The following is a 112051-nucleotide window of genomic DNA, read 5'->3' on the forward strand; positions in this document are numbered from 1 at the left end:
AACGACGGCAACGGTGTCGCCGGCGCCACCGTGACCGTCGGCGCCGGCGACTCGGCGGTCTCCGCGACCACCGCGGCGGACGGCGGCTACGTGGTCCAGAGCCCCTCCGGCTCGCGGGCCGTCTCCCTCACTGCGCCGCAGTACGAGTCCGCCCAGGCGACGGTCGACGTCAGGGCGGCCGACGTCACGACGGTGACGCAGTCGCTGCGCACCGGCAGGGTCACGGCCTCCCGGCCTTCCGTCGAGGTCGTCGTCCCGGCCGCCCAGAAGCGGACCCGGACCCTGGACCTGACCAACCCGGGCCTCGGCACGGACTTCACGGTGACCGAGGACGCGGCCTGGCTGACGGCCACACCGGGGAGCGGCAGCCTCCCGACGGGCGGGAAGACCCCGCTCACCCTCGTGGTGGACACGGCGGGCCTGACCCCGGGGGCGGTCCTGACCACGGACCTGAAGATCTCGTCGGCGAGCGGCCGGACCCCCGTGCTCACCGTCCCGGTCAAGGTCGTCGTCCCGCGCTACCAGGCCGCCCTGGACGCGGGCTCCGGATCCGCGAGCACGGACGCCCTGGGCGACGGCTGGTCCCCGGACCGCAAGTACACGGCGGGCTCGTACGGCTACCAGGGCAACTCCTCCGTCCAGTCCACCAGCCGCACCATCACCGGCACGGACGAGCAGCGGCTGTTCCGCAACGCCCGTGAGGGCATGTACGAGTACCGCTTCGACAACGTGCCGAACGGCACCTACACGGTGGAGCTGGGCTTCGCGGAGCTCTCCTCCACCAGGCCGAACAAGCGCGTCTTCGACGTCCTGGCCGAGGGCACCCAGGTGCTGCCCTCGCTGGACGTCTCCCTGGAGGCGGGCACGTACACGGCCCTGACCCGCACGTACACCGTCACCGTGACGGACGGGGTGCTCAACGTCCGCTTCGTCACGCACACCGGATTCGGCAAGCCCCTCCTGAACAGCCTGCGGGTGACCGACCGCCCCGACAAGAACCAGTAGCGGCCGGGCTCCACCGGGCGGGGCGCTCCAGGGCGCCCCGCCCTTCGCGGCGCATTCGGGTGGGGGAGTCCCGATTCCGCACCGACGCGCCGCGCGAGCCGCGGCGGGCTCGTTAACGTGAGGAACCATGACGCTCCTGAGCGACCAGGCTGACGACATCCGGGCCCTCGTGGGCTCCGCCGACCCCGGCGCGGTCTGGGCCGTCGGCGGCCCCGAGGGCGTCGAGGCCGCCTCGCACTCCGGGGACCCCGGGGACGCCGGGGAGGCCGACCTCGACGTCGGCGGGCTCGCCGCCGTCCTCGCCCTGTGGCCCGCCATCGGCAGCCTGGTCGAGGAGGGCGCGCTGCGGCTGCACACCCCGCTCACCGCCTACGGGGACGAGGCCGCCGCCGGAACCCCGCCCGGCACCACCGCGCACCACCTGCTCACCCACCCCGACGGAACCACCGCCCTCACCCGCCTCGCCGAGCACCTGTCCGGCAGCCCCCTCGCCGAACTCGCCGCCACCCGCGTCTGGCACCCGCTGGGCATGACCCGCACCCGGTTCGCCGACGACACCCTGCGCGCGCCCCTCGCCGACCTCGTCCGCTTCCTGCGCCACCTCCTCTCCCCGGCGGAACCGGCCGACCGGGCGGCCGACCCGGCGGAACCGGCCGACCCGCCGAAACCGGGGGCCCCGGTGGACCCGTCCGGCCCGGCCGGCATCACCCGCGCCTGGACCTCCGAGTCCCTGCGCATCCGTACCGGTGAACTGACCCCCGCCCGCGGCCTCCTCTGGCACCCCGCCCCGCACGGCGTCTGGACCCACCCCGCTCCCGCGCCCGGCGGACCGGCCCTGTGGATCTCCCCGCGCCACCGCCGCTGGGCCCTCCTCCTCCCGACCGACCGCGCCACCCCCCTGCGCACCGCCTTCCGCGCCGCCGCCTTCGCCCTGCCGTAGCGCTCGGAGCGCGGGCTCCGCGGGGGCGACGTACGGTGAAGCCGATGTCACCGGCCGTTGGTTTCCCAGCTGCGGAGGTACACGGATGCGTACGGTCCAAGGGGCCGCCCTCGACGGGCTCCGGGCCCGGGTACGGGCCTTCGCGGAGCGGACCGGGCTGCCGGTGCGGTCCGCGCCGGGAGGTGCCCGGGTGAGCGTCGCGCCGCCCGCCGGATACCGGTGGCCCCGCCCGGTCGCCGGGGGAGCCGGCCGGCCGCCCCGCGCCGGGACCCCGCTCGGGGACCGGGGGCCGGCCGTGCGAGATGCCGGTGCGGAATCTCCCGGCCGGCGGACACCCGTAGGACGGTCGTTTCCGCGCACCGCCGCACTCGTCCGGGACTTCGTCCGGTCCCGCCCCGCCCCGGCACGCGCCTCCGCCGCCGTACTGCGCGCACTGCGGGCCCGCTACGGCGACGCGCCCCTGCTCGTACGGGACCGGTCGGGCAAGGCGGTCCTCGTCCTCCTCGCCCCCGCGGACGTGAGCCGGTTCTACGCCGAACCCCCGAGCGTCCTCGCGGCGGATCCGCCGCAGACCGCCGGCCTCGGCTGCGCCCACGCCGAACCCGGCCCGGAGCAGCGGCAGACCGCCGCCGAGGTACTTGCCGCCGGCGTCCCCGTCCACCCCGCGTGCGGACCCTTCCTGGCGGCCGTCACCGAAGAGGCCCGGCACCTGACCGCCTCCGGCACCCTCGAACTCGCCCGCGCCCGGTACGCCGTGGGCCGAGCCGCCCGCCGCATCGTCCTCGGCGACGCGGCCGCCGCCGACGAGGAGCTAGCGGGCTGGCTCGGACGGTCCCGCACCAAGAGCAGGGTCCGCGCCGCGCGCCGCATCCAGGAGTACGCCCGCCAGGCCGGCGCGGACACGCTCCTCGGCCGGGCCGCCCGCCACGCCGGGCCGGCCGGCGTCCCGGACCTCGCCGGCCAGGCCCACCAGTGGCTGCAGGCCCTGGACTCCCTCCCCGCCACGCTGCTGCGCACCCTGCTCCTGCTCGGCGCGCACCCCGCCGAACAGGACGCCGCCGCCTCCGAGGCGGCCGCGGGCGCGTCCCGGGGCGAACTGCCCAGACTGCGGGCCTGCGTACGGGAAACGCTGCGCCTGTACCCGGTGGTGCCCGACCTGATCCGCGTCACCCGCACCGAGACCGAGTGGCGGGGCGTGCGCTACCCGGCGGGCACCTCCGTGCTGCTGCCCGCCGCGTTCCACCAGCGCGACCCGGAACGGGTACCGGCCGCGCACGTGTTCGTGCCGGGCCGGTGGAAGAACCCGGGCGCGGACCAGGACACCCGGATGGCGCCCTTCGGCCACGGCGGCTCCCGGTGCCCGGGCGACCAACTGGGCCTGCTGCTCACGGCCGCGTTCTGCGCCGAGGTGCTGCGGGGCCACCGGGTCAGGAGCGGCAGGCCCGCTCTGGACCCGGTCGGACCGCTGCCCGCGGCGCTCGACCCGCAGGGCATCCGGCTCGCCCTCACCCGCCGCTGACGCCCCCGACCCGCCACCACGAGAGGACGCCATGCCCGACGCCGCGACCTCCGCGTCCCGCGACGCGGACGTCGACCTGCTCGACGAACTGTGCCGCGAACTGGCCGCGGCCGCCGACGCGGTCGGCGAGGCCGCCCGCTACGCCTCGGGGCTGGCCCTCGGCGGCCGCCTGCCCGCGGCGGCCCTCACCCGGGGAGGCCATCGCCGGGTCGGCTGGCGCACCCTGCTGCGCACCCTCACCGACCCGGCGGGCCTCGGCTGGGGGCCGCGCGGCCGGGGAGTGGCGCGGGCGGGGCGGCTGGCGGGGATGCTCGCGGGCCGCGAGAGCCTCGCGATCAGCGTCGCCGTGTGCGGGCTCCGGGTTCGGATCCGGGCCGCGAGCGCCGCCCGGCCCGAACTCCTGCGGGATCCCGGCGCGGCGGCCGTCCTCAGGGCCGCCGAGGAGGGCCGGCAGGCGCAGGCCGCCCGTCTGTTCCGCGGCATCATGCGCGTCCGGGGCGCCGAGCACGCCTTCTCGCTGCTGGCCCCGGCCTTCGCCGACGTCCTGGCCTGGAAGGCACTGACCGACGTGAACCCGTTCAACGACCACGGCGGCTGGCAGGTCGCCACCGGCCGGGCCGTGCCGGCCGAACCGCTCCTCGGACTGGGCGCCGCCTTCTGGGCCTTTTGCGACCGAGGGTCCGGACTGCCCGCCGACGACTCGGTACGGGCGCCGCGGTCCGCGGGGCGCGCCCGAGGTCCGGCGGCGGCGCTCCGGCCGTGGGCACCGCACCCGCACGTCCGCCCGCACGCCCATCCGCACCGGCCCGCCAGTCTGCGCGGCCACGCCACCGCACTGCGCTCCCACGCGGTACGGCTGCGCGCGACGACGGCCGCACCGGCCTGGCGTGGCCCCCGGTCCGAGGCCCTGCGCGCCGAGGTGGAGACCCTCGCCGGCCGCTGCGCCACCGCGGCGACCGGCCTCGCCCTGGCGGCTGCGCAGCTCGGCGACGAGCGCTACTAGGGGCGTATCCGGAGGATCTTTGCCGGCCGACGCTACTCGGAGGGTGGCGGCGAAGCGCGGTTCATGTCGCGCCAGGCTCGGGGCGAGAGGCCGTACGCCTGCTTGAACACCTTGCTGAAGTGAGCCGCGTCGATGAAGCCCCAGCCGTATCCGATCGCCGCGATCGTCCGGTATCGGGCGTTCGGGGCGGCCAGTTCGCGCCGGCACTCCTCCAAGCGGTGGGACCGGATCCAGTCGCCGAGTGTGACACCCGACCGGGCCAGCAGCGTATAGAGGTGCCGGACCGAGATGCCGTGGGCGGCGGCGACCCGCGCGGCCGACAGTTCACGATCACGCAGGTGCGCCCGCACGTATCGCATGATCCGAAGGTTGAGGGTCGCCTCCCTTGATTCCCGGGCCAGTTGCGACTCGCCCAGCTGGGAGGTGACGGCCGTACGGAGCAGTTCGATGCTGGGCTCCATCACGGCCTCGGCGTGCCGTTGGTGATGAAGCCCGTCCGTCACGGCCAGCCGCGAGAAGTACGCGAATACGAGGGCGGCAACGGGGTTGTCGGAGCTGAACGCGACCGCGGTCATCTCCCGCACCGATCGCTCGGGTAGCTGGAGCGCGACGCGGGGGAAGCGTAAGAAGTGGTGATCGACACCGACGTCGAAAGCGAGCGTGTACGGGACGGACGTGTCGTAGAGGGCGAACTCTCCCGGCCTCAGCAAGGCCTGGCGGTCGTTCTGCGCCACCAGGCTGGTGCCTGTCATCTGGAGGCCCAGAAAGACGTACGGCTCGGTGTCCTCCCGCGCCAGCCGCGGTGTCCGCCGTATGGTCAGGCCGGTCGCCCATCCTGAGCAGATGCCGATGGAGCCGACCGTGTTCAGCCTGACCTTGACCGAGATGTCCTCCGGCGGCGGATGGTGGTCGATGTCGATCCGCACGACGGATTCCCAGACGGCGTGCCGGACCGCCTCCTCCCGGTCCCGCGCCGGCAGGGACGAGGTGTCCAGGGTCGCGCTCACAGCGCCACCCCACCGAGCAGCGGCGACAGGGCGGGAGCCCGCCGATGCTGTTCTCCCACTGCGCTGCCCCTCCCACGGAGACCAATCCGGCGACCACCATGCCAGGGCCTGTCACGGCGTTCAACAGGGAGCGATGAGAACAGGTCGCTGCCTCCGGCACGAGTGCACAGCCTGCCCAGTACTCCGCACGGGCAACACAGTCGGCGTGGCTCGGCAGGTCTACGGTCGCAACACACGGAACGTCCGAGTGCGAGGTGGGGAGAGACCCTTGAAGGTGTACAAGAAATTCGCTGCGGTGTTGGGCAGCGCCCTGCTCATGGGGGCCACCGCGACGGTCGGCAGCGCGGCGGCCAGTTCGACGGGGGCGAATGCGTGCTCGGCGGCGTACAGGATCGGCGGGAACGAAGGGTACGCCGACATCTGGCAATGCGATGGATGGACCGAAGTGCACGGAACCGTCTACGACACCCGGTCTGACGGGAGGTGCCCCCTGGTTGTCGGGGTCCTTTCGGGCACCGGCGGCACGGTGAACTCCGACTGGGCCGGACCGAAGGGCGACAACAGCCCCGTGCACATCTACGCACCTCGCGGGCGCTCCTTCATCAGGGTGGAGTTCGGCTACATCACCTGCTAGCTGGGTGTTGCCGTCACAGTGGGGCCGGGGCAGGCGCCACTGTGACGGCAGGGCTTAGAGGACGAGCGACAGGAGCAGGACGCAGCCCAGCCCGACCACCGAGATGACGGTCTCCATCACCGACCAGGTCTTCACGGTCTGGCCCACGGTCATCCCGAAGTACTCCTTGACGAGCCAGAATCCGGCGTCGTTGACGTGGCTGAAGAACAGCGAGCCCGCGCCCACGGCGAGGACCAGCAACGCCGTCTCGGTGGTGGACATACCGGTGGCCAGCGGGGCCACCAGTCCGGATGCCGAGATCGTCGCCACCGTCGCGGAGCCCGTGGCGAGGCGGATGGCCACCGCGATCAGCCAGGCCAGCAGCAGGGTGGGAACGGCCCAGTTCTTCGAGAGGTCCAGGATCATCTGGCCGACACCCGCGTCGATCAGGGTCTGCTTGAAGCCCCCGCCCGCGCCGACGATCAGCAGGATGCCGGCGATCGGGGCCAGGGACCTGTCGACCGTGGTGGCCAGGCGCTCCTTGGTGAAGCCCGCCGCCCGGCCGAGGGTGAACATGCCCACCAGCACTGCCGCGAGGAGTGCGATCAGCGGGGAGCCCGCGACGTCGGCGACGCGCTGCACCGGGTCGGCGGGGTCGTTGACAACGATGTCCACCAGGGCCTTGACCAGCATCAGCACCACCGGGAGCAGCACCGTGAAGACGGTGGCCCCGAACCGGGGACGGTGCTCCGGCTCTGCCGAAGGACGCTGCACGGCCAGGTTCTCCGGCGCCGGGATGTCCACCCACCGCGCCGCGTACCTGGAGAACAGCGGCCCGGCGATGATCACGGTCGGGACGGCGACGAGTACACCGAGGGCGAGAGTGACGCCCAGGTTCGCGTGCAGCGCGTCGATGGCGACGAGCGGTCCGGGGTGCGGCGGGATCAGCCCGTGCATCACGGACAGGCCGGCCAGTGCCGGTATGCCGATCCGCATCAGGGAGTAGTTGCCGCGCTTGGCCACCATCAGCACCACCGGTATCAGCAGCACGATGCCGACCTCGAAGAAGAGCGGCAGCCCGATCACGGAGGCGATGAGCACCATGGCCCACGGCATGGCCCGGCCCTTGGCCCGGGCGAGGATCGTGTCGACGATCTCGTCCGCGCCGCCCGAGTCCGCCAGCAGTCTGCCGAGAACGGCGCCGAGCGCGATGAGCACGCCCACGCCGGCGACCGTGGCGCCGAGTCCGGCGGTGAAACTGGAGATCGTCTTGGCCAGCGGCGCGCCCGCGAAGACCCCGAGGGCCAGCGAGCCGACGGTCAGTGCCAGGAAGGGGTGCAGCTTGAGGCGGGTGATGAGCAGGACGATGACGGCGATGCCCGCGAGGACGGCGATCCCCAGCTGGGTGTTCCCGGCCGAGGTGATCGGTCCGGTGCCGGCCGCTGCCAGCGTCTCGACACTGAGACTGGTCAAGGTGACGTTTCCTTAGCTCGCGGTTGTCTCGGGTTTCTCGGATGTCTCGTTTGTCTCGGTTGTCCTGGGTGCGCCGGGTGTCCCCGACGGACGGAGTCGCCGCAGGGCGGCCAGCGCCCGTCCGGTGATCTCCTCGGGGGAACCGGACACGTCGACGACGACGCCGGTCTCGTCCTGTTGGAGCGGTTCCAGCGTGGCGAACTGCGAGTCCAGCAAAGTGGCGGGCATGAAGTGGCCCGTGCGGTCCGCCATCCGCCGCTCGATCAGCGGCCGTTCACCGGTCAGGTGGACGAACACCGCCCCGGGGGCCGCGGCGCGCAACCGGTCGCGGTAGGCGCGCTTGAGGCACGAGGCCGAGACCACGCCGCCGCCGAGCTCGGTCCGGCCGCGGATCCACTCGGCCACGGCGTCGAGCCACGGCCACCGGTCCGCATCGTCCAGCGGGATGCCGGCGGACATCTTCGCGACGTTGGCCGCCGGGTGGTAGGAGTCGCCCTCCGCGTACGGAAGGGCCAGTGCCTCCGCGAGCAGCCGGCCCACGGTCGTCTTGCCCGTGCCGGCCACGCCCATCACCACAATGACGCGCTGGGTGCTCACGCCTACCTCGCTGTCCTCGTCGACATCGGTTCGTGCGGGCACCACTGAAGCCTATTAAGTAGTACTTATTCAAGGGCTCGGTGGAAAACGTCGCATCTTTGGTTCGCCGGGGTGTCACCGTACGCTTACGCCATGACCACCGACGGCAGTCCCGGGCACGGGCTCCACTCCCACGTGCTGGACACGCTCGGGCTCGCGATCACGGCGGGGGAGTACCTGCCCGGCAGCGTGCTCCGCACGGACGAGATCGCCGAACGCTTCGAAGCCTCCCGCACGGTGGTCCGCGAGGTCGTCCGCGTGCTGGAGTCGATGCGGCTGGTCGAGTCCCGCCGGAGGGTCGGGGTCACCGTGCGTCCCACCGACGAGTGGAACGTCTACGACCCGCGCGTCATCCGCTGGCGGCTGGCCGGCGCCGACCGCCCCCGCCAACTGCGCTCCCTCACCGTGCTGCGCTCCGCGATCGAGCCGGTCGCGGCCGGACTGGCGGCGGTCACGGCCACCCCCGAGCAGTGCGCCGAGCTCACCGAGGCGGCCCTCGGGATGGTCAGCACCTCACGGGGCCACCAGCTCGACGGGTACCTGCGTTACGACATCGCCTTCCACCGCATCGTGCTCAACGCCTCCGGCAACGAGATGTTCGCCCGCCTCGGTGACGTGGTGGCCGAGGTGCTGACGGGGCGCACCGAGCACGCGGTGATGTTCCACGATCCCGACCCGGCGGCAGTCACCCTGCACGTCCAGGTGGCCGAGGCGGTACGGGAGGGCGACGCGGCCCGCGCCGAGGCCCTGACCCGGCAGATCGCGGTGGGCGCACTGGAGGAGCTGGACGTACTCGCTCCGTAGGCGGTGCCCGCCTCGCGCCCCGGGGCGGGGCGGGCACCGCGACCGGTCAGGCGTCGAGAGCGCCCGCGCCCGCGCCTGTTCCTGTGCCTGCGTCGTCTGCGTCTACGTCTACGTCGGCGTCGGCGTCGGCGTCGAGCGAGGCGATCTCGATCTCGCGCAGGCGCTCCGGTTCCGCGATCACGTCGATCCCGGTGATCAGGCCGTCCTCGATGGTGAAGGCGAGTACCAGGAACAGCCGTCCCAGCGGGGCCATCGCCAGCCCGACGACGCCGTCGACCAGAGCCGGCTGCGTGGACCGCGCCCGCTGCATGGCCGCCATCGCGCCCTGCGCGACGGTGACGGCGCCCCTGATGAGGACGGGAGCGGCGGTGGGTCCGACGGCCTTGTCGGCACGCAGCACCACGTCGGGATCGAGCAGCGCGACCAACGCGTCGAAGTTCCCGCCGCGAGTGGCGGCCAGGAAGGCGTCCACGACGCGGCGCTGACGGGTCAGATCGACCTCGGACACCAGCGGGGCCCCCTTGACCCGGCGGCGGGCGCGGCTCGCGAGCTGACGGGTCGCCGCCGGGGAGCGGTCGATCAACGGGGCGATCTCGTCGAACGGGACCGCGAACAGGTCGTGCAGCACGAACGCGATCCGCTCGGCCGGTGTCAGCGTGTCGAGCACCACCAGCAGCGCCAGCCCGACCGAGTCGGCCAGCACGGCCTCCTGCTCGGGATGGACCGCGTCCTCGCGGCTGACGACCGGGTCGGTGGCGTACGTCTCCATGGAGTCCTCACGCCGGGACTCGCGGGCGCGCAGCATGTTCAGGCACACGCGCGCCACGACCGTGGTCAGCCAGCCGCCGAGGTTCTCGATGTCGCCGGTGTCCGAGCGGTTGAGGCGCAGCCACGCCTCCTGGACGGCGTCGTCCGCCTCGCTGAGCGAGCCGAGCATCCGGTAGGACACCGCTCTCAGGTGAGAGCGCTGCTCTTCGAAACGTTCCGTCAGCAACGAACTGTCGTCCACCTGCCACATCCCTTCCCCACAACAGGCCCTCAACATAGATCATCGGGAAAACGCCCCGGCCGAGGGGGAGTTGGGGCAGCCGTCCCGGCGTCCCGCGCCGGACCCGACCGGGGGCGGGGGCTGCTGGATAATGGCGGTGCACAGCTGAAGCACTGGAGACGCCGGGTACGCATCGTGGTCCGGCAGAAGAGGGAGCCCCCGATGGACGTGCAGCACTTCGAGCGGATCACCGCCTTCATCGAGGCGCGGCTCACCCCGCTGTTCGACGCGGAGACGGGCAGCGAGTACGGCTTCGGGATGGACGACACCTCCCGTGCGCTGCGCGCGCTGCGCAACGCCGTCCTGGAAGCCTCCGCCGTCAAGGGCCTCATTGAGAAGAGGGAGTCGGCCGAGCCGGCCACGCGGCGCGTCATCGACCAGTCGGTGGAGCACAACTGGGACGTACTGCGCGGCATCGCCCGCCAGTGGGAGGACCACGCGGACTTCCGCCACGAGTTCAAGCACCACGCGTGGGAGCTCGACCACCACCACGCCGCCGCGGCGGGCTGAGCCCACGGAGCAGGGACCCTCCCGGGGTGGTGTACCGGTACACCGGGCGATGCACCGGCTGTTCTCCGCACTGCCCGCCACCGTGCCCCGCCGGGCGGGTGCGCCCGCCCGGCGGGGGGCGGCGGGCCGGTGGCCGTGCCGTACCGGCGCTACTCCGCCGCCTTGCGGGGCGTGGTCTGCTGGACCGCCCAGCCGTTCCCGTCCGGGTCGGAGAAGTAGACGAAGGAGCCCCAGGGCATGTCCTGGATCTCCGTCACCTCGACGCCCCGGCCGCGCAGGTCCTCGTAGGCCTCCTCGATGTCGGTGACGACGACCTGCAGGTTGTCCAGCGATCCCGGGGTCATCCGCGTCAGCCCCTTGCCGACCGCGATCGAACAGGCCGACCCCGGCGGGGTCAGCTGTACGAAGCGGATGTCCTCGCTGACCGTGACGTCGTGGTCGGCGTTGAAACCGAGTTTCTCGTAGAACGTCTTGGCCCGGTCGACGTCGGTGACGGGCACGGCGATGAGTTCCAGCTTGATGTCCATCACCGCATCATGCTCCAGACGTGGCTGCCGCGCCGCCCGATGCCACGTCGGCGGGCGTGTCCCCCGCCGCGAACTGGGTGCGGTACAGCTCCTCGTACCGCCCGCCCGCCGCCAGCAGCTCGGTGTGCGTGCCGCGTTCCACGATCCGGCCGTCCTCGACCACCAGGATCAGATCCGCCGCCTGTACGGTCGACAGCCGGTGCGCGATCACCACCGCCGTCCGTCCCGCCAGGGCCTCGCCCAGCGCCTCCTGCACCGCGGCCTCCGAGGTGGAGTCCAGGTGTGCGGTGGCCTCGTCGAGGATCACCACCCGCTGCCGGGCCAGCAACAGCCGTGCGATGGTCAGCCGTTGCCGCTCCCCGCCCGACAGCCGGTAGCCGCGTTCCCCCACGACCGTGTCCAGCCCGTCGGGGAGCGAGGCGACGAGGCCGTCCAGGCGGGACCGGCGCAGGGACTCCCAGATCTCCTCCTCGGAGGCTTCGGGCCGGGCCAGCAGCAGGTTGGCCCGTACCGACTCGTGGAAGAGGTGCCCGTCCTGGGTGACCATGCCGAGCGTCTCGCGGATCGAGTCGGCCGTGAGGTCCCGTACGTCGACCCCGCCGATGCGGACGGTGCCCGCGTCGGCGTCGTACAGCCGCGGCAGCAGCTGTGCGATGGTCGACTTGCCGGCGCCGGACGAGCCGACCAGCGCGATCATCCGTCCGGGTTCCGCGCGGAAGGACACCTCGTGCAGTACTCGCGTGCCGCCCCGCGCGTCGAGGGTGGCGACCTCCTCCAGGGAGGCGAGCGAGACCTTGTCGGGGGACGGATAGGCGAAGGAGACCCCGTCGAACTCGACGGCCACCGGCCCTTCCGGCACGCGGCGGGCGTCCGGCTTCTGCGCGATGAGCGGCTTCAGGTCGAGGATCTCGAAGACCCGCTCGAAACTCACCAGCGCGCTCATCACCTCGACGCGGGCGCCGGCGAGCGCGGTCAGCGGAGCGTAGAGCCGGGTCAGCAGGAGAGCGAGGGCCACGACGGCTCCGGCGTCCAGGGTCCCGCGCAGGGCGTAGTACCCGCCGAGCCCGTAGACCAGGGCGAGGGCCAGCGCGGAGACCAGGGTGAGAGCGGTGATGAAGGCCGACTGGGCCATCGCCGTACGGATCCCGATGTCCCGCACCCGGGCAGCCCGGGCCGCGAACTCCGCGGACTCGTCGGCGGGCCGACCGAACAGCTTGACCAGCGTCGCGCCGGGAGCGGAGAACCGCTCGGTCATCTGGGTGCCCATCGCGGCGTTCAGCGCCGAGGCCTCCCGCTGCATGGCCGCCATCCGCGCCCCCATCCGGCGGGCCGGCAGCACGAACACCGGCAGCAGCACGAGCGCCAGCAGGGTGATCTGCCAGGAGATGCTCAGCATCACGGCGAGGGTCAGCAGCAGGGTCACGGTGTTGGCGGCCACCCCGGACAGGGTGTTGCTGAACGCCCGCTGGGCGCCGATCACATCGTTGTTGAGCCGGCTGACCAGGGCTCCGGTCCGGGTCCGGGTGAAGAAGGCGACCGGCATCCGCTGCACGTGGTCGAAGACCGCCGTCCGCAGGTCGAGGATCAGCCCCTCGCCCAGGGTGGCCGACAGCCGGCGGGTCAGCAGTCCCAGGCCCGCCTCGGCGACCGCGATCAGCGCGATGAGGAGGGCGAGCCGGGTCACCGTGCCGCCGTCCCGGCCGTCCACGATGGCGTCGACCACCCGGCTGGCGAGCACCGGGGTGGCCACCGCCAGCAGTGCGGTCACCACACTGAGGAGGAGGAAGAGGGCGAGCCCTCGGCGGTGCGGGCGGGCGAAGGCGGCGACCCGGCGCAGGCTCGCCCGGGAGACCGGGCGGCGGTCCTGCTGCGCGTTGATCGCGCTGTGCAGCGATGTCCAAGCGGTGACTTCCATGTCCATGGCCGAAACGGTAGGACCTCAACCGAAGTCGAGGTCAACCCTTCGGCCGGACCTCGCCCGCCCGTGTCTCCAATTCCTGTTCACATGCGCTGTTTTCGCGGCTCTCGTCCGCTGTCGGTGCCCGGTGTCATCATCGGTCCATGACGCAGGGATCCGAGTCCGTACGCTTCGGCAAGAGCACCACCGACACCGTCCTGCACCGCTTCGAACAGTGGGCCCGCGACACTCCGGAGGCCCGCGCCGTCACAGCCGGCGGGGAGAACCTCACCCACGGGCAAGCCGGCGGGGAGAACCTCACCTACGGGCAACTCGACACGCGCGCCAACCGGCTGGCGCACCACCTGCTCGCCTCCGGCCTGCCGCCCGGCGGCCTCGTGGCCATCGGTACCACCCGGCAGACCGAGCTGGTCGTCGGCATCCTCGCCGTCCTCAAAGCCGGCGGCTCCTACGCCGTCGTCGACGCGGAGACGCCCCGCACCGGCCGTCAGCAGCTCGCCGCGCTCGCGCCGTGCACGCCCTTCGCGCTGCTCACCCACGCACCGCACCGCGCCGCCCTCGACACGGGTACGGGCCTGCGCACGATCCGGACCGACGACGACACCGCCGAGATCGCCGCCCGGCCCGGTTACGCGCCGGATGCCGCAGGGGCGTTCGGCCGCGCCGCCGTCCTGTTCACGGCGAGCGCCGAGCCGCGCCCCGTCCCCGTCGGCCACGCCCTGCTGCTCGCCGCCTGTGAGGGCTGGGCCGAACTGGCACAGCCGACCCCGCAGGACCGGCACCTGATCACCGCCCCGCCGGACGTCACCGCCTTCGCCGCGGGCTGGACCCGTGCCCTGTGCTCGGGCGGCAGCCTCGTCCTCCCCGCGAAGGGTTCCTGGCGGACCGAGGGCACGCAGCGGATCCGCTCGGCGGTCGAGGCCGAGCGGGTCAGCGTGCTGCACACGGACCCGGCCGGCGCCTGCGCCCTGGTGATCGACGGCCCCGGGCCCGCTGCCGGCGCCCGCCGGACCGGCTCCCCGGCGCTGAGCTCGCTGCGGCTGGCCACCGTCACCGGGGACCGTCTCCACCTCGACGAACTGGACGCCCTGCACCGGCGGCTGCGGCCCGGCGTCCGGATCCTCAACGTCTACGGCCTCACCGAGACCGCCGGGGCGGGCACGTGCTTCGAACTCCCTCAGTTGACCGCCCCCGTCGACGAACCGGAGCGGTTGTCGCTGCTCGGCACCCCCTTCGCGGGCTGCCAGGTCCACGTGCTGGACCACGAGATACGCCTCACCCCGCCCGGCGGGGGCGACGCGGTACCCACCGGCGACCTCGGCCTGCTCCGCCCCGACGGGCTGCTGGAGTACGCCGGCCGGATCCGGCACCGGATCGCGCTCCCCGGGGGTTCCCTCGACCCCTACCCCGTCGAGGCCGCCATCCGCACCCACCCGGGCGTCGGCGCGGCCGTCGTCACGGGAGTCGACAAGGACGGCGGCCGGCGGATCGTCGCCTACGTCGCCCCGCCGCCCGGCGATCCGGCCTGGGACGCGACCGCGCCGCTGCCCGCGATCTGGGGCCTGCGCAACCACCTGTCCGGCGTCGTCCCGAAGGACGAGATGCCGCACATCCTCGTCCGGCTCCGGGCCCTGCCGCGCGGCCGGGGCGGCGAGGAGGACCGGACGGCCCTGCCGCTGCCCACCCGGCCCGTCTCCGAGCGGCCCGCCCCGCACGGCAGCAAGTTCACCGCCGCGGCCGGCAGGGTCGACCCGCACGGGTCCCGGGAGCTCATCGGCGGATGCCTGACGATCCTCCTCGCCTTCCTCACCCTGGTGTTCACCGACGTCTTCTGGCCCGGATCGACGGACCTCTCCGCGGTGCCCTACCCCTGGGCGGCCCTCTTCTTCGTCCTCTACCTGGCCGAATGCCTCTCCTTCGGCGCAGGACTCGCCTTCCTGTTCACCGGCTACCGGACGATGCAGCGCCGGGAGCGGCCGGGCCCCGACGGCCTCTCCCACGGCCGGACCAGGGTCGCCCACCTCGCGGCGAGCTACCTGCTGCTGGCCTGGTGGCCGCAGGACAACGCCTACCGGCTGGCGGCCAAACAGGACTGGCCGCTCCAGGCCCTCCTCGTCTACACCTTCAACATCCCCCTGATGATCGCGGCCGTCATCGTGGCCCGCTACCTCACCCGGAAACCGGACTCACCCTTCGACTTCGAGGACAGGACCTGATCCCGGCCGGCCGAACATCGCGCCGACGGCCTTGGCCTCGGACCGCACCAGCGCCTCGGCCGCGTCCAGCACCTCCCTGCTGCGCGCGGCCACCAGCACGCCCAGCCAGGGCGCCGGATCGAAGGCACCCGTCGGGATCGCGGGGACGAACACCGCCCCGAGCTCCGCGCAGCCCCGGGCAAGGGCCGCGCACAACTCGTCCAGCTGTGCCTCGGGCAGCCGCGCGCCCAACTCCACCCGGTCGGAGATCCGTACGAGGTGCCCCGCACCCCGCAGCGCGTCGAGCCGGGCCGCCACCATGAAGGCGATGGATGGCCCGGTCAGCCGCAGGTTCGTCTCGGTCGGCGCGAGCCGCCCCGCGCCGTCGGTGACGAAGTCCACGTCGAACCAGCCGCGGTAGCCGCAGGCCGCCAACTCCCCGCCCACCGCCCGCCCGAAGGCCAGCAGTGGCTCCTGCGCCCACCCGGGCACCGCCCCGGGGCCCACCGTCGCCCCCCGGTAGCAGCCGGCCCGCACGTCCATGAGCGCCGCGCCGGCCTCGTGCAACCCGCCCTCGGCGTCCACGAAACCGTCGTACGTGAGGTCCCGCGGGGCGTCGTCGTCCTCCACCGGGCCGGCCGGGCCGCCGACGAATTCCTCCACCAGCAGCGGCCCGCGCGGCAGCCGTCGCAGGGCGGCACGGGCCCCGCCCGCAGCCCGGACCGCGCCGGGGGTGAGCACCGTGGTGCCCGAACCCCCGACACCGTGCTCCGATTTCAGAACAGTGCTCTCGCCCGCCTTGGCCCGGGCCGCGACGAGACGGACCGCCGCCCACCGCGAGCCCGCCCGCCACTGAGCGGGCAGCACGATCCCCGGATGCCCGCCGCCCGCCAGGATCCGGGCGAACAGCTCGTGCGCCGCGGACTTCGACTCGTACCGCAGCTCCCCCTCCCGCCACGGCCGGTCCGCCAGCAGCCCGAACGAGCGCGTCCGCCCCCACGGTACGAGGGGCAGCCCGGCCCCGGTCAGCAGCTCGGCCAGCGCCGGCCGGGCCCGTACGGCGTCCGACAGGCCCGGCCCCCGCTCCGCCAGCCCGTCGTACACCTCCACCCCCGACCAGCCCAGCTGCCGGCAGACCAGCTCGGTCCAGCCCCGCGGCACCGCCCGGGGCAGCACCAGCGCCGCCGGGTCCGGGCTGTAGAAGGCGGCCAGGCAGGCGTAGTCGTGCGCGGCCCGCTGCTCCCGGTCCAGGGAGGCGTCGGCGAACTGCGCGTTGAACTCCGCGACGTTGCCCACGTGCACGGCCCGGCCTCCTCCGGTCCACGCCCGCGCCCAGCCCGCGAGCGGGACCGGAGCCACCTCGAACCGCACCAGATCCCCGGGGCCGCCCGGCGCGTCCACCCCTCCCACCCCTCCCACCGCTCCCACCCCTCCCACCGCCTCCACCGCTCCCATCGCCCGGTAGAACCCGGCCGCGTGCGGATCGGCGTCGATGACCAGCCCGCGCACCCCCAGCTCCACGGCCCGGCGCAGCGCGTCCCGGTACAGCAGCCGCCCCACGCCCCGGCCGATGGCCGACGGTTCCACGAAGAGCAGCCCCAGCGAGGCGAGCGGGGCGGACCCGTCCAGGGAGGCGAGACCGAGCACCGTCCCGCGCCGGTCCTCGGCCACCACGATCCGGCGGGCCGTCACGTCGAGGGGCCGGATCCGCAGCTCCCGCTCGCACGAGGCCAGGAACCGCGGTCCGTACCCCCAATACGCCTTGGAACGCATCACCAGCCCCGTCAACGCCTCCGCCTCGGCCGGCCGCGCGGCTCTGACCTCTGCCATTTCCTGGCCTCCCCATGGTCTGCGCCAAGGCCGTGGGATAGATTCGGCCTCCCCACGGCCCATCCTTTCCCACCCACGCGGAGACAGGCTTCTCAATGAGCGACATCATCAACGGTCTCGGCCGCACCAGCGCCTTCGGCGCCCTCGGCCTGGTGCTGCTGATCCTCGGCATCGTCCTCGTGGACGTGCTGACGCCCGGGAAGCTTCCGAAGCAGATCTGGGAGGAGCGCAACCGCAACGCCGCCCTCCTGCTCAGTTCCGCGCTGCTCGGCATCGGCGGCATCGTCTTCACCTCGATCTGGACCACCTACGACGACTTCGGCAAGGGCCTGCTGTCCACCGCGGCCTTCGGGGTGCTCGGCCTGGTCCTGATGGGAGTGGCCTTCCTGGTGCTCGACCTGGTGACGCCGGGCAAGCTCGGCGCGATCGTCGTCGACCCCGAGCCCCACCCCGCGGTCTGGGTCACCGCCTCCTGCAACCTCGCCGTGGCCGCGATCGTGGCGGCCTCGATCGCCTGACGCCCGGACAGGACCGGGCACGGCACCCGGTACACGGCGAGAGCGCCGCTCCCCGGTGGGAGCGGCGCTCTCGCCGCACTGCCGGTGCTACGCCAGGCCCAGTGCGAACACCGCGAACCCCGCCGCCAGCAGCCCCGCAACGGTCCGGCGCACCACCGTGGCCTTCCGCCCCTCCAACGGCGGACGCTCGAACCGCCGCGCGTACCGGGCGATGCCCACCAGCAGCGCCGCGAACACCGGCATCCACGCCAGCCGCGCCGCGATCCAGCCCAGACCGTCCGGCGCCGTCGTCAGTCCCGCGAGCTCCCCCACGAACGAGCCGGGAACCGCCGCGGCCAGCATGGCCGTCTGGTGCCAGCACAGGATCGTCATCGCGCACAGGTTGATCACGACCACCGGCGCCCACAGGGCCGGCCGGGCCAGCAGCCGCGCCAGCCGGTCGCGCAGCAGGACGGCCGCGCCGGACTGCGCCGCCGCCAGGGCCAGTACGAGCAGTGACGGCGGGTGGGAGTTGGTCCGCTGCGCCCCCGGGACGCCCACCATCGACGCCGGATAGTGGAAGACCGCCAGCAGCGCCGCGAACAGCACCGTCCCGCCCGCCAGCAACAGCCAGGCCCCGCGCCGCCCGATCCGCCCCTCGCCCCAGCTCACGCCCAGCTGGTACGCGAACAGCCACCCCGGCAGGATGTTGATCAGGGACAGCCACGACGGCACCGCGTCCGCGAACGGTCCGTAGCGCAGGAAGTCCACGACGGCGACCGACACGAGCAGCGGAGCCGCCGCCCAGCCGCCGAGACGGCGCGCCGCCCGCACGCAGTACGGGGTCAGCGCGGTGACCACCACGTACACCCCGACGAACCACAGCGGCTGGATCACCAGTGTCGCCCCGGTCCGCAGCGTCGCCTCCGGCACCCCGGACGCGTACAGCACGGGCGCCGCCAGCGCCCACACCGCCGTCACCCCCAGCACGGGCCGCCCGAGCCGCACGACGCGGCCCTTCAGCCACGCGCCGGCCGACCCCTTGCGGCGCCGGAAGGAGAGCACCGAGGCGTACCCGCCGACCAGGAAGAAGATGCCGAGCATCTGGAGCACCCAGCTCGCCGGGGCCAGCCCGCCGAAGACCGACAGCGGGCTGGCGTTGTGCAGGCCGCCGTCGGGGTCGAGGGTGAACCCGCCGAGCAGCCAGTGCCCGGTCGGCACGGCCAGCAGCGCCAGGGCGCGCAGACCGTCGACCGCCCGGTCGCGGTGGGCGGGGGTCTGCCGCTCGATCCGGCCGGCCGCGCCCTTGAGCAGCGTGAGCGTGCGGGGCGTCCTCATCGGACCTCTCCGTTCGCGATCGCGGCGAAGGCCGCCAGGGACCGGGTGCCGGGCGCGAAGTAGCCCGTGTGGCCCTGCACGTCGGAGGCGGGCACGTGACGGGCACCGAATCCCGCGGAGGTGGGGTCGGCGCCGTGGCCGATCCCGGCGAACTCGACGTTCGGCACGTCGGCGATCCAGTCGGAGGGCCCCCGGGCCGCCCACACCCGGGCACCGGTGCGCAGACCGGCCGCGGTGCCGGCGCGCATGCCGGGGGAGCCGAGGGCCACGATGTCGGCGGCGTCCGTGTGCCGGGCCGCCAGCCCGCAGACCACCGAGCCGTAGCTGTGGCAGAACAGCACCGGATCGGGCGCGCCGGCCGCGTCGAGGCCCGAGGTGAACCGGGCCAGCCGGACTGCCCCGGCCCGGGCCAGCCGGCCGTCGGCCGCATCGAGGCCGACCCCCACCGGCGTGGTGTAACCGGTCCAGGCGATCACCGCGGTGGAGCCGCCGGCCGCGGCGCGCAGCGCCCGGGCCATACCGGCCGGACCGGTGGCGGGCGCCCGCCGGGCGTCGTGGTGGGTGGCGTCGTTGTCCGAGCCGGGCACGATGACGGACACGTGCGCCGCGTGCTCCAAGTCCCCGAACACCTCGGCGACCTGGCCCCGGCCGCGCGGGTCGAAGGCCAGGATCTGCCGGTCCGGCGCGCCGAGCGAGGCGTAGCGGGCCTCACCCGTGGCGGCGACGGCGATCCGGTTGGCCTCGTACCGCAGGGAGAACGGCGCCCCGTCCAGGTTGCCCACGACCAGCGGGTGGGCGCCGGCGAGTTCCCGCCGCGCGGCCTCCTCCAGACCGGCGAAGAACCGGGCCACCTCGCGCGGCGTCGCGCTCGCCGGATCGGGCAGCGCCCGGCCGGACGCCGCGTCGGCCCGCCAGGCGGCGGTGCCGGGCGGCGGCCCGGTGACCGCCCGCTGGCTGTCGCCGGAGGCCCATCCCGCGGTCCCCCCGACGACGGCCAGCGCCAGCGCGGCGGTGACCGTCGTCCTCCCGAAGCGGCGCATGCCCCTTCTCCCTTCCTCGTGATGAGCCTCGTGACGAGGAGGAAGGTAGGAAGGAGGTGCCCGCGCCGGCGTCCGACCGTGGAGCCAAGCCGGATGTCATACCCCGGTAGGGGGTGGAGGAGAAGGGGTCAGCCGGCGTCGCCCGGGCGCACCAGGCCCGCCTCGTACGCGAAGATCACGGCCTGGGCGCGGTCCCGCAGGTCGAGCTTGCCGAGGACCCGCCCGATGTGCGTCTTGACCGTCTGCTCCGCCAGCACCAGATGGCCGGCGATCTCCCGGTTCGACAGGCCGCGCGCGATGAGCTCCAGTACCTCGGTCTCACGCGGGGTCAGCCCGTTCAGCCGCAGTGCCGGGTCCTTGCGCGGCGCCGGCCGCTGCTGGACGAAGTCCGCGATCAGCCGCCGGGTCACCGAGGGCGCCAGCAGCGCCTCGCCCGACGCGACGACCCGTACCGCCGCGATCAGATCGGCCGGCGGGGCGTCCTTCAGCAGGAACCCGGAGGCGCCCGCGCGCAGCGCCTCGTACACGTAGTCGTCGATGTCGAAGGTGGTCAGCATCAGCACCTTCGGCCGGTGCACCACGCCGGGCGGGGGGTCGAGGATCTCGCGGGCCGCCGTGAGCCCGTCCATCTCGGGCATCCGCACGTCCATCAGCACCACGTCGGGGTGCGTGGTGCGGGACACCTGCACACCCTGCCGCCCGTCGGGAGCCTCGCCCACCACATCGATGTCGGCCTGCGCCGACAGCAGCGCGGCGAACCCCGCCCGCACCATGGCCTGGTCGTCGACGATGATCACGCGGATGGTCAACTTGCGTCCTCGCTCATGGAGTTCAGGGGCAGGCGGGCGGCGACCCGGAAGCCGCCGTCGGGCAGCGGACCGGTGTCCAGCGTCCCTCCGGTCAACCGTACGCGCTCCCGCATCCCGACCAGACCGTGCCCCGTGCCCGAAGTCTCCAGCGCCACCACGGCGTCCGGGACCGGACCGTTGACCACGAGCACGAGGACCTCGTCCTCGTCGACGCTCACCGACACCCGGGTCCGCGCCCCGGGCGCGTGCCGCACCACATTGGCGAGCGCCTCCTGCACGATCCGGTACGCCGACAGGTCCACGGCCGGCGGCGCCGCCCCCACCGCCCCGGCCGCCAGCGACAACTCCACCGGCTGCCCGGCCCGTACGGTCGCCTCCACCAGCTGCTGCAGCCGGTCGATCCCCGGCTGCGGGGCCCGCTCGCCGTCCGCGCCGCCGCCCGCACCGTCCCCGCGCAGGACGGTCAGCAGCCGCCGCATCTCGCCCAGCGACTCGCGAGCGCCGGCCGCGATGGCGGCGAACTCCTCCCGCACCGGCTCCGTCATGCCCGGCAGCCGGTAGGGCGCGGAGTCGGCCTGGACGGTGATGACCGACATGTGGTGGGCCACGACATCGTGCAACTCCCTCGCGATCCGGGCCCGTTCCTCCAGCAGCGTCCGCCGGGCCCGCTCCGCCTCGCTGATGCTCTCCTGCTCGGCGATGCGCTGCTGCGCGTCGCCCAGCCCGCGCACCGCGCCCGTCAGCGCCAGCATCACCCCGCCGAGCACGAAGAGGAGCGCCGCGGTGTTCATGGTGTCCGCCGGCTGGAAGAAGCCCAGCACGGCCCCGACCCCGCCGGTCACCAGCCACACGCCGACCAGGGTCCGGATGGACTCGCGCAGCCCCAGACAGGCCATCAGCACCAGGTAGCCGACGATGGCCATCGGTGTCCACGGCCAGGCGTGCCCGGCCACCTCGTCGGCGTGGATCAGCAGCACCCCGCTGATCGTGTCCGCGGCCAGGACCACGGCCCACGCGTGCAGCGGGCGGGTCACGGCGAGCAGCAGCGGTACGGTCTGCGCCACCCCCAGCGCGCCCGCCCAGCCGCCGCCCAGCGCGTAGTCGTCGCTCAGCACCACGATGGTCACCGGCAGCAGCGTCACCACGAAGACGCCGACGACGGCGAACGGCAGCATCCGCTGCCAGGCCCTGGGCGCCCGCGCGAACAAGGGCTGCGCCGCGCGCGCGGGCGTGCGCACCACCACGGCGAGCTGTGCCAGCGCGCCGGGCACCCGGGTACCGGCGGAGGGCTCGGGGGCGCGTTCGCGGGTCCGGCGGGGCAGGCGGATGCGGGCTCTGTCGCTCATGATCGGTCCAGCCTATGCGGACGCGCCGTGGAGGTAGGCTCATCCCGGTCGATCTCGGGGGAGCCGTACACATGGGTGGGGCAGCCGCGCTGGAGAAGCTCGTACCGGTGCTGCTGGCCTTCGGCGGCGGGGTGCTGCTCGCCCGCCGCAAGACCGTCCCGGCCGAAGCCTCGAAGGCCTTCTCCGACTACGCCTTCCTCTTCGCCATGCCCTGCTACCTGTTCGGCAACATCTACGCGGGTGATCTCGCGGCCCTCTTCGACTGGCAGGCGATCGGCGGCTACGCCGGTACGGCGGCCCTCGCCGTGGCCGTGGTCGCGGTGACGGCCGTGGCCCAGGGGATGCGGGAGCCCCGCGAGGTCGCGCTGCGCGTGATGGCCGGGGTCCAGGTGAACACCGCCTACTTCGCCGTCCCCGTCTTCATCACCGTGTTCGGGACGGCGGCGCCGATCTTCCCGATCCTGCTCTTCCAGGTGTGCGTCCTGTCCCTGGTCGTCATCGCCCTGATGGAACTGGGCCGGGCGGGACCCGACGCGGGCGGGCCGGGCCGGCGCCTGGCCCGCGCGGTCGGTGCCTCGCTGGCCACTCCGCTGGTCCTCGCCTGCAACGCGGCCATCGTGCTCAACCTGCTGTCGGTGCACGTCCCCACGGTGGTGCTGGACGGCGCCGCCTTCGTGGGGGACAGTGCCTCCCCCGTGGCCCTGTTCGCCCTCGGCCTCCACCTCGGCGGCCTCGGCCTGGACGTGCGGGGCACCACGCGCGAGGAGCTGGCCCTCATAGGCTTCAAGTGCCTGGCCTTTCCCCTGCTGACCTGGGTGGTGTGCGGGGCGCTGTTCGGGGTCCGGGGCGAGTGGCTCGCGTACCTCGTCGTGATCGCCGCGATGCCGACCCCGCAGAACCTGTTCGTCTTCGCCCAGCGCTACGACGTGGGCGTCGAGCTCTCCGCGTCCGTCGTGATCAAGAGTTCGGTCGTTTCGCTCCTCCTGCTGCCGGTATGGCTGCAGACTGTTGCCTCATGAACGCATCGTCGATATCGCGCGGCGCCGTCACCTTCGGCCTGCTGGCGGCCTGGGCCGTGCACGACCTCGAGGAAATGGCCACCGTGGCGCGCTGGTCCCGTACCCGGGTCCCCGTCCTGCGCGAGCGCCACCCCCGGGTGCCCGACCGCGTATGGCGGGCTCTCGGATCCGTGGACGGCCGCGAGTTCGCCACCGCCGTCGGCGTCATGGGGATCGTCGTCGCGGCCGCCGCCGCCGACGGGTACCGCAGCGGCGGGCGCTCGGCCTTCTACCAGGCCTCCCTGAACGGCTTCGGCCTGCACGGGCTCGTCCACGTCGCGCAGGCCGCCGCGACCCGCGGTTACACGCCCGGGGTGGTCACCTCGCCGCTGCTCGTCGTCCCGTTCACACTGTGGGCGCGCGGCCGGCTGCGCCGCGCCGGGGTGCTGCGGCCGACGCGGGCGGGGGACGTGGTCCGGGGCCTGGCGCTCGCCGGCGCGGCCACCGCCGTTTCGCACGGGGTGGCCCGGCGCATTCGCCGGGGCGCGAGCGCGGGCGCGGGCGCGGGCGCGGCCTGATCCTCCGGAGGCGTCCGCTCGTACCCCTGGGCGGGATCGGCTCGTTGACCCGGCATGGAACTGCCGACCATCGCGGCGCCGGGCGTCGGGGAACGGGCCGACGCCGTGGCCGATGCCGCCTGCCACCTCTACGACACGGTCGCACCCCGGGGGACCCTCCCGGCGGCCGCGGGGGGAGGGTGGAGCCGGACCGCCGCCGAGGACGCCGCCGAGGCGATCGAGACCACCGCGCACGCCCTCGCGCACGCCGACCCGGGCGCCGAGCTCGTGCTGGCGCCCGTCCACGCCGCCCTCGCCGAACTGCGCCGCACGCTCGGCCTCGCGCCCGCCGACCCGCTGACCGCCGCCGGGCTCCCGGCGACCCCGCGCACGGTGGGCAACCCGCGCCGGACCCGCTGGGTGCGGGTGCTCACCCCGCCTTCGCCGCGGCAACCGCCTTCTCGTACAACTTCCTGATGTCCGAGCCGAAGTAGGAGCTGTACGAGGTGTCGGCGGTGTCCCCGCCGGTCTTCCAGCCGCCGATGACCCCGACCACGTCACCGGTTCCGGTCCGCGTGTCGTAGCGGGTCAGGAAGGGACCGCCGCTGGTCCCGCCGGGATAGCCCGTGCAGTCGATCCGCAGGAACGATCCGGGGATGCGGGCGTCGGTGCTGGTGAACTTCGTCGTCCGGTTGACGCACAGGCGCGGCCTGGCGGCCGAGGCCGGGTACCCGATCAGCGTGACCCGCGCGTGCGCGTAACCGGCGCCCGTGACCAGGCGGTTCCCGCCGACCACGTCCTGCACCGGGAACCCGTGGGAGTCGGGCCCCACCTGTGCGAAGGCCACATCGAGGGTGGCCGCGCGGTCGGGACCCTGGGAGCGGTAACGCGGGTCGATCCAGATCTTGGAGTGCCCGCCCGCGTCCCGCAGGACCGGGAAGATCCCGTACGGCTGCGGGTTCGCGCGCGTGTACAGCGGTACGAAGGCCACCTGCTGGGTGTCGGAGCCGAGCAGGCAGTGCGCCGCGCTGAGCACCAGGTTGCGCCCGGGGGAGGCGACCACGCTCGCGGTGCAGAAGTAGGCCCCGCCGCCCTTGACCGCGAACATCCGGCCGACGACCGGGACGCCGCCGAAGTCCTGGCCGACGCCGGGATCCGCGGGGGCGGGGCGCGCCGGAACCGGCCTCACGATCGCGGCCGGGGCGGGCGTCGGGATCGGGGTAGGGGCCGGGGCCGGAGCCGGGATCGGAGGGGGCGTGGGCGTGGGAGTGGGCGTGGGGATGGCGACCGGCGCCGCGGCCGACGGGATCCCGGTCGGGGTCGGGGTCACGGACGGCTCCGGCGGCCGCGCCGCCACCGGGGACGGAGACGGGGACGGGGGCGGGCTCGACGCCGGCGGCTCCGGCTCCACCGGGGGCAGCGGACGGGCCGAGGCCATCCGCTCGGCGGTCCAGAAGGACTGTGCCTCCCGGGCGGACCAGCGGCCCGCGGCCGCCCGCGCGGCGCCGCCCGCCTCGGCGACGGGCAGCGGCCCGGCCGCCAGCAGCAGGGCGGCCGCCGCGGCGGCGAGGGTCAACGTACGTCGCATGCGGGACTCCTAGAGGGCCTGGGGGAAGCGGAAGAGGCGTTCGGGGTCGTAGATGCGGCGGACTCGTTCCAGCCGGGCGAGGTTCGGTCCGTAGTAGGCCTCGCGCCAGCCGTCGAGCTTCGGGTCGGCGTAGTTCTGGTACGCCCGGCCGCTCGCCCAGGGGCGCAGGTCCCGCCAGAGCCCGTCGAGCCAGCCCTGGTGCCGGGCGACCTCGGCGGCCGTCGCGGACTCGGGCCAGTAGGCGAGGTACTGGGCGAGGAAGGCGCTGTCGCGGTGGACGAAGGCGGTGTCGGCGGCCGCGACCCGGTTCACGGCGCCCCCGCAGACCCCGTCGAACTGCACCACCCCGACGCCGCCGCGCGGAACGGCGGACCCGTGGCGGCGAACGGCGGCCAGCACGGCGCCGACCGCCGCGTCGGGCAGTCCGGCGCCCGTCCAGAAGTCGGAGCGCGCCGCGTACGACTCCCGGCCCAGCCGCCCCCGCGGGTCCCGGCCGGGCAGGATGCCCGGCAGCCGGCACTGCTCCGCGGTCCGCTCCGAACAGCCCGACATGGCCCGCACGGTGTCCCCGTAGCTCCGTACGGCCGTCCAGCTGTCCGACGAAGGCCGGCCCACCAGGTCCGACAGCCGGGTCAACTGCCCTTCCAGCTCGGCGCGCCCGTCGAGGCACACCACCCGGACCGCCGGGGGCGGCGCGGGGGCGCCGGATTCGGCCGTGAACTCCACCTGGCTCCAGAACGGGTCCGGGAGCCGGGCCAGCCAGCGCTGCCACCCGCGCAGCACCGCCGCCGAGTCGGCCTCGGGCCAGTGGAGTTCGGCGAAGGCGCAGTCGCCCACCGGGTGGGTACGGAAGCGGAACTCGGTGACCACCCCGAAGTTGCCGCCCCCGCCGCCCCGCAGTGCCCAGAACAGCTCGGCGTCCCGGTCGGCCGAGACCTCGCGGACGGCGCCGTCGGGCGTGACCACGCGGGCGCCGGTGAGCCGGTCCGCGGTGGTGCCGTGGGCCCGCGCGGCCAGCCCCAGACCGCCGCCGAGGGTGAGTCCGGCGATGCCGACGGAAGGACACAGTCCGGTCGGGACGGCGAGCCCGTGTCCGGCGAGGACGGAGTTCACGTCGCCGAGCCGGGCTCCCGCGCCGACCCGTACGCCCTCCCCGTCGACCGCCACCGCGGCCATGGCTCCGGCATCGACCACCAGCCCGCCGGCGCGCGTCGACCACCCGGCGTAGCCGTGCCCGCCGCCCCGTGCGACCACCGGCACGGCGGAGCGCCGGGCGAAGTCCAGGCAGACGGCCACGTCGCCGGCGTGCGCGGGATAGGCCACCGCGCCCGGAGCCAGGGCGTCGTACCGGGGCTGGAACAACTGCCGTGCCTCGGCGTAGCCCCGGTCGCCGGGGAGCACCACCCGACCGTCGATCGCGCGGGCGAGCGCGCCGTAGTCCGGACCGCGGACGGTCGCCGCGACGGAGGCGAGGACGGCCGCGGCCACGCTGCCCAGGACCCGGCGCCGGTGGAGGCTCATGCCTCCTTCCTCCCACCGCCCGCGCCGATCACCGTGAAGGCGGGCCCACAGAAGCCTGGTTGACCCCCGAACGGCCCACAGCCGAAACGATCCGGCTTCTCATATATCCCGTTCGGTTCCTGCGGTGATCACCCTAGGCTGCGGCTCATGCCGCTTACCGACATGACCGCACACGCCGAAGAGTTCAACGCCGACCCCTACCCCTTCTACGCCGCACTGCGTGCCCTCGGCCCCGTCCACCGGGTCGTCATCTCGGGCACCCGGACCTGGCTGGTCGTCGGCCACGACGAAGCCCGCCAAGCCCTGGCCCACCCGGCCCTGTCGAAGAACTGGTTCGACCACGAGCAGTTCGCGAACGTTCCGGTGACCGCCGCCGCCACCAACATGCTCGAATCGGATCCGCCCCACCACACCCGGCTGCGCCGCCTGGTGGCGGGCGAGTTCACCTCCCGCCGGGTCGAGGCCCTGCGCCCGCGCGTGCAGCAGGTCACCGACGAGCTGCTCGACGCGATGGCCGCGGCCCCGGACCGGCGGGCCGACCTGATCCGGTCCTTCGCGGCCCCGCTGCCGATGACCGTCATCTGCGAACTCCTCGGCGTACCCGACCTGGACCAGGAACGGTTCCGCTCCTGGTCCAACGAGGTCGTGGCCCCGCTGGACCCGGCCAACCCGGACCCCAGGGTGATGCAGGAGATGACCGCCTACCTGTACGAACTCGTCGAGGCCAAGGCCGCGGACCCCGGCGAGGACCTGCTCAGCGCGCTGATCCGGACCCGGGACGAGGACGGCGACCGGCTGTCCCCCGAGGAGCTGATCGGCATGTCCTTCCTGTTGCTGGTCGCCGGGCACGAGACCACGGTCAACCTGATCGGCAACGGCGTACGGGCCCTGCTCGCGCACCCCGACCAGCTGGCGGCCCTGCGCGCCGACCCGGACGGGCTGATCGACGGCGCGGTCGAGGAGATGCTCCGCTACGACGGCCCGGTGCAGCACGCCACCTACCGCTTCGCCCGCGCCGACCTGGAGATCGGGGGCACCGTGATCGAGGCCGGTTCCCCCGTCATGATCGGGCTCGCCGCGGCCGGCCGCGACCCGGACCGGTTCACCGGGCCCGACGCCTTCGACATCCGCCGCGCCGGGCCGAGCCATCTCGCCTTCGGTCACGGCATCCACTTCTGCATCGGCGCCCCGCTGGCCCGCATGGAGGGCCGCATCGCGGTCCGGGCCCTGCTGGAGCGGTTCCCCGACCTGGCCGAGGACCCGGAGGCGGGCCCCCGCGACTGGCTCCCGGGCACCCTCATGCGGGGCGTGACCCGGCTTCCGCTGCGCTGGTAGCCGGGGCCTGCCTCCGGCCGCTGTGGGCGCCGGGGCTCAGGCCTTGCGCGCGAGCAGGAACCCCTGCGGACCCTTCTCCTGGCCCTCGGGCGCCCGTACCAGGCGGCCCACCTCGGCAAGGCCGGCCCCGGCCAGCAGCCCGGCGACCAGGTCCGGCGGTGTCCAGTACACGTCGAGGTCGACCGGATGCCCGTACGCGTGCTCCAGCCGGATCTTCCGGTCACCCGCCTTGAAGCCGATCAGTAGGTGGCCGCCCGGGGCCAGCACCCGCGCGAACTCGGCGAATACCGAAGGCAGTTCCGTCGGCGGGGTGTGCACCGTGGAGTACCAGGCCAGCACCCCGCCGAGTACCCCGTCCGCCACGTCCAGCGAGGCCATCGAGCCCACTTCGAAGCGCAGCCCCGGATACGTCCGCCGGGCCACCGCCACCATCGCGGGGGACAGGTCGACGCCGAAGGCCCGTACACCGAGCGAGTCCAGATGTGCCGTCACCCGGCCCGGACCGCAGCCGAGGTCCGCGACGGCACGGCCCTGCCCGCCGCGTACGTGTTCGGCGAACGCGGCCAGCATGGCCCGGTCCAGCGGCTTGCCGAACAGTTCCGTGCCGAGCAGCCGGGCGTAGTCGAGGGCGACGGTGTCGTAGGAAGCCCGCACGGAGCTCAGGTCCCAGGTCTCTGTCATACCCCCGGACAGTATCCTCCGGACTCCGTCCGGGGGGACACCCGGCCGTGTGCTCCGGCTCACCCCCCGGCCAGCGGGTTGGGCAACTCCGCCCACTGATCCCCCGGGACGCCGGGGCTCAGCCGCATCAGCGTCAGCGCCTTGGTGGGCAGCCCGCCGGTCAGCAGCGCCTCGGTGTCGGCGGTCGGCGGCAGACCGGCCGCCTCGGCGAAGGCTTCGGCGAAGGCCCCGGCCGAGCCGGCCGTGGCACCGAGCGCACCGGTCAGCAGCGACCCGAACAGCTTGCGCCGCAGCACGGTCACGTCGTCGGTGATCAGCCGGCCGGACAGGGGCGGCACCGGCAGCCCGTGCCGGACCAGCCGGGCCGGGCTGATCCGGATGTCGGCGAGGTCCCGGTAGACCAGCCGCAGCGGGGCGCCGGTGGCGGAGAGGACGACCAGCAGGTTCTGGCCGTGGGCCTCCAGGGCCACTCCGAGCTCCAGTACGCGCAGGCACACCGAGAGCGCGAGACGCGCGAACCCGGCCCGCCAGGCGGCCGAGCGCGCCTGCGGGTACGAGGCCAGGGCCGCGACCGGGAGCACCCGCTCACCGGCGGGGGCGTCCGCGTACAGCTCCGGCGGCTCGCGCAGTACGGCCGCCAGGTCCGGGCCGTGGGCGGTCGCCGCGCCGAGTGTGCGGGTGAAGCGCAGCCGGCCGTCGAGGTGCTCGGACAGCGTCTGGGCGAAGTCGGACACGGCCGCCGCCGTTTCGACGGAGTAGCCGGAGATGTCCCGCACGGAAGAGGTCAGCCGGGTGCTCAGCGCCGTCTTCACGTGCGCGCCGCCCGCCACCGGAGCGAGGGTGCGCAGGGCCATCAGCGGGTGCGCCGCGAAACCGTCCCGCACCTGCTCGTGCTTGAGCGCGTGCGCCGCCTGCCAGGGATGCACCGGGACCATGATCCGCCCCGCGTCCCGCAGTTGCGCCGGCCACTCGCCGGTGACCAGGCACTCCTCGGCCCGTACGGGGACCAGGCCGAGCTCCACCACGGGGCGGTGCTCGGGCGCGTACGCCAGCTGCTCGGCCACCGAGAAACCGGGCCGGGAACGGCAGTTCGGGTGGTACGGATGCCCGTCGACCACCCGCTGCTCCCACTGCCAGGTGGTGTGCGCGGCGACGTCCCGGCCGACGGGCGGGCGGCCGGCCCGGGAGAGCGCGAGGGAGGCCGTGCTGCCGTCCAGCTCGGCGGCGAACTCCTCCCCGTGCGGCACCCCCAGCGCCGCCACCAGCCGCGCGGCGTGCCGGTAGGGCTTGCCGTCGAGCAGCAGCTCCGTCACGTACGCGTCGGTGGCGTAGGCGTCCGGCGGCGGGCCCTCCAGCCGCCCGCCGCCCGCCAGCAGCAGCGCGAGGCCGGCGCGGCCCGGCTCGCGGGCCACCACCCACGGCAGCGGTTCGAAGGCCAGCGCCCGCCACAGCCGGGTCAGCACGGCCGCCCGGGCGCCGTCGAGCGCGGCGCCGTACGCGGGTCCGAGCGCGGGCCGCACGGCGGCCAGTTCCGCGGCGACGGCCTCTTCGGCGGGAGAAGCGGGAAAGTACATCAGGGGCTCCGCGGATCGGGATGTCGCTTGACCGGATGATCAACTCATCATCGCGGATACTGAAGATCACGGCCGGAGGTCGCGTCCCGCGACCCTGGCGCACCGGATGGACCGAATGGAACCAGTGGACCTCAACGCCGCCGCCGACGCCTACGCCGCCACCCCGCTCCTGAACTGCCTGCTCAGGGAGGCCGCCGAATCCGCCGAGGAGCACGGTGCGGGTGTCCACCGGCTGCGCGGCAGCGGGCGGCTGCTCCGGGTGCGGGGCAGCCGCCGGCCGGTGCGTCCCGAACTGCGCCTGGCCGACGGCTGGCACCCGCTCAGCCACACCGAACTGGTCAAACTCACCTCCGACGAACTGGGCCGGTACACCGGGGTCGCGAACGACGAGCTCCCGGTCGAGATCACCGACAGCCGGGACGCGGTCGCCGCGCTGCTGGCCGCCCGCGCGACCGCCGAGCCGCCGGAGGACCCGTACCTCCTCTCCGAGCAGTCCCTGGTCATGGGCCACCCGAACCACCCCGCCCCCAAGGCCCGGGGCGGGGCGCCGGCCGGGAGCTGGCTGCCGTACGCCCCGGAGGCCCACGCCCGCTTCCCGCTGGCCTTCCTCGGTCTGCGCGAGGACCAGGTGGCCGAGGAGGGCGGACCGGCCGCGGCCGCGGCGGTCGATTCCCTCGCCGACGCCCTCGACGGGCCCCGCCCGCCCGCCGGTTACCTGCTGCTGCCCGCCCACCCCTGGCAGCTGGACCTGATCGGCTGCAGGCCGACGGTGCGCGAGGCCTTCGCCGACGGCCGGCTGCTGCGGCTGGGGGAGAGCCGCCGGCCGGCCTGGCCGACCGCATCGGTCCGGACCCTGTACGTGCCGGACCGGTCCGCCGACCTCTTCGTGAAGTTCAGCCTCGACGTCCGGATCACCAACGACGTGCGCCGCCTGTGGCGGCACGACCTGCTGAAGCTGCGCCGTACCGACGCGGCGGTCGAGGCCGGCTTCGCCGCGTTGCGCCGGGCCGGCTCGCGAGCGGCCTGGCTCGCCGACCGCGGTTACCGGACCGCCGCCTTCGCCTTCGAGGAACTCGCCGTCCTGGTCCGGGACGGCTTTCACGACGGGCACGCGCATGCCGCTCCCGGGGCCACCCCGGTGCTGGCCGCCGCACTCGCCGAGGGCTACGCCGCAAGCCCGCTGGCGGGCACCGCCGACCCCGTCGCCTGGTGGCGGGCGTACCTGCGCCACGTCGTGCCGCCGGTGCTGGAGCTGTTCGCGCGTCACGGGGTCGTGCTGGAGGCGCACTTGCAGAACACCCTGGTCGCCGTCGACGCGGCGGGCATGCCGGTGCAGGCCCTCTTCCGTGACGCGGAGGGGGTCAAGCTGCTGCCCGACCTGGAGCGCGCGGAGGCCTGGCAGCGGCTGGTCTACTGCCTGGTGGTCAACCATCTTGCGGAGATCGCGGGGGCGCTGTGCGAGCGGCATCCGGACATGTCCGCGCTCGTGTGGCCCGCCGTACGGGAGGAGTTCCTACGCTACGACACCACGCGCGGCCTGCCCGAGATCGCACAGCTGCTCGCCGCCCCCGCCCTGCCCGCCAAGACGAACCTGCTGCTGCGCTGGACCCGCGCGGACGGCGCGGACGCCCGGTACCTGCCGCTGCCGAACCCGCTGCGGGGGTGAGGAGGGGGGAACCGGCCGGGGGAGCGCCGGCACCCCGTCCGGGGGTCCGGGCGTATGGCCCAGGACTGTCAACAACGCTCGTGGGCAATCCGCCTAAGAGGTCTCCACCGAGAGGCCGGGTATCGGGACGATGCCGAGGAGCTCGGTGGCTTCCGCGTCGCTGACGTCAGGGGCCGGCGGCGGAGCGTCCGGGTCCGCGGAGGCGCCGGTCAGCAGGGCGAGCAGACCGGCCACTTGGACACCCGCCTCGGCCGGGTGGCGGAAGACCGCGCCCGGGGAGATGTCGTACCGGTTGCGCCGGCCGTCGCGGGACCGCCGCAGGTATCCGTCCGACTCCAGGTCGGTGACGATCGACTGCACGGTGCGTTCGGTCAGACCGCACACGGTCGCGACATCCCTGAGCCGCACGGCCGGGTCCCGGGCGATGGTCACCAGAACTCGTGCGTGATTAGTCAGAAATGTCCAGTTTTGTCGTTGAGACATGCTGCCCATGTGGCCATGATGCGATAACTGATTCCTGTGATGCAAGACGTGAGACACAAGACGTGAAATGCATTTCCGGTAATTCTTGACGTGCGACCAGAAGGGGTACAACATCTACGGCAGTCAAGGTCCCGCGCCGCAAGCCGACCAGCCCAAGGAGCGAACCCCCATGCCGGTCCCTGCCCCGTCTTCCCCTACCGCCACCACCTCCTCCGTCGCCGTCCCCTCCCCCCGTCAGGCCGCCGAAGCGTCCCGCCTCGCGGGCCTGCCCCGGATAGACGAGCCGCGCGAGGTGGCCCCGGCGGACGCGAGGGAGCTGTCGAAGGTCTTCTTCCGGCGGCTGCGTGAACTGAGCGAGGGCACCGCGGAGTACCAGTACGTCCGCAACACCCTCATCGAGATGAACGCCTCACTCGTCCAGTACGCCGTGCGCCGCTTCCGTAACCGCGGCGACGGTGGTGACATGGACGACATCGTCCAGGTCGGCACCATCGGCCTGATCAAGGCCATCGACCGGTTCGACCCGGCCCGCGAGAACGAGTTCTCCACGCTGGCCATGCCGTACATCACAGGCGAGATCAAGCGGCACTTCCGTGACACCTCCTGGGCCGTCCGCGTCCCGCGCCGGCTCCAGGAGCTGCGCATCGAGATCGCGAAGGCGAAGGAGTCGCTGACCATCGAGCTCGACCGCTCGCCCACCGTCGCGGATCTCGCCGGTCACCTCGGACTCTCCGAGGAGGAGGTCATAGAGGGCCTCTTCGCCGCCAACGGTCACACCAGCGGCTCCCTGGACGCCCCGCAGGCCGCGCACTCCGAGTACGGAGGCGGCCAGACCGAGGGCCACACCCTCGCCGACGTCATGGGCGAGGAGGAGCCGGCCATGGAGCTGGTCGAGGACATCCAGACCCTGGCGCCGCTGCTGGAACAGCTCACCGACCGCGAGCGCCGGATGCTGCAGATGCGCTTCGGCGAGGAGCTGACCCAGGCCCAGATAGGCGCGGCCCTCGGCATCTCGCAGATGCAGGTCTCCCGGCTGCTGAGCCGGCTCCTCGGGCACCTGCGCGCCTCCATGCTGGAGGACGAGCCGGAGGGCGCGGGAGTCGAGCACGTGAGGTAGATCACCTTTGCGTTTGCTCAGGTGAACGCAGGGCACGAGCGCGGTGGGAGCGGAACCGTGCTCTCCGGCACAGGGTGGCGGAGAGCACGGCGCACGCGGGCGGATCCCGTCCCGCTCCACGGCCCGCGCCGGCCCGTCCGGCGCGCGCCGTACCCGTACGACCCGTGAGGTACATGTGTCCACGCTCCAGGCCGAACACGTCTACAAGGTGTTCGCAAGACACCCCGACGACCAGGCGGCCGCGGTCCGCGCGCTCGAAGCCGGCACCACCCGCGACGAGCTGCGCGCCGGCGGAACGACGGCCGCGGTGATCGATGCCTCCTTCCGCGTGGAGCCGGGCCGGATATTCGTCGTCATGGGTCTGTCGGGATCCGGCAAGTCCACGCTGCTGCGCATGCTCAACGGACTGCTGGAGCCCACCTCGGGACGCATCCTCTTCGACGGCGAGGACCTCACCGCGCTCAGCCCGCGCGAGCTGCGGCGCGTACGCTCCACCAAGATCAGCATGGTCTTCCAGCACTTCGCGCTGTTCCCGCACCGCGACGTCCTGGAGAACGCCGGCTACGGACTGGAGGTCCAGGGCGTCCCCCGGGCCGAGCGCGAGCGCCGGGCCGCCGAGGCCCTGGCGCTGTGCGGGCTCGGCGGCTGGGAGAAGTCCTGGCCCGACGAGCTCTCCGGCGGCATGCAGCAGCGCGTGGGTCTGGCCCGCGCCCTGGCCACCGACGCCGACCTGCTGCTGATGGACGAGTCGTTCAGCGCCCTCGACCCGCTGATCCGCCGCGACATGCAGGACCAGCTCCTCGAACTCCAGCGGCGGCTGAAGAAGACCATCGTCTTCATCACCCACGACCTCAACGAGGCCATGCGCCTGGGGGACGGCATCGCCGTCATGCGCGACGGCCGGATCGTCCAGCAGGGCACCGCCGAGGACATCCTCACCCGCCCGGCCGACGACTACGTCGCCTCCTTCGTCCAGGACGTGGACCGCTCGCGCGTGCTCACGGCCGGCGCCGTCATGGACGAGGCTCCCGCCGGGGCGGACGCCTGCGGCTGCCCCACCGTCAGCGCGGGCACCGTGCTCGCCGACCTGTGCGCGGTCAGCGCCCGCGTCCCGCACCCGGTCGCCGTCACCGACGCGGCCGGCGCCGTCATCGGCTCCGTCCCGCAGGACCGGCTCGTCGCCTTCCTCGGTGACGAACAGCGGCCCCCGACGGCCTGTGCGGAGGTGGCCGCCTGATGCCCCGCCTGCACCTCGGCGCCTGGGTCGACAGCGGTGTCGACTTCCTCCAGCGCCACCTGTCCTGGCTGTTCGAGGCCGTCAGCGCGCTCGTCACCGGCCTCTACGACGGCATCGACGCCGTGCTCTCCGCCCCCGCCCCGCTGCTGTTCGCGGGCATCCTCGCGCTCGCCGCCTGGTGGCTGCGCGGGCTCCTCGCGGGGGCGCTCGCCTTCGCCGGCTTCGCGCTCGTCGACTCCGTCGGGCTGTGGTCCGAGGCCATGTCGACGCTGTCGCTGGTCCTGGTCGCCACCCTCGTCACGCTGTTCTTCGCGATCCCGCTCGGCATCCGGGCCTCGCGGTCCGACCGGGTCAGCGCCGTCCTGCGGCCCGCCTTGGACTTCATGCAGACCATGCCGGCCATGGTCTACCTCATCCCCGGCATCATCTTCTTCGGGGTGGGCGTGGTGCCCGGCATCATCGCGACCATCATCTTCTCGCTGCCGCCGGGCGTACGGATGACCGAGCTCGGCATCCGCCAGGTCGACGCGGAACTGGTCGAGGCGGCCGACGCCTTCGGCACCACCCCGCGCGACACCCTGGTCCGCGTCCAGCTGCCGCTGGCCCTGCCGACCATCATGGCGGGCGTCAACCAGGTCATCATGCTCGGCCTGTCCATGGTCGTCATCGCCGGCATGGTGGGCGGCGGCGGACTCGGCGGAGCCGTCTACAGCGCCATCGGCAACGTCGACATCGGCCTCGGCTTCGAGGCGGGCGTCTCCATCGTCATCCTGGCCATGTACCTCGACCGGATGACCGGGGCGCTCGGCCGCCAGGTCTCCCCGCTCGGCCGGCGCAGCCTCGCCAAGGCACGGGCCGCCGCCACCGGCGCGGCCAAGGTGTGGAACCACCGCCCCCGGCCCGCCCACGCCATCACCGGAGCCGTCGTACTCGCCCTCGTCGCGGGCGGGCTCAGCACCTTCGGCGGCTCCGCCGCCGAGGACGGACCGGCCGGCGCCGCGAACATCGGCAAGGGCCGCACGGTCTCCGTCGGCTACATCCCCTGGGACGAGGGCATCGCCTCCACCTTCCTGTGGAAGGAGCTCCTGGAGCGGCGCGGCTTCAAGGTGGACGCCCGCCAGCTGGAGGCCGGCGCGCTCTACACCGGCCTGGCCGGCGGCCGGCTCGACTTCCAGACCGACGCCTGGCTGCCCGTCACGCACGCCCAGTACTGGGAGAAGTACGGGAACAAGCTGGAAGACCTCGGTTCCTGGTACGGCGCCACCTCGCTGGAGCTGTCCGTGCCCTCGTACGTGAAGGACGTCCGCTCGCTCGCCGACCTCAAGGGCAGGTCCGGGCAGTTCAAGGGCCGGATCATCGGCATCGAGCCGAGCGCCGGCGCCATGTCCATCCTGAAGGACAAGGTCCTGAAGGAGTACGGACTCGAAGGCGAGTACCAGGTCGTCGACGGCTCCACCCCCGGCATGCTCGCCGAGCTCGAGCGGGCCTACGAGAAGAAGGAGCCCGTCGTGACCGTGCTGTGGTCCCCGCACTGGGCGTACTCCTCGTACGAGCTGACCAAGCTGGAGGACCCGAAGGGCGTCTGGGGCAAGGGCGACGGCATCCACACCCTGGCCCGCAAGGGCTTCGCCGCCGACGAGCCCGACGTGGCGCGCTGGCTGCGGTCCTTCAAGCTCACCGAGGAGCAGCTGACCGGCCTGGAGGCGAAGATCCAGGACACCGGCAAGGGCAAGGAACAGCAGGCGGTCCGCGCCTGGCTGGCCGAACACCCCGAGGTCGACAAGCTGCCCTGACCCCGATGCGCACCGGCGTGCGCGGGACCGTACGAGGACCCGCGCACGCCGGTGCGCCCGGCCGGGCGGCATCGGGCCCGGTGGCGGCCCGAACGGGTGCGGTTGATCATGATGTGCCCGCAAGTGGACCGGAATCCGCCTGCTGAGCGCACCTCTGACCAGCCGGAACACTGGACGATTCGGCCCGTGCGGACGAGGGCTGCCGCGTGGCACAGTGCGAGCAGGAGAACTGCACGACCAGGGAGCGTCCATGCGAGATCCGCACTCCACACCGCTCGCGGCCGCACGCGGGTGTTCCGCGGAGCCTGCCCCGCTGCCCCTGTGTCCGGTGTGCGCGAGCGCGCCGGCACGCATCTCGTGGAGAGAGCGGCCGGGCCGGCCGGTGGTGCTGGCCTTCGACCCCTGCGGTCACCGGTGGACATCACCGGCCCCGCCGGTGCTGGCCGTCACACCGTGAGGAAGGCGGCGATGCGCTCGGCGAAGGCGTCCTCGCCGACGATCTCGATCCCGGCCTCCTCGGCCTTGGCCACCTTGCCGCCCGCCTTCTCGCCCGCCACCAGGAGGGTCGTCCGCCCGGATATGCCGCTCGCGGACTTCCCGCCCGCCCGCTCGATCAGCTCGCGCACCTTGTCGCGGGTGTCGTACGCCGCCAGCGCACCCGCCATCCGCCCGGTGACCACCACCGTCTGACCGACCAGCGGCCCGGCCCCGGCCCCGTCCGCGGCCCCGGCGCCGGCGGCAGGCGCGGCCTGCGGCTCCGTGAGGTTGACCCCGGCCGCGGCGAGCTTGTCGATGACCGGCCCGAGCTCCGCGACCTGGGCGACGATGGCGGCCGCCTTCGTGTCGCCGACCAGCTCCACCTCCGTCATCGCGGTCGCGTCGGCGGCCCGGACGGCCTCCATCGTCCCGAAGTGCCGGGCGATCCGCCGGGACATGCCCCGCCCGGTGCCGACGATGCCGAGCGCGCAGAACACCCGGGACAGCGGCCTGCCCTTCGCCGCCTCGATCTGCTCGACCAGCTTCGCCGCCCGCTTCTCGCTCCCGGCGGCCTCGGCGAGCCGCGCCCGGTCCAGCGCGAACAGGTCGGCCACGTCCCGCACGTGACCGGCTTCGACGAGCGCCCGTACGTACCTCTCGCCCAGGCCGTCGATGTCGAGCTGGTCCCGCCCGGCGGCGTACAGGATCGCGGCGATCCGACCGCAGTCGGCGGGCTGCGCGCAGCGCCACCGCTCCTGGGACCGGTCGATCTCCCCGGCGCAGCCCGGGCACACGGCCGGGGGCTCGATCGGCCGCTCCGCCCCGTTGCGCAGCTCGACCACGGGAGCCTCGACGCGCGGGATGACGTCCCCCGCCTTGTACACGGTCACGATGTCGCCGAGGCGCAGCCCACGGCGCTCGATGTCGGCGGGGTTGTGGAGCGTGGCGTGCCGGACCACCGAGCCGTCGATCTCCACCGGTTCGAGGACCGCCGTGGGCGCGAGCACCCCCGTACGCCCCACCGACCAGGTCACGTCGACCAGCCGGGTGCGCCGTTCCACGGCCGGCAGCTTGTACGCGGTCGCCCAGTGCGGGTGGCGCGATCCGGTGCCGGCCGCGGCCTGTTCGGCCAGGGCGTCCAGCTTGACCACCACCCCGTCTATCCCGAAGGGCAGCTCCGGGCGGAGCGCGGCGATGCGGTCGACCTGCTCCTGTACCTCGGCGAGCGTGGCCACCACCGTCAGACCGGCGGGGGTGGCCGCCGCGGTCTGGACGCCGGCCCGGGCGACATGGGCCATGACCTCGAAGTGGCTGGTGCCGGGAAGGGCGCTGCCGCCGTCGAGCTCCACCGCGCCGAAGGCCCAGAAGGTCATCTCCACCGTGTACGCGCGCCCTTTGGCCCGCAGCGTGCCGGCCGCGCCGTTGCGGGGATTGGAGAAGGGGACCGCCCCGTGCTCGGCGCGTATCGCGTTCGCCCGCTCGAACTGCTCGGCCGTCAGCAGGACTTCGCCGCGTACCTCGAAGGAGGCGTCCGTGGCCAGCTCCCGGGGCAGCCCGGCGATCGCGCCGATCGCGTGCGAGACGTCCTCGCCGCCGGTGCCGTTGCCCCGGGTGACGAGCTGGACCAGCCGGCCCCGGCGGTACCGCGCGGCCAGCGAGGCCCCGTCCAGCTTCGGTTCGACCGCGTACCCGCCCGTGACCGGGGACCCGAGCCGCCGGAGCACCGAGGCCTCCCAGTCGACCAGGTCCTGCGGGCTGAACACGTTGCCCAGCGAGAGCATCGCGGCGGTGTGCGCCACGTCTCCGGCCGGTACGGCCCCGCCCGCCACCTTCCCCGTCGGCGAGGCGGGGTCGGTCTGCTCCGGATACCGCTCTTCGTACGCCTTTATGAGACCGAGGAGGAGGTCGAACGAAGCGTCGTCCAGGGCGGATTCCCCGGAGCCGTAGTACGCGGCCGAGGCCCTCAGGGCGGCACCGATCGCATCGGCGTATTCGTCGCGGTTGGCCAGGGCGGGAGCGGTGGTCGTCGTCATGTCCCGATCTTCGCGCAGGGGTCTGACAACGGCCGCTGCGACGGATGCCGCGCTGAAGTGAGGGCGCGATGTGCACAAAGATGCTTGATGGGGTACGACTTCGAGCATCTTCCTTCAGAAAGTTCCGGCGGAACGCTATCTTGCCAGGTGCATGCCAAAGCGGTGTGTCCGTGATCCGGACCGCACGAGGAGCTGCCCCATGAGACTGCCAGGCATCCGCAGGACCCCGGTCCGCCAGGGCCGCCCGGCCCGCACACCCCGGCGCCGGCGCGCCCCGGCCGCCCTGCTCGCCGCCGCCCTCGCCGTCGGCGGCCTGGCCGCCGCGGGTCCGGCGGCCTCACCCGCCGCTGCCTCACCCGCCGCCGCGTCCCCCGCCGCGCCCGCGGCCACGGCCGGCAACGTCACCGGCATCGGTCAGGCCGGGAACACCTTCACCGTCACGACTTCCAGCGGAGCCAAGGCCCGGGTGGTCGTCGCCCGCGCCGATATCTTCCGGCTCTGGCTCTCGCCCGACGGTGCCTTCACCGACGACCCCGCCGGTACCGACCTCGCCCCCACCACCGACTTCGGCTCCGTCGCCACGAACTGGACCGACGCGGGCGCGTACTACCGGATCACCACGGCGGCCCTGTCCATCCGGGTCAACAAGTCCCCCCTGCAGTTCTCCGTCTACCGGGCCGACGACACCACCCCCGTCTGGCAGGAGTCCCGGCCCACCAGCTGGACCGGCAGCCAGACCACCCAGTACCTGGCCCGGGGCGCGGACGAGCAGTTCTACGGCACCGGCCTGCGCCTGGGCGAATGGGCGCTGCGCGGCAAGACCGTCCCCGTCGCGGTCGACAACAAGTGGCGCGAGAACGCCAACGCCAGTCCCGCCCCCTTCTACATGTCGACCAACGGGTACGGCGTCATGCGCAACACGTGGGCGCCGGGTTCCTACGCCTTCAACGCCCCCACCGCCCTGACGCACGACGAGAAGCGCTTCGACGCCTGGTACTTCACCGGCGACTCCCTCAAGTCGGTGCTCGACGCGTACACCGACGTCAGCGGCAAGCCGTTCATGGCGCCGATGTGGGGCTTCGAGCTGGGCAACGCCGACTGCTTCAACGCCTCCAACCCCGACTACCAGGGCGACCACAACCGCGCGCGCCACCAGACCACACCCGACGTCGCCGGGTACGCGGCCGACGCCCGCGCCGCCGACATGCCCTCGGGCTGGTTCCTGCCCAACGACGGCTACGGCTGCGGCTACACCGCGCCCCTGAAGTCGACGGTGGACGCGCTGAAGGCCAAGGGCTTCCAGACCGGACTGTGGACCTCCACCGGCCTCGGTTCCATCGCCGACGAGGTGGGCACGGCCGGCAGCCGCGGCGTGAAGACGGACGTGGCCTGGGTCGGCAGCGGCTACAAGTACGCCTTCGACGGAGTGCAGCAGGCCGTCGACGGAATCGAGAAGAACTCCGACGCCCGGCGCTACGTCTGGACCGTCGACGGCTGGGCCGGAACCCAGCGCAACGCCGTCGTGTGGACCGGCGACACCTACGGCACCTGGGACGACATGCGCTGGCACGTCCCCGCCATCGCCGGAGCGGGCCTGTCCGGCATCAACTACGCCTCCGGCGACGTCGACGGCATCTTCGGCGGCAGCCCCAAGACGTACACCCGCGACCTCCAGTGGAAGGCCTTCACCCCTGCCTTCATGACCATGTCCGGGTGGGGGGCGGTCAATCCGGCCGCCGGTTACCAGGACAAGCAGCCCTGGCGCTTCGCCGAGCCGTACCTGTCCATCAACCGCAAGTACCTCCAGCTCAAGATGCGGCTGATGCCGTACCTCTACACGATGAGCAGGACGGCGAACGAGACCGGCGTGCCCAGCACCCGCGCGATGGTCCTCGAATACCCCGACGATCCGGTGGCCCGCGGGAACCTCACCAGCGGCCAGTTCATGGCCGGAGACTCCCTCCTGGTCGCGCCCGTGGTCTCCGACACCGACGTCCGGGACGGCATCTACCTCCCCGCCGGCAGCTGGACGGACTACTGGACGGGCCGTACGTACGCGGGCCCGGGCTGGCTGAACGGCTACCGGGCCCCGCTCGACACGCTGCCCCTCTTCGTCAAGGGCGGCGCGATCGTGCCGATGTGGCCGCAGATGAACTACACGGGGGAGAAGCCCGTCTCCACCCTCACCTACGACATCCACCCGCGCGGCAACTCCTCCTTCAGCCTCTACGAGGACGACGGCCGCACCCGCGCCTACCAGTCCGGGGCCCATGCCCGCCAGCAGGTGGACGTCACCGCCCCGACGGCCGGCTCCGGCACGGTCACCGTCTCCGTCGGGGCCTCCACCGGCAGCTACACCGGCAAACCGGCCTCCCGCGGCTACGAGTTCACCCTCCACGTGGCCTCCGCGCCCACCGGCCTCACCGCCGACGGGGCCGCGCTGACGCGCCTGACCTCCAAGTCCGCCTATGACGCGGCCGCGTCCGGCTGGTTCTTCGACGCCTCCGACCGCTCCGGCGTCCTGTGGGTCAAGACGGTTACGAAGGCGGGCGCGTTCAGCGTCTCGGCCACCGGCACCAGCATCCCGCCGGCCGGCGCCCTGCCCGCCTCCGCCCCGATCGCCCAGTCGGGCTGGTCCCTGGTCTCGGCGGACAGCCAGGAGACCAGCGCCGAGAACGGGGCCGCGGCCAACGCCTTCGACGGGAACCCGGCCACCCTGTGGCACACCGCGTGGTCCTCCGCGAAGCCCGCCCCGCTCCCGCACGAGATCCAGATCGACCTCGGTGCGCGCTACGCGGTGGACGGCCTGGGCTACCTGCCCCGCCAGGACGGCGGGGTCAACGGCCGCATCGGCGGGTACGAGGTCTACGTCTCCGACACCACCGCCGACTGGGGCCCACCCGTGGCGAGCGGCACCTTCGCCGACACCGCCGCGGCCAAGACCACCGCCCTGTCCGTGAAGAGCGGCCGGTACCTGCGCCTGAAGGCGCTGACCGAGGCCGGAGCCCGCGGCCCCTGGACCAGCGCCGCCGAGATCACCCTCACCGGCCGGCCGGCCCCGTTCCCGGCCGACGCCACGCTCGTCAACGCAGCCTCGGCGAGCTGCGTGGACCTGCCGCACAGCGCCACCGCCCCGGGCACCGAACCCACCCTCTACACCTGCCACGGAGGCCCCAACCAACGCTGGACCCTCCAGCCCGACGGCCGCCTCACCGGTCTCGGAGGCGTCTGCCTGGACGCCGCGAACGCCTCACGGGTGAGCATCCAGACCTGCGACGGCAGCGCCGGCCAGACCTGGCAGGCGGGCTCCCAGAGCAGCCTGCGCAGTGAGGGCAAGTGCCTCGCCCCGGCCGGTGCCGCCACCGCCGACGGCACCGTCCTCACCCGCGCCGCCTGCGACAACACCCCGGCCCAGCGCTGGACCTTCACTCCCTGACCCGCTCACCCGCCGAGCACGGCCTGGCACTCCCGCCAGGCCGGCTCGCTCAGCAGACCCCGCAACCGGGCGAAGAGCGGCAGCAGTGCGCAGCGCCACGCCTCCCGGAAGGCGGGGTCGGTCCGCGCGAGATCGAGCTCATTGGCGGCCGTCAGCTCGGCGAAGTCCCGGCGCAACTGCGGGGCGGGGGAGTGGAGGAGGCCGGTGAACCGGTCCCGTACGGCGGCCTCCCCGTCGCCGATCACCGGATAGGACGCCGCCCGGTCGAAAGCGGCGTAGAAGTACACGACGGCCTCGGCCTCGGCGCCGATGACCGAGGTCAGTTCGCCCCTGCGCGTGACCGGCAGCAGGGCGGTGGCGAAGCCGTCCGTTCCGTAGAACGCGTGGCACAGGCCGGCCTGCTGGAGCGCGGGCCGCGCTCCCCATGCGGCGAGCAGCTCCCGTACGCGCACCAGGTGGGCGAGGAGGGTTCCGCCGGGATGCGCGACGCGCTCGGCGCCGAGCTCCCGCAGCCATGTGACGGCTTCGTCCGGCACGGTCACGTCCCTCCGGTGGCGGTGGCGGTGGCGGTGGCGGTGGCAGTGGCAGTGGTGATGGTGATGGTGATGGTGGGTCGACACCCGTCCCCGCCGTCGCCTGGGGTCCGGACCGTGGCGATGGCGGGGACGGGTTGCCGCCCGGGGCCCTGCATCGATCTTGATCCAGCCCAAGACCCAAGTCAATCCTCCGATTTGCGCACCTCACCCAAGCGATACCTTGGATCTCATGACCCTCGACGATCTCCGCGTGTTCGTGGCCGTCTGCCGCGCCGGGAGCCTCAGCGCAGTCGCCCGCGACCTCGGCCGCACCCAGTCCGCCGTCAGCCAGCACGTCCGCCGCCTGGAGAAGCAGACGGGGGCGAGCCTCCTGGAGCGGCACGCCCGCGGGGTGGTGCCCACCGAAGCCGGCCGCGTCCTGCAGGCGGCCGCCGCCGACGGCATCGCCGGCCTCGACGGCGCACTGCGCCGCCTGGACGACCTCGTACGGGGAGGGGGCGGCTCGGTGCGCGTCACCACCGGCGCGACCACCGTGCGGCACTTCATGTCCGAGGCCGTCGTCACCTTCCGCCGCCAACATCCCGAGGTGAGCCTGGAGTTCCAGACGGAGAACTCCAGCCGCAGCTGCTTCGACGCCCTCGCCGCCGACGACCTCGACCTCGCCTGGATCACCATCGGCTCCCCGGTCCGCGGCATCGAACAGCGCCCCGTCATGGAACTGCCCTGGGTGCTCGCGGTCGGCGCCGGCGACCCCCTCGCCGACCGCGCCCGGATCGACCCCGCCGACCTGGCCGGAATCCGCCACATCCGGCTGCCGGAGAACTCCGCCTCCCGCGCGCACCTCGACGCCGCCTTCGCGGAATGCGGCATCCGGGTGCGCTCGGACACCAGCGTCGCCGACTGGGACACCGCGCTGCTGCTCGCCGAACTAGGCCTGGGCCACGCCGTCGTGCCCGCGCTGCCCGGCTGGCGGGTTCCCGGCACCGACGGACCGCTGCGCCTGGTCCCCGTCCCCGGCCTGCCGCCCCTCAAGGTCGGCTGGGCGGTCCGCCGCTGGGCCGCCCTCGCTCCGCTGGCCCGCGTCTTCGCGGACGAGGTCGCCCGCAGCTGCACGGCCCGCGCCGCGGCCCGGGAGCAGTGACGCGGGCAACAGCCCCGCGGCGGCCAGTACGGCCAGGGCCTTCGGCGAGGCGCCCGTGACGCCCGCGCCCGCGGCGACGGCGATCCCGAGGGCCGGACCGATGTTCGCGGCCGTCTGCTTGAGCCCGCCGACCACCCCGGCGTACCCGGCCGGGGCCTCCCCGACAACGGTCCCGGTGGCGGTGACCATCACGGTGGTGAATCCGGCCCCGAGCAGCGCGAACCCGAGCGCCGGGGCGGACGCGCCGTCGAGCTCCGCGATACCGAGGACGACCAGCGCCGTACCGGTCAGCGCGGTGGCCCGCGGCCCGTACCGGCGCGCCGCCAGGCCCGCCACCGGCGCCCCGGCGACCATCAGCGCGGTCAGCGGCAGCACGCTCAGTCCGGTGGCGAGCGGATCCAGCCCCTGTCCGTCCTGGAGCCGGAAGGTCGCCGTGAACAGCGCGCCGAACAGGCCGGCGGAGACGGCCAGCAGCAGCGCCATCGAGGCCGCCACCGGCCGCGACCGGGCCACGGCGGGCGGCACGAGCGGCAGCGCGGCGCGCCGCTCGCGGCGCAGGAACAGGGCCCCGAGCGCGGCGGAGCCACCGAACCCGAGCACGGTCGGCGTACCGGCCCAGCCGTGCGCCGGTACGCCGACCAGCGCGTGCACGAACACGGCGAGAGCCGCTGCCAGCAGGGCCGCGCCGGTGAGTTCGAGCCGCCCGTGCTCCGCGCGCCGCGGCGCCGGCGCCCGTACGGCGAGCGTCAGTACGGCGATGGCCAGCGCGAGCGGCACGTTGACCGCGAACACGGCCCGCCACCCCCACTGCGCGACGAGCACACCCCCGAGCAGCGGACCGGCCGCCGCCGCCAGCCCGATCGCGCCGGTCCGCACCGCGATCGGCGTGGCCAGCCGGCCCGGCGGGTACGCGAGCCGCAGCAGCGCCAGCGTCGCGGGCTGGAGCAGTGCCCCGAACACCCCCTGCACGGCGCGCAGCACGATCACCCAGCCCACGCCGGGCGCGAAGGCGATGCCCGCCGAGGCGGCGGCGAATCCGAGCACCCCGGTGAACAGCAGCCGCTGGTGCCCGTACCGGTCGCCGAGCCGTCCCGCGACGACCAGGATGGCCGCCACGGCCAGCAGATATGCCGTGCTGGTCCACTGGACCTCGGCCACGCTCGCCCCGAGACCGCGCCGCAGACTCGGCTGCGCCACCGTCAGCACGGTGCCGTCCAGGGCGACGATCGCGGCCCCCGAGACGCTGACGGCCAGCGCGAGACGCGGCCTCACGAGGACTCCCGGGCCGGACCGAGGTGCGCGTCGAGGGCGGCGTCGACGAGCCGCCCCACGGTTCCGGCGGGCAGGACGAGCGGCAGACTGCCCCACGCCCACAGCTGCGCCACGCCGTGCAGGTTGGCCCACAGCGCCGCCGCGGTGACCTCGGGGTCGTCCGCCCCGCACCCGGAGACCAGGGTGACGAGCAGGTCGAACAGCGGGAGCGTGGACTCCCGCAGCCGTGGTCCGCCCGCGGACTCCCGGCCGGTGCTGTCCAGCAGGTCGTGCCGGAACATCAGCTCGAACATGCCGCGGTGCTCCACCGCGTAGCCCACGTAGGCCTCCGCCAGCGCCCGCACCCGCTCCCGCGGCGACACCGCCCCCGCGCTCGCGGCCGTGAACCGGGCGCCGAGGTCGGCGAACCCGCGCCGGGCGATGGCCGACAGGAGTGCCTGGTGGGTGGGGAAGTACCGGCGCGGCGCCCCGTGGGAGACCCCCGCCCGGCGGGCGATCTCGCGGAGCCCCAGCGCGGAGCCCCCCTCGGTCAGTACGAGGTCCACGCCGGCGTCGATCAACCGCTCGCGGAGCGGGAGTTCCTGGCTCTCCTGTGTCATAGACACTGTCTACCAAGGGCAGTAGACAATGTCTACTTGCCGTCGGCGGGAGCCAGAGGAGGGCTGCATCCGGGAGTTGGCCAGGTCGGTGTGGCCGAGCTGCGGTCCATGTCCTGCGGTCCGTGCCCTCCGGTCCGTGCCCTGGGTGCGGGCTCCCACCGGCAGGCGTGCGCGGTGCCGAAGCCGTCTCGATGCCGCCTCGAAGCCGTCTCGATGCCGGCGGAGCCCGGCACCGGCGTCCTGGCGGGACAAGCGGACCCGGGAGTCCGCCGCCGTGGTCCAGCGCCGCCACCTGGACCGGCTCCTTCCGGCGGGCTGGGGGCCGGGGCGCCGCGCTGCGGCCGAGTGGCCCCCGCCGGGGCCGCTTTCGAGTGACACCACCGCTCGGCGCCCGGCACCGCCCCGTCGGCGTACCCGACCATCTCAGGCGGCCGGTCATGACGATTTCGAGGTCCCGCCCGGTCACGATCAGCCGGGGCGCCCAGGCGCCGCGGCTCCGGGCCGCCGCTGGGAGATCACGTGCACGTCCTGCTCGTCGCGAGCGCGTTCAACAGCCTCACCCAGCGGGTCCACGCCGAACTGCGGGACCACGGCCACAGCGTGGCCGTCGAACTCGCCCTGCCCCACGTGCCGCTCGCCGACGCCGTCCGCCGCCACCAGCCCGACCTCGTGCTGGCGCCGATGCTGCGGACCGCCATCCCCGAGGAGGTCTGGGCCGCGCACACCTGCCTGATCGTCCACCCCGGACCCGTCGGCGACCGCGGCCCCTCCTCCCTCGACTGGGCCATCCACGAGCAGGCGACCCGATGGGGCGTCACCGTCCTGCAGGCCGAGGCCGAGATGGACGCCGGCGCCGTCTGGGCCCACGTCGAATGCCCCGTACCGCCGGTCGCCAAGAGCGACTTCTACCGCGGTGAGATCGCCGACGCGGCGCTGGAGGCCGTGCTCCTCGCCGTCGGCCGCTTCGCCTCCGGCACCTACACCCCGCGGCCGCAGGCCACCGGACACCCGCGGCCCGCCCTGCGCCAGGAGCACCGCCGGATCGACTGGGAGGCGGACTCCACCGAACGCGTCCTGCGCGTGCTGCGCGCCGCCGACTCACAGCCCGGCGTACGGGACGAACTGCTCGGCGCCGAGTGGTTCCTGCACGGCGGCCACGCCGAGGACCGCCTGCGCGGCCGCCCCGGGGAACTGCTGGCCACCCGGGCGGGCGCGATCTGCCGGGCCACCGCCGACGGCGCCGTCTGGATCCCCGAACTCCGGGCCCGGCGCGCCCCGGGCGCCCCGGCCGCGCCCAAACTGCCGGCCACCGTGGCGCTCGCCGACCGGCTGCCGGCGCTGCGGGAACACCCCGCCCCGCTCCACACCGACCCGCGCCGGCGCACCTGGTCCGACATCGGCTACCGGGAGGAGGGCCAGACCGGCTTCCTGTCCTTCTCCTTCCCCGGCGGCGCCATGAGCACCGCCCACTGCCGGCGGCTGCTGAACGCCTACCGGACCGCCTGCGCCCGCCCCACCACCGTCCTCGTCCTCGGCGGCGGACGGGACTTCTTCTCCAACGGCATCCACCTGGGCGTCATCGAGGCGGCCGCCGACCCCGCCGAGGAGTCCTGGGCCAACATCAACGCCATGGACGACCTGGTCGAGGCCGTGCTCACCACTACCGACCGGCTCGTCGTCTCCGCGCTCGGCGGCAACGCCGCCGCCGGGGGCGCCGTCCTCGCCCTCGCCGCCGACGAGGTCTGGTGCCGCTCCGGCGTGGTGCTCAACCCGCACTACCGCCTGATGGGGCTGCACGGCTCCGAATACTGGACCTACACCCTGCCGCGCCGCGTCGGCGCCGGCGTCGCGGACCGCCTCACCTCCGAGGCCCTGCCGCTGAGCGCCGAGGCCGCGCACCGGCTCGGGCTGATCGACCGTACGGTCCCGTGCGCACCCCAGGCCTTCGCCGCGGAGACGGCGCGGCTCGCGGCCCACCTGGCCGCCCTGCCCGCGACCGCCTCCCGGATCGCCGGGAAGAAGGCGCGCCGCGACCGCGACGAGGCGGAGAAGCCCCTGGCCGCCTACCGGGAGGCCGAGCTGGCCCTGATGCGGCAGACCTTCCACGACCCGGACGCCCCCTACCACGCCCTGCGCCGCGCCTTCGTACGCAAGGAGCGGGCGGCCGCGACACCGCCCCACCTGTGCCACCCCGCAGCGGGGCGGCACAGCGACCCGCTGCCCTCCCGGCAGCGCCCGGTCACTGGACTGGCCGCACATGACGCGGCATGCGGAGCCGCCGGCTGTTAGCAAGAAAGACGAGGCCGAAAACCGTGCCTCGCCCCGCACACCGCCCCGAGCCCCTCCCCAAGGAGGCATCCCCATGGATCCAGCGACGTCGGCCCCTGTGGAAGACCCTCCGATCCACATCCTCTGGATCAACGCGGGCCTGAGCTGCGACGGCGACTCCGTCTCCCTGACCGCGGCGATGCAGCCCAGCATCGAGGAGATCGTGACGGGCGTACTGCCCGGACTGCCCAAGATCGCGGTGCACTGGCCCCTGATCGACTTCGAATGCGGCCCGGTCGGTGGCGCGGACACCTTCATCGAGTGGTTCTTCAAGGGCGAGCGGGGCGAGATCGACCCGTTCGTACTGGTCGTCGAGGGCTCGATCCCCAATGAGAAGATCAAGCCCGAGGGCTACTGGTGCGGCTTCGGCGACGACCCGGAGACCGGCCAGCCCATCACCACCAGCGAGTGGATCGACCGGCTCGCCCCCAAGGCCCTCGCCGTCGTCGCCATCGGCACCTGCGCCACGTACGGCGGCATCCACGCCATGGAGGGCAACCCCACCGGCGCCATGGGCGTGCCCGACTACCTGGGCTGGAACTGGACTTCCAAGGCCGGCATCCCGATCGTCTGCGTGCCCGGCTGCCCGATCCAGCCGGACAACTTCTCCGAGACCCTCACCTATCTGCTCTACCAGGCGGCGGGCTCGGCCCCGATGATCCCGCTCGACGACAAGCTGCGCCCGACCTGGCTGTTCGGCGCCACCGTCCACGAGGGCTGCGACCGCGCCGGCTACTACGAGCAGGGCCAGTTCGCCGAGACCTACGACTCGCCCAAGTGCCTGGTCAAACTCGGCTGCTGGGGCCCCGTCGTCAAGTGCAACGTCCCCAAGCGCGGCTGGATGAACGGCATCGGCGGCTGCCCCAACGTCGGCGGCATCTGCATCGCCTGCACCATGCCCGGCTTCCCCGACAAGTTCATGCCCTTCATGGACGAGCCCCCCGGCGCCAAGGTGTCGAGCAAGGCGAGCGGCGCGTACGGGGCCGTCATCCGCAGGCTCCGCACGATCACCGCGCACACGGTGGACCAGGAGCCGAAGTGGCGCCGCAGCGGCCAGAAGCTGACCACGGGCTACCGCCCGCCCTGGTGACGGACCCGCAGGTCCCCACACCGCCCACGAACTCCGTACAGAAGAAGGGTCACGGCAGACACGATGGCACCGAAGACGAAGGCGGCCGGTGACGGCAGCGGCCTGGTGGAGATGGCCTGGGATCCGATCACCCGGATCGTAGGCAGCCTGGGCATCCACACGAAGATCGACTTCAAGCAGAAGCGGGTCGCGGAGTGCTACAGCACCTCGTCGGTCTTCCGCGGCTACAGCGTCTTCATGCGCGGCAAGGACCCCCGCGACGCGCACTTCATCACCAGCCGCATCTGCGGGATCTGCGGCGACAACCACGCCACCTGCTCCGTGTACACGCAGAACATGGCCTACGGGGTGAAGCCGCCCAACCTTGCCGAGTGGATCATCAACCTGGGCGAGTCGGCGGAGTACATGTTCGACCACAACATCTTCCAGGAGAACCTGGTCGGGGTCGACTACTGCGAGAAGATGGTCCGCGAGACCAACCCCGGGGTCCTGGAGCTCGCCGAGCGCACCCAGGCCCCGCACGCCGGCGACCACGGCTACCGCACCATCGCCGACATCATGCGCTCCCTCAACCCCATCGAGGGCGAGTTCTACCGCGAGGCCCTCCAGGTCAGCCGCTACACCCGCGAGATGTTCTGCCTGATGGAGGGCCGCCACGTGCACCCCTCCACGCTCTACCCGGGCGGCGTCGGCACCATCGCCTCCGTCCAGCTCTTCACGGACTACATGAGCCGCCTCATGCGCTACGTGGAGTTCATGAAGAAGGTGGTGCCGCTCCACGACGACCTGTTCGACTTCTTCTACGAGGCCCTGCCCGGGTACGAGGAGGTCGGCCGGCGCCGCGTGCTGCTCGGCTGCTGGGGCGCGCTCAACGACCCCGAGTACTGCGACTTCACCTACGCCAACATGTCCGACTGGGGACGGAAGATGTTCGTCACCCCCGGCGTGGTCGTCGACGGCAAGCTGGTCACCAACGACCTCACCGAGATCAACCTCGGTATCCGCATCCTGCTCGGCAGCTCGTACTACGACGACTGGGCGGGCCAGGAGCAGTTCGTCACGCACGACCCGCTCGGCAACCCCGTGGACCCCCGCCACCCGTGGAACCAGCACACCATCCCCGCCCCGCAGAAGCGGAACTTCGACGACAAGTACAGCTGGGTGATGTCACCCCGCTGGTTCGACGGCAAGGACCACCTCGCACTCGACACCGGCGGCGGCCCCATCGCGCGCCTGTGGTCCACGGCGCTGTCCGGGCTCGTCGACGTCGGCTACGTCAAGGCCACCGGGCACAGCGTGGTCATCAACCTGCCGAAGACGATGACCAAGCCCGAGACGCGCTTCGAGTGGCAGATCCCGAAGTGGAGCAACGCCCTGGAGCGCAACCGCGCCCGCACCTACTTCCAGGCGTACGCCGCCGCCATCGCCCTGCACTGCGCCGAGAAGGGCCTCGCCGAGGTCCGCGCCGGACGCACCCAGACCTGGGAGAAGTTCGAGGTGCCCGACGAGTCCATCGGCGTCGGCTTCACCGAGGCGGTACGGGGCGTGCTCTCGCACCACATGGTGATCCGCGACGGCAAGATCGCCAACTACCACCCCTACCCGCCGACCCCGTGGAACGCCAGCACCCGCGACACCTTCGGCACGCCCGGACCGTACGAGGACGCCGTCCAGAACACCCCGATCTTCGAGGAGAACACCCCGGAGAACTTCAAGGGGATCGACATCATGCGCGCCGTGCGCAGCTTCGACCCCTGTCTGCCGTGCGGAGTCCACATGTACGTGGGCGGCGGCAAGACGGTGAAGTCGATGCACGTGCCCACCGGTCTGAGCGGACTGGGCGGATGAGCGCGGCCGTAGACGCCCGGCTGGCCGGGCAGCGGGTCGAGGAGGTGCTCGACCGGCTGGCCGCCACCGGCGACCGGGCGGCCTGCGAGGCCGCCGAGGAGCTCGTGCGCGTGCTCATGGACTTCTACGGCGCCGGCCTCGCCCGGATCGTCGAGCGGCTCGGGGACGGCCCGCTCTCCGGAGCGCTGGACGACGAACTGGTGGCGAGCCTGCTCTCGCTGCACGGTCTGCACCCCGAGGACGTCCACACGCGGATCGCACGCGCCCTGGACGCCGCGGACGACTCCGTGGAACTGCTCGGCTTCGAGGAGACCACCGGCGTGCTGCGGCTGCGTCCCCGGGCCGCCGCCACCGGATGCGGCTGCGGCAGCGGACCGGACACCGTCCGGCGGACGCTGGAGGACACCCTGGTGTGCTTCGCCCCGGAGGTGACCGGAGTGGAGATGGAGCCCGCCGCCGACCCGGGGCCGCCCCTGCTCCAGATCGGCGTCCGGCCGCACACCCCGGTCCGGGTGCCGTGACGGGGCCCGGAGCCGCGACGGACCTCCGGCGCGGCCTGCGCCGGTTCGCGGGCCCCCGCCCGCCCCGGCCGGAGCGGTGCGAACTCTGCGCGGCGGCGGTGCCCGAGGACGGCCACCGCCACCTGGTGGAGACCGAGCAGCGGGCGCTCGTCTGCGCCTGCACCGCCTGCGCCCTGCTGTTCGACCGGCCGGGCGCGGCCACCGGGCGCTACCGCGCCGTCCCCGACCGCTACCTCGCCGACCCCGGCCACCGGCTCGACGAGGGCGCCTGGGAACGGCTCCAGATCCCGGTCTCCGTGGCGTTCTTCTTCCGCAACGCGGCCCTCGACCGGCTGGTCGCCCTCTACCCGAGCCCGGCCGGAGCCACCGAGAGCGAACTCGACCCCGCGACCTGGGAATCCGTACTGGGCGCGAGCCGGCTGTCCGAGCTGCTCGAACCCGACGTGGAGGCGCTGCTGCTGCGCCGCTCGGAGGGACGCACCACCTGCCATCTGGTGCCGATCGACATCTGCTACGAGCTGGTGGGGCGGATGCGGCTGCTGTGGCAGGGCTTCGACGGCGGCGCGGAAGCGCGGGCCGCGCTGGACGCCTTCTTCGCGCAGGTGGAGCGGCGGGCCCGGGTCGTGGCGGCGGACGGAGTCCGATGACGGACCTCGCCTTCACCTGCACCGGCGTGCGCGCCGACGCCTACGCGGCCGGTCCCACCCTCGTCTTCCGGCTGCGGATCACCGCGGCCGGGGACACCCGGGTGCACGCCCTCGCCCTGCGCTGCCAGATCCGCATCGAACCGGCCCGCCGGAGCTACGGTCCCGGGGAGGCCGAGGGCCTCGCCGACCTGTTCGGCGAGCGCGCCCGGTGGGGCACCACCCTGCAGCCCGTGCAGTTCGCCCAGGTCGCCCTCATGGTGCCCGGCTTCACCGGGGAGACCGAGACCGACCTGGTCGTGCCCTGCACCTACGACATGGACATCGCGGCGACCCGGTACTTCGACGCCCTGGAGGACGGGGAGGCGCCCCTGCTGATGCTGTTCTCCGGGACCGCCTTCACCGGCGCCGGAGGCTTCCACGTCGAGCCCGTGCCCTGGGACCGCGAAGCCCCGTACCGAATGCCGGTGACCGTCTGGCGCGACATGATCGAGCAGCACTTCCCGGGCTGCGGCTGGCTGCGGCTGCCCCGGGACACCATGGCCGAACTGCTCGCCTTCCGCTCGCGGCACGCCCTCGCCTCCTGGGAGTCGACCGTACGGGCCCTGCTCGACGCGGCCGCTCCCGCCCAGCCGCCCCCACCGCCGGCGTCGGTCCGGTTCGGCTCCGTACCGCCCCGCGTCACCGAGAGGACCGCGACATGACCACGACGGCCACGACGGCCGCGACGGCCGCGGCGGACTCCCGCTTCGCCACCGCCCGGCAGGTGGCCGACGCCGTCCTCTTCGAGGGGTACGTGCTCTATCCGTACCGTGCCTCGGCCGCCAAGAACCGGCTGCGCTGGCAGTTCGGCGTCCTGGTACCGCCCGCGTGGGGACAGGCCCACGACGAGCACGCGCATCAGCAGACCGAGATCCTGATGGAGCCCAGGGGCGAGGCGAGCCTCTCCGTGGAGCTGCGCTTCCTGCACGCCCGGCGTCGTACCGTCGAGCAGGCGCGGGACGACGGCACCTTCACGGAGGTCGCCGAACTCCACCTGGACGACCGCGTCCTCGTCCCCTGGGACGAGGGCACCGAGGAGCGCGTCGAGCTGTCCGCGACCACGGCCGAACTGGCGGGCGAGGGCATCACCCTGCCGTTCCGCCGCCCCGCCCGCGAGGACACCGAGAGCGTCCTCGACGCCCAGGGCCGCACCGTGGGCCGCCTGGTGCGGCGCAGCGCGGAGATCGTCGGTGTCGTGCGGCTGCGGGCCGCCGAAGTGCAGGTCCCCTACCGCGTGTTCAAGCTCACCGCGGTCGTGGAGAACGCCAGCCCCTGGACACCGGAACCCGGTTCGGACGACCGCGAAGCGGCCCTGCCCCGCTCGCTGGTCGCCGCCCACCTCCTGCTCGGCCTGGACTCCGGATCCTTCCTGTCCATGACCGACCCGCCCGAGTGGGCCAAGGGGGCCGTCGCCTCCTGCGCCAACCGGCACACCTGGCCCGTACTGGCCGGCGAGCCCGGCCGCGGCGACGTGGTCCTGTCCTCCCCGATCATCCTGGAGGACCACCCGGCCATCGCCCCCGAGAGCGCCGGCGCCATGTACGACGCCACCGAGATCGACGAGATCCTCGCCCTGCGCACGGCCGCCCTGACCGAGCAGGAGAAGCGCGAGGCGCGCGGTACGGACGCCCGTGCCGCCGCCGTGATCGACCTGGCCGACTCCATGCCCCCCGAGGTGCTGGAGCGGCTGCACGGGGCGGTCCGCGCCCTGCGGGAGATCACCGACCCGGGCGCGGCGCCGCCGGAAGGCCCCGAACTGATCACTGAACTCCCCGAGGAGGAGGCGGTGTTCAGGCCGGACACGCCCTGGTGGGACCCGGCCCGGGACGACACCGCCGACCCGGCCCGCGACCGGATCGCGATCGACGGCGTCCCGGTCGGCGTGGGCAGCCGCGTCCTGCTCCGCCCGGGCCTGCGCCGCACCGACGCCCAGGACCTGTTCCTCCAGGGCATGGCCGCACGGGTCGAGGCGGTCCTGCACGACGTCGACGGGGGAGTGCACCTCGCCGTGACCGTCGAGGACGACCCGGGCGCGGACATCCGCCGCGAGCAGGGCAGGTTCCTCTACTTCCAGCCCGACGAGCTCACCCCCCTGGAGGACGCGTGAGGGGCAGAACGCTGGTCGCGGGCATCGGCAACGTCTTCCTCGGCGACGACGGCTTCGGCGTCGAGGCCGTGCGCGGGCTGTCCGCGCAGCCGCTCCCGGACGAGGTCGAGGTGGTGGACTTCGGCGTGCGCGGAGTCCACCTCGCCTACCAGCTCCTCGACGGCTACGACACGCTGGTCCTCGTCGACGCCACCGCACGCGGCGGCGACCCCGGCACGCTCTACCTCATCGAGGCCGACGCCGACGGGACGGCCCCGCCGGGCGGCGCCGTCCTCGACGGCCACCACATGTCCCCCGACGCCGTCCTCGCGCTGCTGGACACCCTGTGCGCCGGTACCGGAAGCACCCCGCCCCGGCGGACCCTGGTCGTCGGCTGCGAGCCCGCCTCGATCGAGGAGGGCATCTGCCTGAGCGAACCAGTGGCCGCGGCGGTGCCGCGGGCCGTCCACATGGTTTTGGACCTGCTCCGGACCGGGGCCGGTACCGGGACCGGGACCGAGACCGCCAGTCAGACTGCCGCTTCGACCGGATCCCCGACCGGATCCGAAGCCGCCATGCCTCCCCGAGAACTGAGGAGTACCCCGTGAACAAGGCCCTCATCGGCGGCGCGACCGCCGTCGTCCTGGTCGTCGTACTGACGCAGGTCCTCCCCGACATCAGGCGCTACCTGCGCATGGTCCGGATGTGAGGTCCCGCCCGCCCCGGCGCCCGAATGGCGTACGGGGCGTGGCGCGCGTCGGCGTGCCCGACCGCACCGTCCCCGTCCTGCCGGTGTAATGAGCCCCGGCAGGACGGAGTCCTATGCACGAGATGTCGATCGCCACGGCCGTCGTCGGCCAGGTGGAAGAGGCGGCCAGGGCCGGCGGCGCGAGCGTCGTCACCACGGTCCGGCTCCAGGTCGGGGAGTTGGCGGGAGTGGTCCCCGACGCGCTGGCCTTCTGTTTCGAACTGGCCTGTGCCGGAACGGTACTCGAAGGCGCCGGACTCGTCACCGAGACGGTCGGGGCCCGCGCCCGCTGCGGCGCGTGCGCACGCGAGTGGCCGACCGGCATGCCCCCCGACCTGTGCTGCCCCGGCTGCGCGCGGGCCGCGGACGTGGAGCTGCTCTCCGGCCGTGAGCTGCAGATCGTCAGCGTGGACTGGGAGGACGGCCCCGCCTGTGCCCGTACCCGCGAACCGATCTCCGAGGAGGCCTGAACCATGTGCCGAGTGGTCGATCTACGGCAGGCGGTGCTCGCCAAGAACGACGAGGCGGCCGGCACCCTGCGCGCCGAACTCACCGCACGCGGAACCGCGGTCGTCAACATGCTCTCCAGCCCGGGCAGCGGGAAGACCGCGCTGCTGGAGCGCGAACTGCTGCTCGCCCGGGAGCGGGGGGTGCCGGTGGCCGCGCTGACCGCCGACCTCGCCACCGAGAACGACGCGGTACGGCTGGCCCGCTCCGGCGTACCGGTCAAGCAGGTACTGACCGACGGGCTGTGCCACCTGGAGGCGGGGATGCTCGGCCGGCACCTGGACGGGTGGCTGCCCGAGGACACCCGGATCCTGTTCGTGGAGAACGTCGGCAATCTCGTCTGCCCGGCCTCCTACGACCTGGGCGAGTCCCTGCGCGTGGTCCTCGCCTCGGTCACCGAGGGCGAGGACAAGCCGTTGAAGTATCCGACCGCCTTCGGACTGGCCCAGCTCGTGGTGGTGACCAAGACCGACATCGCGGAGGCGGTCGGGTTCGACGAGGCGGCCTTCCGCGCGAACGTCCAGCGGGTCAACCCCGGTGTGGAGGTGGCGCTGACGTCCGCCCGCGCGGGGGAGGGCGTGGGCGTGCTGCTCGACCGGGCGCTGGCGGTCGGCGCCGGCGCCGGGGCGCACACGCCGGTCATGGCGCGCGATCCGCACGCACACGGGCACGGACACAGGCACGATCACGATCACGATCACGGACAGGATCACGATCACGGCGACGGGTCCGGGTCCGGGCAGCAGCACGGGACCCCGCAGTCCGTGGTGCAGACCCGCTGATGGAGGCCGTCCAGCGCCGCCGGATCATCATCCGGGGCGTGGTCCAGGGCGTCGGCTTCCGTCCGTACGTGTACACCCGCGCCACCGGGCTCGGCCTCGCCGGGCACGTCACCAACACCCCCGACGGCGTCGTCGCGGAGGTCGAGGGCGCGGCGGCGGCGGTCTCGGAGTTCTGCGAACGGCTCGCGGCGGACGCGCCGCCGCTGGCCGTGGTGGACGCCGTCGAGCACTGCGAGGTGCCCGTGGCCGGCGGCGCCGGGTTCACCATCGTCGCCTCCCGGACCGGCGGCCCCGCCCGCACGCTGGTCTCCCCGGACGTGGCCACCTGCGCGGACTGCCTCGCCGAGCTCGCCGATCCGGCCGACCGCCGCCACCGTCACCCCTTCATCACCTGCACGCACTGCGGGCCGCGCTTCACGATCGTCACCGGGCTGCCCTACGACCGCTCCCACACCACCATGGCCGGCTTTCCGATGTGCGCCGACTGCGCCCGCGAGTACACCGACCCCGCCGACCGCCGCTTCCACGCCCAGCCGGTCGCCTGCCCGGCCTGCGGGCCCCGGCTGCGCCTCCTCGCCGGACACCCGCCCCGCGAGGTGACCGGTACCGACCCGGTCGCCGGGGCCCGACGGCTGCTGGCCGACGGGGCGATCCTCGCGGTGAAGGGACTCGGCGGCTACCACCTCGCCTGCGACGCCACCCACGCCCGCGCCGTGGCGGAGCTGCGCCGCCGCAAGGACCGCGGGGACAAGCCGTTCGCGCTCATGGCCCGGGAGCCCGCCGACATCGAGCCCCTCGTCCACGTCGGCCCGGAGGAACGGGCCCTGCTCACCGGCGCGGTCCGGCCGATCGTGCTGCTGCGCCGCCGGGCCGGCGGCGCGCCGTGCGCCCTGGACGCGCTGGCGGACGCGGTGGCCCCGCGCTGCCCCGACCTCGGCGTGATGCTCCCGTACACGCCCGTGCACCACCTGCTGCTCGGACTGCCCGGCGACCCGCCGGGCCCCCGCCTGCTTGTCATGACCAGCGGGAACCTCTCCGGCGAGCCCATCGTCACCGACGACGACGAGGCCCTGGACCGCCTCGCCCACCTGGCCGACGCCTGGCTCATGCACGACCGACCGATCCACGTGCCGTGCGACGACTCGGTCGTGCGCGTCTGCGACGGGGAGCCACTGACCGTACGGCGCTCCCGAGGCCACGCCCCGCTGCCCGTGCCGCTCCCGCTGCCGGTCCCGGCGACCCTCGCCGTCGGGGGAGACCTGAAGAACACCTTCTGCCTCGGCGAGGGCCGCCGGGCCTGGCTGTCCGCGCACATCGGCGACATGGACGACCTCGCCACGCAGCACGCCTTCGAACGGGCCGAGCGGCAACTGGAGTCCATCACCGGCGTCACGCCGGCCCTGCTCGCCGCCGACCGGCACCCCGGCTACCGCTCCGGACAGTGGGCCCGACGCGCCGCCGCCGGCCGGCCCCTCGTCCGCGTGCAGCACCACCACGCGCACGTAGTGTCCGCGATGGCCGAACACGGCCGGGGCGGCGACCGGAAGGTCATCGGCGTCGCCTTCGACGGCACCGGGTACGGCGACGACGGCGCGGTCTGGGGCGGCGAGTTCCTCCTGGCCGACTACGCCGGGTACACGCGCTTCGCCCACCTCGGCTACGTCCCCCTGCCGGGGGCGGACGCCGCCGTGCACCGCCCGTACCGCATGGCCCTGTCCCATCTGCGCGCCGCGGGCATCGACTGGGCGCCGGACCTGCCCTGTGTCGCCGCCTGTCCGCCCGACGAACTACGCGTCCTACGAGCCCAGTTGGAGCGCAACCTGAACTGCGCGCCCACCTCCAGCATGGGCCGGCTCTTCGATGCCGTCTCCTCCCTGGCGGGAGTGTGCCACCGCTCCGGTTACGAGGCGCAGGCCGCGATCGAGCTGGAGTCCGCGGCGCTCGCCGCCTCCGGTGCGGACGCCGGACCCGCGTACGCCTTCGGCCTGCGCCTGCCCGGGGACGGCGACCACGGCGCGACCGTCGCCCCCGTCACCGTCGCCCCCGTCACCGTCGCCCCCGTCACCGCCGACCCGGCGCCCGTCCTCGCCGCCGTCGTGGCCGACGTACGGGCGGGCGTGCCCACGGCGGTGATCGCCCACCGCTTCCACGCCTCCGTGGCCGCCCTCGTCGGTGAGCTCTGCGGGCTGGCCCGCGAGCGGCACGGCCTGGACACCGTCGCCCTCAGCGGCGGCGTCTTCGCCAACACCCTGCTCTCGTCGGCGAGCGCCCGCACCCTGCGCGAGCAGGGCTTCACCGTCCTGCGCCACACCCGCGTCCCGCCGAACGACGGCGGACTGTCCCTCGGCCAGCTCGTGGTGGCGGCAGCGGTCCACCCCACGGAACACCACCCCTAGAGAAGGAGAAGCCCATGTGCCTGGCAGTACCCGGCCGAGTGCTTGACATCGGGGAGAGGGACGGCACCCGCATGGCGACCGTCGACTTCGGCGGCGTGCAGAAGGAGGTCTGCCTGGAGTACCTGCCGGACCTCCAGGTCGGTGAGTACGCCATCGTCCACGTGGGATTCGCCCTTCAGCGCCTCGACGAGGAGTCGGCCAAGCAGACCCTCGAACTCTTCGCCCAACTCGGCATGCTGCAGGAGGAGTTCGGCGACCCCTGGGAGGCGGCCGCGGCGGCCGGTGGCGCCCCCTGGCCCTTCGCCGACGACCCGGACGGCCCGGAAGGCCCGGACGGACCGGAGGGCCCGGACGGCCTCGCGGTTCCGGCCGGAGCGGCACCGCACGGAGAGGTCCGGCAGGAGGAGGTCCGCAAGTGAAGTACATCGACGAGTTCCAGGACCCCGAGCTCGCCCGCCGGCTGCTCGACGACATCCACGCCACCGTGACCCGCCCCTGGGCCCTGATGGAGGTCTGCGGCGGTCAGACGCACACCATCATCCGGCACGGCATCGACCAGCTGCTCCCGGAGCAGGTGGAGCTGATCCACGGCCCTGGCTGCCCGGTGTGCGTCACCCCGCTGGAAGTCATCGACAAGGCCCTGGAGATCGCCTCCCGTCCGGACGTGATCTTCTGTTCCTTCGGCGACATGCTGCGCGTCCCCGGCACCGGCCGCGACCTCTTCCAGGTGCGCAGCGAGGGAGGTGACGTACGGGTCGTCTACTCCCCGCTCGACGCGCTGCGGATCGCGCAGGACAACCCGGGGCGCGAGGTGGTGTTCTTCGGCATCGGCTTCGAGACCACCGCGCCGCCCAACGCGATGACGGTGTACCAGGCGAAGAAGCTGGGCATCCGCAACTTCAGCCTGCTGGTCTCGCACGTCCGCGTCCCCCCGGCCATCGAGGCGATCATGCGCTCGCCCAGCTGCCGGGTCCAGGGCTTCCTCGCGGCCGGCCACGTGTGCAGTGTGATGGGCGTGGGCGAGTACCCCGAGCTGGCGGCCCGACACCGCGTCCCGATCGTCGTGACCGGCTTCGAGCCGCTGGACATCCTCGAAGGCGTCCGCCGGGTCGTACGGCAGCTGGAACGCGGCGAGCACACCGTCGACAACGCCTACGCCCGCGCCGTGCGCCCGGAGGGGAACCCGGCGGCCCTGGCCATGCTGCAGGACGTCTTCGAGGTCACCGACCGGGCCTGGCGCGGCATCGGCGTCATCCCGGACAGCGGCTGGCGGCTGTCGCCGCGCTACCGGGAGTACGACGCCGAGCACCGCTTCTCGGTGACCGGGATCAACACCCGGGAGCCGGCGGAGTGCCGCAGCGGCGAAGTGCTCCAGGGGCTGATCAAACCGCACGAGTGCGAGGCCTTCGGCACGCTGTGCACCCCGCGCAGCCCGCTCGGCGCCACGATGGTCTCCAGCGAGGGCGCATGCGCCGCGTACTACCTGTACCGCCGGCTGGAGCTCGCTCCCGCCACGACCGCCGTATCGCCGGAGGCGAGCCCCGTTGCCTGACACAGCACTGCCTGAGACAGCACTGCCCGAGACCGCACTGCCCGCCACCGTCCGGCCCGACAGCACCCGGCCCGAGATCGTCCGGCCCGGGACCACCCGGCCCGGGGCCCCTCTCGACATCACCGGCTGGACCTGCCCGGCCCCCCTGCGCGACCGGCCCCGCGTGGTGATGGGCCACGGCGGCGGCGGCGCGCTCTCGGCCGAACTCGTCGAGCACCTCTTCGCCCCCGCGTTCGGGGGTGAGGTACTGGCCCAGCTCGGGGACTCCGCCGCCCTCTCGCTCGGCGGAGTCCGGCTGGCCTTCTCCACCGACTCCTACGTCGTGCGGCCGCTGTTCTTCCCCGGCGGCAGCATCGGCGATCTGGCGGTCAACGGCACGGTCAACGACCTGGCCATGAGCGGAGCCCAAGCCGCCTACCTGTCCTGCGGGTTCATCCTCGAAGAGGGCGTCGAGGTCTCCGTCGTGGCGCGGGTGGCCGAAGCCCTGGGAGCCGCCGCGCGTGCGGCCGGGGTGGAGGTGGCGACCGGCGACACCAAGGTCGTCGAGTCGGGCCACGGCGACGGCGTCTACATCAACACGGCGGGCATCGGGCTGATCCCCGACGGCGTGGACCTGCGGCCCCAGCGCGTCGTCCCCGGCGACGTGGTGATCGTCAGCGGCGAGATCGGCCTCCACGGGGTGGCGATCATGAGCGTGCGGGAGGGCCTGGAGTTCGGCGTGGACGTCGAGAGCGACTGCGCGGCCCTGGGCGGTCTCGTACGGTCGATGCTCGCCGTCACCCCGGACCTGCACGTCCTGCGCGACCCCACCCGCGGTGGTCTGGCCGCCTCCCTCAACGAGATCGCGGCCGCCTCCGGCACCGGCGTCGTCATCCACGAGGGCCGAGTCCCGGTCCCCGCCGCCGTGGGCAACGCCTGCGCGATCCTCGGCCTCGACCCGCTCTACGTGGCCAACGAGGGCAAGCTGGTGGCCTTCGTTCCGCGCGAGCACGCGGACGCGGTGCTCGACGCCATGCGCGCCCACCCGCTGGGCCGCCACGCGGCGGTGATCGGCGAGGCGGTCAGCGCCCACCCCGGCCTCGTCGTGGCCCGTACGGGCCTCGGCGGCACCCGGGTGGTCGACCTGCCGATCGGGGAGCAACTGCCGCGCATCTGCTGAGCCGCCCCGGGCAGGAGCGGGGAATACCGGAAACCCGTCGGCCGGGCCGCGGGGCGTGCCGCGGGAGATGATGGAGGCGGAGGGCCGCTTCTGCGAGGGCCGACCCGAGCGCGGAGGAGGTGTGCGTGCCATGACGGAGCACGACGGCGGTCCGTCGGCGCGGAATCTGGAGGAAGGCCGACTGCTCAAGGAGCTGGAGGCCATCCACCGCACGCGCCACGAGACCCTGCTGCACGGGTCGGACGACGCCCTGGTCACCCATACGCAGCGGATGAACGAGCTGGAGCGCGAGTACGTACGCCGCCACCCGCAGCGGGCCCAGACCGCCGGGCGGACCCGCTCGGGCGCCCGGGCCCGCGCGACCGGCGACAGGGCTTAGTGCCGTACCGGCAAGGTCCACCGGGGCGCGGCCTCCGGCACGGCACTCGCCGCGTTGTCGGACCGCGCCGGTACGTCCCGTGCGGGCGCGGTCCTCCGCCTTGCGGTGCGCCGCAGCTGGGGGACCCTCCCGGCGGTAGCCGGGGGAACGCCGCGACCCGGCACACCTTCCCCGGCCAGCACTGGGAGTGTTGTCCGGGCAGGTTGGTGACACGGCACGCGTTCGACGGTGATGCCCACGGACGCGAACCAGCCGGTCGCCCGCCGCAGGAAGGCGGCGCGATACTGTTCGCGGCGCAGCCACAGGACCTGTTCCTCGACCGCGGCGGCGGTTCTGAGACGGTCTAGGGACCGAGCATCTCCGTCATGGGCGACTGCGGCGGGATCAGGCCCGGCAGCAGCCAGGGCTGGAAGAGGCTCAGTACCGCGAGTACGAGGAAGGCGGCCCCGACGACCTGCGAGAAGACGGGGCCCAGCCGCCAGAGCTTCTCCACGAAGATCACCACGGCCACCGCGGCCATCGCCAGGACGTTCATGACGCCCAGCGGGACGAGCACGACCATCAGCCCCCAGCAGCAGCCCACGCAGTACGCCCCGTGGTGCGCCCCGACCCGCAGATCGCGGGCCCGGGGCCGGAAGCCCGCGTAGCGCACGAGCTGGCCCATCGGGCTCCGGCAGTGCCGCAGGCAGAGGTCCTTCCACGGGCCGAACTGGTACAGCCCGGCGACCAGGAAGGCCCCGGCGCCGATCCAGCGCCCGGCGCCCGGGTGCTCGTCCACCAGGGCCCCGGTCCCGGCGAGGAGCCCGTAGGCGATCAGGCCGAAGGCCGTCCAGGCCAGCAGGTACCCGCCGACGAACTGGGCGGTGCGAGCCACCCGCACGACTCCCGTGGGCGACTGGCGCCCGATGGCCCGCGCCCAGGTGACGGCCACCGGGGCCACCGACGGGAACATCATGGCGATCATCATGACCAGCCACAGCAGCAGGAACAGCGGGACCCCCATGCCCATGGTTCCCGGCTCGACCCCCATGTCACGGGCCTGGTCGACCACCAGCACCCAGGCGAGGAGGGCGATCGACGCCATCACGGACCAGGCGAACGCGAGCTGCCGCGCCGACAGCAGATTCGCCGGACGCAGAGGGGGTGACAGGGCCTTCCGGTCGAGGCGCACATCTCCAGCACATCACGGCGGACCTGCGCGTGCGCGCGGGAACGCGTGTACGTGGAAAACACCTCCTCCGGGTGACCCCTGCGGTGGGACAATCGGGGTGCATACCCGTACGACCCGGGCGTGGGCCGGCGATGGTTCCCGGGGGCTCTGCCGTCCTCCCGAGACCGACGTCCCGGCACGGTCACGAGGAGGCAGGGAGATGTCCGAGACGACGGCGACCGTTCCCCGGTGGCACGCGGCGGGCGACTGGTTCGACACCTGCAAGTGCAACGTGCCCTGCCCCTGCTCGTTCGCACAGCTGCCCACCCACGGCGATTGCGACGGCATCCTGGCCTGGCACATCCGCGAGGGCCGTTACGGTGACGTACGGCTGGACGGCCTGAACGTGCTGATGGTGGCCTCGTTCGTCGGCAACATCTGGGCCGAGCACACGGACACGTACGCCGCGGTCTTCGTCGACGAGCGCGCCGACGACCCCCAGCGCGAGGCGCTTCAGATGATCTTCGGTGGGCAGGCGGGCAGTTGGCCGGCCCAGATGGTGAGCATGATGGGCGCCGAAATGCGCGGCATGGAGTTCGCCCCCATCGAGGTCGAGGTCGCCGGCGACCTCGCGAGCTGGCGGGCCGTGGTACCGGGCCGGGTCGAGGCGAGCGCGGTCGCGCTCACGGGACCCACGACCCCGGAGGGTGCGCGCGTCCAGTCGACCAACCTGCCGGGTGCGGAGACCGGACCGGGCCAGGTCGCGACCTGGGGCCGCTCGACGATGGACCGCGCCGACGCCCACGGCTTCCTCTGGAGCCGCGAAGGCCGGTCCAGCAAGCACATCACCTTCGACTGGACCGGGCCCGACTAGCCAGCCCGACTGGCCAGGTCGTCTCTTTCGGACACGCCGCGACGCCGCGAGGCGCGGTGCCTGGGGGCGCCTCCCAGCGATAGCCGGGGGAGCGTCGCGGGTCAGGCAGATCCGGAAGAGACGGCCCAGGTGTATTGCCCCGGTGAACCTCGCCGGTCGCAGCACTGGCTCCGCCCGGGGCCGGGCGGAGCGGGCAGGGCGGGCGGGGCGTGCCGGGCGTCAGCCCGTGCTCGTGTAGCGGCTGCGTGCCCACAGCGGCAGGACGAACCAGCACAGCAGGTACCAGGCCAGCACGCCGGCCACCAGCCACGGGACGACGGTGCTGTCCGTGGCCACCCGCAGGACCAGGAAGAGCGCGGTGGTGAGGGTGGCCAGCAGCAGGACGAGGCCCGCGAAGGTGAGCCGTGAGGCCCAGACGACGGCCTGGGGCTTGATGCGGCGGCCCGACACGATGCGGTGGAAGGCGACCGGACCGATGAGTGCGCCGGTCGCCAGGGACCCGAGGACGACGGTGACGATGTAGACCGTCTTCTCCGTCTGGGCCAGGCCCTGGAAATGCGGGGTGAACACCACCGTCAGGAGGAAGCCGAAGAGGATCTGCACGCCTGTCTGGGCGACCCGGATCTCCTGCACCAGCTCCTGCCACTGCCGGTCAGCGCGTTCCTGTTCGGTTTCGTTCCTGCCGTCGCCCCGTTCGGCGTCGTGGCCGTCGTCGCGCATGCGCTCTCCCGATCGATGTGCCCCTGGGGCTCCTACCCGGGGCGGTGGGCCCCATGCAGATCGCGGCCGGGATCGGGACGAGCCGTGCCACGCTCAGCCGCCGTTACGCGACCCGCGAGGCGCTGTTGAAGGCCGTCGCGGTGCGGGCGATCCAGGTGGTCGACGAGTGTCTGACCCCGGCCGACCTGCCGGAGGCGGCCGACGGCGCCGCCTTCGACGCGGCGCTGGAGGATTTGGTCCTCGCCCTGATGCCCGCGGCGCACCTGTACGGCTTCACGTCGCGGGACGCCACCGTGCTCGCCGACCCCGAGTTCCGGGCGGGCGTCCACCGGCAGGACCGGCGGGCGCTGGCCTTCCTCGCGCTGGGCCAGCGGCTCGGGAGGCTGCGCGGAGACCTGCCGCCGTACTGGATCTGGTACTCGCTCTGGGGTCTGCTCGACGCTGCCGCCGAGGGCGTCCGCGACGGGCACCTCGCCCCCCGGCAGATCGGGCACCTGGTCCTGACGTCCTTCCTGAGCGGGGCGCACACCGCGCCCCCGCCCTCCGCGCACCCCTGATCGGACTCTCATGCACACCCCCGCGCAGGACCCCAGCCGGTGGATCGTCCTGGCGATCCTCTCCGGCAGCCTCCTGCTCATCTCCATGGACACCACGATCCTCAACGTGGCCTTCCCTCGCTATTCGGCGACCTCCAGCCGTCCGCCGTGCAGCAGCTGTGGATCATCGACGTCTACGCCCTCGCCCTGTCCGGCCTGCTGGTCACCGCCGGCGCGCTCGGGGACCGCTGGGGCCGCAAGCGGCTGCTCATGGCGGGCTTCGGCATCTTCTCGCTCGCCTCGCTCATGGCCGTCCTGTCCACCGAGGCCTGGCACGTCATCGCGGCCCGCGCCCTCCTCGGCGTCGGCGGCGCGGCCATCATGCCCGCCACCCTGTCGATCCTGCGCGGCGTCTTCACCGACGCCAGGGAGCGCGCCTTCGCGCTCGCCGTCTGGGCGGCCGTCTTCGGCGGCGGCATGGCCTTCGGTCCGGTCGTCGGCGGGCTGCTGGTCCAGGACTACGGCTGGCACTCCGCCTTCCTCCTCAACCTCCCCGTCGCTGCCGTGATCACGGCGACCGGGCTGCGCTACCTCCCCGAATCACGCGCCTGGCGCAGCACCGGCGCGTGGGACTGGTGGGGCGTCGGCCAGTCCATCGCGCATGCTCGCCCTCGCCGGAGGCATCAAGCAGCTCGGCAAGAGCGGCGTCGGCGACCCGCTGCCCTGGGCGCTGCTCCTGCTCGCCGCGGTGGCGCTGACCGTCTTCGTGCGCCGCCAGCTGCGCGTGGACAACCCGCTGCTCCAGGTACGGCTCTTCGCCAAGCCCGCCTTCAGCGTCGCGGCCACCGCGATCTTCCTGCCCATGGTGGGCATGGGCGCGATCCTGTTCCTGGTCACCCAGTGGTTCCAGTACGGCCAGGGCTACCCGCCGCTGGAGGCCGGCCTGCGGCTGCTGCCCGCGCCGCTCGCCCTGATCTGCGCCTCGATGGCGGCCCCCGCCCTGATGCAGCGGTTCGCGATCCGGCACGTGCTGGGCGCGGGGCTGGTCGTCCTGGCCGCGGGCATGGCCGTGCCCTGGACCCTCCAGCAGTTCACCGAACTCGGCTACCCCGCCTTCGCCGCAGCCCTGACCGTCATGGGCCTCGGCGCCGGCACGGCGACCACGGTCGCCTCGGTCACGCTGATCGCCGCGGCGCCCGCGGACGAGGTCTCCAGCGCCGCCGCCATCGAGGAGACCTGCTACGAACTGGGCTCGGCCATGGGTGTCGCCGTCCTCGGCTCGACCGCCGCCGCGCTCTACCGGGACAACCTGCCCGCCCTCGACCTGGACGGCCCGAGCAGCGCCGCCGTCCGGGACTCCGTGGGCGAGGCCGCCCACACCGCCGAGCGGCTGGGAGGCGCCGTCGGCCGGGCACTGCTCGACACCGCCTCGCAGGCCTACACCCACGCGATCACCCCGGCGTTCCTCATGGCCGGCGGTCTCGCGGTCGCCGCCGCGGTGACGACCTGGGCGCTCATTCCGCGCGATCTCCAGCCCACCGGGAACCACTGACCCGCTCCGCCCGGAACGCGGGCGCGACGGGCGCCGGGCCCAGGGTCGTGGTGCCCGGCGCCGCCCGGTGGCCCAGGCCCGTGCGGTAGGCGTCCAAGGCGGCTTCCGTCCGTCCGGTCCGGCGCAGCAGGTCGCCCAGCATCCGGCACAGATCGGCCAGGTCGCCCGTGGCCCCGCTGCGCTCCAGCAGCGCCAGCGCCTGCACGTAGTGCTCCTCGGCGGACTCGGGCTCGCCGCGCTCCTCGGCCATCAGGCCGAGGAGCCGGTGTGCTCCGCCCGCGTGCACGGCGCCGTGGCTGTCACCGAGCTCCAGTAGCGCCGACAGCAGCTGCGCGGCCTCCGCGTACCGGCCGAGCCGGCGCAGTACGTCGGCCAGCTCCACCTCCACCTGCGCCGTGTACAGGGCGGCGCGCCGGGCCGACAGCATCTGCCTGGCCGTACGCAACTCCCGCTCGGCCGAATCGAGTTCGCCGTTCTGGGCCTGTACGTAACCGCGCATCCAGTGGCAGTGCGCCAGATCGGTCCGCAGCCGCAGCTGCCCGTAGATCACCTGGGCCTTGGCGAGGGAAGCGTCGGCGTCGGCCACGCGCCCCTCGGTGAGGAACGTCCGCGCCACCTGCCGGTGCATCCCCGCCACCAGCGCCGGATCGGTGACCTGCGGGGCCAGTGCGAGGGCGAGCTCGGCCGCGTGGGCGGCCCGGGCGTGGGCGCCCATGTCGATGTACGGCCCGATCACCGCCGCGTAGAGCAGGACCAGCGCCTCGGGGTCGGCCAGTCCGCTCGTGTTCAGCTCGTCGATGGTGGATTCCAGCAGGTAGCAGGCGTAGCGCAGTTCTCCGGCGAGCAGGTGCGCGACGGCGCGGCCACGGATGGGGCGGGCGCGTCGGGGCAGCGGCTCATCGGCCAGCAGCCGCTCGGCCGCTTCGAAGTGACGGATCGCGTCGGGCAGTTCACCGGATTCCAGGGCGCAGTCGCCCAGTCCGAGCAGCGCCTCCGCCTGCTCGGGGACCAGGGCGAGTTCTTCCGCTTCGTCGAGCAGCCGCCGGTAGCGGACGGCGGCCTCGTCGGCGGCGCCGGTCGCGAGCGTCTGCTGGGCCTCGGCGAGGGCGAGCCGTACTTCGGTGGCCAAGTGGGCGGGGCGGCCGGTGGCCAGCTCTTCGTACGTGGTGCCCAGGCGCCCGGCGAGGAAGCGCAGCGCGGTCTCGGAGGGGCGGACCCTGCCCGACTCCAGTGTGGAGATGTAGGCAGGCGTGTAGTTGGGCTCGGCCAACTGTCTCTGCGTCAGGCCGAGTTCGCCGCGCATGCGCTGAACCCTGCTGCCGATTGCGGCCGGTTCGTCCATGGATTCCCCCTGGTTGTGCGGACTCCCAAGTATTCAGGGGGAACAGGCCATTGCGCACGCCCCGCGCGCCACCTAATTTAAGCAACCGATTCAACAGGCTTATCTCGATGCTTAACTTCCTTTCCAGGGGGATGACTTCATGCGTCAAGCCAGACATCAGGCCGGCCGTCCAGCCGTCCGTGCCGCTCTGCGCGGAGCCGTCGCGGCGGCCTGTGCCACCGCCGTGCTGATGGCCGCCGGGCCCGCGCGCGGAGCCGACGCGCCGGTGAAGGCCGGGGTGGGGGCCGGGGCGGGGGCGGCCGGGGTGGAGGTCGAGATACCGGGGCCGGAGCACGGAGGTGACGCGGGATCCGGCCACACCCGTGTCCCGGCCGCCGGCGCCCCGGCGAAGAGCGCGGGCGGCCTCTCCGCCGCCGAGCGGGCGGCCGACGGCGAGGTCGCCAAGATGATCGACAACGGTTCCACGGCCGACCGGCTCGACGTCGTCGTCATCGGCGACGGCTACACGGCCGCCGAACTGGAACGCTTCCACACCGACGCCCGGCAGAAGTGGGACGAGGTGACGGCCGTCGAGCCGTACACCACCTACCGGAACCTCTTCAACGTGTGGACCGTCGACGCCGTCTCCCGCGAGTCCGGGGTCTCCGGAGACCCGGACGCCGCCACCGTCCGCGACACCGCCCTCGGTTCGCACTTCTGGTGCGAGGACATCGAGCGGCTGCTCTGCATCGACCAGCCCAAGGTCGACGCGTACGTGGCCAAGGCGCCGGCCGCCGACCTGGTCATCGTGCTGGCCAACAGCGCCAAGTACGGCGGAGCCGGCTACAACGAGCGCAGCACCACCCTCGGCTACGAGGGGATCTCGACCGCCTCGGCCGGACACGCGAAGTCCGGCCAGGTCGCCATCCACGAGACCGGCCACTCGCTCGGCAAGCTCGCCGACGAGTACTTCTACCCGGGCGTCCCGGACTACGAGAAGTACACCGGTTCCGAGCCCGGCGAGTCCAACAGCTCCACCCTGGCCGCCGGCCCGATGGCCGGACAGCGGGCGAAGTGGTACCGCTGGCTCGGCGAGCCGTCCCCGGACGGCGGCACGGTCGGCACGTACGAGGGCGGCGGCTACTACGTCTCCGGCCTGTACCGTCCCACGGACAACTCGATCATGCGGGTACTCGGCAAGCCCTTCAATCTTCCCGGTGTCGAGGCGATGATCGGCGGCTTCTACCAGCACGCCAAGACCGTCACGCCGCTCACCCCGACCGACCGCACCCTGCGGGTGCGCCACACCGCGAAGGCGGCCGTGCCGGAGCTGGCAGGTGCGGACGGGCGCCGGCTCGTGGTCAGGTGGTACCTGGACGGCAGGGAGCTGAAGAGGTTCGAGGGCCGGACCGAGGTGGCGGTGGCCGACCTGTGGCTGTTCGACTTCCGCACGCACCGGCTGTCGGTCACCGCGGAGGACCGCACCCCCGCGGTGCGCGACCCCGGGATCGCCCGCACCCTGCGCTCCACCGCGCAGTGGACGGTCCGGCTCTGAACCACCGCGTCGTCATCGCGGTCAGGCTCCCTCAGACCCGGCGCCAGACGGCCAACGCCCAGGAGAACAGCCCGAACAGCACGAGCCCGGCGGCGACCACCACGAGGAGCCAGGGTCCCGCCGGGGTCTGCGTGAAAGTGCGGAGGGTGTCGTCGACGCCCTTCGCCTGCGCCGGGTCGTAGCGGACCGCGGCGTACACGACGAAGGCGCCGGCCGCGGCGAACACGGCACCGCGGGCCACGCCACCGGTGACCCCGAGGAACTCGACCGCGTTGCGGACCGCCTCGGGCGTCCGGTCCATCGCCAGGTGTTCGCGGAACGTGCGCCGGGCCGCCTGCACGGCGATCACGACGCCCCCGACGGCGATCGCCGCACCGGCCGCGCCGACCCACCACGGCCCGCCGGGCAGCTCCATCGCCCGGGCCGTCATGTCGCGCGACTGCTCGTCGCCGGACGGCTGGCCGCCGGACCCGGCCGCGAAGGACAGCACCGAGAACGCGGCGGCTCCGTAGAAGACGGTCCGCGCCGCCGACGCCAGTCGCTTGCCGGCCTTGTCGCCGTCGGAGCCGGCCGCGCCGAACACCGCCTCGGACAGCCGCCACAGCATCATGCACACCAGGCCGATGCCGACGGCCCACACGAGGACCCCGCCGAGGGGCTTCCCCGCGAGTTCCTGCAAGGCCCCCTTGCGGTCCGCCTCCTGCCCGCCGTCACCGAACGCCACCCGGACGGCGAGCACGCCGACGAGCATGTACAGCACACCGCGGGTCACCAGCCCGCACCGGGCGAGGACCTCTCGGCCCGTGCCGCCCCGGGCGGCGGTCCGTACGCCTTCGCGTCGTACACCTGCGCGTGTCTCTTCGCCACTCGTCATGACACGCGGCTACCCGGACCCGGCCGCCCCATGCCCGTGGTGCGGCGGTACGGCGGAGCCGTCCAGGACCGGACCGAGGCCCGGCTCGGACCCCCGTCGTCCAGCCCGGCCCGGTGGGCAGCCCGGTGGACGCCCCGCCCCCGCCCGGTTCGCCGCCCTCTTCCGCGGGCACGACGCGGTCGCCGCCCCGGCCGCAGCCTCGCCCGGCGCCGCGGCCGGGTCCACCACGTCACCCGGTACGTGCCGGCGGGCGCCCGGGACCGCGCCGGCCGGTGTCCGCGGCGACGGGGGATCGCGGCGGCCACCGGCCGGTGTGCCCGGTTACCGGGGACGGGCTACATGGGGTCCATGCCCCGGTCGTCCATCCGGCTCTCCTGCTGGCTCTGCTCCATGAGGCGGCGGGCCTTGTCGCGCAGGCGCTGTCGTTCCTCCGCGTCCTGCGAACGGTCCGCCGCTTCGTTCAGCTCCTGTGCCTTGGCGCGCATCTGCTGGGACCGGCCGCGGGACTCGCCTGAAACGCTCATCGATCGCTCCTTGGATCTGTGGGGGAGAGCGGGCGGATCCAGCGAACCAGCAGCGCTCCGCCCCCGCATCTCGAACGGTCACCGAGCGTGACCCGTACGGACGACCAGGCGCGCCCCGTCCCGCCCACTGGCTTAGGCTCGGACCAGGCTGAAAAGGGGATGGTGTCCATGTGTCGCTGGCTCGCCTACTCGGGTTCGCCCCTGACGCTCGACGCGGTGCTCTACCGTCCGGAACACTCGCTCATCAACCAGAGCCTCCACGCGCGCATGGGAGTGGAGTCGACCAACGGTGACGGCTTCGGCATCGGCTGGTACAGCGCGGACGGCACCGGTGACGGCACGCCCGCCGTCTTCCGGGACATCGCACCGGCGTGGAACAACCGCAACCTGCGCGAGCTGGCCGCCCACGTGCGCTCGCCGCTCTTCTTCGCGCACGTCCGGGCTTCCACGGGATCGGCGATCCAGCAGACCAACTGCCACCCCTTCCGGCACGGACGGTGGCTGTGGATGCACAACGGGGCGATCATGGACTTCCAGCGTTTGCAGCGGGACCTGTGCATGGCCGTGGACCCGGCCCTCTTCCCCTCCATCGAAGGCTCCACGGACTCCGAGGTGATGTTCTACCTCGCGGTCACCTACGGCCTCGACCAGGACGTGCCGGGCGCGGTCGCGCGGATGGCCGGCCTGGTCGAGCGGCTCGGCAAGGAGCACGGTGTGCCCGACCCGCTCCAGATGACGGTGGCGGTGAGCGACGGCGAGCGGCTGTGGGCGTTCCGCTATTCCAGCGAGGGGCTGTCGCGATCGCTGTTCTACAGCAGCAAGGCCGACACCGTCCGCCACCTCCACCCCGAGCTGGACTTCCTCAGCGAGGTCTCCGACGCGACCCGTCTCGTGGTCTCCGAGCCGCTGGGCAATCTCCCCGGGATGTGGAACGAACTGCCCGAGGCGAGCTACACCGTGATCCCCGCCGTCAACGGAGAGGACTACCTCCCCTTCGTCCCGGAGCTCCCCTGAGGGCACCGTGACCCGTGGCCGACCCGTGGCGGACCCGTGGCGACGTCAGCCCGGGCCCGCCTCCAATGACGTCGTCAGGGTGAACAGCGCTCCGTCGGGGTCACGCAGCGCCACCCACCGCTCCGTGGCGTTCGACGTGATGTCCGAGACGGTGCGCCCGCCCAGTGACTCGGCGGCCTCGATGGCGGGGCCGAGCGCGGGGACGCGGAAGTGCACGTGCCAGCGCGGCCTGGTGTGCGGGGAGTAGGAGGCGAGCTCGACCGGACCGCTGTTGAGGCGGGCGACGGGCTCGCCGCCCTGCCGCAGCACGACCTGGTCCTCCTCGTACGAGACCTCGCAGCAGCCGGAGCGGCCGGTGGCCCACTCCAGCACCGCGCCGTAGAAGATCGCCGCGTCGAAGGCGTTCCTGGTCCGCAGCTCCAGCCAGGCCGGCGCGCGGCCCTTCCCCACCCGCCAGTGGGCGGAGACGGAGCCCTGCCAGATGCCGAAGACGGCGCCGTCGGGGTCGGCGGCGAGCGCCGCGCGGCCGCCGGAGACGAAGGAGACCGGGCCGACCGCGATGGTGCCGGTGCGCTCCCGGATCCGGTCCACCGCCGCATCGGCGTCGTCGACGGCGAAGTACGGGGTCCACGCCACGGCGACTCCCAGGTCGGAGGCGAGCGCTCCGATGCCCGCCACCGGAACGCCGTCCAGCTCGGCGACGGAGAAGGCGTCGCCGAGGCGGGCGCGCCGGAACCTCCAGCCCGCGACCGCGGCGTAGAAACGCTGCGCCGTCTCCAGGTCGCGGGCCATCAGGCTCACCCAGCACGGAGCTCCGAAGACCTCCTTGGTCGAAATCTCCACGACGTGCTCCGTCCCTCATGAGCTCCCGGCCTTATGGTCCCATTCTGGTCCTTTTCCGGATGCTCTACGCGGTCACCGTCGCCGGTGTCGGCCGTCACCACCGGTAAGCGTGATGCTCCGGCGTCCTCGCGGCGGAGGCGGAGCCCGGGCGATAGCCTCTGATCCGGACGCCCCCGCAGGCTCGGAACAGGCTCGGAAGGCAGGTCTCCCGTGGTGCAATCCCAGGTTCCCGTGATCGATCTCGGGCCGTGGCGGTCCGGCGGACCCGACGCCCGCGCGCGTACGGCGGCCCGCGTCGACGAAGCGCTGAGGGTGGCGGGCTTCCTGCTGGTGACCGGCCACGGGGTGGACCCCGCGCTGCCCGCCCGGATCCGGGAGGCGGCACGCGGGTTCTTCCGGCTGCCCGCCCCGGTGAAGGCCCCCTACGCGGTCGCCGTCGGCGGCCGGGGGTGGCTCGGCCCGGGCGCCGAGGCCAACAGCTACGCGGAAGGAACGGCATCGCCGCCCGACCTGAAGGAGTCCTGGTCCTGGGCCGCGGACGACCCCACCGGTGTGCCCGGAGTGGACGCCGAGTGGTTCCGTCCCAACACCTGGCCGGCTCAGGCGCCCGCACTGCGGCCGCTGGTGACCGAGTACCTGAGCCTGATGCGGGCCCTCTCCGACGAGTTGCTGGAACTGCTCGCCACCGCCCTCGGCCTCGACGAGGATCACTTCACCCGCCACACCTCCCACCCCACCTGGGGGTTCAACCTCAACTGGTACCCGGGCACCGAGGTGGTCGGGCGGCCGCGGCCCGGCCAGTTCCGCATCGGGGCGCACACCGACTTCGGCACGGTCACGATCCTCGACCGCCAGCAGGGCGCGGGCGGGCTGCAGATCCACACCGACGCCGACGGCTGGCAGGACGCCCCGTACGACCCGGCCGCGCTCACGGTCAACATCGGTGACCTGATGGCCCGTTGGACGGGGGACCGGTGGCGCGCGGGCCGCCACCGCGTACTGCCGCCGCCCGCCGACGCGCCCACCGAGGAGCTGATCTCGCTGGTCTACTTCTACGAGTGCGATCCGCACACCCGAGTGGAGTCGCTGCCCGCCCCCGTCGGGCGCGTGGTGCACGACCCGGTCGATTCCCACACGTACCTGCGGGAGAAGCTCCGCGCCATCAGCGTCACCGCGGCGACTACGACTTCCGGGTGAGCCGGGCCCTTCCCAGGTGGGAGGGGAGCCTCCTCCTGTGCGTTGACGATCCGGCAGGTCCCGCTGAGTAGGTTCGCAATTATGAACCTCGCAGCCGTGAACCTCGCAGCCGTGAACCGACGCCGGGCGGCTTCCGCCGCCGTCTTACTCGCCCTGCTCCTGCCGTTCCCGCTCGCCGCCGCGGGCACCTCGGCCGCCGCCGATTCCCCGTCCGCGGCGGCCGAGACCCGTCGTACCACGGTGGAACTCCCGCGCCCCACCGGCCGTTTCTCCGTGGGACAGGAGACGCTGCACCTCGTGGACCGCAGCCGGACCGACCCCTGGGCCCGGTCCGGGCCGCGCGAGCTGATGGTGACCATGCGCTATCCGGCGCAGCGCGGCAGCGGCGGTCCCGTGCGCTACCTCACCCGCGAGGAGGCCCGGCTGCTGCTGGTCGACCAGGGGCTGGACGGGGCGATCCCGGTCGAGACCCTGGCCGGCACGGCGGCCCACTCCCGGTCCCACGCCCGTCCCGTCGCGGGGCGCTATCCGCTGATCGTGCTCTCTCCGGGCTTCACCGTCCCGCGCGCCACCCTCACCGCGCTCGCCGAGGACCTCGCCTCGCGCGGCTACGTCGTCGCCGCGGTCGACCACGCGTACGAGAGCGCGGGGACCGCCTTCCCCGGCGGGCGCGTGCTGGAGTGCCTGGCCTGCGAGAAGGTCGAGTCGGCGGGCGGCATGCAAGCGGTCAGCGACACCCGCGCCCGCGACGTGTCCTTCCTCCTGGACCGGCTCACCGGACGAGACCCGGCCTGGCGCCACGCCGGCCTCATCGACGCGAGCCGCATCGCGATGGCGGGCCACTCCATCGGCGGCGCGTCGGCGGCCGCCGCGATGGCGGCCGACCCCAGGGTGCGCGCCGGGGTCAACATGGACGGCGGACTCGCGACGCCCGTCCCACAGGCCGGGCTCGGCGGCCGCCCCTTCATGCTGCTCGGCGCGCAGGGCCGGAGCCCCGGCGGCAATCCGAGCTGGGACCGCGACTGGCCGAAGCTCGACGGCTGGAAGCGCTGGATCACCTTCGCGGACTCCGGCCACTTCACCTTCAGCGACTTCCCGGTGATCGGCGACCGGCTGGGGATCCCCTCACCCGAGGCCCCGCTGTCCGGCGCCCGCTCGGTCGAGCTGACCCGGCGCTACGTCGGAGCCTTCTTCGACCAGCACCTGGGGGGTACGCCCCAGCCCGTCCTGGACGGCCCCGCCGCCGACGCGCCGGAGGTCCGCTTCCACACCCCGTGAGCCGCCGTCGCTCAGACCACCGTCACCGGGTGCCGCACGACCGCGTCGAAGAGGTAGCCCTGCGTGTTGGGGGCGGCCGTCGCGGGCTGCGTGCGCCCGGTGGCGTCGGTCGCCCGGGCCAGCAGCGCCGTGGCACCGACGGCCCGCGGGGTCCACGGCAGCGACCAGCGCATCCAGCTGCCCCGGCGCGGCGCATCGTGCAGCCGGGCCCGCTGCCAGTGGACGCCGCCGTCGGTGCTGACCTCGACCTGCCGCACGGGGGCCGCGCCCGACCAGGAGCGGCCGGTCAGCAGCCGCGTCCGGTGAACCGCAACGGTCGCCCCCGGCTCCAGCTCGAAGGCGCTCTTGAGGGTCTGCCGGGTGAACGGGGCGCCCTGCGCCGGATACCCGGGCCCGAACAGCCGGTAGGTGTCGGTGTTCCACGGCGAGTACAGCGGCCGGCCGCTCACCTCGATGTCACCGACCCACTTGACCGAGGAGATCCCGGTCCACTCCGGCACGACCAGGCGGACCGGGCCGCCGTGGTCGGGCGGCAGCGGCCCCCCGTTCATCCCGTAGGCGAGCAGTACGTCGTCCAGCGCCTTCGAGACCGGCATCGGGCGCCGCACCCGCCCGAGGTTCACCCCGTTCGTGACCACCTCGGCGTCCAGCCCCCGCGGCAGTACGTCGACCGCGCCGCGCGTGACCCCCGCCAGACGCAGTACGTCCGACAGCCGCGCACCGCGCCAGTGGCCGACGCCGATCCCGCCCAGGGTCCACGGGGTGCCGCTGATCTCCTGGCCCTGCTGGGTCGCGTAGAAGCTGCGGCCGTTGCCCGCGCACTCGATGAACAGCGTCCGCTCGACCGCCGGCAGTGCGCGCAGCCGGTCGTAGGAGACCTCGACCGGGCCGCCCGCCAGCCCGTCCCCCCACACCGTCAGCTTCCATCCGCCGGCTTCGACCAGCGGGGTGGAGGTGTGGTTCCGTACGAAGAACCGGTCGACGGGAGTGAGCGGGCCGGTGCCGCGCAGGGCGGCGAAGTTCGTCTCCGCGTTGGTGCCGCGGATGGTGAACAGCTCGGGCGGCAGCGGTTTGACGATCCCGGGGGCCTCGGCCGCCTCGGCGGCGGCGCTCGCATCGGCGCCACCGGTCGCGGCCGAGGCCGTCCCGGCGGCGCCCAGCCCCAGGGGCCCGGCGGCGGCTCCCGCCGCGAACAGCCTGAGCAGGTCGCGGCGGTCCACTCCGGCGGAGCGGGCCCGGCCGCGCGCCCACTGCCGCAGGCGCGTGCGGTCGTACCGGCTCTCGTCGGACGGGTCGAACGGCATGTCGGTTCTCTCTTCGGTCGCTGTGTACCCACGGACCGCGGAGGCCCGGGGCGAGCCGCTGAAGACATTCCCGCCGTGATCGCCACGAATCCGCGCCCGTGCGGCAATGGCCGATTACCGCTGGTCCGCCGACTTTCGGCAGGATGTGGGGCATGACCGAGATCCGTACCCCCCGACTCCTCCTCCGCCGCTGGACCGACGACGACCTGGTCCCCCTGTCGGAGATCAACGCCGACCCGGAGGTGATGCGCTGGATCGGTGACGGCTCCACCCGCGACCTGGACCAGACCGCCGAGGACCTCGAGCGCTGGGAGGAGGAGTGGGACGAGGAGGGCTTCGGGCTCTTCGCCGTGGAGCTCCTCGGATCCGGCGAGCTCATCGGCGTCGTCGGCCTCTCGGTGCCCGAGTACCTGCCGGAAGTGCTGCCCGCGGTGGACATCAGCTGGCGGCTCGGCCGTCAGTACTGGGGCCAGGGCTACGCGTCCGAGGCCGCCCAGGCCACGCTGGAGTTCGCGCTCCAGGACCGCGGACTCGACCGGGTCATCGCGGTCAACCGGGCGGGAAACGACGATTCCGAGAACGTGATCCGCAAGCTCGGCATGGTGCTGGAGCGCGATACGACCGAACCCGAGCACCACTACCTCCTGCAGGTCCACAGCATCGACCTGACCGAGTACGAGGCCTGATCCCCGCAGCCCCGCCCCGCCGCCCCGGCCCCGCGCCGCCGCGCGGCTCAGGCGGGGGCGCTGCCCGGGGCCCGGGCCCCACGGCCCGCACGGATCGCGGCGAGGGCCGCGGTGTGCAGGGCCGCGGGGTCACCGTGGTGGGGCAGGGGGCTGCCGGTGAGCGTGTACCACTCGTCGGCGTCGGTGTACTGGACGTCGAACCGGGCCAGCCCACCGGCCACCGCCGCGGTGCGCAAGGTGAGCGGGCCGGTGATGACACCGACCTCGTCGGTCATCGCCCCTCCCGGCCCCGCGAGCACCCGGTCCTGCCACTGCTGTCCGCCGGTCATGAGGTGCAGGTGTCCAGCATGGTGGCGAGCATCTTCTTCTCCGGTTCGGTGACGGTCAGCGCGTAGGCGGATTTGACGGTGGTCCAGGCCCGTCCGTACTGGCACCAGGCGGCCCTGTCCGGGGGCTGCCAGAGGTCCGGGCCCTGGTCGCCCTTCGAGCGGTTCGAGGCCGCGGTCACGGCCAGCAGCTGGGGGTGGGCCAGGTCGTTGGCGAAGGCCTTGCGCCGGGCGGAGTCCCAGGCCGCCGCCCCCGAGCGCCAGCCCTCCGCGAGCGGCACCATGTGGTCGATGTCCATCTTCGCCGCGTCCGTGACGACCATCCCGTCGTAGAAGCTCTTCCACCTGCCGGATACGGCTCGGCACTCGGAGTCCCGCGCCACGCCCGTCCCGTCCCGCTGGAGGACCACCTCGCGGGTGTCGCACTTGTCGCCCTGCTGCGCCCAGTGCGTGAACTTGTCGCGGCTGTAACCGGCCATCGTCCCGGCCGGCGCCACCTTCAGCGCGGCCAGCCTGGTCCGGGCCTCCGCCGCCGTGACCATGCCCGGCAGCACGTCCCCGCCGGCGGGCTTGCCGTCGGCCGGTCCGGAGGCGCCGGGGGTGACGCGCGGGGCGGAGGGCTTCGCGTCCGGGCCCGTGCCCGACGGGGCCTGGTCGGAGCAGCCCGCCACGGTCAGCAGCAGCGACACCGCCAGGGCCGCGGCAGGCACCCGTATCTGACGAACCATGAGCCCCACCCCAAACCGACTGCGTGTCAACGTCTCCTGAACACTACCCAGAACCGGACAAAGAACCGACCTCCCACCCTCCGGCGGGCGTTGTCAGTGGCACTCGCTAGTCTCCCGGCATACCGCAGCTCAGGGGGGCTTTGACCCCCGTGTCAGGGCTGCGCGGACATGTGCGGGACAGGCGGAGGGACGCGGGCTGATGGCATGGGTGGCGGCGGGCGAGGGGTACGAGATCGCCCTGGTGGAAGGGCGGGTGGCGGCGCGGCCCACCACCGGCCGGTCGGCGGGGCGGCAGCTGAAGACCCTGCCCAAGGCGCTGAAGGACCATCCCGAGGTGGACCGGCTGCGCCGGCTCGCCGAATGGCTCGACCGCCACGAGGCCGCCTGCATCGCCCAGGTCGACACCTGGATGGTGTCCTCGCTGCCCGTGCCGACCGCGCTGCTCGCCCGGGTGTGGCCGGACGAGGCCTGGCAGAGCGCCCTGCGCGACCTGGCCGTGGTCGGCGACGACCCCGACGAGGTGGGCTTCCTGCGGGACGCCACCGAGTCCGGTGAGCTGAAGGTGGTCAACCTCGACGGCGAGACCGTACGGCTGTCCCCGCGCACGGTGACCCTGCCGCACCCGGTGCTGCTGCCCGACCTGGAGGACGTGCGGGACTTCGCCGCCGAACTGGGCATCGTGCAGCGGGTCGAGCAGATCCACCGTGCCACCTGGCGAAAGCCCGCCGGGCTCGCGCCCACCGCCACCGAGGTACGCGACTACGCGGGCGGATCGTTCCCCACCCGTTTCAGCCTCGCCGCCCGGGCGACCGGCCTCGGCTACCGGGTCTCCGGCGGCTACGCCACCTGCAAGGTCCGCGACACCGGCCGGGCCACGGAGGCCGCGGTGTGGATCGGCGAGCCCTACTACGAAGACGAGACCACCACCGGCGCCCTGACCTGGCACGGCGAGGACGGCCGGGCGGTGCGCCTGGCCGAGGTCGGACCGGTGGCCTGGTCCGAGGGGATGCGGATGGCCGCGGCGCTGTACGCCGGGCGCAAGATCGAGGAGGGCGGGGACGCGTGAGCACCACCGACAGCAGCACCGAGAACACCATCACCACCGACAGCACCACCACGGGGAAGGACGGCGCGTCCGTGAGCGAGGCCGAACTGCTGCTCAAGGCCGGGGCGGTACTGCCGCACGGCACCGGGGGCGCGGGCCCCACCGCCGTCGACCTGACCGCGCGTGCCTACCGCCACCCCGCCCTCGGCGACGACCGCGTCGTCGTCCGGCTGGCCGCCGCCGAACTGGGCGCGGCCGAGGACCTCGCCGCAGGCTTCCTGGGCCTGGTGCGCGAGGAGGGCGAGCCGCCCGTCGTCGGCCTCGGCCACCGCCAGGCACTCGGCTTCCCCGAGTGGGTCCTCGTCCACCATCCCGAGGACGGCCACCACGCCCTCGCCGTCGTGCCCGAACTCGACCGCATCGCACGGCAGGCCAAGACGAAGCCCAAGGCGGCCCTCGACGCCTGCCACGAGCTGGCCGGGCGGCTCGCCGCCGCCGTCCCGCACTTCCTGCCGGTCTTCCACGAGCAGGCCGCCCGCATCTTCCTCGCCGTCGAGAACACCACGTACGCCGCCCAGCTGTTCGGCCGCGCCCGCAGCGCGGAGGCCCAATACGGGCTGAGCGTCGACGAGGACCGCCTGGACGCCGTCTTCCTCGAATTCGCCCTGGCCGGCGCCCTGCCGGTCAAGGTGCTCACCGGCTACGGCAAGGAACTGGCCGTCCGCGTGAGCCCCGCCGAGGCCCACGAGCGCTTCCGCCGCCTGTGCGTGCGCCGCACCGCGGGCGGGCTGCCGCCCTCCGCGCAGGCGGCCACCGAGCTGCGCCGCCTGGCCCGCGCCGCGGGCATGACGGGCACCGTGCCCGAGCAGGAGTACCTCGCCGAACTGCTGCCGCTGCCCGCCACCCTGCGCGCCGCGACCGGCTGGTGGAAGGCCCACCGCGGCGCGCTCGTCGCGCTCGCCCGGCGCGTTCCGTCCGTACGCGGCACGCTCCTGACGCTGACCCCGCCCGGCGGCGGCGACAGCGTCGAACTCACCGGCCTGTGGCTGGACATCCTGGAGGAGTCCGGCGCCACCGCCGGGCTGGAATCGGCGCAAGCGCCCGCCGAGGAGCGGTGCGCCGACGGCACCGCCGGCTGGCTGGAGCGCTTCCACGCCGCCCGCCACGCCGGCTGGGGCACCCGCCCCACACCCCCGCCGCTGCTCGACCTCGTCACGCGCTGCGCGGCGCAGCTGCGCGCCGAACTCTCCCGCCCCGGCCGGGAGGCGGGCCTGCGGGTGGGCGTCGAGGACGCCGACCTCCTCGACCTGCTGCTCACGCTGCAGGTCCCGGTCGCCGATCCCGATCCAGAAGACAAGAGGTACCAGCACAGCCAGCTGAACCTGCGCGACTGGGCCGCGGCCGACCGCCGCCGTGACCTGGCCGCGGTCGCCGCCGACGCGCGCTTCCACCCCGCGTTCCACCGGGCCCTGAACGCCTTCGGCGACGCCGCCGGCGGGACCACCGTCGTCCGGCGCGTCGCCGCCTCGCCCGGCACCCGCCCGCTGCTGACCGAGTGGATGCGCGGCGTCGCCCGCGCCTCCACCGCGGCAGGCCTGCCCGGCGTGCCCGACGCCATCCAGCGGCTGACCTGGCTGCCCGCCGAAGCCCTGGAACTCGCTCCCGAGGAGGTCGCCGCCGCAGCCGCCACCGATCTCGGCGAGACCCTCGCCCGCACCCTGCGCGCCGGCCTCTTCGAGGAGCTGGTCTGGCCCGCCTGGGAGAGCGCGGTCGCCGATCTGACGCCCGGCCAGGGCCGCCAGGGGCTGACGGTCGTCGAGGCCTGGCCGTACCTGATCGTCGCCAACGAGACCCAGGTCCGCGTCATCGACGCCGACGGCACCGTCCTCACGCACGACCTGCGCGTCCCCACCGGATCCAATTACCGGTACGGATTCCACTACGTCGACGGCGACCTGCTCGTCTTCTGGTCCGCCTGGAGCGCCGACCGGACCGAGGGCTACTGGCACTCCTCGCCCGGCACCGTCTTCACCCTGGACACCGACCGCAACCACTGGGCGCTGCGGTCCGAGCACGTCTCCCTGCCGCTCCCGGGCGGCGGCCGCACCACCGGCGGCGGCGTCCTGCACCGCGGCGACACCGCACTGCCGGACGAGCGGCCGGTGCTGTCCGACGGCACCTCGTACTGGGTGTGGCAGCGGCGCGACCAGTCCTGCGAAGGCGACCGGTCCGGCGAGAACACGGGAAGCGGCTGGCGCGAGTACGACCCCGCCGGCAACGCGCTGGGCCGGTTCTCCCAGCCCGGATTCCTCTCCGACGCGCTGCCCGCCCATCAGGAAGAGGCCGTCGCCACCGGCCACACCGGCTGGCTGCGGCCCGCGCCCACCGTCGAGGGCTCGGTCCTCGGCGCACCCGCCGACGGCCTGCTCGGCTGGCGCGCCGTCAAGACCCCCGGCCACGGCTGGCAGGGGACCGACACCGGGGGCCGCACCGTCACCGTGCCCGAAGGCGGCGACCACCCGATCGCCGCGCTCACCTTCCCCGGCGACGACCGGCCGCGCGCCCTGTCGCACCGCTGGCGCGAGCTGAGCATCAGCGACCCGGAGGGCGTGGTCACCGCCCAGTCCCGGGGCGACCACCGCAGGGCGTCCTTCGGCACCGGGAGCGTGGACCTGCCGCCGCTCTCGCACTGGTACGCCCTGCGCCCGCGCGACCCGGAGGGCTCCGCCGCGCTGCGCACGGCCGACCGGGAGACCATCGGCACCCTCCTCAAGGCCGCCGCGGCGGCGGACAAGGCCACCGACCTGCCCGACCTGGTGCGTGCGGCCCTGCCCCGGGTGACCGCCCCCCGGCTGGTCGGCGGCATCGTCGAGGTCCTGCGCTTCGCCCTCACCCAGCAGAAGTCCCTGGACGCGGTCGCCGCCCGGCTCCACCCGCAGGCGGGCGCCGTCGAGGAGACCGTGCAGGGACCCACCGACCGGCTCCTCGACGAGGCGCTGAGCGGGCTCACGGGCACCTCCTACTACCGCAACGGCGCGGACACCGACGTCGCCCACCGCCTCCTGCGCGAACTCGCCGCCGCCTGCGCGCGGACCGGCGCGGCCGCGACGCCCGGCCGGCTCCACTTCGACGTGCCCGCGCTGCCGTACTCGGGACTGCAGTGGACGCCGCTGCTCGACCAGCCGGCCGCCGCCGCGTACCGGGCCGTCGCCGTCGGTGCCACCGACGACCAGCGCGAGGCCGTCCTCGCCCTGCTCGGCGCGGTCGACTCCCTGGGCCTGGCCTCGGCCGGGGGCTCCGCCGGCCGCTGGCGCCGGGTGCTGCTCCACCTCGACCAGCGCCACCTGCGCACCCCCGACGGCATCGAACGCAGCCTCTACCACCGCAGCGTGCTCCCGCTCGGCGGCGGCGCCGTCATCGCCCTGACCGAGCACAGCGAGTCCGTGCCCGACGGCCATGAGTTCGGTGCCCTGCTCCACGACCCCGCCGGCCGCTTCACCGTCCCCGGGCCCTACACCCTGCGCCGCGAGGCCCCGCTCGGCGACCCGGGGCGCGACGCCGGCTGGCTGGAGTCCTTCCTCCGGGAGGCCGCCCGCCGCGGGCCCGCGCCCTTCGTTCCCGAGGCCGCCGAGGAGTTCGCCCGCCTCACCGGAGTCCCCGGCGCCCTGGCCCGGCTGGTGATCGCCGGCCTGCCCCACGTCGACAGCTGGCAGAGCAACTTCCTGCCCGCCGACCTGCGGACCGCCCTCGGCGTCAAGGCCACCGAGGCCGCGCACGCCCGTGACGAGCTCAAGAGCCTCGACGGCGCGGTACGGCGGGCCGTGGTCGCGGCGCTGCTGCCCGCCGACCCGGCACGGCTGTGGACCGAGGGGCCGGACGCGGCCGCCGCGGCCGAGGTGTGGAACCGGCGCGTGGGACGCCGTACGCGGGTGCCCGACTGGCTGCTCGCCGAGGGCGCGCGGGCCGTGCGCGGCGGGTGGGCCGCCCACCGCGCCCTGCCCGCCGTCCTGGACCCGGCGGCCTCGCGGGAACTCTCCGCCGACGTGGCGTGGACGGTGCGGGGCGACCACGTGGAGCCCGTCCAGCCGGCCACCGAGCCCTTCACCTCGGCCGTGCTGACCGGGACCATGGCCATGGCGGCCTGGCTGGCCCACCGGCTGCCCGCGGGTGATCCCGTGCGCGCCGCCCTGCCGCCCGCCCTGACCGCCGTGCGGCAGCGGCTCGCCGCGCCCGAACTGTTGCTCTGCACCGGACGCTTCACCAGCCTGTCCGACTTCCGGAAGGCGGCCGGCACACCCACCGGGACCGGCGAGGGCTACGAGCGGTACGGCGCGGTCGTCATGGCCACCCACGACGGGCAGCCCAAGCCCGCGCTGTGCCCGGCCCTGCTGGACTCCACCGGCTCCGACCCCTACCTGCCGCTGCTGCGCGGCGACGACCAGCGGATCTCGGGCGTGGAGGCGGCGCTGCTGACCGCGCACGACCCGCGCTTCGCCGCCCTGCTGGCCGACCCGGGCTCCCCGGCGGCGGGCACCGTCGACCAGGACGGCACGTGGTGGCCGCAGGACCCGAGCCGGTCGGTCCCCGACCTGGTGGCCGAGGTCGCCGAAGAGCACGGACTGGGCGCGGACGCGGCCACCCTGTACCTCGCGCTGCTCGCCATGCCCGACCCCACCGACCGCAACACCGCGCGCTGGACCGGCTGGAAGCCGGCCCGCCTGAAGGCCGCCCGCGCCGAACTGGCCGCCACCGACCTGGTGGTGTCGGCCGGCCGGAGCCGGGCCGGGCGCTCGCTGTTCCTGCCGGGCGGATGGGCGGACATGGCATCCCCGGCGCTCCCGGTGGAGCGGTGGAAGCTCCCGATGTACGGCCACCCCCTGCCCGGCATGCTGCTGCCCGCGGAACCGTCCGCGGAACTCTACCGCCGGGCCTGGCAGCGGGTCCGCGAAGGCGACGTGCCGCGCTTCGAGGAACTCAAGGTGAAGCGCACCCGCGCCCGCCGCCGCTGACCCCCTCCCACGACTGCCCTACCAAGGACTGCGCATGACCGTCACCGAACAGCCCGTACCCGCCCGGCAGGTGCTGCCCGCCGAGGAGCGGTACGCCGCCGAACTCACCTTCCTCGCCGCCCAGGACCCCGGCCCCCGCCCGCCCGGCTGGGCGCTGACCCCGCGCGCCGTCGTCACCTTCGTCTGCGGCAGCGACGGCGCCGAGCTCACCCTGCCCGAGGGCGGCGGCAAGCTCGCCATCGCCCCCAAGTTCGTCGGCGAACGGGCCCTGGTGGAGCGCTGCGTGGTCACCCTCGCCGGGGAGCGCGGGCTGCTGCTCACCGGCGAGCCCGGTACGGCCAAGTCGATGCTCAGCGAACTGCTGGCCGCCGCCGTCTGCGGCACCAGCGCCCTCACCGTGCAGGGCACGGCCGGAACCACGGAGGACGCCTTCCGCTACGGCTGGAACTATGCGCTGCTGCTGGCCGGCGGGCCGAGCGCGGGAGCCCTGGTCGACTCGCCGGTGCTCTCGGCCATGCGGACGGGGCGGGTGGTGCGCGTCGAGGAGATCACCCGCTGCCTGCCGGAGGTGCAGGACGCGCTGGTGTCCATCCTGTCCGACCGCCGGGTCAGCGTGCCCGAACTGACCGCCACCGAGGACGCGGTGGTCTCGGCGGCTCCCGGTTTCACGGTCATCGCGACCGCCAACCTGCGCGACCGCGGCGTCTCCGAGATGTCCGCCGCCCTCAAGCGCCGCTTCAACTTCGAGACCGTCGCCCCGATCGCGGACGCGGACGCCGAGGCCACGCTGATCCGCCGGCAGGCGGTCGCCGCCGTCCGGCGGGCCGGCGCCGCGTTCGCCGTCGACGACGCGGTGCTCGACGCGCTCGTCACCGTCTTCCGGGACCTGCGCTCCGGGCGTTCCGCCGAGGGCTGGGACGTGGAGCGCCCGGGCACGGTCATGTCCACCGCCGAAGCCGTGCAGGTGGCGGCTTCGCTGGGGGTCTCGGCCGCGTACCTGCCGGGCGGGGACGTGCTGGACCTGCTGCCGGGGCACCTGCTGGGCGTCGTACGCAAGGACGACCCGGCCGACCACGGCCGGCTGCTCGGGTACTGGGACGGCCCGGTGCGCCGCCGCGCCGAGGACGGCTCGGCGATGTGGCGCCGCCTCTGGGACCTGCGCGGGAGCCTGCGGTGACGGCGTCCGGTCCGGAGGCCGATCCGCGGGCGGCGGTGGACGCCCTGGCCGCGTCCGGCGAGCCGTACCTGCTGGGGGTACGCCACCACAGCCCCGCGCTGGCCGCGGTGGTCCCCGCCCTGCTGGACGCCTCGGGCGCGGACGTGGTCTGCGTCGAACTGCCGGCGGACTTCCAGCCGTGGCTGGAGCACCTCGCCGATCCGGAGACCGTCGCCCCCGTCGCCCTCGCGGGCACCGGCGGGGACGGCCGGCTGGCGTTCTACCCGTTCGCGGACTTCTCCCCGGAACTGGCCGCGATCCGCTGGGCCCGCGGGTCCGGCGCGGCCGTCCTCTGCTGTGACCTCCCGCTGTCCGACCGCGGCTGGACCGCACCGGACGGCGCCCCGGCCCGGGACACCGCGCTGGTTCCGGCTCCGGGCGCGACCCTGCCCGCGGGCCGGGCGGCGGGCCCGGCGGCGAGCCCGGCCGAGAGGGCCGGCCGCACCTTCGGCGACGGCCTCACCGCCGCCGGGACGGGCCGGGACGGTGACGACCTGTGGGACCGCGCCGTCGAGGTCCTGGCCCCCGGCTGCTCCCCGGAGTCCGTCCGGCGGGCCGCCCTCGGCGTCGGATGGGCCCTGCGCCAGGACGCACCGGCCGTGCCGGAGACGGACCTGGCCCGCGAGGCCCACATGCGGGACGTCATCGCTTCGGCCATCGCCAGAGGCCACCGCGTGGCGGCCGTGATCGGCGCGTTCCACGCCCCGGCCCTCCTGGGTCCGGGCACCGCGCCGGGTCCCCGGTCCGGCGGGACCGGGACGGGCACCGACGTGCGCGACGCGGACCGGACCGTCACCTCGTTCGTGCCGTACTCCTTCGACCTGCTCGACTCCCGCTCCGGGTATCCCGCCGGGATCCGGGATCCCCTGTGGCAGCAGGCCGTTCTGCGTGCCGCGGGCGATCCCGGACGCCTGCGGGACGAGGCTTCCGTCGCCGTCACCGGCCTCTGCCGGGAGCTGCGCCGCGCCGGGCACACCGCCGGGACCGGCGAGGCCGCCGAAACCCTGCGGCTCGCCTGCGACCTGGCCGCCCTGCGCGGACTCCCCGCGCCCGGGCGCGGGGAGCTCCTGGAGGCCGTCGGCACCGTACTCGGCCAGGGCGAACCCCTCGGCCGCGGCCGGGCGCTGGCCCGCGCCCTGGAGGCGGTCCTCGTCGGCACCGCCCGCGGGCGGATCACCCCGCACGCCCCCCGCTCCGGCCTCGGCCCTTCCGTCGAGGCCGAGCTGGCGCAGCTGCGGCTGCCCGCGCCGGACGATCCCGCCCCCCGAGAGGTCCGCCTCGACCCGCTGTGCTCCGACCTCGACGGCCGCCGCGAAGTCCTCCTCCAGCGGCTCCTGGTCTGCGGCGCCTCCTACGGCGAGCCCCTCACGGTCGCCGCCACCGGCGACGGGTCCGCCCTCGGCACCAAGTGGCGGCTGTCCTGGACGCCTTCCGTCCCGGCCCGCCTCGATCTCGCCGGAGTCCGCGGCGTCACCGCCGCCCAGGCGGCCGCCGGTACGCTGCGCGACACCGCGCGCCGCGCCGCCGCCGACGGCGGGCCGACCCCGGCACAGATCCTCGCCGGGCTGGCCGCCGCCGCGCGGTGCGATCTACCCGAACTGGTCGACGTACGGCTCCACGAGGCGGCCACCGTCCTGCCGCAGACAGCGGCCCTGCCCGAACTCCTCGACGCACTCGACCTCCTGGAGGGTCTCCACCGCGGTCACCTCCCGGGCACCGGCGCCGAGTCCCGCGCCACCGCCGCCGCACTCACCGGCGACCTGCTCGAAGCGGCGGTGCGGTCCCTGCCCGGCCTCGCGGGCAGCGACGACCCCGCCGACGCGGCCGCCCTCGTGGCCCTCGCCGACCGCGCCGCCGCACACCACCTCGGGCTGCGCACCGACGCGGCGCTCGACGCCCTGGCCGCCTCCGCGTCCCCGCTGATCCAAGGCGCGGCCCTGGCCGTACGGGTCCTCCTCGACCTCGATCCGGCCGCCCGGCTCGGGGACCGCGCCGCGGGCTGGATCGACGGCGCCGCCACCGCCGAGGGCCGCCGCGTCCTGACCCGCCGCCTCGCCGGACTCCTCACGGCCGCCGGACCACTGCTCCAAGCCTCCCCGGCCGCCCTCACCCCGCTCCTCGACCGCGTCGAGCACCTCACCGACCGCCTCTTCCTCGACCGTCTGCCCGCTCTGCGCGGTGGCTTCGACGCCCTTTCCCCCGCCGCCCGCGACCGCTTGCTGAACACGGTGGCCGAGCGGCTCGGCGACCGGATCGACCTCGCACTCGACGCGCCGCCCGCGCTGCTCGCCCTCTGGGCCGCCGCCGACGCCGCCGGGCTCGCGGCGCTGGGGGAACTCCCGCCGCCCGCCACGATCGCGCCGCCGCTCCCGCTGCCGGAGACCGCAGCGGCAGCCGCCGACGTCGCGCGCGCACCCGCCCCCACCGGCCTGCGGCTGGCCCCCGCCGACCGCTGGCGGCTGCTGCTCGGCCGCGAACGCGACCGGCTCCCCGCAGGCGCCCGCCGCTACGCCCACGCCCTCGACGAGCTGTACGGCGCCGGCCGTGGCGAAGGCGCCTCGGGCATCGACGTCGGCCAGGGCGGCGGGGGAGGCCAGGAGGCCTCCTTCCCCACCGCCCGTGAGTGGTCGCAGGAACTGGAGGCGCTGTTCGGCGCCGACGTACGGGAGGAAGTGCTGGGCGAAGCGGCCGGGGCGGGCCGCACCGACGTACTGGCCCAGCTCGACCCGGCGAGCGTACGCCCGTCCGTGGAACTGCTGAGCTCCGTCCTGTCCCTCGCCGGCGGGCTGCCCGAAGCCCAACTGGCCCGGCTGCGCCCCCTGGTCAGGAGGCTGGTCGACGAACTCGCCAAGGAGCTGGCCACCCGGCTGCGCCCGGCCCTCTCCGGCCTCGCCACCCCGCGCCCCACCCGCCGTCCCGGCGGCCGGCTCGACCTGGCCCGCACCCTGCGCGCGAACCTCGCGCACACCCGGCGGCGGCCCGACGGAAGCGTGGTCGTGGTCCCGGAACGGCCCGTCTTCAGCACCCGGGCGAACCGCGAGTCCGACTGGCGGCTCATCCTCGTCGTCGACGTCTCCGGGTCGATGGAGGCCTCCGTCATCTGGTCGGCGCTGACCGCGGCCGTACTCGGCGGCGTACCGACCCTGTCCACCCACTTCCTCGCCTTCTCCACCCAGGTCGTGGACCTCACCGACCGGGTCGGGGACCCGCTCTCACTCCTGCTGGAGGTCCGCGTCGGCGGCGGCACGCACATCGCCGCCGGGCTCGCGCACGCCCGCTCGCTGATCACCGTCCCCAGCCGCACCCTCGTCGTCGTGGTCAGCGACTTCGAGGAGGGCGCCCCGATCGGCGGGCTCCTCGGCGAGGTCCGAACGCTCGCCGCCTCCGGCGCCCAACTGCTGGGCTGCGCCGCGCTCGACGACACCGGCACGCCCCGGTACTCGGTCCCGGTCGCCCGGCAACTCGTCGCGGCCGGCATGCCGGTGGCCGCCCTCAGCCCGCTCGCCCTCGCCCGCTGGGTCGGCGACCGCCTCCGTGGAGAATCCCGTTGACCAGCCCCGACACCCAACTTCCGCCCGTCGCACCCGAAGTGCTCGCCGAGGCCGTGGAGCAGCTCAGCGCCCGGCTGCGCAAGAAGCTGGACGCAGCCACCGCGGGCTGCGCCGCCCTCGCCGTTCCGGCAGCGGACGGCGGGGTCGTCCTCGGTTTCGGCGAGGACGCCGTGGTCACGCTGCGTCCCGGTCCCACGGGCGCGATCACCCTTGCGGAACAGGCCGCGTGTACCTGCCTGCTGGCCCCGCGCTGCCTCCACCGGGCCGCCGCCCTGGGCGCCGCCCCGCTCGCGGACGCGGAACCGCCGGCGGAAGCGGATCCGGCGCCGCCCGTAGGGGAGCGGCGGACGGCGACACCCCAGCCCGGTGCCGAGTCCGCGTGTGCGTCCGAGTCCGAGTCCGAGTCCGCGTGTGCGTCCGAGTCGGAGTCCGAGTCCGCGTCGGAGTCCGAGTCCGCGTCCGAGCCCGCGCTCACCGCGGCGCAACTGCACGCGGCGGCCGCCCTCTGGCAGGCCGCCGCCGAGGCCCTCGCCGCCGGGGTCACCGCCGGGGGCGCCGTCGTCCAGGCCGAGCTGCTGCGCGCCGCGCACACCGCCCGACTCGCCGGGCTGCCGCGCGCCGAGGCGGCTGCCCTGCGCGTCGTACGCGGCCTGCGCGCCGCCCGGGAGCGCCGGGCCGCCCAGCGGCTCGGCGACCTCACCGCCGCCTTCCGTGAACTCCTGCGCACCGCCGCCCTGCTGGCCGCCGGATCCGCCGCCCCCGCGCTGACCGGCACCTCGCGCCGCGCCTACGCTCCGGGCGGCAGCCTCCAGGTGTACGGCCTGTGTCGGGAGCCCGTGCTCTCCGCCACCGGGTACGGGGGAGTGGTCACCCACCTGCTGGCCCCCGACGGCGCCGGCTACTCGGTCTCCGACGTGCGCCCGGGCGGCCTGGCCCGGGCCCGCGGCGCAGGCTCGGCCTCCGTCGCCCTCGGCGGCGCGGTCCTCGACCACGCCGGGCTGGCCCGCGGTGGCCTGCGCATCGCCGGTGCGACCGTTTCCCCCGAGGGCAGGCTCGGCGCCGGACGCGGCGTCAAGGCGACGCCCCTGAGCGGAACGCCCTGGAGCGAAGGGCCCGCCGCGGCGCTCTTCGCCCGGCCGGCGGCCGAGGCGGTCGCCCGCGCGCTGGCCGGGGCGGACGGGGCCGAGCCCGCCCTGCTCGGCTGCGACGTCACGGTCGTCGGCGCGGCGGGCGAAGACCTCCTCGTCCGCGAGGCACGCCCCGGCGCACCCCTGCTCCGGCTGCGGCCCGCGCACCCCCACCCCGAGCTGCCGCACACGGAGAACCTGCGCCGCCTCGCTTCGTATCCCGGGCTGTCGCTGCGGATCCTGGGCCGCCCCGACCCGGACCGGACCGCCACCCTGCGGCCCCTCGCCGCCGGCCCGGTGCCGGGCGCCGAGCACACGCTGCGGCTGCCCGAGGAATGGCTGGGCCGTGCGGACCTGGGCTACGACCGTCTCCAGGGCGGTCACTTCCCGCCCCGAACCGCCTGCCCGGCCCCCGAACCCGCTCCCACCGGACCGGACCCCCTGGCCGACTCCCCGCTGTGGCGGGTGCGCCGCCTCCTGGAGACCGGGGTAGCGGGCGGCCGTCGTGCCGTTGCCGAGGCCGCGCGGGGGACCGAACCCCTCGCCGCGTACGGTCCGCTGCGCCGGGCCGGGCTCACCGTGGCGGCGGATCTGGCCACCGCGCTCGCCGCCGAGGCCGACCGCCGCCCCCGCGACGTCTTCGGCCGGCTCGCCGAGTCCTCGGCCGAGGCGTACGCCCGGGCCTGGCTGGCGGCCGCCGCCTACCTGGCCGCAGCGGAACGCTCCCTGGTCTGCGCGTCCTGGAACTGACGGATCCCGGGCCGCGGCGGGCGGGGCGCTGCCGAGCCCGGCCCGCCACCCGCCACCCGCGGCCCGCCCGGGCTCCCCGGCCGCAGTCAGTGCTGTGACCGCATAGGCTCACCGGGTTCGACGGCCAGGGTCGCTGGTGAGGGCGGTCGGACGCGACGCAGGCCGCTGACGTCTCCAACGCCGCGTGGGCGACAATGACGCCGTGGAGCCAACCGATCGGATCATCGTTGCCTTGGATTTTGGCAACCGCCGAGCGGCTGACGAAGTCGTCGACCGGCTTGGAGAGGAGTGTCGTTTTTACAAGGTAGGGATGGAGCTGCTCACGGCGGCCGGGCCGGACCTGATCGAGCACCTCGTGGCCAAGGGCAAGGAAGTCTTCCTGGACCTGAAGCTCTTCGAGATCCCGAACTCTGTGGCCGGCGCGGTCCGCGCCGCCGGCGCTCTGGGTGTCTCCATGGTGACCGTCCACAGTATGGGCGGCACCGGCATCATGTCCGCCGCTGTCGCCGCGGCCCGCGACTTTCCACGCCTGCACGTGCTGGCTCTGACCGTCGTCACCAGCATGACGACCTCCGATCTCACTGACATCGGCGTCACCGACTCAACCTCGACCGAGGAGCAGGTGCTGCGACTGGCCCGGCTGGCGGAAGGCGCGGGTTGCCATGGCGTGATCGCATCGCCGCAGGAAGCCGGGCCACTGCGTGGTGCACTGGGAGCCGGCACCTTGATCATCACGCCGGGAGTCGCGCTTCCTGGTGAGTCCCCAGGTGAGCACGCCCGGCCCGGCACACCTCGTGCTGCCGTTGCCGCTGGTGCGTCACATGTTGTCGTGGGCCGGACGGTCACCCGTGCCGCGGACCCGGCGGCCGCATTCCGGCTCGTCCGCGCCAACCTGGAGCTGTGAACGGAAACGGTCAACAGACTGGATGGTCAGGCCGCTGCCGACGAGAGCGGTCGGCCGCAGCCTCGCGGCCGATGCCGATCACCCGGCCGTGGATGCGTCGCGGGTGGGCGGCGAGTTTGCGTGTTGACCAGCGGGTGAAGGGCCGGCCGAGCTTGGTCGGGCGGGTGGTGGCCGTCTGGATGACGAAGTCCTCGTCATCAGTGCTGAGCTGGCGGGGACGGCCTCCCGCCCACTGAGGGTCCAGGCCTCCCCGCACCTTGGATGTCCGCCCACATTCAACCGGTCCGGACCGTGCCACCGCCAACCCGGAGAACCCATGCGGTCAGAGCACTAGCGGGCGCCCTTGCGCCCGTGGGTCGCCGCCCGGATCTCCTCCGTCGCCTCACGGAAAGCGGGGGCCGCGCGTGTGAAGTAGTCGAAGAGCACGTCCAGTTGCTCCGGGGTGTACCCGGCGAGCACGTCGGCGATCCGTCTCCGGGCCGGGCCCACGACCGCCTCGACTTCCGCCGACGTGCCGGCAACGGCCTCGACCACGACCTTGCGCCGGTCCGCCGGGTCGGCGGTACGGCGTACGTACCCCGCGCGCTCCAGCCGGTCGATCAGCCGCGTCGTGGCCCCCGTCGTGAGCCCCGTCCCGGCCGCGAGCTCGCCCGAAGTGAGCCCGCCCGCCAGGGTGATGCGGCTGAGCGCATACCACTCGGACGCCTGGAGGCCGGCCGCCTCCGCACCCGCCAGGCCGTGCAGCCCCACGGCATCGACGTAGTCCCTGAAGACCGCACGCCGGTCGTCCTGCTCCGCCATCGAGACACCATTCCCCTTGCCATTTATCTGCATGCATGCAGATACTGCATATGTGCAGTTGCTGCCTCAGTGTAGTCAAGAGGGCGGCCACCGTCATCCACCCGTAGCGCCGATCGAGAGGCATCCCGTGAACCCGAAGACCGTCAAGGCCGTCAAGCGCGCCGCGCTCGCCGCCGCCGCCGTCCTCACCCTCGGCGCCGCCGGCGCGTATCTCTACCTCGACGCCACCTCCGAGGTGCGGCGCCCTGGGACGGAGGTCTGCGCCGACGTCATCCCGGCGGGCGCGAACCGCGCGGACGGCGAGGCCATCTGCGCCGCCCTCGAAGCCCTCACCGCCGCCTGGGGCCGGGGCGACGCGGACGCGTACGGCCGGCAGTTCACCGAGAACGCCACGTACACCACTTACGTCGGCAGTCACTACGAAGGCCGTTCCGACATCACCGAGGGTCACCGCGCCCTCTTCGAGGACTTCACCAAGGGCACCAAGCTGGCCGCCTCCTACCTCGACCTGCGCTTCCTCGGAAAGGACGTCGCCATCCTGACGGGCCGCGGCGACGACTACAGCGGCAGCAGGCCCGGCCCCGCCGAGCTGTCCAAGGTCCAGACGTACACCCTGGTCCGCGACACCGACGGCACCTGGCGCATCGCGGCCTTCCACAACACCCAGCGGCGCAACGTCATGGAGCGGTTCTCGTTCCTCTACTCCCCGGCCACGGCTCCCGCGGCCGAGAAGCGTCCAGCCAGCCACGCAGCACGGTGAGGTCGGCGGCGGTCAGACCCCGGCCCGGGTCCACCCGGTGGAGCAGGGCCCGGCCCGGGTGGTGGGAGGCCACCCAGTCCCGGTCGGCGTCGGTGATCTCGTCGTCGACCCAGACGAAGGGGCGGCCCGCCGCGTGGTCGAGGAGCGTGGGGGTCTTCCAGTGGATCCGGGCCCGCAGGTCGGCGGCGGGTTCGAGCCATGCCACCACGGGCAGCTCCGGCAGACCGAGCCGGGGCGCGACGCACTCGTTGGCGTCCGTCCCCCAGGTCGTCGCCCACACCAGCTCGCACGGCAGGGCCGCCAGCCCCGGCCCGAGCGCGGGATCGATCCTCGCGAGCAGGGGATGGCCGTCGTCGCCCTGCGGGTACGGGCCCGCACCGAAGGGGATCAGCGGCCCGTCGACGTCCAGGAAGAGCAGGGCACGCGCCTCGGAGCCGGTCATGACGACACGCTAGCCCGCGATCCGACGGCGGGGAACCGCGGTCGGCGGATTCCCCTCTTGAGGTCCGAGGGGGATGACGATGACGATGACGACGACGAAGAAGACGGCCGGACGGGTACTGGTGGCCGGACTGCTGTGCGCCGTACTGGCGGGCTGCGGAACCGGAAGGGCGGGCCGGGCAGCGGGGCCCGCGCCGGTCCCCAGTCTCACGCCGCAGAAGTGCGCGCTCGACGTGCCGACGGAGGAACAGACCGGCGGCTACGCCGGTCCGCCGACGGATCAGGAGACGGGCGGGTATGCCGGTCCGCCGACGGATCAGGAGACGGGCGGGTATGCCGGTCCGCCGACGGATCAGGAGACGGGCGGGTATGCCGGTCCGCCGACCGACCAGGAGACCGGCGGGTACGCGGGCCCGCCCACGGATCAGCAGACCGGCGCCGCCGCCCCCTCCGGTGACCCGGAGATGACCAACGGCGGAGGCCCGTGCGGCCCGGCGGACTGGTTCGACATGACCCGGGACTTCACCGCGTACTGGGCCGGGCACCGCACCGACGACGAGGACGTCGTCATCAAGGAGACCCGCGTCCGCAAGGTCCGCACCGTCGGCGAGGCGAGGATCACCTTCAGTACCGGATCCGTCGGCAAGGGCCGCGGGGACGACGCCCGGCAGCTCGCCAAGGTGTTCGCCGACTGGCGGCGCGAGGTCTACGGCGACAGCGGCGACCTCGTGGTCCGCACCGGCGACGGGGTCGTCGTCACGGAGCAGTGGTGACCGCAGGCCACTGGGCGTCCCACAGCGCGCAGTGGTGTTCGGCCCGGGCGTCCACCGGGCGGATCCCGCCCGCGCCGGGCGCCAGGGACAGCACCGAGGCCGGTGAGCGGTGGCGCGGCCACTGCGGCGCTCCCGCGGCCGCCGGCACGCCGGTGCGGGCGAAGCGGGTCCAGTAGCCGGTCATCCGGTCCGCCAGCTCCTGCTGCGGGTCGGCCAGCGGCACCAGCGCGAACAAGTAGGGCAGTTCGAAGCCGTGCGAGGCCCCGTACGGCAGCTCCGGCACCTCCGGCAGGCCGGTGGCGTTCGGCGCGTCGCCGTCGCTGAACCGGTAGCCGTACGCCGGCACGTGCCGGGCCAGCGCGCCGCCGTCCCGCAGGGCCGGGCAGGTGAACGACGCGTCGGACAGCAGCGCGGCCCACGCCACCGCCGGCGTCGGGTAGGCCGAGAGCGGATAGCTCGCCTCGGCAGCGCGGGCCGTCGACGCCCCGAAGGACCGCTCCAGCCGGGCCCGGTAACCGGCTTCGTCGCCGACGGGGTACACGGCCAGGGTCTGCGCCACGAAGATCCGCATCTCGTCCCGGGTCGTTCCCTGCACCACCGGCACCCGGTGGAACCGCCCGGCCTCCAGGGCCCGCCGGGGTTCCACGGGCAGTTGGGCGCCGCCGTACGAGACCTTGGAGAAGGCCTGCGTCAGCTCCGGCGTCACGAGCCTGTCGGTGTCCAGCCGGCGCAGGCAGTCCAGTGCCGCCGGGCCGCCGCAGCCGAGCCGGGCGGCCGCCAGGACCCCGTCCGAGACCGTCCGCCGCTCGGGCACGAAGGGTTCGTACACACCGAGCGTGGGCAGCAGGGACCACGGCGGCATCGTGGTCGAGCACGATCCGCTCTGCAGGATCGCCTTGTGGAAGAGGCCCGCCGACGCCGGTGAGGTGAGGTGCGCACACACGCTGAGGGCGCCCGCCGATTCACCGAACACGGTGACGTTGTGCGGGTCCGCGCCGAAGCGCTCCGCGTTCGCCCGTACCCAGCGCAGGGCCGCCTGCTGGTCGGCGAGGGCGAAGCCGGGGGCCCCGCCGAGCTCCGGATGGCCGAACAGGCCGAAGACACCCAGCCGGTAGTTGACGGTCACGACCACGACGTCGCCCCGGACGGCAAGCCGTCCGGCCGGGTACAGGTCGCCCGCGCCGTTGACGAAGCCCCCGCCGTGGAACCAGACCATCACGGGCCGCCGTGCGCCCCGGGCGGCGGCCCCGGCGGGCGCGGTGACGTTCAGGTACAGGCAGTCCTCCGAGCCGCTCGGCCCGCCGGGCCCGAGGGCGGGCAGCTGCACGCAGCGGGAGCCGGCGGCGCCCGCGTCGCGCACCCCCTCCCAGCGGGGCGCGGGCTCCGGAAGCCGCCAGCGCAGCGCGCCGGTCGGGGGAGCGGCGTAGGGGATGCCCTCGAAGGTGGTGTACGCCCCGTGAGACCGGCCGCGTACGAGCCCCCGGTCGGTGTCCGCCACGGGCCGCTCCGGCCCCTCCGCGGCGGCCGTCAGCATCAGTACGAGGGTCAGCGCCGGTGTCAGCAGGCGCCGGCACAGGCGCCGGGACTTCCGCACATCGGGCACGGTCGACGCCCCTTCTCCGTGGGCCGGACGGGCCCCGTTTGCCCGCCCGAATGGCGCAGTGGGCGAAACTGGCAGTAAATGTAACAAAGCGTGCGCTTCCCATGACGCACGATGACCGGCCCGCGATGTGTGGACCCGCGTGTCGGCGAACGGAGCTTTCCATGAATGACCCCATATCCCTGACGGAGACGGACGATGAAGACCGCCATGAGATCCCCGACACCAACGCCCCGGGTACTCCGGGCGCTCCGGGCGCTCCGGGCACGCAGCCCGTCCGAACCCTGCTGGACACGGCGGCCACCTGTCGCCCGCTCGAAGAGGTCACCGCGCTGGTGAGCCTGCTCAAGGAGACCGGCCGGCTGCCCAACCGCGGACACGAGGCGCTCCGCACGGCCGCCGTGACCCGTCCCGTGCACGAAGTCCGGGAGATGATCGCCCTGTTGGGCGAGTCCCCGCACGAGGTGACCGAGGCGGACATCACCCTGCGCGCCGCTGCCGTCGGCCGGCCCGTCGAGGACGTGGCCCTGCTGGTGACCATCCCCGGTGCCGAAGAGCCTGACGTGTCCGACGTGTCCGACGTGTCCGACGGGTCCCACGGGTCCCACGGGTCCGCCGACCCCGCCGAGCGCGCCGAGTCCGCCGAGCGCGCCCATTCCGTGGCGCCCGAGGGGCGGGCCGGGGCCGCGGAGCCCGTGCCGCGGGCGCGGCCGCGGCAGGAGCCGCACGAGGAGCCGTCCGCGCCGCCGCACCACGCGCCGTACGGCTCCCCGTACGAGAAGCCGCGCCGCCGCACCGGGCCGGAGGCCGAACCGGCCGGTTCCGGCTCCCCGGTGCTGCGGCACGTCCTGCGCTGGCCGGTGGCGCTCGCCCTGCTGGTCAGCGGCGCGCTGCACCTGCCCAAGGACCTCGCGGCCCTGCGGTCGGCGCCCCCCGCCGCCCTCCTGCCCCTCCTCGTCACCGTGCTCTGCCTCGGACTCGGCGCGCTCCTCGCGCTCCGGGACACCGCGGTGGTGTGGCGGGCCGGAGCGGCCGCGGCCGTCGGAGTCGTCGGCGTGCACGTGGTCGGCGGCGTTGCGGGCTTCGACCCGCTGGCCGGGGCGGTGGGCGGCTCCCTGGCCTGGGCCGGAGTCGTCGTGGTGCTCTGCGCGGCGGCCGCGGCCGTCCTCGCGGGCCTGGCCCTGAGGAACCGTCAGGAGGGCCCGGCCTGATCCGGAGGTCGCACGAACGGCACCCCGCGCCCCGCGCGGGGTGCCGTTCCACGCGTGCCCGCGCCCTCACGCCAGGAGGTTCACCGCCCCCGTGAACACGCGCGGCAGCCGGGCGGCCAGCGGGACGATCCGCCGGGCGAGCCGCGGCCGGTGGCGCGCCCAGAGCAGGGACTCGGTGAGCGTGCGGTAGCTGCGCGACAGCTCCCGCCAGGCCTGTTCGTACGCCTGCGGCCGCCCCTCCCGTACACAGCGGACCAGCTCGCCCGCCGCCGTCACCGCCAGTGTCAGGCCCTCACCGGTCAGCGCGTCCACGTACCCCGCCGCGTCACCGACGAACAGCACGCGCCCCGCCACCCGTACGCGGGCCCCCTGGCGCAGCGGCCCGGCGCCGCGCACCGCCGTACCGGGCGACGCGGCCAACCGGGACGCCAGCCGCGGGAAACGGGCGAGCTGCGCGTCGAACGGGGCCTGCTCCGCGGTCAGCAGGGCCACCCCGATCCGGTCGGGTGCCAGCGGGGTGACGTACGCCTCGCACCGGGCCGACCAGTGGACCTCGACGAGGTCGCTCCACGGCTCGACGGAGTAGTGCCGGCGCAGGCCGTAACGCGGCGGCCGGGCGGGCGCCGGTGGCGCGCACAGACCGAGGCGACGCCGGACGGGGGAGTGCAGGCCGTCCGCGGCGACGAGGTAACGGGCCGTGAGGCCCGCCGCGCTGACGCTGTCGCCGTCCTGCCCGATCCCCTCGACGCGCCTGCGGACCACGCGCACACCCAGCCGGGCGGCGCGTTCGGCCAGCGCGGCCTGGAGCGCGGTGCGCCGCAGGCCGAGCCCGGGGCCGGAGCGGAACAGCCCCTCGGCGTGCCGCGCGGTCACGGCGTCCACGTAGCGGATGCCTCGGAAGGGCTGCCCGGTCACCGGCACACCCAGCTCCAGCAGCCGGCGTACCGCCCCGGGCATCAGCCCCTCCCCGCAGGCCTTGTCGATCGGGGTGGGCCGCGGCTCCACGACCACCACCTCCAGACCGGCCAGTGCGCCGTTGATGGCCGTCGCCAGGCCCGCCGGGCCGCCTCCCGCGATCAGCAGGTCGATCACGAGCGGGAGCCCGACGCGGGAACGGAGGCGGGGGCGCGCAGTCGTCCGCCGTCCGTCAGCGCGGCCTCCTCGCAGCCGATCCGCACGCGCAGCAGCAGCAGGTTGAGGGTGGTGAAGCCGAGCGCGGTCACCCAGGCGGTGTGCACCAGCGGCAGCGCCACACCCTCCAGCACGACGGCCACGTAGTTGGGGTGGCGCAGCAGCCGGTACGGTCCGGCCGCCACCAGGGGGAGTCCGGGGACCACCAGCACGCGGGTGTTCCAGCGCGGTCCCAGGGCGGCGATGCACCACCAGCGCAGGGCCTGCGCCGCCAGGACGAGCGCGAGGGCGGACCAGCCGAGTACGGGGACGAACGGGCGGTCGGCGGCCAGGGGTTCCACCACGCAGCCCACGAGCAGCGCGGTGTGCAGGGCGACCATGGCCGGGTAGTGGCCGCGGCCGTACTCGCGGCCGCCCCGGGCCAGGCTCCACGCCGTGTGGCGGCGGGCCGTGACCAGCTCGGCGAGCCGCTCGGCCGCGACCAGGCCGATGAGCAGCAGGTACAAGGTCATGGACGGGGCCATGGACGAGGACATGGGCAGGGGCATGGAGTCACCAATCAGCATTCACCAGCGGAGCAGGACGAGTTCGGAGGCGAAGCCCGGCCCGAAGGCCAGCATCAGGCCGACGGATCCGGGCGGCGGCGGCCCCTCGGTCTGGATGCCGCCCAGGATGTGCAGGACCGAGGCGGAGGAGAGGTTTCCGGCGGCCGCCAGCGAACGGCGGCTCGCGGCGAGGGCCGAGTCGGGCAGGCCCAGCGCGTCCGCGAGCGTGTCGAGGATCTTCGGGCCGCCGGGGTGGCAGATCCACGCGTCGACGTCGGCGGGCTTGAGGTCGTGCGCGGCGAGGAAGGCCTCGATCTCCTCGGCCACGTGCAGCCTGACCAGGTCGGGTAGTTCGCGGCCGAGGACCATGCGCATGCCCCAGTGGCCGATGTCCCAGCCGAGCAGGTGCTCGGTGCCCGGGTAGAGGCGGCTGCGAGCCGCCACCACCGCGGGTCCGGCGCCGGTGGCGTGCAGGGGATGGTCGCGGCCCACGGCGACCAGCGCGCCCGCCCCGTCGCCGAAGAGGGCTCCGGCCACCAGGTTCGCCATGGAGGTGTCCGTGGGCTGCAGGGTGAGTGAACAGAGCTCGGTGGACAGCAGCAGCGCGGCGTGGCCGGGCCGGCCCGTCAGGTAGTCGTGGAGATGGCCGACTCCGGCGGCGCCGGCCGCGCAGCCGAGGCCGAAGAGCGGGACCCGCTTCACGTCGGGCCGCAGTGCGGCGCGCGACGCGAGGCGGGCCTCCAGCGAGGGCGTCGCGAGCCCGGTCACCGTGGTCGACATGACGAGGTCGATCTCCGGCGCCGTGAGACCGGCGCCGGTGAGGGCGCGTTCGAGGGCCCGGCCGGCCAGCTCCAGGGCCGCCTCCAGGAAGAGGGCGTTCGTCGTGCCGAAGTCGTTCGCCGGCCCGTACCGCTCCAGCGGGAGCGCGAGATGGCGGGTCTCCACGCGCACCGAGGCGTGGACCCGGCGCAGCAGCGCGGTATCGGAGCCGGACGGCAGGAAACGGGCGAGCGCTGCCGTGATCTCGGCTTGCGGATGGCGATGCGGCGGGAACACGCTGCTCACTGCCAGGACACGTGTCATTGATTCACCATAGAAAATAACTGACACATCGTTATGAATCAGGCAATCCGGGCGCGGCGCGGCATACCGTGACGGTGTGCCCGCGCGAACCGCAGAGACCGGACGGCCGCCCAGGCCCGCCGTCGCTTCCGCCGCCGCCGCTGCCGCCGTGCGGTGGCGCACCGCGGCCGTGGGACTGCTGGCGGCCTGCCATCCCCTGCCGGCGGCGGCCGTGACCCTCTTCGCCGCGGTGCTCGCGGCCGCGGCGGGGCGAAGCCTCCCGGGAGCGGCGGCCGCGGTGGGCGCGGTGGCCGCCGGACAGCTCTCGGTGGGCTGGTCCAACGACCGGGCCGACCTGAGGCGCGACCTGGCAGCGGGGCGGTGGGACAAACCCCTGGTGGCCGGCACGGTGCGGCCCGTGGCCGTGACCCGCGCGGCGGCCCTGGCGCTGCTGGTCTGCGTCCCGCTCTCGCTGGCCGGCGGGCCGCTCGCGGGCGGGGTCCACCTCGCCGGTGTCGCTGCCGCCTGGGGGTACAACCTCAAGCTGAAGGGCACGGCCGCCTCCTGGGTCCCGTACGCCCTGGCCTTCGGCCTGCTCCCCGCCTTCCTGACCCTGGGCCTGCCCGGCGCGCCGTGGCCGCCGCCGTGGCTCACGGCCGCCGCGGCCCTGCTGGGCGCGGGCGCGCACTTCGCCAACGTCCTGCCCGACATCGCCGACGACCTGGCCACCGGGGTCGTGGGCCTGCCCCAGCGGCTCGGGGCCCGGGCCTCGGCGGTGGTCGCCGGGCTACTCGTGCTCGCCTCGGCCGCCGCGCTGGCCGTGGGGCCGCCGGGGCGGGTTTCGGCGTACGGCTGGGCACTGCTGGCCGCCACGACCGCGACGGTGCTCCTGGCGGCCCGCCGCCCGGCGGGGCGGCTCCCGTTCCGTGCGGTGATGGCCGTCGCCGGAGCCGATGTCCTCCTGCTGGTGGTCCAGCTCAGGCGGTCCTAGTGCGGCTCCACGTGAGGAGCCGCTCCGCCGGCCAGGTGTTGACGACGCGCCCGGCCGGGACCGCGCACTGCGCGGCCCGTTCGCAGCCGAGGATCTGCCAGTCCAGCTGGCCCGGCGCGTGCGCGTCCGTGTCGATCGCGAACAGGGTCCCGGCGTCGACGGCGAGGCGCAGCAGCCGCCGGGGCGGGTCCAGCCGCTCGGGCCGGCTGTTGATCTCCACGGCGGTACCGGAGTCGGCGCAGGCGGCGAAGACGGCCTCGGCGTCGAACTGCGACTCGGGCCGGGTCCGTCCGGTCACCAGCCGTCCCGTGCAGTGGCCCAGTACGTCCAGCAGGGGATTGCGCACGGCCGCCAGCAGCCGCCGGGTCATCGCGGGCGCCTCCATCCGCAGCTTCGAATGGACGGAGCCGACGACCAGGTCGAGCTGCTCCAGCAGCTCCGGTTCCTGGTCGAGCGAACCGTCGTCGAGGATGTCGCACTCGATGCCCGTCAGGAGCCTGAACGGCGCCCAGGTCTCGTTGAGCTCCGCCACCACCCGCAGCTGTTCCCGCAGCCGCTCCGGGGAGAGGCCGCGGGCGACGGTGAGCCGCGGCGAGTGGTCGGTGAGCACGGCGTACTCGTGCCCCAGCGAGGCCGCCGTCCGGCCCATCACCTCGATCGGGCTGCCCCCGTCGGACCAGTCCGAGTGGATGTGGCAGTCGCCGCGCAGCGCCGCCCGCAGGGCGGTGGCGGCCGGGTCGGCCGGCGGGCCGTCGGGGAGCGCGGCGGCCTCGTCCTCCAGCGTCTGCAGATACGCCGGCACCGCCCCGTCGAGGGCCTCGCGGGCCACTCGGGCGGTCTTGGGGCCGATGCCCTTGACGGTTTCCAGGGAACCGGCCGCCACGCGTGCGGCGGTTTCCTCCTCGCCCATCTGCCGGAGGGCGGCCGCGGCCGTCCGGAAGGCCTTCACCCGGTAGGTGGGCGCCTGGGCGCGCTCCAGCAGGAAGGCGATCCGGTCCAGCGCGGCCACAGGGTCCATCGGGTACCTCCAGGACCCAGTGTGGCAACGAGGCGGTGATCGCGCCGGGCGGGCGTCAGGCCTCCTGCGGGACCGCGGCGTCGAGGGCGGCGGTGAGGCGGTTCAGGCGGGCCTGGAGGTCGACGATCTCGGACAGCTCGAAGCCGGTCGCGGTCGCGATCCGCCGCGGTACCTCCGCCGCGCGGGCGCGCAGCGCGGCGCCCTCCCGGGTGAGGTGGGCGTGCACGGAGCGCTCGTCCTCGGCGCTGCGCTCGCGGCGGACCAGACCGGCCGCCTCCAGTCGCTTGAGCAGCGGCGACAGCGTCCCGGAATCGAGCCGCAGGTGCTGCCCGATCTCCTTGACCGGCAGCTCGCCGTGCTCCCACAGCACCAGCATCACCAGGTACTGCGGGTAGGTCAGGCCCAGGTCCTTGAGGACCACCCGGTAGAGCCCGCCGAAGGCTCGGCTCGCCGCGTTCAGCGCGAAGCAGATCTGGCCGTCCAGGCGCAGGAAGTCCTGGTCGGGGTGGGGTGCGGTCGGCTTCTCGGTCATGGGCGCCAGTGTACTCGGGGTGGGCTTGCGAGGCATTGAATTGTGCACAACTCAATTGCGTGCTCTAATGATGGGGCGAGGCCGACCGACGGCCGTCGCAACGGTTCACTTCTGCGAGAGGAACTCCGATGGACGCGCTGTACACCGCTGTCGCCACCGCCAACGGCCGCGAGGGCCGCACCGTCAGCTCCGACGGCCAGCTCGACCTCGCCCTCGCCATGCCCCCGGCGCTCGGCGGCAACGGGCAGGGCACCAACCCCGAGCAGCTCTTCGCAGCCGGTTACGCGGCCTGCTTCGCCAGCGCGCTCGGCCTGGTCGGCCGCCAGGCCAAGGCCGACACCAGCGAGGTGTCGGTCACGGCGGAGGTCTCCATCGGCAAGGACGGCGCCGGCTTCGGCCTGGGCGTGGTCCTGCGCGTCGAGCTCCCCGAGTCCCTGGCGGGCGAGACGGGCACCCTGCTGGTCAAGCAGGCGCACGAGGTCTGCCCCTACTCCCGGGCCACCCGCGGCAACATCGACGTGGACCTCGTGATCGAGTAAAGATGCCGGACACCGGGCGGGCGGCCACCATGGGAGACACACCGACTCGTACGGGGCCGCTCGCCAGGAGGCGCCCATGGCGCACACCTACGCAACCGATGTGCTCGTCGCCGGCGCCGGCCCGGTCGGGCTGACCGCGGCGGTGGAGCTCCGCAGACGCGGAGCCTCCTGCCGGATCGTCGACCGGCTGCCCGCCCGCCTGCCGTTCGCCAAGGCCGTGGGCATCCAGCCGCGCACCCTGGAGATCTGGGACCGCATGGGACTGGTCCGCACCGTGCTGGAGGCGGCCGTCCCGATGCGCGGCCAGTTGGCGTACGTCAACGGCGCCGAGCAGGCGCGCCTCGAACTCGCCCTGCCGCCCGAGGTTCCGTACGGGTTCGCCGCCCTGCCGCAGTACGAGACCGAGCGCATCCTCGACGAGTTCCTGGCCCGCTTCGGAACCGAGGTCGAGCGCGGCACCGAACTGGTCTCGTTCGCCCAGGACGCCGACGGGGTGACCAGCCGGCTGCGGACCCCCTCCGGCGCGGAGGAAGAGGTACGGACCCGGTTCCTGGTCGGCTGCGACGGCGCGCACAGCATCGTCCGCAAGGGGCTGGGGCTCAGCTACGAGGGCGGCGCCTTCCCCGAGGAGTTCATGCTCGGCGACGTCGAACTCGACTGGGACCTGCCGCACGACTACGGCGTGCGCTCCATGCACCGGGGTGAGGACGGCACGATCGACGACACACTGGTGTGCATCCCGCTGCCCGGTCCGGCCCGCTACCGGGTGTCGATGACGGTGCCGCCCGAGTTCTCGGCAGCTCGGCAGGGCGAGGCCGCCTCCGACGGGGTCGCGCACGGCCTGGAGAGCGGCCGGGCCCCCGGACTCGCAGACATCCAGACCGTCCTGGACCGGCTCTCGCCGCGCCCCACCACCGCCTCCAACGTGCGCTGGACCTCGGTGTTCCGCATCAGTCACCGGATCGTGGACCGCTACGCCGACGGCCGGGTCTTCGTCGCCGGGGACGCGGCGCACATCCACCCGCCGACCGGCGCCCAGGGCATGAACACCGGCATCCAGGACGCCTGGAACCTGGCCTGGAAGCTCGCCCTCGCCATCGACGGCCGTGCCCGCCCCGACCTGCTGGCGAGCTACGACGCCGAACGCCGGCCCGTGGGCGAGGAGGTCGTCAGCCGCACCGTGCGGCACGCCGCCGAGGGAGTCCAGGCCGACCCGCAGGACGGGGCGACGCTGATGATGCGCGAGGCCCAGCTGCTCGTCGGCTACCGGGGCAGCCCGGTCGTCGACCCGCCCGGCGAGGGCCCCGGCCCCCGCCCCGGCGACCGGGCCCCGGACTGCGCCGGCCTCACCGGACCGATCGCCTCCTACCCGATGCGCCTGTACGACGTCCTGCGCGACCGCGGACACCTGCTCGTGCTGTACGGCGGCGGGAACGGGTCCGCGTCCGGGGCCCGGGCCGGGTCCGGGGCCGGGTCCGGGGCCGGGGACGGCCGGTGGACCGACGCGTTCGTGGAACTCGCGCGGACGGCACGGGAGTCGTCCGGGGACCGGATGGAGACCTGCCTGGTACTCGAACCCGACGGCCCGGCCGCCCCGGACGGCCTACCGGCCTATCGTGATACCGGCGGCGAGTTCGCCCGCCTGTACGCCGTCGACCGGCCGACGGCCTTCGTGATCCGTCCGGACGGCTACCTCGGCGCCCGCCTCTCCCCACCCACGGCACAGGCGCTGCGCACCCACCTCGCGGGCACCTTCGCCGCCACGGCTCAGGGGTAGTCCCACCGGGCGTCCGCATGACCGAGCTTCCGGTTCATGGCGGTGACGGTCGCGTTGGCGCGGTGGTGCACGGTCCGGATCCGGCTGGCGCCGCACAGACCGGCGAATCCGATGCCGAGCGTCTTCATGGCGATCGACACCCCGCGGCCGCGGTAGGGCGCCCGGACACCGGTCATCTCGTTGAACACGAATCCCGCCGCCCGGTGGTCCGACGTCGCGGCCAGTCCGATCCAGCCGTCGCCGTTGCCATCACCGTTGCCGTCGCGGGCGATCACGACCCCGCGCGGATCGTCCGAGGGCACCTCGATCCGCCGCCGGACGTACTCGTCGAAGGAGTGGAACGGATCCGCGCCCGGGGATGTCCGCCGAGCACTCCTTGTTCAGTTCGTAGGGCGCGCGGCGCGCGTCGGGACCCACCGACCGGTCATGACCGGCCGTCGGCGCGGGCGGCCTCCCGGCGGCCGCGCTTGCCCAGCGGGGCCAGCGACAGGTCCTGGGCCCGGGACTTGAGCTGCTTGAAGCCGTACCCGCGCTCGGTCAGCCAGCTTTCCGCGGCCAGTTCGGCGCGTGCGGTCGCGTCGAGGATGTCCTCCTCCGTCTCCCCCGTCTCCAGGAAGCGGAAGGTGAAGAAGGGGCGGACGGCGACGTCGTCGTACGCGAGGTGCCCCTCGGCGGTGAAGGCCGCGTGCAGCACGTCGTGTTCCGCAGCGGCGGCCGTCAGCTCGGCCCGCTGGCCGGCCGTGAGGCCGTCGAAGGCGCCGCGGACGGTGATGCGGAAGGTACGGGAGCTCATCCCGGCACCCCAGACGGCACCTTTCGTCCCCCGCACCGGGATTTCCCGCACGGCGACGGGCGACGCGCCCGCTCCGGAGCCCGGGGAACGGCCGAAGACCGGGAACGGCAGCACATTTTGGATTGACGGACGATCCTCAATACGATCCGGCGATGATCACAACGAAACGGCTGGCGGCCGGGGCGTGCGGCCTGCTCGCCGCCCTGGCCGTCGGGCTCTTCCCGGCGAGCGCCACCGCCGCCGACGGACCGACGGCCAACGAACCACCGAAGGTCGACCTCGTCCTCGACGTCAGCGGCTCCATGCGGGCGACCGACATCGACGGCCAGTCCCGGATGGTCGCCGCGAAGCAGGCCTTCAACGAGGTCATCGACGCGGTCCCCGACGAAGTACGGCTGGGCATACGCACCCTCGGCGCCACCTACCCCGGTGAGGACAAGGCGCTCGGCTGCAAGGACACCAAGCAGCTGTACCCGGTCGGGCCGCTCAACCGGACGGAGGCGAAGACCGCCGTCGCGACGCTCGCCCCCACCGGCTGGACGCCCATCGGCCCCGCCCTGCTCGCCGCCGCCCAGGACCTGGACGGCGGCGACGCCACCAAACGGATCGTGCTCATCACCGACGGCGAGGACACCTGCGCCCCGCTCGACCCGTGCGAAGTGGCGCGCGACATCGCCGCCAAGGGCATTCACCTGGTCATCGACACCCTCGGCCTGGTCCCGGACGCCAAGACCCGGGCCCAGCTCACCTGCATCGCCGAGGCCACCGGCGGTACGTACACCTCGGTGCAGCACACCGCCGAACTCTCCGGCAGGGTCAAACAGCTGGTCGACCGGGCCGCCGACCCGGTCGTCAACCCCGTGGCCACCGAGGGCGCCAAACAGTGCGCAGGCGCCCCCCAGCTGAAGCCCGGCCTCTACAGCGACCGCGAGACCTTCGGCGAACACCGCTGGTACCGGGTCGACGTCCGCCCCGGCCAGGAGCTGCGCGCCTCGGTGAGCATCGCCGCCGACCGCGCCGTCAACAACGACTACGGCGTCCTGCTGCGCGCGACCACCGTGCACGGCCGCGAGATCGTCCGGGGCTCGGAGGCGGGTGACGGGCGCACCGACGTCCTGTCCACCGGCCTGCGCTACCCGAAGGCCGGGATCGACGGCGTGGACGAGGAGGCCGCGGAGGCGACGGAGACCGTCTGCATCCAGGTCAGCAACTCCTTCTCCGCCCCCGCCTCCGTCAAGACCACCCCGGGCATGCCGGTCGAGCTGACCATCGACGTGGTGGACGGACCCGACGCCGCCTCCGACGCCGCCTCCTTCGGCCTCGGCCGCGGCTGGTGGCTGCTGGCCGCCCTCGTGCTCATCGGGCTGGCGGCCGGTGTGGTGTGGGGATGGATCTCACGCTGGCGCATCTCCGTCTGGAGGACCAACTGATGCGTACCGTACGCACACTGACCGCCGCCCTGCTCACCGCGGCCGCCGCCCTCACGGTGGCGGGAACAGCCGTGGCGGCGGCCGCGGGAACGGCCGCGGCGGACACCGCGTCGGCGAGCCCCTCTCCCAGTACCGGCTCCACGTCCGGGCAGGGCGAGCCCGCGGCCCCGACCGAGGCGGGTACGAGCTTCCGTACCGCCACGGCGATGCGTCCGGGCCAGCGGGCCACGGCCGGCGCGTCCACCGGCGACTACCTCTACTGGGTCCTCCCCGTCGACGCCCAGCAGCGCGCGACCGTGAAGGCGACGGTCACCCTGCCCGAGTCGGCGGGCCGGCACGGCGCCGCGACCTGGCAGCTCGACGTGTACGACGGGCTGCGCCGCAGGCAGGCGTGCACCTACGGCACGCAGACCAGGGCCGCGGCCAAGGACGCGGCCTCGGTGGAGCTGTCCTGCACCCTGCGTACGGTCCGCGCCGCGGCCGAGCAGTGGGCCAACGACCCGCTGCCGGGCAGCTACTACGTGCGCCTGACCGTCGTCGACCTGCCCGAGGAGGACCTCGGGCAGCCGGTACGCGCGGCCGTGGAAGCCTCCGTGCAGGAGACGGGCGGCGCCCATGCCGTGGACGGCGCCCTCGCCACGCCCGTGGTTCCCGCCACCGTGACCGGACCGCTGCGCGAGCCCGAGGACGGCTGGTCCGCGGGCTGGTGGTCGGACCGCTGGCTGTGGACGGCGGCCGGGGGGATCCTGGGCGCCCTCGCGGGCATCTTCGGCTACTCCCTGACGCGCGGCGCGGGCCGCCCGTCCGGGGTGGCGCCCCGCGCCTGACAGCGCGCCGCGGCGGGCGGGCCGCGGTCCCGGGTACACCTCCCGGGCCGCGGCCGTCCGCGTGGTTCGACGCCCTTCACAGGTATGAGCCGGCCTCGCCGGGGCAGACGCCGGGCATGAGCTTCCAGCATCCGGCGGAGAAGGGGAAGAGGCGCGGCGGGGGTATCGGCCGCTTCGAGAAGCTGGCCGAGCTCGCTTCCAACTTCACGAGTTCCGCCCTCTTCTCCATGCTGTGCGTGGCCCTCGTGGCGGCTTTCGTCGCCGTCCACGTGGCCCATATGCCGATGGAATGGCAGCACCTCGCGGGCGACGCGATGGGCGCCGTCGCCCTCCTGCTGCTGGCACTGCTCAAGAACTCCGAGCGCAGGGCCGAGCACGCCATCCAGCGCAAGCTGGACGCCATCGCCGCCGCCCTCCTGGAACAGCAGGAGGGCGAATTGGGCCAGGCCCACAAGGAGTTGGAGAAGGCGATCCGGATGGAGAAGCGCCAGTAGCGGCGGGCGGCGGCCGCACCCGGCCGCTATGCGCGGGCCGCTCCGCTTCCCAGCAGTTCCGCGCCCAGCGCGGTGATGGTGTGCACGACGGACTTGCCCCGCCGGCTGGTGGTGATCAGATTGGCGTTGCGCAACACCGTCGCGTGCTCGCTGGCCGCCGCCACCGAGACGTGCAGGCGCCGCGCCGGCTCGGTGGTGCTGCACCCTTCGGCGGCCACCTTCAGCGCGGCCGCCCGGGTGCGCCCCAGCAGCGCGCCCAGCGACTGGTCCGCGGCTTCCTCCCCACCCCACAGCGCGGCGCCCGCCTCCGCGTCGCCGATGGTGGGAATGGCGAGCGTCGGCGCCGAGCCGGCGTCCACGGGGTCCCACAGCAGCCTCGCGTCCCGCCACAGGAAGACCGTCGGAGCGATCACGAGCCCCCGCCCCTCGAGGCGGACGTCGACGTCCCGGTGGTATCTCATCTCCAGAACGGGCGAACGCCACCGCACCAGCGGCACGCACATTCCCTCCAGCAGCCGTTCGACCCCGCCGTCGAGCAGCGTCCGCGCGAATTTCGCGCGCACCCCCTCCATGTGGCTCCTCGCCCGGCTCCAGTAGGGAGCGACGATCGCCTGGTTGCAGGCGGCGAGCCCCGCGGCGAAGTGGCGGCGGGCTTCGAGGTCGCCCCGCGCCAGGGACCGGGCCCACGACAGCTGCGAGGGATGGAAGTCGATGTGCTCGACCTCGGTCCGGATCCGGTCGGGCGACGCGCGCAGCAGGTTGTCGATCCCCTCCTCGATGGACGGCGTGTCACCCATCAGCATCGTCAGATCGATGTCCGGGCCGTCCACGGCCAGCAGGCTCGTCGCCGGGCGGGTCTCCACGCCCAGCCGCCCGCGCGCCATCGATTGCCAGGGGCGGAAGGGCAGGGCGTTGGCGGCGCAGCCGCGCAGCAGTTTCAAGCCGAACATGGTTTCCGTGGCCGCGCCGACCGTGGCGGCCACCCGGGTCCGGGCCAGGTCATCGGCGGTGAAATGAATGCGCAGCACCGAGCGTCCCCCCATAGCCGTCGACCTCGGCGCCACGTGAGCGCCGACCGCAGTCTGTGCCGTGCCCCGGCCCCCGTCCAGCGGATATCAGGCCAGGACCCGGTTCGGCTCGGGCCGGGCAGGTCCGAGCCGAGAACAACGCCTAGCCGAGCCGGGTGAGCCGTGTGCCGAACGAGGGCTCCGCCAGGTCGCCCTGGACCGCCACCGGTACGCTCTTCGCCCCGTCCCCGTCGCCGGCCGTCAGCACGCCGATCTCCGAACCGGCCTTCGCGGTGTGCGGGACCGCCGCCGCCCCGGTCCGGAGGGTGAGCTTCAGCCGCTGGCCCGGTACGCCGATCACGTTCAGGTCCTTCGTGGCCACCAGCGGGGTGCGCCCACCGAGGCCGTCGTCCACGTACCCCACCTGCTGGCCCTTGCGGACGACCGGGGCCGACGCGAGTGCCTCCCGTACGGCTTCGATGATCTTCTTGCTGTTCGCCTTGACCAGGATCAGGCTGTTCCCGCCGTCCGGGTCCGGACCGTCCACGTGCTGGTCCATCAGGGTGCCCAGGATCAGCGGGGTCTCGTCACCGACCGACTTGTACGCCGCCCACATCAACGTTCCGCCGGCGGGCGTGCTGGACCCGGTCTTGATGCCCCTGATGCTCAGGCCCTGGGCCGTGAGCAGGTCGTTGTTGTTGAGGATGGGCTGGGGCAGCCCCTTGATCGTGGCGTTGGGCAGGGCGACGATCGCGCGGAACGCCTCGTCCTTCATGACCGCCTCGGCCAGTTTCAGCTGGTCGGCGGCGGTGCTGACGGTCCCCGCGTCCAGGCCGCTGGGGTCGGTGTACGTGGTGCTCCCCATGCCGAGTTCCCTGGCGGCGGCGTTCATCTTCGCGACGAACGCCGTCTCGGAGTCGCTGCCGGTGTCCCAGCGCGCCAGCAGGCGGGCGACGTTGTTGCCCGAGGGGATCATGAGCATCTTGAGCATGTCCTGCTGACTGAACTTCGTGCCGACGGTGAGTCCTTCGATGCGCGACTCGTGTTCGGAGGTGCCGTCCGCCACGGCCTTCGCGTCGACCTCGATGGAGGGGCCGGGGTCGGTCTTGCGCAGCGGGTGGTTCTTGAGGACGACGTAGGCCGTCATCACCTTGGCGACGCTGGCCGTCGGGACGGGCTTCTGCTCACCGAAGGTCCCGATGTCGCCGGATCCGGGGACACGGACCGCTCCTTGTCCCTTGGCGGGCCAGGGGATGGAGAACTGTCCGGCGAGGGTGCGGTCCGCGTCGGTGGCGACGACGGCCGGCGCGGGCAGGGGGCGCAGCAGCTGGGCGCCGGCGAACGCGCCCGCGAGGAGCAGCAGGATCGGGGTCCACACCTTGACGCGCCGCAGCGCGGTCCGGCGGGGGGTCTCCGTCGGGGGAAGGGTGTTGGTGAGCTCGGCCAGCATTTCCAGCGGGGGCAGCGGGGCCGCGACGGCTGCCGCCCTGACCTCGGGCCAGGGGCGGGTCCGGGCCTCGGCCGGGGCCGGGGTGGGCGACGGCGGGTCCAGCGGCTTGAGCGCGACGAACTGGCTGGTCTTCTCGGCGTCGCTGTCGGCCTCCCGCGCCCAGGAGGGGACCTGCCGGGGCGGGCCCGCCGCCTCGGCCTCGTCCTTCGCCTCGGGCCCCGGCCCGGGCCCGGTCGCGCCCCCGTCCCCGTCCCCGTCGATGTCGGGCTGCGGGGCGGCCGTGGTCTCGGAGGTCTCCGGGCCGTCGGGCTCGGCTTCGCTCCCGCTCCCGCTCCCGCTCCCGTTCCCGGCCTCCGGAGCGTCGGGCTCGGCTTCGGCGTCATCGGGAGACCCGGCCGCAGCCTCGGGGGTCTCGTCGGCCGTTTCGTCGGCGCCGTCGGGTACGAGGGAGCCCTCCGGGTCCGCGCCGTTGGCCGCCGGGGCGGTGTCCTCGGCGGTGTCGGGACGGGTGGGTGAGTCCTCGGCGGCCTCGGCCTGCGGCTCGGCTTCAGCCTGGGGCGCGGGCTCGGCTTCGGTCTCCGATTCGGGCTTGAGCTTGGTC

98 protein-coding genes and 3 pseudogenes (2 of these 101 running past the window's edge) are annotated in these 112051 nt (G+C 74.0%); 59 read left to right on the forward strand and 42 right to left on the reverse strand.

Features of this window, described 5'->3' with window-relative positions:
- The 4 genes from ACFCZ1_RS07840 to ACFCZ1_RS07855 all read left to right on the forward strand — a co-directional run.
- Nucleotides 1–1005, forward strand: partial view of a S8 family serine peptidase gene (locus ACFCZ1_RS07840; protein ID WP_376677505.1) — the 3' portion only. Its footprint begins 2577 nt before the window's first position; only the last 1005 of its 3582 coding nucleotides appear in the window; the start codon falls outside the window, past its left edge; its stop codon occupies nucleotides 1003–1005.
- Between the two features lie 127 nt (nucleotides 1006–1132).
- Complete coding sequence (locus ACFCZ1_RS07845) at nucleotides 1133–1945, forward strand: hypothetical protein (RefSeq protein WP_376677506.1); 813 nt, start codon at nucleotides 1133–1135, stop codon at nucleotides 1943–1945.
- Between the two features lie 85 nt (nucleotides 1946–2030).
- On the forward strand, nucleotides 2031–3464 hold the full coding sequence (locus tag ACFCZ1_RS07850) for a cytochrome P450 (RefSeq protein ID WP_376677507.1): 1434 nt from the start codon (nucleotides 2031–2033) through the stop codon (nucleotides 3462–3464).
- 31 nt (nucleotides 3465–3495) lie between these two features.
- Entirely contained in the window at nucleotides 3496–4467 is a 972-nt protein-coding gene (locus ACFCZ1_RS07855) for a hypothetical protein (RefSeq protein WP_376677508.1), read from the forward strand.
- Nucleotides 4468–4499: 32 nt separating this feature from the next.
- On the opposite strand, the gene ACFCZ1_RS07860 is transcribed toward ACFCZ1_RS07855, so the two are convergent.
- On the reverse strand, nucleotides 4500–5474 hold the full coding sequence (locus tag ACFCZ1_RS07860; protein WP_376677509.1) for a helix-turn-helix domain-containing protein: 975 nt from the start codon (nucleotides 5472–5474) through the stop codon (nucleotides 4500–4502).
- A 268-nt stretch (nucleotides 5475–5742) separates the two neighbouring features.
- Between ACFCZ1_RS07860 and ACFCZ1_RS07865 the strand changes: the two genes are divergently transcribed.
- Entirely contained in the window at nucleotides 5743–6108 is a 366-nt protein-coding gene (locus ACFCZ1_RS07865) for a hypothetical protein (protein WP_376677510.1), read from the forward strand.
- 54 nt (nucleotides 6109–6162) lie between these two features.
- Here ACFCZ1_RS07865 and ACFCZ1_RS07870 read toward each other — a convergent pair whose 3' ends face one another.
- Nucleotides 6163–7560, reverse strand: coding sequence for a gluconate:H+ symporter (locus ACFCZ1_RS07870; protein ID WP_376677511.1), 1398 nt, complete (start codon nucleotides 7558–7560; stop codon nucleotides 6163–6165).
- A 12-nt stretch (nucleotides 7561–7572) separates the two neighbouring features.
- On the reverse strand, nucleotides 7573–8157 hold the full coding sequence (locus tag ACFCZ1_RS07875; protein WP_376677703.1) for a gluconokinase: 585 nt from the start codon (nucleotides 8155–8157) through the stop codon (nucleotides 7573–7575).
- Between the two features lie 132 nt (nucleotides 8158–8289).
- Between ACFCZ1_RS07875 and ACFCZ1_RS07880 the strand changes: the two genes are divergently transcribed.
- Nucleotides 8290–9000 carry a FadR/GntR family transcriptional regulator gene (locus ACFCZ1_RS07880; protein WP_376677512.1) on the forward strand — a complete coding sequence of 237 codons (711 nt, stop codon included), beginning with the start codon at nucleotides 8290–8292 and terminating at the stop codon, nucleotides 8998–9000.
- 46 nt (nucleotides 9001–9046) lie between these two features.
- On the opposite strand, the gene ACFCZ1_RS07885 is transcribed toward ACFCZ1_RS07880, so the two are convergent.
- A complete protein-coding gene (locus tag ACFCZ1_RS07885; RefSeq protein WP_376677513.1) occupies nucleotides 9047–10009 on the reverse strand; it encodes a sigma-70 family RNA polymerase sigma factor in 963 nt (320 codons plus the stop codon).
- Between the two features lie 201 nt (nucleotides 10010–10210).
- Between ACFCZ1_RS07885 and ACFCZ1_RS07890 the strand changes: the two genes are divergently transcribed.
- Entirely contained in the window at nucleotides 10211–10558 is a 348-nt protein-coding gene (locus ACFCZ1_RS07890) for a hypothetical protein (RefSeq protein WP_376677514.1), read from the forward strand.
- A 149-nt stretch (nucleotides 10559–10707) separates the two neighbouring features.
- On the opposite strand, the gene ACFCZ1_RS07895 is transcribed toward ACFCZ1_RS07890, so the two are convergent.
- Together ACFCZ1_RS07895 and ACFCZ1_RS07900 are read right to left on the reverse strand one after the other, a co-directional pair.
- Nucleotides 10708–11085, reverse strand: coding sequence for a VOC family protein (locus ACFCZ1_RS07895; RefSeq protein WP_376677515.1), 378 nt, complete (start codon nucleotides 11083–11085; stop codon nucleotides 10708–10710).
- Between the two features lie 7 nt (nucleotides 11086–11092).
- Complete coding sequence (locus tag ACFCZ1_RS07900; RefSeq protein ID WP_376677516.1) at nucleotides 11093–13006, reverse strand: ABC transporter ATP-binding protein; 1914 nt, start codon at nucleotides 13004–13006, stop codon at nucleotides 11093–11095.
- Between the two features lie 140 nt (nucleotides 13007–13146).
- On the opposite strand from ACFCZ1_RS07900, the gene ACFCZ1_RS07905 reads away from it, so the two are divergent.
- Nucleotides 13147–15219 (forward strand): AMP-binding protein, encoded by a 2073-nt coding sequence (locus ACFCZ1_RS07905; RefSeq protein ID WP_376677517.1) that lies wholly within the window; start codon nucleotides 13147–13149, stop codon nucleotides 15217–15219.
- On the opposite strand, the gene ACFCZ1_RS07910 is transcribed toward ACFCZ1_RS07905, so the two are convergent.
- Nucleotides 15190–17028, reverse strand: a complete 1839-nt coding sequence (locus ACFCZ1_RS07910) for a GNAT family N-acetyltransferase (protein ID WP_376677518.1) — start codon at nucleotides 17026–17028, stop codon at nucleotides 15190–15192. The two genes, ACFCZ1_RS07905 and ACFCZ1_RS07910, sit on opposite strands and share 30 nt — an antisense overlap.
- A 95-nt stretch (nucleotides 17029–17123) precedes the next feature.
- On the opposite strand from ACFCZ1_RS07910, the gene ACFCZ1_RS07915 reads away from it, so the two are divergent.
- Nucleotides 17124–17546 carry a DUF350 domain-containing protein gene (locus ACFCZ1_RS07915; RefSeq protein ID WP_376677519.1) on the forward strand — a complete coding sequence of 141 codons (423 nt, stop codon included), beginning with the start codon at nucleotides 17124–17126 and terminating at the stop codon, nucleotides 17544–17546.
- Between the two features lie 87 nt (nucleotides 17547–17633).
- On the opposite strand, the gene ACFCZ1_RS07920 is transcribed toward ACFCZ1_RS07915, so the two are convergent.
- The 4 genes from ACFCZ1_RS07920 to ACFCZ1_RS07935 form a co-directional block, all read right to left on the reverse strand.
- Entirely contained in the window at nucleotides 17634–18863 is a 1230-nt protein-coding gene (locus tag ACFCZ1_RS07920; RefSeq protein WP_376677520.1) for an acyltransferase, read from the reverse strand.
- On the reverse strand, nucleotides 18860–19903 hold the full coding sequence (locus ACFCZ1_RS07925) for an alpha/beta hydrolase (RefSeq protein WP_376677521.1): 1044 nt from the start codon (nucleotides 19901–19903) through the stop codon (nucleotides 18860–18862). Before ACFCZ1_RS07925 ends, ACFCZ1_RS07920 begins: the two co-directional genes overlap by 4 nt.
- Nucleotides 19904–20031: 128 nt before the next feature.
- Nucleotides 20032–20712, reverse strand: coding sequence for a response regulator (locus tag ACFCZ1_RS07930; protein WP_376677522.1), 681 nt, complete (start codon nucleotides 20710–20712; stop codon nucleotides 20032–20034).
- On the reverse strand, nucleotides 20709–22058 hold the full coding sequence (locus ACFCZ1_RS07935) for a sensor histidine kinase (protein WP_376677523.1): 1350 nt from the start codon (nucleotides 22056–22058) through the stop codon (nucleotides 20709–20711). Before ACFCZ1_RS07935 ends, ACFCZ1_RS07930 begins: the two co-directional genes overlap by 4 nt.
- Before the next feature lie 71 nt (nucleotides 22059–22129).
- Here ACFCZ1_RS07935 and ACFCZ1_RS07940 point away from each other — a divergent pair, with 71 nt between their 5' ends.
- Genes ACFCZ1_RS07940 through ACFCZ1_RS07950 form a run of 3 tightly spaced genes read left to right on the forward strand, consistent with a single transcriptional unit; the run spans nucleotide 22130 to nucleotide 24090 of the window.
- Entirely contained in the window at nucleotides 22130–23077 is a 948-nt protein-coding gene (locus tag ACFCZ1_RS07940; RefSeq protein WP_376677524.1) for an AEC family transporter, read from the forward strand.
- Nucleotides 23074–23634, forward strand: coding sequence for an HXXEE domain-containing protein (locus tag ACFCZ1_RS07945; RefSeq protein WP_376677525.1), 561 nt, complete (start codon nucleotides 23074–23076; stop codon nucleotides 23632–23634). Before ACFCZ1_RS07940 ends, ACFCZ1_RS07945 begins: the two co-directional genes overlap by 4 nt.
- A 54-nt stretch (nucleotides 23635–23688) precedes the next feature.
- Entirely contained in the window at nucleotides 23689–24090 is a 402-nt protein-coding gene (locus tag ACFCZ1_RS07950; RefSeq protein WP_376677526.1) for a hypothetical protein, read from the forward strand.
- Here ACFCZ1_RS07950 and ACFCZ1_RS07955 read toward each other — a convergent pair.
- Entirely contained in the window at nucleotides 24044–25201 is a 1158-nt protein-coding gene (locus ACFCZ1_RS07955; protein WP_376677527.1) for a trypsin-like peptidase domain-containing protein, read from the reverse strand. The genes ACFCZ1_RS07950 and ACFCZ1_RS07955 overlap by 47 nt on opposite strands.
- A 9-nt stretch (nucleotides 25202–25210) precedes the next feature.
- The gene (locus tag ACFCZ1_RS07960; protein WP_376677528.1) at nucleotides 25211–26722 is read right to left on the reverse strand and encodes an FAD-binding oxidoreductase; all 1512 of its coding nucleotides are present in this window, start codon (nucleotides 26720–26722) and stop codon (nucleotides 25211–25213) included.
- Between the two features lie 147 nt (nucleotides 26723–26869).
- Here ACFCZ1_RS07960 and ACFCZ1_RS07965 point away from each other — a divergent pair, with 147 nt between their 5' ends.
- Nucleotides 26870–28057, forward strand: coding sequence for a cytochrome P450 (locus tag ACFCZ1_RS07965; RefSeq protein ID WP_376677529.1), 1188 nt, complete (start codon nucleotides 26870–26872; stop codon nucleotides 28055–28057).
- Nucleotides 28058–28093: 36 nt separating this feature from the next.
- Here ACFCZ1_RS07965 and ACFCZ1_RS07970 read toward each other — a convergent pair whose 3' ends face one another.
- Both ACFCZ1_RS07970 and ACFCZ1_RS07975 read right to left on the reverse strand, forming a co-directional pair.
- On the reverse strand, nucleotides 28094–28738 hold the full coding sequence (locus tag ACFCZ1_RS07970) for a class I SAM-dependent methyltransferase (protein ID WP_376677530.1): 645 nt from the start codon (nucleotides 28736–28738) through the stop codon (nucleotides 28094–28096).
- A 59-nt stretch (nucleotides 28739–28797) separates the two neighbouring features.
- Nucleotides 28798–30312: an IucA/IucC family protein gene (locus ACFCZ1_RS07975; RefSeq protein WP_376677531.1), complete on the reverse strand. Its 1515-nt coding sequence runs from the start codon at nucleotides 30310–30312 to the stop codon at nucleotides 28798–28800.
- Between the two features lie 106 nt (nucleotides 30313–30418).
- Between ACFCZ1_RS07975 and ACFCZ1_RS07980 the strand changes: the two genes are divergently transcribed.
- Nucleotides 30419–31978: an IucA/IucC family protein gene (locus ACFCZ1_RS07980; protein ID WP_376677532.1), complete on the forward strand. Its 1560-nt coding sequence runs from the start codon at nucleotides 30419–30421 to the stop codon at nucleotides 31976–31978.
- 93 nt (nucleotides 31979–32071) lie between these two features.
- On the opposite strand, the gene ACFCZ1_RS07985 is transcribed toward ACFCZ1_RS07980, so the two are convergent.
- The gene (locus tag ACFCZ1_RS07985) at nucleotides 32072–32470 is read right to left on the reverse strand and encodes a MarR family transcriptional regulator (RefSeq protein WP_376677533.1); all 399 of its coding nucleotides are present in this window, start codon (nucleotides 32468–32470) and stop codon (nucleotides 32072–32074) included.
- Between the two features lie 160 nt (nucleotides 32471–32630).
- On the opposite strand from ACFCZ1_RS07985, the gene ACFCZ1_RS07990 reads away from it, so the two are divergent.
- The 3 genes from ACFCZ1_RS07990 (at nucleotide 32631) to ACFCZ1_RS08000 (ending at nucleotide 36608) form a co-directional block, all read left to right on the forward strand.
- Entirely contained in the window at nucleotides 32631–33578 is a 948-nt protein-coding gene (locus ACFCZ1_RS07990; protein WP_376677534.1) for a SigB/SigF/SigG family RNA polymerase sigma factor, read from the forward strand.
- A gap of 175 nt (nucleotides 33579–33753) precedes the next feature.
- Nucleotides 33754–34815, forward strand: coding sequence for a glycine betaine/L-proline ABC transporter ATP-binding protein (locus ACFCZ1_RS07995; RefSeq protein WP_376677535.1), 1062 nt, complete (start codon nucleotides 33754–33756; stop codon nucleotides 34813–34815).
- A complete protein-coding gene (locus tag ACFCZ1_RS08000; RefSeq protein ID WP_376677536.1) occupies nucleotides 34815–36608 on the forward strand; it encodes an ABC transporter permease/substrate binding protein in 1794 nt (597 codons plus the stop codon). The genes ACFCZ1_RS07995 and ACFCZ1_RS08000 overlap by 1 nt, the downstream gene beginning before the upstream one ends.
- 446 nt (nucleotides 36609–37054) lie before the next feature.
- Here the strand turns inward: ACFCZ1_RS08000 and ligA are convergent, their stop codons facing one another.
- On the reverse strand, nucleotides 37055–39118 hold the full coding sequence (gene ligA / locus ACFCZ1_RS08005) for an NAD-dependent DNA ligase LigA (RefSeq protein ID WP_376677537.1): 2064 nt from the start codon (nucleotides 39116–39118) through the stop codon (nucleotides 37055–37057).
- 199 nt (nucleotides 39119–39317) lie between these two features.
- Between ligA and ACFCZ1_RS08010 the strand changes: the two genes are divergently transcribed.
- Nucleotides 39318–42554, forward strand: coding sequence for a TIM-barrel domain-containing protein (locus ACFCZ1_RS08010; protein WP_376677538.1), 3237 nt, complete (start codon nucleotides 39318–39320; stop codon nucleotides 42552–42554).
- Between the two features lie 5 nt (nucleotides 42555–42559).
- Here the strand turns inward: ACFCZ1_RS08010 and ACFCZ1_RS08015 are convergent, their stop codons facing one another.
- On the reverse strand, nucleotides 42560–43096 hold the full coding sequence (locus ACFCZ1_RS08015; RefSeq protein WP_376677539.1) for a DUF6817 domain-containing protein: 537 nt from the start codon (nucleotides 43094–43096) through the stop codon (nucleotides 42560–42562).
- 223 nt (nucleotides 43097–43319) lie between these two features.
- Here ACFCZ1_RS08015 and ACFCZ1_RS08020 point away from each other — a divergent pair, with 223 nt between their 5' ends.
- Nucleotides 43320–44231: a LysR substrate-binding domain-containing protein gene (locus ACFCZ1_RS08020; RefSeq protein WP_376677540.1), complete on the forward strand. Its 912-nt coding sequence runs from the start codon at nucleotides 43320–43322 to the stop codon at nucleotides 44229–44231.
- Here the strand turns inward: ACFCZ1_RS08020 and ACFCZ1_RS08025 are convergent.
- Both ACFCZ1_RS08025 and ACFCZ1_RS08030 read right to left on the reverse strand, forming a co-directional pair.
- Nucleotides 44193–45503 (reverse strand): annotated as a pseudogene (locus ACFCZ1_RS08025) (MFS transporter); the annotation flags it as partial. The gene ACFCZ1_RS08020 and the pseudogene ACFCZ1_RS08025 sit on opposite strands and share 39 nt — an antisense overlap.
- On the reverse strand, nucleotides 45500–46102 hold the full coding sequence (locus ACFCZ1_RS08030; RefSeq protein ID WP_376677541.1) for a TetR/AcrR family transcriptional regulator: 603 nt from the start codon (nucleotides 46100–46102) through the stop codon (nucleotides 45500–45502). The gene ACFCZ1_RS08030 and the pseudogene ACFCZ1_RS08025, both read right to left, overlap by 4 nt.
- 519 nt (nucleotides 46103–46621) lie before the next feature.
- On the opposite strand from ACFCZ1_RS08030, the gene ACFCZ1_RS08035 reads away from it, so the two are divergent.
- From ACFCZ1_RS08035 to ACFCZ1_RS08110, 16 genes are all read left to right on the forward strand, one after another.
- Nucleotides 46622–48391 carry an enoyl-CoA hydratase-related protein gene (locus ACFCZ1_RS08035; protein ID WP_376677542.1) on the forward strand — a complete coding sequence of 590 codons (1770 nt, stop codon included), beginning with the start codon at nucleotides 46622–46624 and terminating at the stop codon, nucleotides 48389–48391.
- 73 nt (nucleotides 48392–48464) lie between these two features.
- Nucleotides 48465–49520, forward strand: coding sequence for a hydrogenase expression protein HypE (locus ACFCZ1_RS08040; protein WP_376677543.1), 1056 nt, complete (start codon nucleotides 48465–48467; stop codon nucleotides 49518–49520).
- Nucleotides 49521–49583: 63 nt separating this feature from the next.
- Nucleotides 49584–51368, forward strand: coding sequence for a nickel-dependent hydrogenase large subunit (locus ACFCZ1_RS08045; protein WP_376677544.1), 1785 nt, complete (start codon nucleotides 49584–49586; stop codon nucleotides 51366–51368).
- Nucleotides 51365–51889, forward strand: a complete 525-nt coding sequence (locus ACFCZ1_RS08050; RefSeq protein ID WP_376677545.1) for a hypothetical protein — start codon at nucleotides 51365–51367, stop codon at nucleotides 51887–51889. The genes ACFCZ1_RS08045 and ACFCZ1_RS08050 overlap by 4 nt, the downstream gene beginning before the upstream one ends.
- Nucleotides 51886–52536: a DUF5947 family protein gene (locus tag ACFCZ1_RS08055; protein WP_376677546.1), complete on the forward strand. Its 651-nt coding sequence runs from the start codon at nucleotides 51886–51888 to the stop codon at nucleotides 52534–52536. The genes ACFCZ1_RS08050 and ACFCZ1_RS08055 overlap by 4 nt, the downstream gene beginning before the upstream one ends.
- Entirely contained in the window at nucleotides 52533–53237 is a 705-nt protein-coding gene (locus tag ACFCZ1_RS08060; RefSeq protein WP_376677547.1) for a DUF6084 family protein, read from the forward strand. Before ACFCZ1_RS08055 ends, ACFCZ1_RS08060 begins: the two co-directional genes overlap by 4 nt.
- A complete protein-coding gene (locus tag ACFCZ1_RS08065) occupies nucleotides 53234–54682 on the forward strand; it encodes a hypothetical protein (protein ID WP_376677548.1) in 1449 nt (482 codons plus the stop codon). Before ACFCZ1_RS08060 ends, ACFCZ1_RS08065 begins: the two co-directional genes overlap by 4 nt.
- Nucleotides 54679–55269: a hydrogenase maturation protease gene (locus ACFCZ1_RS08070; protein WP_376677549.1), complete on the forward strand. Its 591-nt coding sequence runs from the start codon at nucleotides 54679–54681 to the stop codon at nucleotides 55267–55269. The genes ACFCZ1_RS08065 and ACFCZ1_RS08070 overlap by 4 nt, the downstream gene beginning before the upstream one ends.
- The gene (locus ACFCZ1_RS08075) at nucleotides 55266–55370 is read left to right on the forward strand and encodes a DUF6893 family small protein (protein ID WP_376677550.1); all 105 of its coding nucleotides are present in this window, start codon (nucleotides 55266–55268) and stop codon (nucleotides 55368–55370) included. Before ACFCZ1_RS08070 ends, ACFCZ1_RS08075 begins: the two co-directional genes overlap by 4 nt.
- A 113-nt stretch (nucleotides 55371–55483) precedes the next feature.
- The gene (locus tag ACFCZ1_RS08080) at nucleotides 55484–55879 is read left to right on the forward strand and encodes a hydrogenase maturation nickel metallochaperone HypA (RefSeq protein ID WP_376677551.1); all 396 of its coding nucleotides are present in this window, start codon (nucleotides 55484–55486) and stop codon (nucleotides 55877–55879) included.
- 3 nt (nucleotides 55880–55882) lie between these two features.
- Nucleotides 55883–56698, forward strand: a complete 816-nt coding sequence (hypB, locus tag ACFCZ1_RS08085) for a hydrogenase nickel incorporation protein HypB (RefSeq protein ID WP_376677552.1) — start codon at nucleotides 55883–55885, stop codon at nucleotides 56696–56698.
- Nucleotides 56698–59094: a carbamoyltransferase HypF gene (gene hypF / locus ACFCZ1_RS08090; RefSeq protein ID WP_376677553.1), complete on the forward strand. Its 2397-nt coding sequence runs from the start codon at nucleotides 56698–56700 to the stop codon at nucleotides 59092–59094. The genes hypB and hypF overlap by 1 nt, the downstream gene beginning before the upstream one ends.
- A gap of 14 nt (nucleotides 59095–59108) precedes the next feature.
- Nucleotides 59109–59513: a HypC/HybG/HupF family hydrogenase formation chaperone gene (locus tag ACFCZ1_RS08095; RefSeq protein WP_376677554.1), complete on the forward strand. Its 405-nt coding sequence runs from the start codon at nucleotides 59109–59111 to the stop codon at nucleotides 59511–59513.
- Nucleotides 59510–60646 (forward strand): hydrogenase formation protein HypD, encoded by a 1137-nt coding sequence (gene hypD / locus ACFCZ1_RS08100; RefSeq protein WP_376677555.1) that lies wholly within the window; start codon nucleotides 59510–59512, stop codon nucleotides 60644–60646. The genes ACFCZ1_RS08095 and hypD overlap by 4 nt, the downstream gene beginning before the upstream one ends.
- Before the next feature lie 169 nt (nucleotides 60647–60815).
- Complete coding sequence (gene hypE / locus ACFCZ1_RS08105; protein ID WP_376677704.1) at nucleotides 60816–61805, forward strand: hydrogenase expression/formation protein HypE; 990 nt, start codon at nucleotides 60816–60818, stop codon at nucleotides 61803–61805.
- A gap of 130 nt (nucleotides 61806–61935) precedes the next feature.
- A complete protein-coding gene (locus tag ACFCZ1_RS08110; protein WP_376677556.1) occupies nucleotides 61936–62184 on the forward strand; it encodes a DUF6158 family protein in 249 nt (82 codons plus the stop codon).
- A 343-nt stretch (nucleotides 62185–62527) separates the two neighbouring features.
- Here ACFCZ1_RS08110 and ACFCZ1_RS08115 read toward each other — a convergent pair whose 3' ends face one another.
- Complete coding sequence (locus ACFCZ1_RS08115; RefSeq protein WP_376677557.1) at nucleotides 62528–63355, reverse strand: DUF2182 domain-containing protein; 828 nt, start codon at nucleotides 63353–63355, stop codon at nucleotides 62528–62530.
- A gap of 199 nt (nucleotides 63356–63554) precedes the next feature.
- On the opposite strand from ACFCZ1_RS08115, the gene ACFCZ1_RS08120 reads away from it, so the two are divergent.
- The gene (locus ACFCZ1_RS08120; protein WP_376677558.1) at nucleotides 63555–64208 is read left to right on the forward strand and encodes a DUF1326 domain-containing protein; all 654 of its coding nucleotides are present in this window, start codon (nucleotides 63555–63557) and stop codon (nucleotides 64206–64208) included.
- Nucleotides 64209–64427: 219 nt separating this feature from the next.
- On the opposite strand, the gene ACFCZ1_RS08125 is transcribed toward ACFCZ1_RS08120, so the two are convergent.
- The gene (locus ACFCZ1_RS08125; RefSeq protein ID WP_376677559.1) at nucleotides 64428–64928 is read right to left on the reverse strand and encodes a DUF6328 family protein; all 501 of its coding nucleotides are present in this window, start codon (nucleotides 64926–64928) and stop codon (nucleotides 64428–64430) included.
- Between the two features lie 53 nt (nucleotides 64929–64981).
- On the opposite strand from ACFCZ1_RS08125, the gene ACFCZ1_RS08130 reads away from it, so the two are divergent.
- The 3 genes and pseudogenes from ACFCZ1_RS08130 to ACFCZ1_RS08140 all read left to right on the forward strand — a co-directional run bounded on the left by ACFCZ1_RS08130 (nucleotide 64982) and on the right by ACFCZ1_RS08140 (nucleotide 67016).
- On the forward strand, nucleotides 64982–65485 hold the full coding sequence (locus ACFCZ1_RS08130) for a TetR/AcrR family transcriptional regulator (protein ID WP_376677560.1): 504 nt from the start codon (nucleotides 64982–64984) through the stop codon (nucleotides 65483–65485).
- A gap of 147 nt (nucleotides 65486–65632) precedes the next feature.
- Nucleotides 65633–66064: pseudogene (locus ACFCZ1_RS08135) on the forward strand (MFS transporter); the annotation flags it as partial.
- A gap of 61 nt (nucleotides 66065–66125) precedes the next feature.
- Entirely contained in the window at nucleotides 66126–67016 is an 891-nt protein-coding gene (locus ACFCZ1_RS08140; RefSeq protein ID WP_376677561.1) for a hypothetical protein, read from the forward strand.
- Here the strand turns inward: ACFCZ1_RS08140 and ACFCZ1_RS08145 are convergent.
- Complete coding sequence (locus ACFCZ1_RS08145; RefSeq protein ID WP_376677562.1) at nucleotides 66979–68358, reverse strand: tetratricopeptide repeat protein; 1380 nt, start codon at nucleotides 68356–68358, stop codon at nucleotides 66979–66981. The two genes, ACFCZ1_RS08140 and ACFCZ1_RS08145, sit on opposite strands and share 38 nt — an antisense overlap.
- Nucleotides 68359–68497: 139 nt before the next feature.
- On the opposite strand from ACFCZ1_RS08145, the gene ACFCZ1_RS08150 reads away from it, so the two are divergent.
- The gene (locus ACFCZ1_RS08150; protein ID WP_376677563.1) at nucleotides 68498–69892 is read left to right on the forward strand and encodes a M64 family metallopeptidase; all 1395 of its coding nucleotides are present in this window, start codon (nucleotides 68498–68500) and stop codon (nucleotides 69890–69892) included.
- Nucleotides 69893–69923: 31 nt separating this feature from the next.
- Here the strand turns inward: ACFCZ1_RS08150 and ACFCZ1_RS08155 are convergent, their stop codons facing one another.
- Together ACFCZ1_RS08155 and ACFCZ1_RS08160 are read right to left on the reverse strand one after the other, a co-directional pair.
- Nucleotides 69924–70766: a DUF1206 domain-containing protein gene (locus ACFCZ1_RS08155; protein ID WP_376677564.1), complete on the reverse strand. Its 843-nt coding sequence runs from the start codon at nucleotides 70764–70766 to the stop codon at nucleotides 69924–69926.
- Between the two features lie 335 nt (nucleotides 70767–71101).
- Nucleotides 71102–71290 carry a DUF6381 family protein gene (locus tag ACFCZ1_RS08160; RefSeq protein WP_328929341.1) on the reverse strand — a complete coding sequence of 63 codons (189 nt, stop codon included), beginning with the start codon at nucleotides 71288–71290 and terminating at the stop codon, nucleotides 71102–71104.
- Between the two features lie 168 nt (nucleotides 71291–71458).
- Here ACFCZ1_RS08160 and ACFCZ1_RS08165 point away from each other — a divergent pair, with 168 nt between their 5' ends.
- Nucleotides 71459–72304: a class II glutamine amidotransferase gene (locus ACFCZ1_RS08165; RefSeq protein WP_376677565.1), complete on the forward strand. Its 846-nt coding sequence runs from the start codon at nucleotides 71459–71461 to the stop codon at nucleotides 72302–72304.
- A 45-nt stretch (nucleotides 72305–72349) separates the two neighbouring features.
- On the opposite strand, the gene ACFCZ1_RS08170 is transcribed toward ACFCZ1_RS08165, so the two are convergent.
- Nucleotides 72350–73096 carry a VOC family protein gene (locus ACFCZ1_RS08170; RefSeq protein ID WP_376677705.1) on the reverse strand — a complete coding sequence of 249 codons (747 nt, stop codon included), beginning with the start codon at nucleotides 73094–73096 and terminating at the stop codon, nucleotides 72350–72352.
- Nucleotides 73097–73357: 261 nt separating this feature from the next.
- On the opposite strand from ACFCZ1_RS08170, the gene ACFCZ1_RS08175 reads away from it, so the two are divergent.
- On the forward strand, nucleotides 73358–74344 hold the full coding sequence (locus ACFCZ1_RS08175) for an isopenicillin N synthase family dioxygenase (RefSeq protein WP_376677566.1): 987 nt from the start codon (nucleotides 73358–73360) through the stop codon (nucleotides 74342–74344).
- A gap of 81 nt (nucleotides 74345–74425) precedes the next feature.
- The gene (locus ACFCZ1_RS08180) at nucleotides 74426–75622 is read left to right on the forward strand and encodes an alpha/beta hydrolase family protein (RefSeq protein WP_376677567.1); all 1197 of its coding nucleotides are present in this window, start codon (nucleotides 74426–74428) and stop codon (nucleotides 75620–75622) included.
- An 11-nt stretch (nucleotides 75623–75633) separates the two neighbouring features.
- On the opposite strand, the gene ACFCZ1_RS08185 is transcribed toward ACFCZ1_RS08180, so the two are convergent.
- Nucleotides 75634–76926: a sulfite oxidase gene (locus ACFCZ1_RS08185; protein ID WP_376677568.1), complete on the reverse strand. Its 1293-nt coding sequence runs from the start codon at nucleotides 76924–76926 to the stop codon at nucleotides 75634–75636.
- A gap of 152 nt (nucleotides 76927–77078) precedes the next feature.
- On the opposite strand from ACFCZ1_RS08185, the gene ACFCZ1_RS08190 reads away from it, so the two are divergent.
- Entirely contained in the window at nucleotides 77079–77612 is a 534-nt protein-coding gene (locus tag ACFCZ1_RS08190; RefSeq protein WP_376677569.1) for a GNAT family N-acetyltransferase, read from the forward strand.
- A gap of 47 nt (nucleotides 77613–77659) precedes the next feature.
- Here ACFCZ1_RS08190 and ACFCZ1_RS08195 read toward each other — a convergent pair whose 3' ends face one another.
- A complete protein-coding gene (locus ACFCZ1_RS08195) occupies nucleotides 77660–77941 on the reverse strand; it encodes a hypothetical protein (RefSeq protein WP_376677570.1) in 282 nt (93 codons plus the stop codon).
- Nucleotides 77938–78666, reverse strand: coding sequence for a DUF1524 domain-containing protein (locus ACFCZ1_RS08200; protein WP_376677571.1), 729 nt, complete (start codon nucleotides 78664–78666; stop codon nucleotides 77938–77940). Before ACFCZ1_RS08200 ends, ACFCZ1_RS08195 begins: the two co-directional genes overlap by 4 nt.
- 199 nt (nucleotides 78667–78865) lie before the next feature.
- Between ACFCZ1_RS08200 and ACFCZ1_RS08205 the strand changes: the two genes are divergently transcribed.
- The 6 genes from ACFCZ1_RS08205 (at nucleotide 78866) to pyrF (ending at nucleotide 92268) form a co-directional block, all read left to right on the forward strand.
- Complete coding sequence (locus tag ACFCZ1_RS08205) at nucleotides 78866–79732, forward strand: DUF4132 domain-containing protein (protein ID WP_376677572.1); 867 nt, start codon at nucleotides 78866–78868, stop codon at nucleotides 79730–79732.
- Nucleotides 79729–84720, forward strand: a complete 4992-nt coding sequence (locus ACFCZ1_RS08210; protein ID WP_376677573.1) for a DNA-binding protein — start codon at nucleotides 79729–79731, stop codon at nucleotides 84718–84720. Before ACFCZ1_RS08205 ends, ACFCZ1_RS08210 begins: the two co-directional genes overlap by 4 nt.
- 34 nt (nucleotides 84721–84754) lie before the next feature.
- On the forward strand, nucleotides 84755–85897 hold the full coding sequence (locus tag ACFCZ1_RS08215) for an AAA family ATPase (protein ID WP_376677574.1): 1143 nt from the start codon (nucleotides 84755–84757) through the stop codon (nucleotides 85895–85897).
- A complete protein-coding gene (locus tag ACFCZ1_RS08220) occupies nucleotides 85894–89487 on the forward strand; it encodes a DUF5682 family protein (protein ID WP_376677575.1) in 3594 nt (1197 codons plus the stop codon). The genes ACFCZ1_RS08215 and ACFCZ1_RS08220 overlap by 4 nt, the downstream gene beginning before the upstream one ends.
- Nucleotides 89478–91364 (forward strand): hypothetical protein, encoded by a 1887-nt coding sequence (locus tag ACFCZ1_RS08225; protein WP_376677706.1) that lies wholly within the window; start codon nucleotides 89478–89480, stop codon nucleotides 91362–91364. Before ACFCZ1_RS08220 ends, ACFCZ1_RS08225 begins: the two co-directional genes overlap by 10 nt.
- Nucleotides 91365–91566: 202 nt before the next feature.
- A complete protein-coding gene (pyrF, locus tag ACFCZ1_RS08230) occupies nucleotides 91567–92268 on the forward strand; it encodes an orotidine-5'-phosphate decarboxylase (protein WP_376677576.1) in 702 nt (233 codons plus the stop codon).
- Between the two features lie 58 nt (nucleotides 92269–92326).
- On the opposite strand, the pseudogene ACFCZ1_RS08235 reads toward pyrF, so the two are convergent.
- Both ACFCZ1_RS08235 and ACFCZ1_RS08240 read right to left on the reverse strand, forming a co-directional pair.
- A pseudogene (locus ACFCZ1_RS08235) lies at nucleotides 92327–92512 on the reverse strand (helix-turn-helix domain-containing protein); the annotation flags it as partial.
- An 86-nt stretch (nucleotides 92513–92598) separates the two neighbouring features.
- Complete coding sequence (locus ACFCZ1_RS08240) at nucleotides 92599–93069, reverse strand: MarR family winged helix-turn-helix transcriptional regulator (protein WP_376677577.1); 471 nt, start codon at nucleotides 93067–93069, stop codon at nucleotides 92599–92601.
- A 127-nt stretch (nucleotides 93070–93196) separates the two neighbouring features.
- On the opposite strand from ACFCZ1_RS08240, the gene ACFCZ1_RS08245 reads away from it, so the two are divergent.
- Nucleotides 93197–93829, forward strand: a complete 633-nt coding sequence (locus ACFCZ1_RS08245; protein ID WP_376677578.1) for an SgcJ/EcaC family oxidoreductase — start codon at nucleotides 93197–93199, stop codon at nucleotides 93827–93829.
- Here the strand turns inward: ACFCZ1_RS08245 and ACFCZ1_RS08250 are convergent.
- Entirely contained in the window at nucleotides 93747–94271 is a 525-nt protein-coding gene (locus ACFCZ1_RS08250; RefSeq protein WP_376677579.1) for an HAD domain-containing protein, read from the reverse strand. The two genes, ACFCZ1_RS08245 and ACFCZ1_RS08250, sit on opposite strands and share 83 nt — an antisense overlap.
- A gap of 79 nt (nucleotides 94272–94350) precedes the next feature.
- On the opposite strand from ACFCZ1_RS08250, the gene ACFCZ1_RS08255 reads away from it, so the two are divergent.
- Nucleotides 94351–95043: a hypothetical protein gene (locus tag ACFCZ1_RS08255; protein ID WP_376677580.1), complete on the forward strand. Its 693-nt coding sequence runs from the start codon at nucleotides 94351–94353 to the stop codon at nucleotides 95041–95043.
- On the opposite strand, the gene ACFCZ1_RS08260 is transcribed toward ACFCZ1_RS08255, so the two are convergent.
- Nucleotides 95027–96646, reverse strand: a complete 1620-nt coding sequence (locus ACFCZ1_RS08260; RefSeq protein ID WP_376677581.1) for a carboxylesterase/lipase family protein — start codon at nucleotides 96644–96646, stop codon at nucleotides 95027–95029. The genes ACFCZ1_RS08255 and ACFCZ1_RS08260 overlap by 17 nt on opposite strands.
- Before the next feature lie 161 nt (nucleotides 96647–96807).
- Here ACFCZ1_RS08260 and ACFCZ1_RS08265 point away from each other — a divergent pair, with 161 nt between their 5' ends.
- Nucleotides 96808–97854 carry a hypothetical protein gene (locus tag ACFCZ1_RS08265; RefSeq protein ID WP_376677582.1) on the forward strand — a complete coding sequence of 349 codons (1047 nt, stop codon included), beginning with the start codon at nucleotides 96808–96810 and terminating at the stop codon, nucleotides 97852–97854.
- A 66-nt stretch (nucleotides 97855–97920) separates the two neighbouring features.
- Here ACFCZ1_RS08265 and ACFCZ1_RS08270 read toward each other — a convergent pair whose 3' ends face one another.
- Genes ACFCZ1_RS08270 through ACFCZ1_RS08280 form a run of 3 tightly spaced genes read right to left on the reverse strand, consistent with a single transcriptional unit; the run spans nucleotide 97921 to nucleotide 100613 of the window.
- Nucleotides 97921–98946 carry an NAD(P)/FAD-dependent oxidoreductase gene (locus tag ACFCZ1_RS08270; protein WP_376677583.1) on the reverse strand — a complete coding sequence of 342 codons (1026 nt, stop codon included), beginning with the start codon at nucleotides 98944–98946 and terminating at the stop codon, nucleotides 97921–97923.
- Nucleotides 98943–99497 (reverse strand): isoprenylcysteine carboxyl methyltransferase family protein, encoded by a 555-nt coding sequence (locus ACFCZ1_RS08275; protein WP_376677707.1) that lies wholly within the window; start codon nucleotides 99495–99497, stop codon nucleotides 98943–98945. Before ACFCZ1_RS08275 ends, ACFCZ1_RS08270 begins: the two co-directional genes overlap by 4 nt.
- A gap of 54 nt (nucleotides 99498–99551) precedes the next feature.
- Nucleotides 99552–100613: a type III polyketide synthase gene (locus ACFCZ1_RS08280; protein WP_376677584.1), complete on the reverse strand. Its 1062-nt coding sequence runs from the start codon at nucleotides 100611–100613 to the stop codon at nucleotides 99552–99554.
- Nucleotides 100614–100689: 76 nt separating this feature from the next.
- Here ACFCZ1_RS08280 and ACFCZ1_RS08285 point away from each other — a divergent pair, with 76 nt between their 5' ends.
- Nucleotides 100690–101583, forward strand: coding sequence for a UbiA family prenyltransferase (locus ACFCZ1_RS08285; protein ID WP_376677585.1), 894 nt, complete (start codon nucleotides 100690–100692; stop codon nucleotides 101581–101583).
- Here the strand turns inward: ACFCZ1_RS08285 and ACFCZ1_RS08290 are convergent.
- Nucleotides 101570–102601, reverse strand: coding sequence for a PHP domain-containing protein (locus tag ACFCZ1_RS08290; protein ID WP_376677586.1), 1032 nt, complete (start codon nucleotides 102599–102601; stop codon nucleotides 101570–101572). The genes ACFCZ1_RS08285 and ACFCZ1_RS08290 overlap by 14 nt on opposite strands.
- 55 nt (nucleotides 102602–102656) lie before the next feature.
- Nucleotides 102657–103133, reverse strand: coding sequence for a MarR family winged helix-turn-helix transcriptional regulator (locus ACFCZ1_RS08295; protein WP_376677587.1), 477 nt, complete (start codon nucleotides 103131–103133; stop codon nucleotides 102657–102659).
- A 128-nt stretch (nucleotides 103134–103261) separates the two neighbouring features.
- On the opposite strand from ACFCZ1_RS08295, the gene ACFCZ1_RS08300 reads away from it, so the two are divergent.
- On the forward strand, nucleotides 103262–103672 hold the full coding sequence (locus tag ACFCZ1_RS08300; RefSeq protein ID WP_328929362.1) for an organic hydroperoxide resistance protein: 411 nt from the start codon (nucleotides 103262–103264) through the stop codon (nucleotides 103670–103672).
- Nucleotides 103673–103748: 76 nt separating this feature from the next.
- Nucleotides 103749–105449 (forward strand): FAD-dependent monooxygenase, encoded by a 1701-nt coding sequence (locus ACFCZ1_RS08305; RefSeq protein ID WP_376677588.1) that lies wholly within the window; start codon nucleotides 103749–103751, stop codon nucleotides 105447–105449.
- Here ACFCZ1_RS08305 and ACFCZ1_RS08310 read toward each other — a convergent pair.
- Both ACFCZ1_RS08310 and ACFCZ1_RS08315 read right to left on the reverse strand, forming a co-directional pair.
- Nucleotides 105440–105751: a hypothetical protein gene (locus ACFCZ1_RS08310; protein ID WP_376677589.1), complete on the reverse strand. Its 312-nt coding sequence runs from the start codon at nucleotides 105749–105751 to the stop codon at nucleotides 105440–105442. The genes ACFCZ1_RS08305 and ACFCZ1_RS08310 overlap by 10 nt on opposite strands.
- Nucleotides 105752–105873: 122 nt before the next feature.
- The gene (locus ACFCZ1_RS08315) at nucleotides 105874–106242 is read right to left on the reverse strand and encodes a DUF6204 family protein (RefSeq protein WP_376677590.1); all 369 of its coding nucleotides are present in this window, start codon (nucleotides 106240–106242) and stop codon (nucleotides 105874–105876) included.
- Between the two features lie 152 nt (nucleotides 106243–106394).
- Here ACFCZ1_RS08315 and ACFCZ1_RS08320 point away from each other — a divergent pair, with 152 nt between their 5' ends.
- From ACFCZ1_RS08320 to ACFCZ1_RS08330, 3 genes are all read left to right on the forward strand, one after another.
- A complete protein-coding gene (locus tag ACFCZ1_RS08320; protein ID WP_376677591.1) occupies nucleotides 106395–107672 on the forward strand; it encodes a VWA domain-containing protein in 1278 nt (425 codons plus the stop codon).
- Nucleotides 107672–108499, forward strand: a complete 828-nt coding sequence (locus ACFCZ1_RS08325; RefSeq protein WP_376677592.1) for a hypothetical protein — start codon at nucleotides 107672–107674, stop codon at nucleotides 108497–108499. The genes ACFCZ1_RS08320 and ACFCZ1_RS08325 overlap by 1 nt, the downstream gene beginning before the upstream one ends.
- Nucleotides 108500–108615: 116 nt before the next feature.
- Nucleotides 108616–108993: a hypothetical protein gene (locus ACFCZ1_RS08330; protein WP_376677593.1), complete on the forward strand. Its 378-nt coding sequence runs from the start codon at nucleotides 108616–108618 to the stop codon at nucleotides 108991–108993.
- A 26-nt stretch (nucleotides 108994–109019) separates the two neighbouring features.
- Here ACFCZ1_RS08330 and ACFCZ1_RS08335 read toward each other — a convergent pair whose 3' ends face one another.
- Together ACFCZ1_RS08335 and ACFCZ1_RS08340 are read right to left on the reverse strand one after the other, a co-directional pair.
- On the reverse strand, nucleotides 109020–110036 hold the full coding sequence (locus ACFCZ1_RS08335; protein ID WP_376677594.1) for an ArsR/SmtB family transcription factor: 1017 nt from the start codon (nucleotides 110034–110036) through the stop codon (nucleotides 109020–109022).
- 127 nt (nucleotides 110037–110163) lie between these two features.
- Nucleotides 110164–112051 carry the 3' portion of a serine hydrolase gene (locus ACFCZ1_RS08340; RefSeq protein ID WP_376677595.1) on the reverse strand. The gene runs 515 nt beyond the window's last position, so only the last 1888 of its 2403 coding nucleotides appear in the window; its start codon lies off the right edge, out of view; the stop codon is at nucleotides 110164–110166.

The organism is Streptomyces sp. NPDC056224, assembly GCF_042267665.1.
Lineage (GTDB): Bacteria > Actinomycetota > Actinomycetes > Streptomycetales > Streptomycetaceae > Streptomyces.

What these genes read in the sequence shown, in the direction of transcription:
- ACFCZ1_RS07845 (WP_376677506.1), top strand. Translation starts at nt 1,133, where the DNA reads ATGACGCTCCTGAGCGACCAGGCTGACGACATCCGGGCCCTCGTGGGC.
- ACFCZ1_RS07850 (WP_376677507.1), top strand. Translation starts at nt 2,031, where the DNA reads ATGCGTACGGTCCAAGGGGCCGCCCTCGACGGGCTCCGGGCCCGGGTA.
- ACFCZ1_RS07855 (WP_376677508.1), top strand. Translation starts at nt 3,496, where the DNA reads ATGCCCGACGCCGCGACCTCCGCGTCCCGCGACGCGGACGTCGACCTG.
- ACFCZ1_RS07880 (WP_376677512.1), top strand. Translation starts at nt 8,290, where the DNA reads ATGACCACCGACGGCAGTCCCGGGCACGGGCTCCACTCCCACGTGCTG.
- ACFCZ1_RS07890 (WP_376677514.1), top strand. Translation starts at nt 10,211, where the DNA reads ATGGACGTGCAGCACTTCGAGCGGATCACCGCCTTCATCGAGGCGCGG.
- ACFCZ1_RS07895 (WP_376677515.1), bottom strand. Translation starts at nt 11,085, where the DNA reads ATGGACATCAAGCTGGAACTCATCGCCGTGCCCGTCACCGACGTCGAC.
- ACFCZ1_RS07900 (WP_376677516.1), bottom strand. Translation starts at nt 13,006, where the DNA reads ATGGACATGGAAGTCACCGCTTGGACATCGCTGCACAGCGCGATCAAC.
- ACFCZ1_RS07905 (WP_376677517.1), top strand. Translation starts at nt 13,147, where the DNA reads ATGACGCAGGGATCCGAGTCCGTACGCTTCGGCAAGAGCACCACCGAC.
- ACFCZ1_RS07910 (WP_376677518.1), bottom strand. Translation starts at nt 17,028, where the DNA reads ATGGCAGAGGTCAGAGCCGCGCGGCCGGCCGAGGCGGAGGCGTTGACG.
- ACFCZ1_RS07915 (WP_376677519.1), top strand. Translation starts at nt 17,124, where the DNA reads ATGAGCGACATCATCAACGGTCTCGGCCGCACCAGCGCCTTCGGCGCC.
- ACFCZ1_RS07920 (WP_376677520.1), bottom strand. Translation starts at nt 18,863, where the DNA reads ATGAGGACGCCCCGCACGCTCACGCTGCTCAAGGGCGCGGCCGGCCGG.
- ACFCZ1_RS07925 (WP_376677521.1), bottom strand. Translation starts at nt 19,903, where the DNA reads ATGCGCCGCTTCGGGAGGACGACGGTCACCGCCGCGCTGGCGCTGGCC.
- ACFCZ1_RS07935 (WP_376677523.1), bottom strand. Translation starts at nt 22,058, where the DNA reads ATGAGCGACAGAGCCCGCATCCGCCTGCCCCGCCGGACCCGCGAACGC.
- ACFCZ1_RS07940 (WP_376677524.1), top strand. Translation starts at nt 22,130, where the DNA reads ATGGGTGGGGCAGCCGCGCTGGAGAAGCTCGTACCGGTGCTGCTGGCC.
- ACFCZ1_RS07945 (WP_376677525.1), top strand. Translation starts at nt 23,074, where the DNA reads ATGAACGCATCGTCGATATCGCGCGGCGCCGTCACCTTCGGCCTGCTG.
- ACFCZ1_RS07950 (WP_376677526.1), top strand. Translation starts at nt 23,689, where the DNA reads ATGGAACTGCCGACCATCGCGGCGCCGGGCGTCGGGGAACGGGCCGAC.
- ACFCZ1_RS07955 (WP_376677527.1), bottom strand. Translation starts at nt 25,201, where the DNA reads ATGCGACGTACGTTGACCCTCGCCGCCGCGGCGGCCGCCCTGCTGCTG.
- ACFCZ1_RS07960 (WP_376677528.1), bottom strand. Translation starts at nt 26,722, where the DNA reads ATGAGCCTCCACCGGCGCCGGGTCCTGGGCAGCGTGGCCGCGGCCGTC.
- ACFCZ1_RS07965 (WP_376677529.1), top strand. Translation starts at nt 26,870, where the DNA reads ATGCCGCTTACCGACATGACCGCACACGCCGAAGAGTTCAACGCCGAC.
- ACFCZ1_RS07970 (WP_376677530.1), bottom strand. Translation starts at nt 28,738, where the DNA reads ATGACAGAGACCTGGGACCTGAGCTCCGTGCGGGCTTCCTACGACACC.
- ACFCZ1_RS07975 (WP_376677531.1), bottom strand. Translation starts at nt 30,312, where the DNA reads ATGTACTTTCCCGCTTCTCCCGCCGAAGAGGCCGTCGCCGCGGAACTG.
- ACFCZ1_RS07980 (WP_376677532.1), top strand. Translation starts at nt 30,419, where the DNA reads ATGGACCGAATGGAACCAGTGGACCTCAACGCCGCCGCCGACGCCTAC.
- ACFCZ1_RS07985 (WP_376677533.1), bottom strand. Translation starts at nt 32,470, where the DNA reads ATGGGCAGCATGTCTCAACGACAAAACTGGACATTTCTGACTAATCAC.
- ACFCZ1_RS07990 (WP_376677534.1), top strand. Translation starts at nt 32,631, where the DNA reads ATGCCGGTCCCTGCCCCGTCTTCCCCTACCGCCACCACCTCCTCCGTC.
- ACFCZ1_RS08000 (WP_376677536.1), top strand. Translation starts at nt 34,815, where the DNA reads ATGCCCCGCCTGCACCTCGGCGCCTGGGTCGACAGCGGTGTCGACTTC.
- ligA (WP_376677537.1), bottom strand. Translation starts at nt 39,118, where the DNA reads ATGACGACGACCACCGCTCCCGCCCTGGCCAACCGCGACGAATACGCC.
- ACFCZ1_RS08010 (WP_376677538.1), top strand. Translation starts at nt 39,318, where the DNA reads ATGAGACTGCCAGGCATCCGCAGGACCCCGGTCCGCCAGGGCCGCCCG.
- ACFCZ1_RS08020 (WP_376677540.1), top strand. Translation starts at nt 43,320, where the DNA reads ATGACCCTCGACGATCTCCGCGTGTTCGTGGCCGTCTGCCGCGCCGGG.
- ACFCZ1_RS08030 (WP_376677541.1), bottom strand. Translation starts at nt 46,102, where the DNA reads ATGACACAGGAGAGCCAGGAACTCCCGCTCCGCGAGCGGTTGATCGAC.
- ACFCZ1_RS08040 (WP_376677543.1), top strand. Translation starts at nt 48,465, where the DNA reads ATGGATCCAGCGACGTCGGCCCCTGTGGAAGACCCTCCGATCCACATC.
- ACFCZ1_RS08045 (WP_376677544.1), top strand. Translation starts at nt 49,584, where the DNA reads ATGGCACCGAAGACGAAGGCGGCCGGTGACGGCAGCGGCCTGGTGGAG.
- ACFCZ1_RS08050 (WP_376677545.1), top strand. Translation starts at nt 51,365, where the DNA reads ATGAGCGCGGCCGTAGACGCCCGGCTGGCCGGGCAGCGGGTCGAGGAG.
- ACFCZ1_RS08060 (WP_376677547.1), top strand. Translation starts at nt 52,533, where the DNA reads ATGACGGACCTCGCCTTCACCTGCACCGGCGTGCGCGCCGACGCCTAC.
- ACFCZ1_RS08065 (WP_376677548.1), top strand. Translation starts at nt 53,234, where the DNA reads ATGACCACGACGGCCACGACGGCCGCGACGGCCGCGGCGGACTCCCGC.
- ACFCZ1_RS08080 (WP_376677551.1), top strand. Translation starts at nt 55,484, where the DNA reads ATGCACGAGATGTCGATCGCCACGGCCGTCGTCGGCCAGGTGGAAGAG.
- hypB (WP_376677552.1), top strand. Translation starts at nt 55,883, where the DNA reads ATGTGCCGAGTGGTCGATCTACGGCAGGCGGTGCTCGCCAAGAACGAC.
- hypF (WP_376677553.1), top strand. Translation starts at nt 56,698, where the DNA reads ATGGAGGCCGTCCAGCGCCGCCGGATCATCATCCGGGGCGTGGTCCAG.
- ACFCZ1_RS08095 (WP_376677554.1), top strand. Translation starts at nt 59,109, where the DNA reads ATGTGCCTGGCAGTACCCGGCCGAGTGCTTGACATCGGGGAGAGGGAC.
- hypE (WP_376677704.1), top strand. Translation starts at nt 60,816, where the DNA reads ATGGGCCACGGCGGCGGCGGCGCGCTCTCGGCCGAACTCGTCGAGCAC.
- ACFCZ1_RS08110 (WP_376677556.1), top strand. Translation starts at nt 61,936, where the DNA reads ATGACGGAGCACGACGGCGGTCCGTCGGCGCGGAATCTGGAGGAAGGC.
- ACFCZ1_RS08120 (WP_376677558.1), top strand. Translation starts at nt 63,555, where the DNA reads ATGTCCGAGACGACGGCGACCGTTCCCCGGTGGCACGCGGCGGGCGAC.
- ACFCZ1_RS08125 (WP_376677559.1), bottom strand. Translation starts at nt 64,928, where the DNA reads ATGCGCGACGACGGCCACGACGCCGAACGGGGCGACGGCAGGAACGAA.
- ACFCZ1_RS08130 (WP_376677560.1), top strand. Translation starts at nt 64,982, where the DNA reads ATGCAGATCGCGGCCGGGATCGGGACGAGCCGTGCCACGCTCAGCCGC.
- ACFCZ1_RS08140 (WP_376677561.1), top strand. Translation starts at nt 66,126, where the DNA reads ATGCTCGCCCTCGCCGGAGGCATCAAGCAGCTCGGCAAGAGCGGCGTC.
- ACFCZ1_RS08145 (WP_376677562.1), bottom strand. Translation starts at nt 68,358, where the DNA reads ATGGACGAACCGGCCGCAATCGGCAGCAGGGTTCAGCGCATGCGCGGC.
- ACFCZ1_RS08150 (WP_376677563.1), top strand. Translation starts at nt 68,498, where the DNA reads ATGCGTCAAGCCAGACATCAGGCCGGCCGTCCAGCCGTCCGTGCCGCT.
- ACFCZ1_RS08155 (WP_376677564.1), bottom strand. Translation starts at nt 70,766, where the DNA reads ATGACGAGTGGCGAAGAGACACGCGCAGGTGTACGACGCGAAGGCGTA.
- ACFCZ1_RS08160 (WP_328929341.1), bottom strand. Translation starts at nt 71,290, where the DNA reads ATGAGCGTTTCAGGCGAGTCCCGCGGCCGGTCCCAGCAGATGCGCGCC.
- ACFCZ1_RS08165 (WP_376677565.1), top strand. Translation starts at nt 71,459, where the DNA reads ATGTGTCGCTGGCTCGCCTACTCGGGTTCGCCCCTGACGCTCGACGCG.
- ACFCZ1_RS08170 (WP_376677705.1), bottom strand. Translation starts at nt 73,096, where the DNA reads ATGGCCCGCGACCTGGAGACGGCGCAGCGTTTCTACGCCGCGGTCGCG.
- ACFCZ1_RS08180 (WP_376677567.1), top strand. Translation starts at nt 74,426, where the DNA reads ATGAACCTCGCAGCCGTGAACCTCGCAGCCGTGAACCGACGCCGGGCG.
- ACFCZ1_RS08185 (WP_376677568.1), bottom strand. Translation starts at nt 76,926, where the DNA reads ATGCCGTTCGACCCGTCCGACGAGAGCCGGTACGACCGCACGCGCCTG.
- ACFCZ1_RS08190 (WP_376677569.1), top strand. Translation starts at nt 77,079, where the DNA reads ATGACCGAGATCCGTACCCCCCGACTCCTCCTCCGCCGCTGGACCGAC.
- ACFCZ1_RS08195 (WP_376677570.1), bottom strand. Translation starts at nt 77,941, where the DNA reads ATGACCGGCGGACAGCAGTGGCAGGACCGGGTGCTCGCGGGGCCGGGA.
- ACFCZ1_RS08200 (WP_376677571.1), bottom strand. Translation starts at nt 78,666, where the DNA reads ATGGTTCGTCAGATACGGGTGCCTGCCGCGGCCCTGGCGGTGTCGCTG.
- ACFCZ1_RS08205 (WP_376677572.1), top strand. Translation starts at nt 78,866, where the DNA reads ATGGCATGGGTGGCGGCGGGCGAGGGGTACGAGATCGCCCTGGTGGAA.
- ACFCZ1_RS08215 (WP_376677574.1), top strand. Translation starts at nt 84,755, where the DNA reads ATGACCGTCACCGAACAGCCCGTACCCGCCCGGCAGGTGCTGCCCGCC.
- ACFCZ1_RS08240 (WP_376677577.1), bottom strand. Translation starts at nt 93,069, where the DNA reads ATGGCGGAGCAGGACGACCGGCGTGCGGTCTTCAGGGACTACGTCGAT.
- ACFCZ1_RS08250 (WP_376677579.1), bottom strand. Translation starts at nt 94,271, where the DNA reads ATGACCGGCTCCGAGGCGCGTGCCCTGCTCTTCCTGGACGTCGACGGG.
- ACFCZ1_RS08255 (WP_376677580.1), top strand. Translation starts at nt 94,351, where the DNA reads ATGACGATGACGACGACGAAGAAGACGGCCGGACGGGTACTGGTGGCC.
- ACFCZ1_RS08265 (WP_376677582.1), top strand. Translation starts at nt 96,808, where the DNA reads ATGAATGACCCCATATCCCTGACGGAGACGGACGATGAAGACCGCCAT.
- ACFCZ1_RS08275 (WP_376677707.1), bottom strand. Translation starts at nt 99,497, where the DNA reads ATGACCTTGTACCTGCTGCTCATCGGCCTGGTCGCGGCCGAGCGGCTC.
- ACFCZ1_RS08280 (WP_376677584.1), bottom strand. Translation starts at nt 100,613, where the DNA reads ATGACACGTGTCCTGGCAGTGAGCAGCGTGTTCCCGCCGCATCGCCAT.
- ACFCZ1_RS08290 (WP_376677586.1), bottom strand. Translation starts at nt 102,601, where the DNA reads ATGGACCCTGTGGCCGCGCTGGACCGGATCGCCTTCCTGCTGGAGCGC.
- ACFCZ1_RS08295 (WP_376677587.1), bottom strand. Translation starts at nt 103,133, where the DNA reads ATGACCGAGAAGCCGACCGCACCCCACCCCGACCAGGACTTCCTGCGC.
- ACFCZ1_RS08300 (WP_328929362.1), top strand. Translation starts at nt 103,262, where the DNA reads ATGGACGCGCTGTACACCGCTGTCGCCACCGCCAACGGCCGCGAGGGC.
- ACFCZ1_RS08305 (WP_376677588.1), top strand. Translation starts at nt 103,749, where the DNA reads ATGGCGCACACCTACGCAACCGATGTGCTCGTCGCCGGCGCCGGCCCG.
- ACFCZ1_RS08315 (WP_376677590.1), bottom strand. Translation starts at nt 106,242, where the DNA reads ATGAGCTCCCGTACCTTCCGCATCACCGTCCGCGGCGCCTTCGACGGC.
- ACFCZ1_RS08320 (WP_376677591.1), top strand. Translation starts at nt 106,395, where the DNA reads ATGATCACAACGAAACGGCTGGCGGCCGGGGCGTGCGGCCTGCTCGCC.
- ACFCZ1_RS08325 (WP_376677592.1), top strand. Translation starts at nt 107,672, where the DNA reads ATGCGTACCGTACGCACACTGACCGCCGCCCTGCTCACCGCGGCCGCC.
- ACFCZ1_RS08330 (WP_376677593.1), top strand. Translation starts at nt 108,616, where the DNA reads ATGAGCTTCCAGCATCCGGCGGAGAAGGGGAAGAGGCGCGGCGGGGGT.
- ACFCZ1_RS08335 (WP_376677594.1), bottom strand. Translation starts at nt 110,036, where the DNA reads ATGGGGGGACGCTCGGTGCTGCGCATTCATTTCACCGCCGATGACCTG.